This window comes from Mesorhizobium sp. B2-4-19, assembly GCF_006441315.1.
GTDB lineage: Bacteria > Pseudomonadota > Alphaproteobacteria > Rhizobiales > Rhizobiaceae > Mesorhizobium.
In genome coordinates this window covers 568,617-671,356 of the sequence record NZ_VFUV01000001.1, presented here as the reverse complement: position 1 = coordinate 671,356, position 102,740 = coordinate 568,617, and the positions used below count along the sequence as shown (strand labels likewise).

Annotated in this window: 103 protein-coding genes and 4 pseudogenes (1 of these 107 only partly in view); 67 read left to right on the top strand and 40 right to left on the bottom strand. The window is 63.0% G+C overall.

Features of this window, described 5'->3' with window-relative positions:
- The 12 genes and pseudogenes from FJ546_RS03235 to FJ546_RS03180 form a co-directional block, all read left to right on the top strand.
- Positions 1-207: pseudogene (locus FJ546_RS03235) on the top strand (IS701 family transposase); the annotation flags it as partial.
- Positions 208-598: 391 nt separating this feature from the next.
- Positions 599-943 carry a non-heme iron oxygenase ferredoxin subunit gene (locus FJ546_RS03230; RefSeq protein WP_210243093.1) on the top strand — a complete coding sequence of 115 codons (345 nt, stop codon included), beginning with the start codon at positions 599-601 and terminating at the stop codon, positions 941-943.
- A gap of 56 nt (positions 944-999) precedes the next feature.
- Positions 1,000-2,298: a sugar ABC transporter substrate-binding protein gene (locus FJ546_RS03225; RefSeq protein ID WP_140888002.1), complete on the top strand. Its 1,299-nt coding sequence runs from the start codon at positions 1,000-1,002 to the stop codon at positions 2,296-2,298.
- An 80-nt stretch (positions 2,299-2,378) separates the two neighbouring features.
- The gene (locus FJ546_RS03220; RefSeq protein WP_140888000.1) at positions 2,379-3,368 is read left to right on the top strand and encodes an ABC transporter permease; all 990 of its coding nucleotides are present in this window, start codon (positions 2,379-2,381) and stop codon (positions 3,366-3,368) included.
- A complete protein-coding gene (locus FJ546_RS03215; protein WP_140887999.1) occupies positions 3,365-4,384 on the top strand; it encodes an ABC transporter permease in 1,020 nt (339 codons plus the stop codon). The genes FJ546_RS03220 and FJ546_RS03215 overlap by 4 nt, the downstream gene beginning before the upstream one ends.
- Before the next feature lie 22 nt (positions 4,385-4,406).
- Entirely contained in the window at positions 4,407-5,957 is a 1,551-nt protein-coding gene (locus FJ546_RS03210) for an FGGY family carbohydrate kinase (protein WP_140887997.1), read from the top strand.
- Positions 5,958-5,962: 5 nt separating this feature from the next.
- Positions 5,963-7,447: a sugar ABC transporter ATP-binding protein gene (locus tag FJ546_RS03205; protein ID WP_140887995.1), complete on the top strand. Its 1,485-nt coding sequence runs from the start codon at positions 5,963-5,965 to the stop codon at positions 7,445-7,447.
- Between the two features lie 97 nt (positions 7,448-7,544).
- Complete coding sequence (locus FJ546_RS03200) at positions 7,545-8,546, top strand: fatty acid desaturase (RefSeq protein ID WP_140887993.1); 1,002 nt, start codon at positions 7,545-7,547, stop codon at positions 8,544-8,546.
- Between the two features lie 35 nt (positions 8,547-8,581).
- Complete coding sequence (locus FJ546_RS03195) at positions 8,582-9,799, top strand: FAD-dependent oxidoreductase (protein ID WP_181167793.1); 1,218 nt, start codon at positions 8,582-8,584, stop codon at positions 9,797-9,799.
- A complete protein-coding gene (locus tag FJ546_RS03190; RefSeq protein WP_181167809.1) occupies positions 9,799-10,905 on the top strand; it encodes a zinc-binding dehydrogenase in 1,107 nt (368 codons plus the stop codon). The genes FJ546_RS03195 and FJ546_RS03190 overlap by 1 nt, the downstream gene beginning before the upstream one ends.
- Positions 10,902-11,747 carry an alpha/beta hydrolase gene (locus FJ546_RS03185; protein ID WP_140887988.1) on the top strand — a complete coding sequence of 282 codons (846 nt, stop codon included), beginning with the start codon at positions 10,902-10,904 and terminating at the stop codon, positions 11,745-11,747. The genes FJ546_RS03190 and FJ546_RS03185 overlap by 4 nt, the downstream gene beginning before the upstream one ends.
- A complete protein-coding gene (locus tag FJ546_RS03180) occupies positions 11,734-12,660 on the top strand; it encodes a LysR substrate-binding domain-containing protein (RefSeq protein ID WP_181167792.1) in 927 nt (308 codons plus the stop codon). Before FJ546_RS03185 ends, FJ546_RS03180 begins: the two co-directional genes overlap by 14 nt.
- Before the next feature lie 514 nt (positions 12,661-13,174).
- On the opposite strand, the gene FJ546_RS03175 is transcribed toward FJ546_RS03180, so the two are convergent.
- The 3 genes and pseudogenes from FJ546_RS03175 to FJ546_RS31480 all read right to left on the bottom strand — a co-directional run.
- Complete coding sequence (locus FJ546_RS03175; RefSeq protein WP_348641951.1) at positions 13,175-13,591, bottom strand: HipA domain-containing protein; 417 nt, start codon at positions 13,589-13,591, stop codon at positions 13,175-13,177.
- A gap of 28 nt (positions 13,592-13,619) precedes the next feature.
- Positions 13,620-13,922 (bottom strand): annotated as a pseudogene (locus tag FJ546_RS03170) (transposase); the annotation flags it as partial.
- 486 nt (positions 13,923-14,408) lie between these two features.
- Positions 14,409-14,609: pseudogene (locus FJ546_RS31480) on the bottom strand (transposase); the annotation flags it as partial.
- A 479-nt stretch (positions 14,610-15,088) separates the two neighbouring features.
- Between FJ546_RS31480 and FJ546_RS03155 the strand changes: the two are divergent.
- The 7 genes from FJ546_RS03155 (at position 15,089) to FJ546_RS03125 (ending at position 19,415) form a co-directional block, all read left to right on the top strand.
- A complete protein-coding gene (locus tag FJ546_RS03155) occupies positions 15,089-15,946 on the top strand; it encodes an NADP-dependent oxidoreductase (protein ID WP_181167791.1) in 858 nt (285 codons plus the stop codon).
- An 18-nt stretch (positions 15,947-15,964) separates the two neighbouring features.
- Complete coding sequence (locus FJ546_RS03150) at positions 15,965-16,840, top strand: glucose 1-dehydrogenase (protein ID WP_140887979.1); 876 nt, start codon at positions 15,965-15,967, stop codon at positions 16,838-16,840.
- 25 nt (positions 16,841-16,865) lie between these two features.
- Positions 16,866-17,762: an alpha/beta hydrolase gene (locus FJ546_RS03145; RefSeq protein WP_246686727.1), complete on the top strand. Its 897-nt coding sequence runs from the start codon at positions 16,866-16,868 to the stop codon at positions 17,760-17,762.
- A gap of 83 nt (positions 17,763-17,845) precedes the next feature.
- Positions 17,846-18,136: a thiamine pyrophosphate-dependent enzyme gene (locus FJ546_RS03140; protein ID WP_181167790.1), complete on the top strand. Its 291-nt coding sequence runs from the start codon at positions 17,846-17,848 to the stop codon at positions 18,134-18,136.
- Positions 18,137-18,308: 172 nt separating this feature from the next.
- Entirely contained in the window at positions 18,309-18,674 is a 366-nt protein-coding gene (locus FJ546_RS03135) for a VOC family protein (RefSeq protein WP_140887974.1), read from the top strand.
- On the top strand, positions 18,562-18,876 hold the full coding sequence (locus FJ546_RS31890; protein WP_140887972.1) for a dihydrofolate reductase family protein: 315 nt from the start codon (positions 18,562-18,564) through the stop codon (positions 18,874-18,876). Before FJ546_RS03135 ends, FJ546_RS31890 begins: the two co-directional genes overlap by 113 nt.
- A gap of 374 nt (positions 18,877-19,250) precedes the next feature.
- Positions 19,251-19,415 (top strand): DUF3309 family protein, encoded by a 165-nt coding sequence (locus FJ546_RS03125; protein WP_140887971.1) that lies wholly within the window; start codon positions 19,251-19,253, stop codon positions 19,413-19,415.
- A 132-nt stretch (positions 19,416-19,547) separates the two neighbouring features.
- On the opposite strand, the gene FJ546_RS03120 is transcribed toward FJ546_RS03125, so the two are convergent.
- Positions 19,548-19,772 carry a hypothetical protein gene (locus tag FJ546_RS03120; protein WP_140887969.1) on the bottom strand — a complete coding sequence of 75 codons (225 nt, stop codon included), beginning with the start codon at positions 19,770-19,772 and terminating at the stop codon, positions 19,548-19,550.
- Positions 19,773-19,857: 85 nt separating this feature from the next.
- On the opposite strand from FJ546_RS03120, the gene FJ546_RS03115 reads away from it, so the two are divergent.
- The gene (locus FJ546_RS03115; protein ID WP_181167788.1) at positions 19,858-20,097 is read left to right on the top strand and encodes a hypothetical protein; all 240 of its coding nucleotides are present in this window, start codon (positions 19,858-19,860) and stop codon (positions 20,095-20,097) included.
- Between the two features lie 24 nt (positions 20,098-20,121).
- Here the strand turns inward: FJ546_RS03115 and FJ546_RS03110 are convergent, their stop codons facing one another.
- From FJ546_RS03110 to FJ546_RS03100, 3 genes are all read right to left on the bottom strand, one after another.
- On the bottom strand, positions 20,122-21,468 hold the full coding sequence (locus FJ546_RS03110) for a sorbosone dehydrogenase family protein (RefSeq protein WP_140887966.1): 1,347 nt from the start codon (positions 21,466-21,468) through the stop codon (positions 20,122-20,124).
- Positions 21,455-21,913 carry a DUF2231 domain-containing protein gene (locus FJ546_RS03105; protein ID WP_140887965.1) on the bottom strand — a complete coding sequence of 153 codons (459 nt, stop codon included), beginning with the start codon at positions 21,911-21,913 and terminating at the stop codon, positions 21,455-21,457. The genes FJ546_RS03110 and FJ546_RS03105 overlap by 14 nt, the downstream gene beginning before the upstream one ends.
- Before the next feature lie 396 nt (positions 21,914-22,309).
- Positions 22,310-24,691 (bottom strand): membrane-bound PQQ-dependent dehydrogenase, glucose/quinate/shikimate family, encoded by a 2,382-nt coding sequence (locus FJ546_RS03100; protein WP_246686730.1) that lies wholly within the window; start codon positions 24,689-24,691, stop codon positions 22,310-22,312.
- A gap of 243 nt (positions 24,692-24,934) precedes the next feature.
- Here FJ546_RS03100 and FJ546_RS03095 point away from each other — a divergent pair, with 243 nt between their 5' ends.
- The 13 genes from FJ546_RS03095 to FJ546_RS31475 all read left to right on the top strand — a co-directional run bounded on the left by FJ546_RS03095 (position 24,935) and on the right by FJ546_RS31475 (position 37,006).
- Positions 24,935-25,591 (top strand): cytochrome c3 family protein, encoded by a 657-nt coding sequence (locus FJ546_RS03095; RefSeq protein WP_140887962.1) that lies wholly within the window; start codon positions 24,935-24,937, stop codon positions 25,589-25,591.
- Positions 25,575-28,553, top strand: a complete 2,979-nt coding sequence (locus tag FJ546_RS03090) for a TAT-variant-translocated molybdopterin oxidoreductase (RefSeq protein ID WP_140887960.1) — start codon at positions 25,575-25,577, stop codon at positions 28,551-28,553. The genes FJ546_RS03095 and FJ546_RS03090 overlap by 17 nt, the downstream gene beginning before the upstream one ends.
- Positions 28,546-29,904 (top strand): NrfD/PsrC family molybdoenzyme membrane anchor subunit, encoded by a 1,359-nt coding sequence (nrfD, locus tag FJ546_RS03085; protein ID WP_140887959.1) that lies wholly within the window; start codon positions 28,546-28,548, stop codon positions 29,902-29,904. The genes FJ546_RS03090 and nrfD overlap by 8 nt, the downstream gene beginning before the upstream one ends.
- Entirely contained in the window at positions 29,901-30,428 is a 528-nt protein-coding gene (locus tag FJ546_RS03080) for a DUF3341 domain-containing protein (RefSeq protein WP_140887957.1), read from the top strand. The genes nrfD and FJ546_RS03080 overlap by 4 nt, the downstream gene beginning before the upstream one ends.
- Positions 30,425-30,964 (top strand): cytochrome c, encoded by a 540-nt coding sequence (locus FJ546_RS03075; RefSeq protein ID WP_246686726.1) that lies wholly within the window; start codon positions 30,425-30,427, stop codon positions 30,962-30,964. Before FJ546_RS03080 ends, FJ546_RS03075 begins: the two co-directional genes overlap by 4 nt.
- 98 nt (positions 30,965-31,062) lie before the next feature.
- Positions 31,063-32,091 carry a hypothetical protein gene (locus tag FJ546_RS03070; protein ID WP_140887956.1) on the top strand — a complete coding sequence of 343 codons (1,029 nt, stop codon included), beginning with the start codon at positions 31,063-31,065 and terminating at the stop codon, positions 32,089-32,091.
- Positions 32,084-32,542, top strand: a complete 459-nt coding sequence (locus FJ546_RS03065; RefSeq protein ID WP_140887954.1) for a hypothetical protein — start codon at positions 32,084-32,086, stop codon at positions 32,540-32,542. Before FJ546_RS03070 ends, FJ546_RS03065 begins: the two co-directional genes overlap by 8 nt.
- Complete coding sequence (locus tag FJ546_RS03060; RefSeq protein ID WP_140887952.1) at positions 32,539-33,288, top strand: SCO family protein; 750 nt, start codon at positions 32,539-32,541, stop codon at positions 33,286-33,288. The genes FJ546_RS03065 and FJ546_RS03060 overlap by 4 nt, the downstream gene beginning before the upstream one ends.
- A complete protein-coding gene (coxB, locus tag FJ546_RS03055; RefSeq protein WP_140887951.1) occupies positions 33,285-34,244 on the top strand; it encodes a cytochrome c oxidase subunit II in 960 nt (319 codons plus the stop codon). Before FJ546_RS03060 ends, coxB begins: the two co-directional genes overlap by 4 nt.
- Positions 34,241-35,881: a cytochrome c oxidase subunit I gene (gene ctaD / locus FJ546_RS03050; RefSeq protein WP_140887949.1), complete on the top strand. Its 1,641-nt coding sequence runs from the start codon at positions 34,241-34,243 to the stop codon at positions 35,879-35,881. Before coxB ends, ctaD begins: the two co-directional genes overlap by 4 nt.
- Complete coding sequence (locus FJ546_RS03045) at positions 35,878-36,519, top strand: cytochrome c oxidase subunit 3 (protein WP_140887947.1); 642 nt, start codon at positions 35,878-35,880, stop codon at positions 36,517-36,519. The genes ctaD and FJ546_RS03045 overlap by 4 nt, the downstream gene beginning before the upstream one ends.
- A 7-nt stretch (positions 36,520-36,526) precedes the next feature.
- Complete coding sequence (locus FJ546_RS03040; protein ID WP_140887946.1) at positions 36,527-36,781, top strand: cytochrome C oxidase subunit IV family protein; 255 nt, start codon at positions 36,527-36,529, stop codon at positions 36,779-36,781.
- A 75-nt stretch (positions 36,782-36,856) separates the two neighbouring features.
- Positions 36,857-37,006, top strand: a complete 150-nt coding sequence (locus FJ546_RS31475) for a hypothetical protein (protein ID WP_246686725.1) — start codon at positions 36,857-36,859, stop codon at positions 37,004-37,006.
- A gap of 195 nt (positions 37,007-37,201) precedes the next feature.
- On the opposite strand, the gene FJ546_RS03030 is transcribed toward FJ546_RS31475, so the two are convergent.
- The 6 genes from FJ546_RS03030 to FJ546_RS31470 all read right to left on the bottom strand — a co-directional run bounded on the left by FJ546_RS03030 (position 37,202) and on the right by FJ546_RS31470 (position 41,974).
- The gene (locus tag FJ546_RS03030; RefSeq protein ID WP_140887944.1) at positions 37,202-37,630 is read right to left on the bottom strand and encodes an HD domain-containing protein; all 429 of its coding nucleotides are present in this window, start codon (positions 37,628-37,630) and stop codon (positions 37,202-37,204) included.
- An 11-nt stretch (positions 37,631-37,641) separates the two neighbouring features.
- Positions 37,642-38,655 carry an ATP-dependent DNA ligase gene (locus FJ546_RS03025; RefSeq protein ID WP_140887942.1) on the bottom strand — a complete coding sequence of 338 codons (1,014 nt, stop codon included), beginning with the start codon at positions 38,653-38,655 and terminating at the stop codon, positions 37,642-37,644.
- A 63-nt stretch (positions 38,656-38,718) separates the two neighbouring features.
- Positions 38,719-40,317 (bottom strand): DHA2 family efflux MFS transporter permease subunit, encoded by a 1,599-nt coding sequence (locus FJ546_RS03020; RefSeq protein ID WP_140887941.1) that lies wholly within the window; start codon positions 40,315-40,317, stop codon positions 38,719-38,721.
- Positions 40,314-41,270, bottom strand: a complete 957-nt coding sequence (locus FJ546_RS03015) for an HlyD family secretion protein (protein ID WP_246686723.1) — start codon at positions 41,268-41,270, stop codon at positions 40,314-40,316. Before FJ546_RS03015 ends, FJ546_RS03020 begins: the two co-directional genes overlap by 4 nt.
- 264 nt (positions 41,271-41,534) lie before the next feature.
- Entirely contained in the window at positions 41,535-41,756 is a 222-nt protein-coding gene (locus tag FJ546_RS03010) for a peptide ABC transporter permease (protein WP_246686722.1), read from the bottom strand.
- The gene (locus tag FJ546_RS31470) at positions 41,753-41,974 is read right to left on the bottom strand and encodes a hypothetical protein (RefSeq protein WP_246686721.1); all 222 of its coding nucleotides are present in this window, start codon (positions 41,972-41,974) and stop codon (positions 41,753-41,755) included. The genes FJ546_RS03010 and FJ546_RS31470 overlap by 4 nt, the downstream gene beginning before the upstream one ends.
- On the opposite strand from FJ546_RS31470, the gene FJ546_RS03000 reads away from it, so the two are divergent.
- From FJ546_RS03000 to fghA, 5 genes are all read left to right on the top strand, one after another.
- Positions 41,952-42,908, top strand: a complete 957-nt coding sequence (locus FJ546_RS03000; protein ID WP_246686720.1) for a TOBE domain-containing protein — start codon at positions 41,952-41,954, stop codon at positions 42,906-42,908. The genes FJ546_RS31470 and FJ546_RS03000 overlap by 23 nt on opposite strands.
- A 120-nt stretch (positions 42,909-43,028) precedes the next feature.
- The gene (locus FJ546_RS02995; RefSeq protein ID WP_181167787.1) at positions 43,029-43,265 is read left to right on the top strand and encodes a hypothetical protein; all 237 of its coding nucleotides are present in this window, start codon (positions 43,029-43,031) and stop codon (positions 43,263-43,265) included.
- Positions 43,262-44,881, top strand: a complete 1,620-nt coding sequence (locus tag FJ546_RS02990; protein WP_140887937.1) for a GMC family oxidoreductase — start codon at positions 43,262-43,264, stop codon at positions 44,879-44,881. The genes FJ546_RS02995 and FJ546_RS02990 overlap by 4 nt, the downstream gene beginning before the upstream one ends.
- A gap of 12 nt (positions 44,882-44,893) precedes the next feature.
- Positions 44,894-45,025 (top strand): hypothetical protein, encoded by a 132-nt coding sequence (locus FJ546_RS31885; protein ID WP_281405640.1) that lies wholly within the window; start codon positions 44,894-44,896, stop codon positions 45,023-45,025.
- 107 nt (positions 45,026-45,132) lie between these two features.
- The gene (gene fghA, locus FJ546_RS02985; protein ID WP_140887936.1) at positions 45,133-46,005 is read left to right on the top strand and encodes an S-formylglutathione hydrolase; all 873 of its coding nucleotides are present in this window, start codon (positions 45,133-45,135) and stop codon (positions 46,003-46,005) included.
- A gap of 24 nt (positions 46,006-46,029) precedes the next feature.
- Here fghA and FJ546_RS02980 read toward each other — a convergent pair whose 3' ends face one another.
- The 6 genes from FJ546_RS02980 to FJ546_RS02955 all read right to left on the bottom strand — a co-directional run bounded on the left by FJ546_RS02980 (position 46,030) and on the right by FJ546_RS02955 (position 52,670).
- Positions 46,030-46,962: a nucleoside hydrolase gene (locus tag FJ546_RS02980; protein ID WP_140887934.1), complete on the bottom strand. Its 933-nt coding sequence runs from the start codon at positions 46,960-46,962 to the stop codon at positions 46,030-46,032.
- Between the two features lie 11 nt (positions 46,963-46,973).
- On the bottom strand, positions 46,974-47,987 hold the full coding sequence (locus FJ546_RS02975) for a nucleoside hydrolase (RefSeq protein ID WP_140887933.1): 1,014 nt from the start codon (positions 47,985-47,987) through the stop codon (positions 46,974-46,976).
- A 10-nt stretch (positions 47,988-47,997) separates the two neighbouring features.
- On the bottom strand, positions 47,998-48,984 hold the full coding sequence (locus tag FJ546_RS02970) for an ABC transporter permease (RefSeq protein WP_140887931.1): 987 nt from the start codon (positions 48,982-48,984) through the stop codon (positions 47,998-48,000).
- On the bottom strand, positions 48,972-50,012 hold the full coding sequence (locus FJ546_RS02965; RefSeq protein WP_140887929.1) for an ABC transporter permease: 1,041 nt from the start codon (positions 50,010-50,012) through the stop codon (positions 48,972-48,974). The genes FJ546_RS02970 and FJ546_RS02965 overlap by 13 nt, the downstream gene beginning before the upstream one ends.
- The gene (locus FJ546_RS02960) at positions 50,009-51,526 is read right to left on the bottom strand and encodes an ABC transporter ATP-binding protein (RefSeq protein WP_246686719.1); all 1,518 of its coding nucleotides are present in this window, start codon (positions 51,524-51,526) and stop codon (positions 50,009-50,011) included. The genes FJ546_RS02965 and FJ546_RS02960 overlap by 4 nt, the downstream gene beginning before the upstream one ends.
- A gap of 139 nt (positions 51,527-51,665) precedes the next feature.
- The gene (locus FJ546_RS02955) at positions 51,666-52,670 is read right to left on the bottom strand and encodes a BMP family ABC transporter substrate-binding protein (RefSeq protein WP_140887928.1); all 1,005 of its coding nucleotides are present in this window, start codon (positions 52,668-52,670) and stop codon (positions 51,666-51,668) included.
- A gap of 256 nt (positions 52,671-52,926) precedes the next feature.
- Here FJ546_RS02955 and FJ546_RS02950 point away from each other — a divergent pair, with 256 nt between their 5' ends.
- Together FJ546_RS02950 and FJ546_RS02945 are read left to right on the top strand one after the other, a co-directional pair.
- Complete coding sequence (locus FJ546_RS02950; RefSeq protein ID WP_140887926.1) at positions 52,927-53,511, top strand: amino acid synthesis family protein; 585 nt, start codon at positions 52,927-52,929, stop codon at positions 53,509-53,511.
- Positions 53,508-54,086, top strand: a complete 579-nt coding sequence (locus tag FJ546_RS02945) for an amino acid synthesis family protein (RefSeq protein WP_140887925.1) — start codon at positions 53,508-53,510, stop codon at positions 54,084-54,086. Before FJ546_RS02950 ends, FJ546_RS02945 begins: the two co-directional genes overlap by 4 nt.
- A gap of 20 nt (positions 54,087-54,106) precedes the next feature.
- On the opposite strand, the gene FJ546_RS02940 is transcribed toward FJ546_RS02945, so the two are convergent.
- The 3 genes from FJ546_RS02940 to FJ546_RS02930 are packed head-to-tail and all read right to left on the bottom strand — an operon-like array spanning position 54,107 to position 56,580.
- Complete coding sequence (locus FJ546_RS02940; RefSeq protein ID WP_140887923.1) at positions 54,107-55,300, bottom strand: amidohydrolase family protein; 1,194 nt, start codon at positions 55,298-55,300, stop codon at positions 54,107-54,109.
- Positions 55,301-55,343: 43 nt separating this feature from the next.
- Entirely contained in the window at positions 55,344-55,889 is a 546-nt protein-coding gene (locus FJ546_RS02935) for a MarR family winged helix-turn-helix transcriptional regulator (RefSeq protein ID WP_140887922.1), read from the bottom strand.
- A gap of 46 nt (positions 55,890-55,935) precedes the next feature.
- Positions 55,936-56,580, bottom strand: coding sequence for an isochorismatase family cysteine hydrolase (locus tag FJ546_RS02930; protein ID WP_140887920.1), 645 nt, complete (start codon positions 56,578-56,580; stop codon positions 55,936-55,938).
- Between FJ546_RS02930 and FJ546_RS02925 the strand changes: the two genes are divergently transcribed.
- The 3 genes from FJ546_RS02925 to FJ546_RS02915 are packed head-to-tail and all read left to right on the top strand — an operon-like array spanning position 56,579 to position 58,473.
- Positions 56,579-56,776, top strand: a complete 198-nt coding sequence (locus FJ546_RS02925) for a hypothetical protein (RefSeq protein WP_140887919.1) — start codon at positions 56,579-56,581, stop codon at positions 56,774-56,776. The genes FJ546_RS02930 and FJ546_RS02925 overlap by 2 nt on opposite strands.
- A 39-nt stretch (positions 56,777-56,815) precedes the next feature.
- Positions 56,816-57,670, top strand: a complete 855-nt coding sequence (locus tag FJ546_RS02920) for an NAD(P)-dependent oxidoreductase (protein WP_140887917.1) — start codon at positions 56,816-56,818, stop codon at positions 57,668-57,670.
- The gene (locus tag FJ546_RS02915) at positions 57,667-58,473 is read left to right on the top strand and encodes an SDR family oxidoreductase (RefSeq protein ID WP_140887916.1); all 807 of its coding nucleotides are present in this window, start codon (positions 57,667-57,669) and stop codon (positions 58,471-58,473) included. Before FJ546_RS02920 ends, FJ546_RS02915 begins: the two co-directional genes overlap by 4 nt.
- Positions 58,474-58,500: 27 nt before the next feature.
- On the opposite strand, the gene FJ546_RS02910 is transcribed toward FJ546_RS02915, so the two are convergent.
- Positions 58,501-59,199: a hypothetical protein gene (locus FJ546_RS02910; RefSeq protein ID WP_246686718.1), complete on the bottom strand. Its 699-nt coding sequence runs from the start codon at positions 59,197-59,199 to the stop codon at positions 58,501-58,503.
- A gap of 12 nt (positions 59,200-59,211) precedes the next feature.
- A pseudogene (locus tag FJ546_RS31880) lies at positions 59,212-59,292 on the bottom strand (hypothetical protein); the annotation flags it as partial.
- A 214-nt stretch (positions 59,293-59,506) separates the two neighbouring features.
- Between FJ546_RS31880 and FJ546_RS02905 the strand changes: the two are divergent.
- From FJ546_RS02905 to FJ546_RS02870, 8 genes are all read left to right on the top strand, one after another.
- Positions 59,507-60,280, top strand: a complete 774-nt coding sequence (locus FJ546_RS02905) for a glucose 1-dehydrogenase (protein WP_140887914.1) — start codon at positions 59,507-59,509, stop codon at positions 60,278-60,280.
- A gap of 82 nt (positions 60,281-60,362) precedes the next feature.
- Positions 60,363-61,685, top strand: a complete 1,323-nt coding sequence (gene hisD, locus FJ546_RS02900; RefSeq protein WP_140887913.1) for a histidinol dehydrogenase — start codon at positions 60,363-60,365, stop codon at positions 61,683-61,685.
- A 15-nt stretch (positions 61,686-61,700) separates the two neighbouring features.
- Positions 61,701-62,726 (top strand): alcohol dehydrogenase catalytic domain-containing protein, encoded by a 1,026-nt coding sequence (locus FJ546_RS02895; protein ID WP_140887911.1) that lies wholly within the window; start codon positions 61,701-61,703, stop codon positions 62,724-62,726.
- A gap of 31 nt (positions 62,727-62,757) precedes the next feature.
- Positions 62,758-63,489, top strand: coding sequence for a histidine utilization repressor (hutC, locus tag FJ546_RS02890; protein WP_140887909.1), 732 nt, complete (start codon positions 62,758-62,760; stop codon positions 63,487-63,489).
- A gap of 107 nt (positions 63,490-63,596) precedes the next feature.
- Positions 63,597-64,895, top strand: coding sequence for a hypothetical protein (locus FJ546_RS02885; RefSeq protein ID WP_140887908.1), 1,299 nt, complete (start codon positions 63,597-63,599; stop codon positions 64,893-64,895).
- Positions 64,896-65,110: 215 nt separating this feature from the next.
- Entirely contained in the window at positions 65,111-66,118 is a 1,008-nt protein-coding gene (locus FJ546_RS02880; RefSeq protein WP_140888061.1) for an ABC transporter substrate-binding protein, read from the top strand.
- 145 nt (positions 66,119-66,263) lie between these two features.
- Positions 66,264-67,004: an ABC transporter permease gene (locus FJ546_RS02875; protein WP_348641953.1), complete on the top strand. Its 741-nt coding sequence runs from the start codon at positions 66,264-66,266 to the stop codon at positions 67,002-67,004.
- Positions 67,005-67,014: 10 nt separating this feature from the next.
- Positions 67,015-67,797, top strand: a complete 783-nt coding sequence (locus FJ546_RS02870) for an ABC transporter ATP-binding protein (RefSeq protein ID WP_027045736.1) — start codon at positions 67,015-67,017, stop codon at positions 67,795-67,797.
- Between the two features lie 27 nt (positions 67,798-67,824).
- Here FJ546_RS02870 and FJ546_RS02865 read toward each other — a convergent pair whose 3' ends face one another.
- Together FJ546_RS02865 and FJ546_RS02860 are read right to left on the bottom strand one after the other, a co-directional pair.
- The gene (locus FJ546_RS02865; protein WP_140887905.1) at positions 67,825-69,717 is read right to left on the bottom strand and encodes an ABC transporter ATP-binding protein; all 1,893 of its coding nucleotides are present in this window, start codon (positions 69,715-69,717) and stop codon (positions 67,825-67,827) included.
- A complete protein-coding gene (locus FJ546_RS02860; RefSeq protein WP_140887903.1) occupies positions 69,717-71,573 on the bottom strand; it encodes an ABC transporter ATP-binding protein in 1,857 nt (618 codons plus the stop codon). Before FJ546_RS02860 ends, FJ546_RS02865 begins: the two co-directional genes overlap by 1 nt.
- Positions 71,574-71,925: 352 nt before the next feature.
- Here FJ546_RS02860 and FJ546_RS02855 point away from each other — a divergent pair, with 352 nt between their 5' ends.
- On the top strand, positions 71,926-73,272 hold the full coding sequence (locus FJ546_RS02855) for an FAD-binding oxidoreductase (RefSeq protein WP_140887901.1): 1,347 nt from the start codon (positions 71,926-71,928) through the stop codon (positions 73,270-73,272).
- A gap of 220 nt (positions 73,273-73,492) precedes the next feature.
- Complete coding sequence (locus FJ546_RS02850; RefSeq protein ID WP_140887899.1) at positions 73,493-74,932, top strand: 2-hydroxyacid dehydrogenase; 1,440 nt, start codon at positions 73,493-73,495, stop codon at positions 74,930-74,932.
- 54 nt (positions 74,933-74,986) lie between these two features.
- Here FJ546_RS02850 and hutH read toward each other — a convergent pair whose 3' ends face one another.
- The 5 genes from hutH to FJ546_RS02825 form a co-directional block, all read right to left on the bottom strand.
- Positions 74,987-76,483, bottom strand: a complete 1,497-nt coding sequence (gene hutH / locus FJ546_RS02845; RefSeq protein ID WP_140887897.1) for a histidine ammonia-lyase — start codon at positions 76,481-76,483, stop codon at positions 74,987-74,989.
- A gap of 139 nt (positions 76,484-76,622) precedes the next feature.
- Complete coding sequence (locus FJ546_RS02840; RefSeq protein ID WP_140887896.1) at positions 76,623-77,726, bottom strand: alcohol dehydrogenase family protein; 1,104 nt, start codon at positions 77,724-77,726, stop codon at positions 76,623-76,625.
- An 8-nt stretch (positions 77,727-77,734) separates the two neighbouring features.
- A complete protein-coding gene (locus FJ546_RS02835; RefSeq protein ID WP_140887894.1) occupies positions 77,735-79,114 on the bottom strand; it encodes an aspartate aminotransferase family protein in 1,380 nt (459 codons plus the stop codon).
- A gap of 38 nt (positions 79,115-79,152) precedes the next feature.
- Positions 79,153-80,646: an NAD-dependent succinate-semialdehyde dehydrogenase gene (locus FJ546_RS02830; RefSeq protein ID WP_140887892.1), complete on the bottom strand. Its 1,494-nt coding sequence runs from the start codon at positions 80,644-80,646 to the stop codon at positions 79,153-79,155.
- A gap of 130 nt (positions 80,647-80,776) precedes the next feature.
- Entirely contained in the window at positions 80,777-81,268 is a 492-nt protein-coding gene (locus FJ546_RS02825) for an Lrp/AsnC family transcriptional regulator (RefSeq protein ID WP_140887890.1), read from the bottom strand.
- Positions 81,269-81,351: 83 nt separating this feature from the next.
- Between FJ546_RS02825 and FJ546_RS02820 the strand changes: the two genes are divergently transcribed.
- From FJ546_RS02820 to FJ546_RS02765, 12 genes are all read left to right on the top strand, one after another.
- The gene (locus FJ546_RS02820) at positions 81,352-82,737 is read left to right on the top strand and encodes a PLP-dependent aminotransferase family protein (protein ID WP_140887888.1); all 1,386 of its coding nucleotides are present in this window, start codon (positions 81,352-81,354) and stop codon (positions 82,735-82,737) included.
- Between the two features lie 180 nt (positions 82,738-82,917).
- The gene (ehuA, locus tag FJ546_RS02815; protein WP_181167786.1) at positions 82,918-83,703 is read left to right on the top strand and encodes an ectoine/hydroxyectoine ABC transporter ATP-binding protein EhuA; all 786 of its coding nucleotides are present in this window, start codon (positions 82,918-82,920) and stop codon (positions 83,701-83,703) included.
- 81 nt (positions 83,704-83,784) lie between these two features.
- Positions 83,785-84,636, top strand: a complete 852-nt coding sequence (gene ehuB / locus FJ546_RS02810) for an ectoine/hydroxyectoine ABC transporter substrate-binding protein EhuB (protein ID WP_140887885.1) — start codon at positions 83,785-83,787, stop codon at positions 84,634-84,636.
- A 206-nt stretch (positions 84,637-84,842) separates the two neighbouring features.
- Positions 84,843-85,502 (top strand): ectoine/hydroxyectoine ABC transporter permease subunit EhuC, encoded by a 660-nt coding sequence (ehuC, locus tag FJ546_RS02805; protein ID WP_140887883.1) that lies wholly within the window; start codon positions 84,843-84,845, stop codon positions 85,500-85,502.
- Positions 85,502-86,161 (top strand): ectoine/hydroxyectoine ABC transporter permease subunit EhuD, encoded by a 660-nt coding sequence (ehuD, locus tag FJ546_RS02800; protein WP_140887881.1) that lies wholly within the window; start codon positions 85,502-85,504, stop codon positions 86,159-86,161. Before ehuC ends, ehuD begins: the two co-directional genes overlap by 1 nt.
- Before the next feature lie 3 nt (positions 86,162-86,164).
- Complete coding sequence (gene eutA, locus FJ546_RS02795; RefSeq protein ID WP_140887879.1) at positions 86,165-86,941, top strand: ectoine utilization protein EutA; 777 nt, start codon at positions 86,165-86,167, stop codon at positions 86,939-86,941.
- 60 nt (positions 86,942-87,001) lie between these two features.
- On the top strand, positions 87,002-87,991 hold the full coding sequence (eutB, locus tag FJ546_RS02790) for a hydroxyectoine utilization dehydratase EutB (RefSeq protein WP_181167785.1): 990 nt from the start codon (positions 87,002-87,004) through the stop codon (positions 87,989-87,991).
- Complete coding sequence (locus tag FJ546_RS02785; protein WP_140887876.1) at positions 87,988-88,980, top strand: cyclodeaminase; 993 nt, start codon at positions 87,988-87,990, stop codon at positions 88,978-88,980. Before eutB ends, FJ546_RS02785 begins: the two co-directional genes overlap by 4 nt.
- Positions 88,981-89,114: 134 nt before the next feature.
- Positions 89,115-90,293, top strand: a complete 1,179-nt coding sequence (gene doeA / locus FJ546_RS02780; protein WP_140887875.1) for an ectoine hydrolase DoeA — start codon at positions 89,115-89,117, stop codon at positions 90,291-90,293.
- A gap of 5 nt (positions 90,294-90,298) precedes the next feature.
- A complete protein-coding gene (gene doeB, locus FJ546_RS02775) occupies positions 90,299-91,300 on the top strand; it encodes a N(2)-acetyl-L-2,4-diaminobutanoate deacetylase DoeB (protein WP_140887873.1) in 1,002 nt (333 codons plus the stop codon).
- Positions 91,301-91,537: 237 nt separating this feature from the next.
- Positions 91,538-91,780: an acyltransferase family protein gene (locus FJ546_RS31460; protein WP_246686717.1), complete on the top strand. Its 243-nt coding sequence runs from the start codon at positions 91,538-91,540 to the stop codon at positions 91,778-91,780.
- 332 nt (positions 91,781-92,112) lie between these two features.
- Positions 92,113-92,793: a GntR family transcriptional regulator gene (locus FJ546_RS02765; protein ID WP_246686716.1), complete on the top strand. Its 681-nt coding sequence runs from the start codon at positions 92,113-92,115 to the stop codon at positions 92,791-92,793.
- 73 nt (positions 92,794-92,866) lie between these two features.
- Here the strand turns inward: FJ546_RS02765 and FJ546_RS02760 are convergent, their stop codons facing one another.
- From FJ546_RS02760 to FJ546_RS02725, 8 genes are all read right to left on the bottom strand, one after another.
- The gene (locus FJ546_RS02760) at positions 92,867-93,322 is read right to left on the bottom strand and encodes a MaoC/PaaZ C-terminal domain-containing protein (RefSeq protein ID WP_181167808.1); all 456 of its coding nucleotides are present in this window, start codon (positions 93,320-93,322) and stop codon (positions 92,867-92,869) included.
- Positions 93,319-94,395, bottom strand: a complete 1,077-nt coding sequence (locus FJ546_RS02755; protein WP_140887870.1) for a Gfo/Idh/MocA family oxidoreductase — start codon at positions 94,393-94,395, stop codon at positions 93,319-93,321. Before FJ546_RS02755 ends, FJ546_RS02760 begins: the two co-directional genes overlap by 4 nt.
- A complete protein-coding gene (locus FJ546_RS02750; RefSeq protein ID WP_140887869.1) occupies positions 94,388-94,717 on the bottom strand; it encodes an L-rhamnose mutarotase in 330 nt (109 codons plus the stop codon). Before FJ546_RS02750 ends, FJ546_RS02755 begins: the two co-directional genes overlap by 8 nt.
- 9 nt (positions 94,718-94,726) lie before the next feature.
- Complete coding sequence (locus FJ546_RS02745; RefSeq protein WP_140887867.1) at positions 94,727-95,839, bottom strand: mandelate racemase/muconate lactonizing enzyme family protein; 1,113 nt, start codon at positions 95,837-95,839, stop codon at positions 94,727-94,729.
- A gap of 3 nt (positions 95,840-95,842) precedes the next feature.
- Positions 95,843-96,940, bottom strand: coding sequence for a sn-glycerol-3-phosphate ABC transporter ATP-binding protein UgpC (ugpC, locus tag FJ546_RS02740; RefSeq protein ID WP_140887865.1), 1,098 nt, complete (start codon positions 96,938-96,940; stop codon positions 95,843-95,845).
- A 4-nt stretch (positions 96,941-96,944) separates the two neighbouring features.
- Positions 96,945-97,811, bottom strand: a complete 867-nt coding sequence (locus tag FJ546_RS02735; RefSeq protein ID WP_140887864.1) for a carbohydrate ABC transporter permease — start codon at positions 97,809-97,811, stop codon at positions 96,945-96,947.
- Entirely contained in the window at positions 97,811-98,707 is an 897-nt protein-coding gene (locus FJ546_RS02730; protein ID WP_140887862.1) for a sugar ABC transporter permease, read from the bottom strand. Before FJ546_RS02730 ends, FJ546_RS02735 begins: the two co-directional genes overlap by 1 nt.
- Before the next feature lie 124 nt (positions 98,708-98,831).
- The gene (locus FJ546_RS02725; protein ID WP_095786786.1) at positions 98,832-100,151 is read right to left on the bottom strand and encodes a sugar ABC transporter substrate-binding protein; all 1,320 of its coding nucleotides are present in this window, start codon (positions 100,149-100,151) and stop codon (positions 98,832-98,834) included.
- A gap of 168 nt (positions 100,152-100,319) precedes the next feature.
- On the opposite strand from FJ546_RS02725, the gene FJ546_RS02720 reads away from it, so the two are divergent.
- Both FJ546_RS02720 and FJ546_RS02715 read left to right on the top strand, forming a co-directional pair.
- Positions 100,320-101,105 carry an IclR family transcriptional regulator gene (locus FJ546_RS02720; RefSeq protein ID WP_095771266.1) on the top strand — a complete coding sequence of 262 codons (786 nt, stop codon included), beginning with the start codon at positions 100,320-100,322 and terminating at the stop codon, positions 101,103-101,105.
- A 65-nt stretch (positions 101,106-101,170) separates the two neighbouring features.
- Positions 101,171-102,010, top strand: a complete 840-nt coding sequence (locus tag FJ546_RS02715; RefSeq protein WP_140887861.1) for an amidohydrolase — start codon at positions 101,171-101,173, stop codon at positions 102,008-102,010.
- Between the two features lie 72 nt (positions 102,011-102,082).
- Here FJ546_RS02715 and FJ546_RS02710 read toward each other — a convergent pair whose 3' ends face one another.
- On the bottom strand, positions 102,083-102,740 hold the 3' portion of the coding sequence (locus FJ546_RS02710) for an extracellular solute-binding protein (RefSeq protein WP_140888058.1). Its footprint extends 479 nt past the window's final position; only the last 658 of its 1,137 coding nucleotides appear in the window; its start codon lies off the right edge, out of view — the gene reads right to left on this strand; its stop codon occupies positions 102,083-102,085.

The window sequence follows — 102,740 nt, the reverse complement described above, 5'->3', positions numbered from 1 at the left end:
CGCTGGACGATCGAGGAATGCTTCCAGCGCGCCAAGGACGATCTCGGCCTCGATCATTGCGAGGTCCGTTCATGGCATGGCTGGCACCGCCATATGACGCTGGTCATGGCGGCAGCGGCTTTCCTGGCCAGGCTTGGTGCCGACCTGCGCCGTTCGGCTCTCGGCAAACCGAACGAAACGAGTCCAAAACCCGCTATCGCAGCCTGATGCGCAAAATCGCCCTGATCCCCCACCGTCGCCGAAATTCGAGTGCTGATCATGCGCCTCCTCATGCGAAAGCTTCACAGCACGAGCTTCATATTCGCTTGGTCGCTATGGCGACGAAAACATCAGGCCCAAGCCATGATCGCCCACTACAAGAAAAGAGAGCATCTGCGACTGTAGTACTAGCTCGCGCCGGCTCCGTGTGCCGCGAACCGCTGAAACTGCAATCCAGTCGCCGATCACTTACGGGCGCCTTTCCGCCGTCGCTGTGCCGAGCGGGTCCTCTCGGCAACCTTTATCGGAGTCATCAATACCGGCATTCCCACAATGAATTGGCCGCGTACGGAAAGACAACGAAAATAAACGAAACAGAATGACGACTGCGAGGAAATGAATGGCGGCGGAAACGACAACAAAGGACATGCAATGGATACAGGCGATCCGTGTTGACCTTCTGCCGGTCGGCGACGCGACGCGCATGGAGCACAGCGGGGCATGCATCGCAATCTTCAATCTCGGCGGCAGATTTTATGCGACAGCCGGCGTCTGCACCCACGCACACGCATTTCTTTCCGAAGGCTACATCGATGGCCAGACGATTGAATGCCCGCTGCATCAGGGACTGTTCCATATCCCGACCGGCATGCCGCTTTCGCCACCGGTCACCGAGCGGCTGAAGACTTACGAAACCAAGGTGGCGGATGGCTACGTCCACATCCTGGTGGGAGGAGGAGAGTAGCACCGACGTCTTCGGGACATATCCCGGGCTGAACCAAAATATGGGAGGAAATCTTAATGCTGAAATTATCTCGCCGTCATCTCTTGAAGACGGCCGCGACACTGACTGTGCTTGCTGCTGCCCCGCTGGCGATTGCCCCGGCTGCGGCTGAGGAGTCGGTTCATTCCGTCATCAACGCGCTCATCAAGGAATACTCCGACCAGGCGAAGGCCGGAATGTCGAACGGGGACGTGAGTGCGCTGTTCGAAAAGGACGGCTTTCGCGATTACCTCGACGTCTATCCTGTCGGCGATCTCGCCGGCGGGTTTGTGTGGAAACCCGGCATGGGGGCGAGTTTCGTCGGTCCTTACAGCAAGCTCCAGATCAAGTCGCCGTTCACCGACTATCTGCCACTGACCGAAGGTCCGGTGCTCGATCACAACAAGAAGTACCGCATTGGGCTGGTCTTTCACGGCTTCAACCACCCTTGGCTGATCAGCCTCGCGGACACCGCCGCCTGGGAAGCCAAACGCCACCCCAACATCGAGCTCGAGGTGATCGACGCCGAGTTCGACGACAACAAGATGGGCCAGGTTATCGATACCTGGATCGCCAAGCAGTATGACGGCATCGTGCTTTGGCCTAGCCGCGAAGCACCGATGGGGCCACCGGTCGATCGCGCCATCGCGGCCGGCATCCCGGTGGTTAGCCTCGATCGCCGCACTTCGTCCGAGCAGATCAGCTCGGAGGTACTTGGCAACTTCTATGCCAACGGTCTGCAGCAAGGTCTCTATCTCAAGCATGCTGCGCCCGAGGGCAACATCATCTTCAATCGCAAGGATCTCGGCAGCACGGCGGACTCGATCCGCACCGGCGCCTTCCTGGAGGCGATCGGCAACACACCTGGCTATAAGGTGCTCGCCAACTATCACACCAACAGCCAGCGCACGCTGGCCTTCAAGTCGACGGCGGATGCGCTGCAAGCCTTCCAGGACATCTCGGTGTCGTTCAACACCGGCGGCGAGGAAGCCATGGGTGCGCTCGACGCGATCCGCGAGGCGAACCGGTTGAACAGCGCCCCAGGCGGGAAGAAGATCATGATCCTCGCCAATGACGATGCCCGTGAGGTGCTGAAGGAAATCAAGGCCGGCAACATCGAGATGGTGTCGCCCTACACGCCGCTGATCGGCGACATTGGCATCCGCGCCGTTGTTATGCATATCGGCGCCAAGGCAGGGCTCAACGAAGCGCCGCCGAAGCTCATCATGACGCCCAACCTGCCGATGATCACCAAGGAGAAGATGAACATCGAGGGCATCGAGACGCTGACGCCGGACGAGTGGCCCTACGCCTACGGTCCGGAAGTCGCGGGCTGATCGCCAGCTTCTTCCACGCGCCTGCCGGATTCTCTCGCGAGGACCGGCAGGCGCTGACCGAACAGACAGGCGAGCACGTCATGACCATGAGCACTCTCGAAACAAAGGTCGCCTCACAGGCGCGGCCTCCCGACGCTTGGCGGCACCTGAGCGTTGGCGAAACGAGCCGCGTCGCGGTGTTGATCGCCCTGCTTATTGCCGGGCAGGCGATCACACCGTCCTTTCTGTCGCTCGCCAACATCCATGTCATACTTCTCGCCGTGGCCGCGGTCGGCATCATGGCCTACGGCATGACGCTGGTGGTGATCACCGGTGAGATCGACTTGTCGATCGCCGGAGTCGCGATCCTATCCTGCATCGCCGGCGGGCTGTTGATCCCGACAGGCTCCGCGGCGCTTGTCATCGGCGCCACCTTGCTCACAGGCCTTGCCATCGGCCTGGTCAACGGCATTCTTGTCGCCGCGTTGGGCATTCCCTCGCTGATAACCACGCTCGGCATGCTCGGCATAAGCCGCGCGCTAGCCAACATCTTCTCGGGTGGCCAGGCGCTTTATCCCGAACCGATCGCCGCCTACCTCTGGCTCGGCCGCGGCGACCTCGCAGGCATTCCGCTGCCGGTCGTGCTGCTCGTCGTGCTGGGCGCAGCCGCAATCGCGCTTACGAAATACTCGATCTTCGGACGTGCGCTCTACGCGACCGGCGGCAACGTCAAGGCGGCCGCATTGTCCGGCATCAATGTCGTCGGCGTCCGCGCCGTCGTGTTCGCGATTTCCGGCGCCTGTGCGGCGCTTGCCGGCATGCTTGAAAGCGCCAGGCTGTCTTACATCAATCCAGCGGGCTTCGAAGGCATGGAGCTTTCTGTTCTGGCGGTCACCGTGCTGGGAGGCGCGTCGCTGTCCGGGGGCTCGGGCTCGATCATCGGTACGGTTGTGGCCGCCCTGATCATCGGCATCGTCAACAACCTTCTCAATCAGCTCGGTGTCAGCATTTATCTGCAGCAGGTCGTGACCGCGGCAGTCATCCTTGCCGTCGTGATGCCCGGCATGTGGCAGCGGGGGATTGCGAAATGAGCGTCCTGGAACTCTCCACCCCGCGCGTCGCGCCCTTCCTGCAGGGGTTGCTGCGTGATCCCATCATCTGGCTGATCCTGCTGATCTTCGCGGTCGGTGCGCTGACGTCGGAGTATTACCTCACCGCGCTCAACATCGAGAACCTCATGCGCAGCATCGCCGTCATCGGCCTGTTGTCGCTCGGCATGACGGTGGTGCTGCTCACCGGCCGCATCGACCTGTCGGTCGCGGCGCTGATGATCTTTTCGGTCATTGTCGGCGTGGTCGTCATGGCCGAGATCGGCCCAATGCTGGGAAGCCGTTGGCTGGTGCGCGGCAACACCTATGCCGGCCCGATCGTCCCGGTCATTTTGATCGCCCTGGCGACCGGTATCGCGGTCGGCGCGCTCAACGGCATTGGCGTGGCGTATTTCAAGGTCGCGTCCTTCATCATGACGCTGGTGTCGCTGACGGCCTTGCGCGGCTTCAACTATGTGCTCACCAATGGCCATCCCTACTATCTCAAGGCGCCGTTCTACAGCTGGATCGGCGACAGCAAGATGGTCGGCATCCCGATCAGTTTAGTTATCTTCCTTCTCGTTCTTCTTGCCCTCATCGGTTTCATAAACGGCAGCATGCGGGGCGGCCGCTTCTACGCCATTGGCGGCAACGAAAAAGCCGCGCTCTATGCCGGCATCAAGACGCAGCGCTACGTGGTGCTGGCCTATGCCATCAGCGGATTGTGCGCCGCCATTGCCGGCATCATCTTTACCGCGCGACTGAAGTCGGTCGATGCGCCGCTCGCCGCTGGTTATGAATTGACCGCCATCGCCATCGCCGTCATCGGCGGCACGGCGCTGGCTGGCGGCATCGGATCGCCCTGGCGTACGCTGCTGGGCAGCGTTGCGTTTGCCGCCGGTCTCAATCTGCTTGCCATCTGGGGCGTCGGAACCTGGTATCAGAACCTCGCCATCGGCGTTGTTCTCATCATATCGGTCGGCTTGTCGCAGATGAGCCGCAAGAAAACACAAGCATAACGACTTAGGGAGGAGCGATTTCATGGGTGGACACCTCACGCTCGGCATCGATATCGGCACGACCAATGTGAAGGCCGCGGTTCTGGACACCAATACCGGCAAGGTAGTGGCGTCCGGCTCGCAGGAGCATCCGCTGTTTCACCCGTTTCCCGGCTGGGCCGAACAGGATGCGTCGAATTACTGGGGCGCCGTGGTCTCATCCGTGAGGCAATGCCTGGAGCAGGGCCGCTTCGCCGACGACATCGCGGCCGTGGCGCTTTCGGGCCTTGTCGGCGTAACGCTACCCGTCAGCGATCAGGGCAGGCCGTTGCGTCAGGCCATGATCTGGATGGACTCCCGCTCTGAGGAAGAGTGCGAAGACATCCGCCGCAGCGTCGGCGAGGCGACCATCAACAAGAACAACGGCAACCGTATCGCGCCCTGGTTCATCGACCCCAAGGCGCTGTGGATCAAGAAGCACGAGCCGCACATCTTCAACGCCACGCACAAGTTCCTGTCGCCTTCCGGCTATTGCACCTACCGGATGTGCGGCAACTTCACGATGAACACTGGCGACGCCGGGCTCGCTTACGCCTACGAATATCGTGAGCAGCGCTGGAACGAGTCTGTCGCCAGGGCGATCGGCATTCCGCTCGAGAAACTGCCGCGGCTCTACCAATCCCATGAAGTGGTGGGCGAGGTTACCAGGCAGGCGGCCGAGGAGACAGGGCTGCGTCCCGGCACCATAGTCGCCGCAGGCGGTACCGACATCAGTTCGGCAGCACTTGGGGTCGGTGTCACCAAAGCCGGTGAGGCCTACTACTCCATGGGCACGGGTTCCAACCTCGGCATCATGATCCCGACCGAGCAGAACGTCGAGGAATACCGCATCCTAAAATGGCCGCACGTGCTGCCCGGCCTGACCATGTTCGATGGCCCGATGGCCTTCACCGGTGCGTCGTTGAAATGGTTCCGCGACCAGTTCGGCGATGCCGAATTCCGCCTGGCCGAGCGCATGGGCCACAATGTCTTCGACCTTTTCACCGAGCAGGCGAGGCGCGTGCCGGCTTGTTCCGACGGCCTGCTTTACCTGCCATATCTCGGCAACACGCTGGCACCCAACTGGAACAGCAATGCCTGCGGCAACTTCTTTGGCGTACGCCCAACGACGACACGGGCGCATTTCATCCGCGCGCTCATCGAGGGCGTCGCCTTCGACCTTTACTCCAACGTCCGCGTCGCCAACACGGCCGGCGTCAAGGTCGACGGTTTGATCCTGAACGGTGGCCCGACCAAAAGCCGGTTCTGGAACCAAATCACCGCCAGCGTGGTGAACCTGCCGTTGAAGACGCCCGACATCGGCGAGGCCGCCCCGATCGGCGACGCCATCCTGGCCGGCGTCGCCGCCGGAATCTACAAATCGCCGACTGAGCCTCTTGCAAGCATCGTTCGCATCAAGGAGACGATCGACCCCGATCCGAAACTGCATGAGCGTTATCGGGACTTCTTCGAAGTCTGGTCGTCCGTCTATCAGAATCTGCGCGGCGACATGGATCGGCATCGCGCGCTTCTCAACAAATATCATTCGGCGTGATCGCAATGAGCGCCCCGCTGCTCGAGGTCCAATCGATCCGCAAGACATATCCTGGTGTCATTGCACTTTCCGACGTGACCTTCGATCTGAAGGCCGGTGAGGTACATGCCCTGGTCGGCGAGAACGGTGCCGGCAAGTCGACGCTGCTGTCGGTCATGAACGGCCTCGTCGCGCCTGACAGCGGCGAAATCAGGATCGACGGACAGGCTGTGGTTCTGAACGATCCCACGGTGGCTCTCGCCAACCGGCTGGCGCTGGTCCACCAGGAGCTGGTGCTGTGCCCGAACCTGAGCGTCGCCGAGAACATCTTTCTCGGTCGTGAACCGGCCGGACGTCTCGGCAAGACGCGCGCGATGCTCAACCGCATGGCGAAGGACTTGCTCGATCAGATCCATGTCAACCTTGATCCTTCGCGGGCGGTCGGCGAACTCAGCCTCAACGAGCAGCAGATCGTCGAGATATGCCGCGCCTTGGCGAGCCGTCCGCGTGTCCTCGTCTTCGACGAGCCGACAGCCTCGCTGAACGATGACCAAGTCGTGCATCTGCTTGCCGTCATTCGCAAGCTGAAGGCCAACGGTCTCGGCATCGTCTACGTTTCGCACCGGTTGAGCGAGGTGATGCAGATTTCGGATCGCGTCACCGTGCTCCGCGATGGCCATGTCGTCGCCACCCAGGACACAGCCGGCTTGAACGAGGCTGCTCTTGTCACGTTGATGGTCGGGCGTGAACACAAGCCGGGTCAGTCCGCCTACAAGGAGAGGCGTTTTGGCGACGTCGTGCTGGAGGCGAAGGGGATCTGCAAGGCGGGGGTCTTCGACGATATTTGCCTGCAGGTGCGGGCAGGTGAGATCGTCGGCATCGCCGGATTGCTTGGCTGCCAGCGCGAGGCAGTCGTGCGCGCGATCTTCGGCGATCGGTCCATCGATCGCGGCGAGATCCGTGTTCAGGGACGCAAGGTGCAACTGCGCTCTCCGCGTGACGCCATCGCCTTCGGCATCGGCTTCATGCCCGCCGATCGCAAACGTGAGGGCCTCGTCCTGCCGATGAGCGTCGGCGACAATATCGCAATGACGATCCTGCGCCGCCTCGGCCGCCTCGGCTTCACGAAGCGCCGGCAAAGAAACGCGACGGCCAACGGCCTGGTGCGCGCATTGGCAATCAAGACCAGCGGCCTGTCGCAGCTGGCGTCACAACTCTCTGGCGGGAACCAGCAGAAGATCGTCATCGGCAAATGGATCGCGCGCGGCGGCGACATCGTGATCGCCGAGGACCCGACCCGTGGCGTCGATGTGGGCGCCAAGTTCGAGATATGGCGCACCATCCAGGACCTGGCGGAACAAGGCAAGGCAATCCTGCTGCTGACCACGGAACTGCAGGAGATGATGGATGCCTGCGACCGCGTCCTCGTCATGAGCCGCGGTCGGGTAACCGGACATTTTCACCGCAAGGACTTCTCTGCGGAAGCAATCGCGCATTGCTTCGTGGCCTGACGCCGAAGCGATAACGCCATGGGAACAATGAATTTTTCTTCGATGTGGCGACCCGTTAGACCTGTCGCGACAATTCGCAATCTGAAGGAGGATCGGCATGCAAGGCGATAATTCCGCGAGCTATGCTGGGATCGGTGGCATCGGCAGCAAGATATGGCCGCTGACGGGACCGGAGATCATTTCACGCGACAAGCTGAAGACGCTCCGCACGCGGTCCAACGGACCGGGGCTGACCAGATTGGCGGTCCATCTTGCGGCCCTGGCTCTCGGCGTGCTCGCCGTCTGCCTCTCCGGTGGAACACCGTGGCTCCTGATACCTTCAATGCTCGCTTACGGCATCGTCATCGTGCTGCTGTTCGCGCCCTTACATGAATGCTCGCACGGCACCGCTTTCCACTCGCGATGGATCAACCACGCCGTTGGTTTTGTGGTCGCTGCCTTCACCTTTCGTCCGTTTCTCTACTTCAAATACCGGCATGCCGCGCACCATACCTTCACCCAGCACGAGGACCATGATCCGGATATCGTGCCGTTCCCGACATCGCTTCGCGACTATTTCGGCCAGATAATCGGCCTCTCCTTCTGGCCGAAGCTGGTCGGTACGCTCTGGCGCGGCACGACCGGGCGCTTCACCGAGGAAGAGCGTGAGTTCCTGCCGGAATCGGTCTGGAAACAGGTGATGCTGGAAATCCGGCTGCTCGTCCTCTTCTATGTCGCCGTCGCCGCCGTCTCGATCTATTTCGGCAGCACGATCGCGCTGGTCTATTGGCTGCTGCCCCGGGTGATGGGCGAGCCGGTGCTGCGCGCCATCCGCATGGCCGAGCACACCGGCGCCGAGGAAAGTCCGAACCTGCTTGCCAATACCCGGACCACGCTCGCGAATCCGTTGCTCAGGATGCTCTACTGGAACATGCCGTTCCATGCGGAGCACCACCTTGCTTCCTCGGTGCCGTTTCATGCGCTGGGCCGGCTTCATGACGAGGTCTCGCCGCATCTTCAATGCGTCAGCAAGAGTTACTTCCATGTGCATCGCGAGATAATCCGCGAGGTGCTGCGCAATGGCCGCGCCGGCGCCACGTCTGCCGGGCAAGGGGCCTGAACGCAGTGGCGGGTCCAGGGAGGACGGCCGGGGTTGTGATCGTCGGCGCAGGACACGCCGGCGGTCGCGTCGCGGAAAGGTTGCGGCACGGCGGCTTTACCGGGCCGATCGACGTGGCCGGGGCCGAAACGGAGCTGCCTTACGAGCGGCCGCCTTTGTCCAAAGGCGTGCTGACATTGGCGGGCGTCCCGGCAAATGCCTATCTTCTATCGCCGGCACGATGGAACGAGATCGGCGTCCGGTTCCATCTGGGTGTCGAGGCGGTCGGCATCGACCGGCGAGAGAAGATCGTGGCTCTCTCTAACGACGCCAGCCTCTCCTACCGAAAACTGGTTTTGGCGACGGGATTGTCGCCCCGCCGGGTCCGATCGCTTGGGCCTGTCGCGGCACGGACCTTCCATCTTCGCTCGTTCTCGGATGCGCTCGCGCTGCGCGGCCGCATCGTGGCTGGCGCGCGGTTGGTGCTTGTCGGTGCGGGGCTGATCGGCCTGGAGGTCGCCGCAAGCGCGGTCAAACTCGGTGCGGTGGTTACGGTTCTGGAAGCCGCCGACCGCCCATTGAGCCGACTGCTTCCGCCTTATCTTTCACAATGGCTCGCCGATCTCCATGAACGGGCAGGCGTACGCATTCTCTGTGGACGGCAAGTCGTCTTGTCCGAGGCTCTGAGCACCGCCGGACGCCTCCATCTCGATGACGGATCGATGCTGGAGGCCGACCTTGTCGTGGTGGGCATCGGCGGCACACCGAACGACCGGATTGCCGGCGAAGCCGGCCTGCATGTCGACAACGGCATCGTCGTCAATGAGTTCGGGCAGACCAGTGATCCCGATGTCTTCGCCGCGGGCGATGTCGCGGCGCATGAGAATCGTGTCTTCGGCCAGCGCTGGCGGTTGGAGTCGTGGAAGAATGCTGAAGACCAGGCGGCCATCGTTGCGTCCTATCTGTGCGGCAATCCATCCCCTTACAGCGAGGTGCCCTGGTTTTGGACGGATCAATACGACCTCAACATACAAGTGGCAGGGGTGCCAGGCATCGGAGAGCCGGCGTATGAGCGCGGCAAACCGGGCGACCGTGCCTATCTCGCCTATTTCACGGCGGGTGACCGGCTGATCGGCGCAATCGGCGTCGGCTGCGGCCGCGATATCCGCATCGCGCGCGAGACGATCAAGGCAAGTGGAAAGCTGGACGCCACCGATCTCGTTCGCAAGGGGTTTGCACGCTTTGCCGGTACGCTCGAGAGGCAGGTGTCATGATCCGGTCATCTGCGGCGATCTGCTTCGAACCCGACAAGCCGCTCGCAATAGAGGAGGTGCAGGTTGCGCCGCCCGGTCACGGCGAAGCGCTCGTCGAGATCGTTGCCTCGGGCCTTTGTCATACGGACCTCACCGCGCTCGACGGCGTCAATGCGACGAGCGTCTACCCCCTCATTCCCGGGCATGAGGGCGCAGGGCGGGTGGTCGAGGTGGGCAAGGGAGTCCACCATCTCGAGCCAGGCGATCACGTCATTCCGCTCTATGGTCCCGAATGCCGACATTGCCGCATGTGCAGGAGCGGACGGACCAATCTTTGCTGGACCATCAAGCCGACGCGCGACAAGGGCGTCATGCCGGATGGAACTTCGCGCTTCTCGATCGGATCGCAGCCGGTGCACCATTTCATGGGCACCTCGACGCTTTCCCGCTATACGGTCGTCCCTGAAATTGCGCTGGCGAAGATCCGCAAGGATGCCCCGCTGGACAAGGTCTGCCTGTTCGGCTGCGGCGTCACGACAGGCGTCGGCGCGGCGCTGGCCGAGGTCCGCGAGGGCGACGCCGTTGCCGTCTTCGGGCTGGGCGGCATTGGCATCAATGTCGTGCAAGGAGCGCGGCTTGCCGGCGCCGCAAGGATCATTGGCATCGACCTGACGGACAGCAAGTCCGAACTCGCCCGCTCCTACGGCATGACCGATTTTGTCCACGCGTCACGCGAGGGCGGCAAGCTCGTGCCGGCGATTCGCGCCCTTACCGACGGCGGCGTCGACGTAGCCTTCGAATGTACCGGCATCGTGCCGGTCATGCGGCAGGCCTTCGACTGCTGCCAGCCGGCCTGGGGCACCGCAGTGCTGCTCGGTGTCGAGCCACCCGGCGCCGAAATGGGGTTCCCGCCGGTAGGCGTCCGCTACGGCCGCTCGATCCGCGGCAGCTATTTCGGCGGCGTCAAAGGGCGCAGCGGGCTGGGCACGCTTATTGACCACTACATGGCCGGCCGGCTCGATCTCGATGGGCAGATCACACACAGGCTGGTCCTCGATGATGTCAATCGCGGCTTCGAGCTGATGCGAGCGGGAACGTCGGTGCGCAGTGTCGTTCTCTTCGAATGATTGGCGCGAATTCCAGCAAGGAATATGGCTACGTCTTCCGCGACCGTCATCCTGAAAGAACGGACGTCTATAGACGTTTCGATGAGACGAGCGCCGCTGCCCGCAGTTCACTGACATGCAGGCGCAACGTCGCCTACGGCGCGCATCCGCGTGAAGTGTTCGACCTGTTTGCGGCTGGCGCGGGTGCGCCGCTGGTGGTTTTCGTACATGGCGGTTACTGGCAGAGCCTCGACAAGGACCGTTATTCCTTCGTCGGCTCGGCGCTCGTTCGTCGCGGCTTCTCCGTGGCGCTGCCAAACTATCCGCTGGCGCCTGAGACCCGTATCGATGCGATCGTTGCGCGCATCGGGGCCTGCGTGCCGGCGATTTTGCGAAACCTTGCAACGCCCCCGGCTTTCTGGATCGCGAGCGGCCATTCCGCCGGCGGTCATCTTGCTGCCACACTTGCAATGAGAAGCCTCACGGCAGGCGCGCCGCTGGCGGGCTGCGTCACGATCAGCGGCATCTTCGATGTCGAGCCGCTGGCAGAGACATCACTCAACGCGGCGCTTGGGCTCGATCGAGAGCGGGCCGCAAGGATCAGCCCGATCCGCTGGCCAGTGCCGCATTGTCGGCTCGCAGCCGTCGTCGGCACAGACGAGACCCAGGAGTTCCGCGACCAGTCCCGGCGGTTCTCTTCCTATTGGAGCGGCTCGGGCCAGCACGCTGAACTGGTTCCGATGCACGGAAAAAACCACTATACGATATTGTGCGATCTGTTGGAGGAACGCTCGGAAATCGCTGAACAAATCGTGCGGATGGCTGAAGCCTTTCGCAAGGAGACAGGTCGTGGGCGGCATTAACAAGCTTCATTTCGTCAATTTCAGCCAGCTGCGTTCCTTCTACGCGGTGGGTCGCGAGCTTAGCTTCACAAAGGCAGCCGATCTGCTCTGCATCGGCCAACCGACCGTGACTACCCAGGTCAAAGCGCTTGAAGAGATGTATGATGTTCAGCTCTTCTTGCGATCGCCGCGTGGCCTGAAACTGACGGATGCGGGAGAAGCGCTTCTGACCGTGGCGCGCCAGATATTCTCGCTGGAGGAGCAGGCAGTCGGCATACTGCGCGCCGAGGGCAATCAGATCTCGGGCAAGTTGCGCGTCGGCACAGTAGGTCCGTTCTTCGTCATGGAACTTCTCTCCGCGTTCCATGCTCAATACCCCTTAGTGCAGGTCTCGCTCGAAAGCGGCAATTCCGATGTTATCTATAACAAGCTCATGAATTACGAGGTGGATGTCGCCATCATCGGCCGAGACTACGACGATCCGCGTCTTGATCTGGTTCAGCTCGGCCGCCATGAGATCATCATCTTCGTCCACCGCAACCATCCGTGGGCGGGCCGGCAGCAGATCGATCTCGAGGAACTCGACGGGCAGCGGATGATTTTTCGCGAACCCGGTTCGATGACGCGTCGGGCGTTGGAGGAGATGCTGGAATTGCATCGGATCCGACCAAACGTGGTCATGGAGATCCCGCGCGATGGTGTTCGGGAAGCGGTCGCGGCAGGCTTGGGTGCCGGCATTGTGTCAAAGACCGAGTTCCAGCTCGACGACAGGCTGACGCCACTGTCTATCGCGGACCATAAACCATACACCGAATCCTTCGCAACATGCCTGAAGGCGCGTCAGGGGCTTCGCCCGATTGGGGCCTTCATGAAACTGGTGACGGAAGTTTCGAATCTGAAATTCAACGAAATGGCCGGTGCGGCGCCTGAATGAATGAACCTTGACTATACGCGTCAAGATGAGAGGGTTTGGAAGCGATCTTGGCGAATTCGTATAGAGTAGCCTTCTTTGATTGCTCTTGAGAAACTCCGGGGCGCTATAGATCCTTGGCACTTCCACGTCCGCTGGAACGACAATCATGATGCTTTCTTCCTGCCGGCGAGATACCGCTTCACCCTGCAGTAACATCGGATGATCAGCGTGAAGGTCGATCGATGCAGATATAGTCGGCCATTCGGGATCTTGCGTTAACCACTGTGAGCTGAGCTTCCGCTTGCGGCCCCAAGCCGGCCACGCTTGTATCCTTACGATCCACATGCGCTCATCGACCCTTTTGTGGGAAAGAAAAACCGCTGCGTTCCGCCAGATGAGCGGGTGATCAGGGACAACCCGCAGTTCTAAAAATTCTTCGATCAGCCGCGCATTCTTGCGCTTGCTGGCCATCCAGCAATCCCAACGATCCAACCTCCTCGCTGGACCGGTGCTTTGACCCGTTCCGGTCGGTCGGTTAGGCGAAGCCATTGAGGCGTTCGGTGACGAGGGACCGCATGCGCTCGGCCGTCTGGACTGTTGTTGACCCTGCAGGCAGGATCCCGGGTAGCCTGAACCCCTCCAGCCCAGCTCGGAGCCGGGTGACGAGGTCGTCGATCACCGCCTTTGCATGGATTGCCCTGATGCCCGCGGTCGCGGCGAAACTGCGGAAATCCGACCGGCGCAACCGCTCGTCTTTGCCATTCAGTTTGAGCGCCATGCGGTCCCCCTCCAGGTTGGGAAACACCCGCGTCGTCGCTGCATCGTAAAGCGGCGCGATATTCACACTGTCAAATTGTGAGCTATTGGGTTCGGCGATCTTGAGAAGCGCCAAATTCTTAAGATGCATGTCGCCATCTGCGATCAGCCAAGCAAATAAAGCGCGTTTTAGCAACAGTAGCAGATCTGCGTCCGGCGCGGTCGACGGCGGTCAGCGCCTTCTCGGCCATGCGGCGCGGTTCGAGGAAACCTTGGAAGTAGCTTCCCTTCCTGAGCTTCGGGATGCGCAGCTCGACCGTGCCGGCCCGCGTCTCCCAGTCCCGGTCGCGGTAGCCATTGCGCTGGGCGAGCCGCAGCGGGTTCTTCTCGCCATAGGCGGCGCCGGTGGCCGCGCCCACCTCCATTTCCATCAGCCGCTCGGCGGCAAAGCCGATCATCTCCCGCAGCAGATCGGCATCCGGGGTCTTCTCCACGAGCGTGCGCAGATTCATCATGTCGTCGGTCATCGGTGGCCCTTCCGAAATGGGGCTGGCGTCAACAACCAAACCCTACCGGAAAGCGCCGATGACCGACACGCCGCTCACTCGCTACAGCGCTACTAACGGCGCGCTCGTGAGCGGCTTCGTAACCGCCGAGCTACACCACCTGATGGGACACGACCTTCCATCTTGTGCGATCACTTGTCCTGACGAGTACTCAGTTATCGAGTAGGTGCCTCCAGGTACAGGAGTCGTCAGCGCGGCAATATCGTTGCTAGGCAACTTGAAGAACCATCGCTCCATCATGGAGGGGACGATCCACGCATCAAAGACTGCCTCAGGCGTCGCGTCCAGATGTATGGAAACTCTAGCTCGTACATCAGCGGTGACCATCGCATACATCTCCTCTACAAACAGCTTCCTTTCGATTGAGCGGTTCACGGTGACCTAATTTTCGTAGGGCATCCACCCAATTCATCACCGGCAAAGCCGGCCGAATTCAGAACGGCCGTCTACGCCGGCCTTGAGCCAGCAGGTGAAGCGCGCATGGACCGTCTTCCACTTGCCGTGGCGCTCCGGCCGGTGTTGCCAGAACGCCCTGAGCGCAGCACCCACCAAACCCCGTTCACGAACAACCGGTTGTCAGCTCCGCTGCGCTCCGCCCGGATCGCCTAGCTTGCCCGGAAGCAGAGGTGCGATCCGGAACGGATTGATTCAGCACATCTCACGCAGGGACTCCTGAAGTGGATTGGACCTAGCCGCCACCACGCGCAACTATGACAACCCCCGAGGTTTTAGAGATCGCAAGCTGCTGGAACTTTGCCTTCGGTATTTCGTTTCGTTTTGAGGGACTGGAAGGCGCGCGCTTTGACCGGGCGTGCGAGAAGATACTCGTGGATTGCGCACTTCCAAGGTTCTCCCGCTGCCGCTGAGCACTTTCGGTCTTGGAAGGTGGCAAATGCGTTTACGTAATGGTCACCTCCTCCGTTGAGTGACCACATGAGAAGCCGGCAGAGGACTTGCAGCAGATGTCCGCCGTCAATTCTAAGTCTCATCGCCGAGTATCCAGTGTGCTTCCGTGCAATGGGCACACGATCGACCATATGAAGGCCGTGGCTGTTGATCGATTTGGTCCACCATCAGCTCTGACCCTGCATCGGCTTCCGGTGCCGAAGCCCGGCCCGCATGAAGTTTTGATCGAACTCGACACGGTTGGCGTCGGGAGTTGGGATGCCTCGATCCGCGATGGATCGTGGCGGAAGCCAGGGCGCGCCCATTTTCCGTTGGTGCCAGGTACGGACGGCTCCGGGACAGTTGTCGCCAAAGGCGCACGCGTCAGACGCTTCAAGCGGGGCGACCGGGTCTACGCTTATGAGTTCGGCAACAGGCAGGGCGGGTTCTACGCCGAGTTCGCCGTGGCGGACGCCGATCATGTCGGACATGTGCCCAAATCGCTGTCATTGGAGGAGGCCGGCGTCGTCGCCACCACCGGCTTGACCGCGCTGCAGGGGCTCGAAGCACTCCAGCTCAAGCGCGGCGAAACCGTGCTGATCTTCGGCGCCACCGGAGCGGTTGGGACGATGGCTGTGCAGTTCGCCGCACAAAGCGGTGCGCGCGTGATCGCCACGGCCAGCGGCAAGCCAGCTGAGCGCCTGGTGCGCTCTCTCGGCGCAAATGCGGTCATCGATGCACGCAGCGACAAATTTGCCGAGCAACTGCGCCGCACCGCACAGGCGGAGATCGATGCCGTGCTGGCGCTCGCGGGCGGCAAGGAGCTCGAACGCTGTCTCGATTTCGTGCGCACGAACGGACGTGTGGTTCATCCAAATGGCATCGATCCGGCGCCGCAGCCACGGCCTGCGCTTCGCATCCATAGTTATGATGCCGTCGCTTCGCCCCGTGCCTTCGACCATCTGCGTCGCGTTCTCACGGCCAAGCACATTCGCGTGCCGGTGGCCGCCACCTATCCGCTCGGCAAGGCCGCGCTTGCGCATCGGCGCCTTGGCGAAGGCCATGTCGTCGGCCGGCTTGCGCTGCGTGTCGGATTCTAAAGACAGGAGATTGAAGCGATGGATGGAAAGCTCGAAGGCAAAGTCGCCATCGTCACAGGTGGCGGCACGGGCATTGGCGAGGCGATCTGCCTCAAGTTCGCGCGCGAGGGCGCGAAGGTTGTGGTGAATGGCTTGCCGGACGATCCCATTGGCGATGTCGTCGAAACGATACGCGACGACGGCGGCGACACCATCGCCTTCGAAGCGGACATTTCCGACGAGAGGCAGGCGCGTGCGTGCGTGGAGACAGCGATCAAGGAGTTTGGCAGGCTCGACATCCTGGTCAACAATGCGGGCGTGCTTCTGGTCAACGCCGAGACCGACGATTTTCCGGTCGACAAGTTCGACGAGCATATCCGCTGCAATGTGCGCTCAGCGTTTCTGATGACCAAATACGCGCTGCCGCACCTGAAGGAGTCGCGCGGAGTCATTCTCAGCGCCGGTTCGGAAGGCGGGGTCAACGGTCAACCGCGCAACGCCGCCTATGGCGGCACCAAGAGTTTCTTGCATGCCTTCATGATGGGTGTGGCGGTGGAACAGGCGCAATACGGCGTTCGCGCCAATTGCGTGAGCCCAGGCCCCATCGACACGGCTTGGACGCACAAGGAAACCGGCGCTGTTGATGAGAAGATCGAGCAGGCGCTGGTGACGGCGGTCCCGTTCGGCCGCCGTGGCACACCCGAAGAAGTCGCCAATGTCTATGCCTTCCTCGCCTCCGACGAAGCCAGCTTCGTTACAGGCGCTGTCTGGCTTGTCGATGGCGGCATCACGCCCGCGAAGGGCGCGGTCGGCGCCATGGCCAAGCACGCAGTGGCGACGCCGCCACCATCAACACTTCATCTCCAGCACTCACGGGATGGCACCCGCAACAAGGACATCGTGAAGGTTCAATAGAGGGGTGCGCGCGGCGATGCGAGCGTTGAAAGAGATAAAGGTCGAAGGGCTAACGCTCGCGGTGCGTACATCCGGCGAGCGGAATCGGCCGAGCCTGGTTCTCTTGCACGGCTGGCCGCAGACAAGCTTTGCTTGGGAAGGCGTCTTGGGAGAGCTGGGGCGCGATCACTATGCGCTAGCCTTCGATCTCCCGGGCGTGGGCGGGTCGCGCGGAGCGCCGCGCTCGGCAGAGAAGACGGTGCTGGCCGACCTTATCCTCACCGCCGCCGAGCAAGCCGGCGCAGAAGAGACGATCATCGCGGGCTATGACGTTGGTGGCATGATCGCCTTCGCGGCGGCGCGCGATCATGGGGCGCGTGTCAAAGGCGCGGTGGTGATGAACACCGTGATCCCAGGTCTCGATCCCTGGGCCAAAGTGCTCGCCGATCCGCGCATCTTTCACTTCGCCCTGCACAACGTACCGAAGCTTCCCGAGACGCTCATTGCTGGGCGTGAGCGGCCATACTTCGACTTCTTCTATGACGTGATGGCTGTCGATCCCAAACATCTCGGCGAAGAAGCCCGTGCCGCTTATGTCTCCGGCTACACGCGGCCGGAGGCGCTGAAGGCAGGTTTGGACTGGTATCGCTCCATGGCGAAGGATGCGGAGCACAACGCCGGGCGCATTCCGATAGCGACGCCTCTCCTCTATCTCCGCGGCGACGCAGGGCCCGCTTCCACCACGCTTGACGATTATGCGCGCGGGTTGCGCCAAGCAGGCGCCGAGCGGCTCGAGACGGGTTCGCTGCCTCATTCCGGCGAATACGCGCCGGAGGAAGCCCCTGAAGACCTCGTCGCGGCCCTGCGGCGTTTTCGCCGCTTGATTGAAGGCGGCGAGCGCATGCTTCAATCGCATCAGAGGCCTGGCGAGCAACGTGCATGAATGCGTCACGCTTCGGGCCGGCAGCCGCGGCTGCGCAAATGGGCGCTATTGCCTCGCTGTGGCACCACAATCGGAGATCCCTCATGGCAATGCGACCGGAACGCTATCGAGACGCGGTCGTCCCGCATATCTACATCGATGGCGCCGATGCCGCGGTGAGATTCTACAAAGCCGCGTTCGGCGATCTCGATACGGCTGTCCGCTACGACCTGCCGCTCACGATCATCATTCTCAATGATGAAGGCTTCGGACAGGAGCGTCATGCGCTCGGCCACAAGGGCCTCCCGGAACGCCATGCGCGTTATGCCTCGCCTGATTTCGCCCGAGAGTCTTGGCGGGCGCGGCCTGCGGCTCGAGGGGCTGGCTGGCCTTGACGAACTCCGCTCCTGGGTCTGCGATGGCGAGTGTTCGGACGGCCTTGTCATGCTGGACATCCCGATCAATGGCGCGGTCGAGCTGCCGGTTTCACAGGAGCTCGTCAGACATATTCACTAATCGGCAGCGCGTTCGGACAACTTCAGCGTCCAGGCGAAAGGAGAACAGGCCATGGCATCCGTCCGATACATTGCGACCGACATTGAAAAGTCGGTTGCGTTTTATCGCGATAAACTCGAATTCAAGGTTGACATGCACAACCCGGGCAAGTTCGCGGCGCTTATTCGCGACGATCTCACGCTTTACCTTAGCGCTCCGGGGGCAGGCAGCGGGGGAACTGCCGGCGGTAAACCAGAGCCCGGCGGATGGAATCGATTCATGATCGTCACGAAAGACATAGACGCCCTGGTCGGCCGGTTGAACGATGCTGGCGCCAAGTTCAGGGGAGAAATCAGTGAGGCGGGAGCTGGTCGCGCCAGACTTCTGGAAGATCCGTCAGGCAATCTGGTTGAACTGTTTGAGTTCAAGAAGAAATGAGGGCTCCGGAAGCGGTGTGTTAGTGCGGTCGCCGATGAAAGGGCGTCTCGTCGACGAATTTGTGCTGCAAATTCACCCGATCGTGCTTGGCAAAGGCCATCGTCTTTTCGAGCCAGGCCTACCCAAGACCGACTTCACGCTTGCGGCCAGCACCAGCACGAAGTCGGGTATCATCGTTGCTGCCTATCAACTGCGCCACTGAGTGAGTTTCGTTCAGAACAACGCGACGCGGATGGAGCAGATCGGCGCCGCGCGGGTTTCTTGAGTGCCGGTAAGGGCCTGGCGCGGCGATACCCGACGCGGTCACGATACCATCAGGCCAGCCCCATCCTGTTGCCGCTGAGACGTTGGCACGGAACGCGGGAATGGCAGGCAATGGGGCCACAGGGATCGACCAGCGACAGTCCAAAGCCGCAAAAGCGCAACAAGCGGACAAACATCTGAGCGCCCTTGGGCAGGAACATTTCCGCAGGTCGGCCGGCATCGTGACGGACAATATAGCTTCTGGCAGGAACAGGACGCCTCGAAGCGCGTTTCTCCTGGGCGGCCGGTTGGGCTGTGCTGGAGGAAGACACAATGGGTTTGGGCACGATCCTCATCATTATCTTGATCCTCGCACTGCTGGGCGGTTTCAGCGGTCTGGGAGGCGGTCCGTTCTACGGGACTGGCTACTACGGCGGCGGTGGCCTCGGACTGCTGCTGATCATCATCATTATCCTGGTCGTCCTGGGCCGCATCTGACCAGAGACATGTCGCTTGTGACGAAACGGAACGAGCGTCGGTTGATACCGGCTTCGCGTGGACGGCTACACACGGTTTCGAAGTGGATCCTTCCACGGACCCGCGCGCGTCTTGAGTGCCGATAAGCCATCATCAAGATGGGCGCTTTGGAATATCCCGTTCAAGCAGGTCTGCCAGCACCGTCGCTGTTTCGCGCAGCAAGGAGCGAAGATCCTCGTCGCGCAATTTCTCGAGGTGATCGGCTGCGGCGAGAAGGTCGAGCACCAATTCCAATCCGCGCGCATGCAGCTGAGGCATTTCCTGGTCTCCATCTTGCAACGGGAACAGAAAGTCGCCGGCCCGCTTTGTCAACGTCATATGTTGCATCCCGTGCGAGGTTTTCGGAAGACACTTTGCTTCGGGCGTGCGGGAACTTTTTATGGTGCGGGACGTTCGCGCCACCATGACAATTTACTACTTCGATGTCGAAGAGAATGGCGAGTTGACGCCAGATCGCGCCGGCGTTGAATGTACCGACTTCAATCATGCCAAGAAGGAAGCCGTGCGAGCGATCGTCGACATGACACGCGACGCGTTGCCTGATGGCGACCATCACGAACTGCAACTGACGGTTCGTGACAAATCGGGAGCCGTGGTGCTTGAGGTGACGCTCAACTTCGACGCACGCAGCGGCAGTCGATAGAGCCCTGATGCATCGGCACGCGGCTCAGCTGCCTTGCGAATTGGCTGCCGTCGCTCGCCAAACGGTATTCCCGACATCGTCGGCGATGAGCAGCGCTCCGGACTTGTCGATCGCCACGCCGACCGGCCTGCCTCTGGCTTCGCCCTTGTCGTTGAGAAAGCCGGTGACGACGTCCTGCGCCATTCCGTTGGGATGGCCGCCGCTGAACGGCACGAAGACCACCTTGTAGCCGTTGAAGCGGTCGCGGTCCCAACTGCCATGCTCGCCGACGAAGGCGCCGCCGCGATAGGACTGCGGCAAGCTGCTCCCGGTATAGAAGACCAGCCCGAGCGGTGCGACATGCGAGCTCAGCGCATAATCGGGCGCAATGGCCTTCGCCACCAGATCCGGCCGCTGCGGCATGACGCGCGGATCGACATGCTGTCCGTAATAGCTGTAAGGCCAGCCATAGAACGCTCCATCCTTCACCGAGGTCATGTAATCCGGTACCAGGTTCGGCCCGAGTTCGTCGCGCTCGTTGATGACGGCCCAGAGCGCTCCGGTCTCAGGCTCGAACGAGAGGCCATTTGGATTGCGCAGGCCGCTGGCGAAGATACGCGAACGCCCGGTTGCCCGGTCGACCTCCCAGATCGCAGCGCGGTCCTTTTCAGCCTGGATGCCGTTCTCGGTGATGTTGCTGTTGGAGCCGACGCCGACATAGAGCAGCGACCCGTCGCGGCTGGCCACGAGGCTCTTTGTCCAGTGGTGATCGATCGGTCCGCCCGGCAGTTGCGTCAGCACCGTCCCCGGCGCGGTGATCTTGGTGTCACCCGGCTGATAGGGGTAGCGCACGATGGCGTCGGTGTCGGCCACGTAGAGGTCATTGCCCACCAATGCGACACCGAACGGCGAATTCAGATGGTCGAGAAACACGCCCCGATAGTCCGGTACGCCATCGCCATTGCTGTCGCGCAACAAGGTGATGCGATTGCTCGGGCCCGTGTCTCCGCCGGAGGTCGCGAGCGATTCGATCCAGCCCATCACCAGATCCTTCGGCCGTTTGATCGATGCCGCCGCGGGCGCCTTGGACTCCACCACCAGGATGTCGCCATTGGGCAGCACGTAAAGCGAGCGCGGATGCTGAAGGCCCTTGGCCAGCGCCTTGATCTCGAGACCTTGCGAGACAGTCGGCTTCTCGTCGTTCTTCCACCCGACCACGGATGCGAGATGCATCGGTGGGAACAGATACTGTTTTATGTCAGGCAGTTTGGGGTTCGCGCCGATCTGCGAATTCGGATCGGTGTTGTCGTCGCTGCAGGCGGCTACGCCCAAGGCAGTGGCGCACAGAAGTATTGCAGTCGCCAATTTGGGGGTTCGATCAAGCGGTCTCATCGGCGACTCCTACGTGATGACGATAGACCAGGGCCCAACCGAGCCAGCCCGTGACAATCAGGATAAGCACGACCAGCGTCGACAGAATCAGTCCCGTCGGCACGACAGAAGTCCAGGCATCGCGCGTGTGCACGAGCATGTTGAAGAAGGACAGGATGAGTGCGAGCAAATTGCCGGCCATGTGCAGCCATGCGACCGGCTGTGCCCGTATCGCGCGCTCACCGACGAAGTCGATGAGGCCGGCCAAAGCGGCCAGGATCCCGACGATGACGCCGACGGTGACGAGCCAGGCCGAAAAATCGGCCCACATCATTTCCGCGGTCCGCCAGTAGGTTATGTCGGTCAGCAATGTCCCCACGAAGCAGGTTATCGGGATCGTCACCAGCATCGGGTGTATCGGATGGCCGGCAATTCTGGCCGTTGACTGCGGATTTTCCCTGTCCATCTGGCATTCCTTCCCACAATCGGTCACCTGAAACAACAAGGCGATTGTGAGAAGGTTCCGTCGCGGCTTGCCGCCTTCACGGGAAGGTGAATATGCCGCCTGCTGTATTAAGCGCAGCCTCCGACAAGTTGGTGAAACTCCTTGGCGTACAATTTAGTCGGTTGACTTGGCCGATATGACGAAGCAAGCAGTCCTTCGTCCAATGAATCGTCAAATTAGCACGGAATTTTGCTTGGCCCCATCCGTGACTACATGTTGCTCGCGCGGCGGGATCGGTGGTCGCGGCTGATAGGATGGTATTTGTTATGATGTCCACGAGCGAATTTCGCATCGGCCCATCTTGGGCGGTCCGGTAGTGGACAGTTCGTATTTTGGAGAGACAGGATCGCGCCTGTCTCAGCCCGCCGGCAATGCGTAGGCAATGATCTGGTCGCCGACCTTGGTCTCCATGAAGTGATGGCCGCCTGGGGCAATGACGATGTATTGCCTGCCATCGGCTTCATACGTCATCGGCGTCGTCTGGCCGCCGGCCGGCAGATCGGCCTGCCAAACCGTCCTGCCGGTCTTGATGTCGATCGCCCGCAGCTTGTCGTCGGTCGTCGCCGCGATGAAGATCAGGCCGCCGGCGGTGACCAACGGGCCACCATTGTTCGGCGTTCCGATGCCCAGCGGCAGCATCGACGGAATGCCGAACGGACCGTTTTTGGTGGCGCTGCCAAATGGCTCGTCCCATAACGTCTTGCCGGATTTGAGGTCGATGGCGCGGATATGGCCGTAAGGTGGCCTTGAACAGAGCAGACCCGTGGAGAGGCGCCAGCCGGCATTGACGGCAATCGCATATGGCGACCCGGCCTGGGGATCGCCGATATCCTGCACCTTCTTGGGACTGCCGCCCTTGTCGATGGACTTGAAACCCATCTGGTCGGCCTTCTGGCGCGGGATAAGCTGATTGTAGTTCGGCATATCATTGTAGTTGGCGATCAGGACGCCGCTGTCGGTATCGACGGCGATGCTGCCCCAATCGGAGCCACCATTGTAACCGGGATATTCGATGAACGGGCGGTCGACCGTCGGCGGCGTATATTCGCCTTGATAGGAGGCGCGGCGGAACTGGATGCGGCAGTAAAGCTGATCCAGGGGGCTCATGCCCCACATATCCTTCTCGGTCAGGACCGGTTGGTCGAGATGTGCATAGCTCGAATAGGGTTGCGTCTTGGACAGCGTTTGCGGTTCGACGCCGCCCGTTGGCACATTGCGTTCCTCAACCGGGAACAGCGGCTTGCCTGTCTTGCGGTCGAGCACGTAGATCTGCCCTTGTTTGCTTGGCACGATGATTGCCGGGACCTTTCCGTTCTCCGCTGGAAAGTCGACGAGCGTTGGCTGCGAGCCGAGGTCGTAATCCCAAAGGTCATGATGCACGGTCTGGAAATGCCAGACCGGTTTGCCGGTGGTGACGTCGATGGCGACAATCGACGAGTTCAACGCATTTTCGAAATCCTTGCGGTCGACACCGTAATAGTCGACCGCGGCATTGCCGAGCGGCAGGTAGACATAGCCGAGCTGCGGGTCGGCGGCCGCGACCGTCCACATGTTGGGCGTGCCGCGCGTGTAGGGCTCTCCCTCCGGCGGTGCGCTGGTGCGGTCCGGGTGGCCCATGTCCCACGCCCAGTCGAGTTTGCCTGAGACCGCGTCATAGCCTCGCACAACGCCGGACGGTGCGTTCTCGGCCTGACCATCCTTTACCTGCGCGCCGACCACGGCGACGCCACGCACGATCGTCGGCGGTGCCGTGACGGAATACCAGCCGGGCACGGTCTCGCCGATACCTTGCGTGAGGTCGACCACGCCTTGCTGGCCAAAATCGGCGCAGGGTTTGCCTGTCCTGGCGTCTATGGCGATCAGCCGCGCGTCGAGCGTGCCTTCGAGGATCCTGGTGGCGCAGGCCTGGTCTGGGCTCACGCCCGGCATGGCAAAATAGGCCACGCCGCGGCAGGTTGCTCCATAGGGAATGGCGTCATCGGACACCTTCGGATCGTATCGCCATTCCTCCCTGCCGGTCTTGGCATCGACCGAGATGACGATGTTCTTGGCCGAGCATGCATAGAGATGTCCGGCGATTTCGAGGGGTGTGTTCTCCGGCGAATACTTATCCTCGGCGGCCTTGCTTGGCATGTCCCCGGTATGGAACGACCAGACCTTTGTCAGCTGCGCGACGTTGCCTGCGGTGATCTGGTTGAGCGACGAGTAACGTGTGCCCAATTCGGAGCCGCCGTAAACCGGCCAATCCTGGCCGGATTGGTGAATTTCAGTATCCGTCGCTGCTGATGCTTTTTGAACTGGTCCCGGCACTGGAGACGCTGGCGGCGTTTGCTGCGACCGTGCTTCGGACGTCAGGTGATGGAGGCCAAATGTGCAAGCCACGGCCAGAACCGCGATTGATGCCACCACTGTTGCAGACCCTTCGCCTCGCCTCGCCGGACCGCGAAACGCTGGGAGGGTCAGAAGAACGAAGATGAGTATGATGGTCGGCGCAAAAACGCGGGGCATCAAGGCCCACCCGTTCGAACCGACCTCCCAATAGGCCCACAGCAGCGTGGCGAGCCACGTGATCGTGTAGATCCACACTCCGGCGGCACTGCCTCTGAGCAACAGAGAACCTGCCAGCAGCAGGCCTATGCCGGCTGGGAGATAGTACAACGATCCTCCAAGCGCGATCAGCCAGATGCCGCCGGCGCCGATCAGAAGCCCTAACAGGATCAACAGCACGCCGACAAGCATGGTCCACCAGAAAGCGAGGCCGGTGCGGCGGAATGGTTCTTGGGGTGTCGCGGAAATGGCCATGACGATCTTCCGGCAGGACATGAAAAGTAATGTCTGGCGAACGCATGGAATTGGCGATGGTTGCGGTGCAAGGCGGAACTGACAGGGTCAAAAATTTGTGACCGTTGACCGGCTTCCGGAACCATCCCGACGAGACCCCGTTAGCTCGCAGGCACACAAGTCAGCAAATTCGGCCAGGGGATGCCGCAAATCTTTTCCAAGAGCGCCAATGGTGTCGCCCGATTTGTGATCCTGGGCGTTTGTGCGGCGTTGCTTTTGATCACCGTCATCGGCATCGCCCTGCCGCGCTCCGGCTTCGTTACAGGAGTGGGGCAAGCGGTCGCCCAGCCCGTCCCGTTCAGCCATAAGCATCATGTCGGCCAACTCGGGCTCGACTGCCGTTACTGCCATGATGGTGTCGAGACCTCGTCATCGGCGGGGCTACCGGCCACCGAGATATGCATGACCTGCCATTCGCAGCTGTTCACCAACGCCGAAATGCTGGCGCCGGTGCGAGCGAGCCTGGCATCGGGACGGCCGCTCGAATGGCAGCGCGTCAACAGCGTTCCCGACTTCGTCTACTTCAACCATTCCATCCACATCGCCAAGGGCGTCTCATGCGAGACATGCCATGGCGAGGTCGATGACATGCCGCTGACCATACGGGCGCATTCGCTGAGCATGGGCTGGTGCCTCGATTGCCATCGCAATCCCGGACCCAATCTGCGCCCGCCGCAGGACGTATTCCTGATGCATTGGAGACCGCCCGACGACATAGAGCGGATCAGGCGCTCGCTGATCAGCGTGCTCGGCACCCATCCCGAAACGATGACGGATTGCTATGTCTGTCATCGCTGATACCAAGCCAATTCCAGCCACCGGGATCGCCGCTTTGCGCGAGCGGCTTTCGAGTGGGAACGACATGTGGCGCAGCCTCGACGAGATCGCCCGCACGCCTGAATTCATGCGCTTCGTCGAAGCCGAATTCCCGTCACTGGCCGACCGCCTGCCAAGCCGGCTCGATCGGCGAACGCTGCTGAAACTGATGAGCGCTTCGCTGGCGCTTGCGGGGCTTGCAGGCTGCAGCCAGGCGCAGAGCATCGTTCCCTATGTGCGCCAGCCGGAAAATGTCATACCCGGCAAGCCGCGCTATTATGCGACGACGCTTGCAAGCGACGGCTTCGGCATCGGCGCCGTGGTGGAAAGCCACGAGGGACGTCCGACCAAGGTCGAGGGCAATCCCGACCATCCGGCCTCGCGCGGCGCCACAGACGCCATCATGCAGGCGGCTGTGCTCACCTTGTTCGATCCTGACCGCTCCCGCACCCTGCTGAAAGACGGCGAGCCGGCGGCCTATGGCGATTTCCTCCGGGATATGGCCGTGCTGGCCTCCAGGCTGGCTGGATCGGGAGGCCGAGGGACAGCGTTGCTGATGGAAGCCACGACATCGCCGACAGCCAAGGTCCAGATTGATGCCTTACGGAAACAATATCCGCAGTTGAAGATCTTCCGTCACGATCCCCTTGCGACCGCCGCTGGCGAGCAAGCCTCAATGGCACTGTTCGGCAAGGCGTTGACGCCCATCTATCGCTTCGACCGCGCCGAGACGATCTTCAGCATCGACGCGGATTTTCTGGGAGAGGGACCGGGCCGGCTTGCCTATGCCCGCGATTTCGCCGCTCAGCGGCGGGTTCGCAGTCCAAACGACGCTATGAGCCGGCTCTATGCGGTGGAGGCGACGCCGACCATAACAGGAGCAGCCGCCGACCATCGTCTTGCGATCAGGCCGAGCGAAATCGAAGCCGTTGCCGCGGCACTCGATGCTGCGCTGAGCGATCCGAGAAGTTCGACGCCTTCTCCCGTCGATCCCAAATGGATGGTGGCGCTAGTCCGGGATTTGCAGAGCGCCGGCGCCAATGCTCTGGTCGTACCGGGTTCGCATCAAAGTGCCTTCGTGCACGCCGCAGCGCTAGCCTCCAATGCAAAGCTTGGATCGCTTGGCAACACCGTCGAATTCATCGAGCCCCCGGATGACTTTCGTCCCGACGGTGATCTGGCGGCGCTCTGCGGCGCAATCGCCGGCCACTCGATCGATGCGGTGGTGACGCTCGGCGCAAATCCGCTGCGCACCGCGCCTTCTGACCTAGACGTCCACAAATTGTTCTCCGAATTGAAGCTGCTCATCCACTTCGGCCTTTACAGGGACGAAACGGCACTCCTTGCCCATTGGCATGTACCGGCCGCGCATGAGCTTGAAAGCTGGAGCGACTGTCGTGCCTATGACGGCACCGCGTCGATCGTGCAGCCGCTCATCGAGCCGTTGTTTGGCGGCAAGACCATTCACGAGCTTCTCAGCGCTGTTGGTGGCCGGTTCGACGCAGAGGCGCTGGCGTTGGTACGCCAGACCTGGGCAGCCCTCGACGACACTGCGTGGCGGAGGGCACTTCGCGATGGTGTTGTGCCCAACAGCGTCTCCAATCCGGTGCCGGTCACGATGGTGCCCGGTCCGAGCAATTTGCAACGTCGGCCGGCGACGGCGGACGGCTTCGACGTCCGTTTCGTTGCCGATCCGTGGCTGCGCGACGGGCGCTACGCCAACGCAGCCTGGCTTCAGGAATTGCCGCGACCGCTGACCAAACTCGTCTGGGGCAACGCAGCACTTATCTCACCGGCGAGTGCCGAGCGGTTGAAGCTTGAGAACGGCAGGATCATAAGCATCGCGCAAGGCACCTCCAACTTGGATGCGCCAATCTGGATCACGCCAGGACATCCGGATGACACGGTGACTCTGTCCCTTGGCTTTGGGCGCAAGATCGGCTCGGTCGCGACACTTGCTCATGGCTACGATGCATTTCGGTTGCGAACCGGCGATGCCGATTGGATCGCCACCGGCGCCACGGTAACTCCGCGCGAAGGCAAGGCCCAGGTCATCACCACGCAGCATCATCAGGTGATGGAAGGCCGCGCCATCGTCCGGCACACATCGCTCGATGATTTTCGCGACAATCCGCATTTTGTTCGCGACGGCGTTCCGCCGGCACCCACAGAGTCACTCTATCCCGATTGGAACTATGACGAAGAGGCCTGGGCCATGGCGATCGACCTGTCGGCCTGCATCGGCTGCATGGCTTGCGTGTCGGCCTGCCAGGCCGAGAACAACATCGCGACGGTCGGCCCGGACGAATGTTCGCGCGGCCACGAGATGCACTGGCTGCGGATCGATCGCTATTACTCCGGCCCGGTCGACACGCCTGACGTTTTCTTCCAGCCGGTGCCTTGCATGCATTGCGAGAAGGCACCGTGCGAGGTGGTCTGTCCGGTCAACGCGACCGTGCATACCCATGACGGCTTGAATGCCCAGGTCTACAACCGCTGCATCGGCACGCGCTATTGTTCGCAGAACTGCCCGTACAAGGTGCGGCGCTTCAACTTCCTCGACCATCAGACCTTCGACAAGGACAAGGCGGGCCCTGAGCAGGCCGTGCACAATCCCAATGTCAGCATGCGCTCGCGCGGCGTGATGGAAAAATGCACCTACTGCGTCCAGAGGATCAGCGCCAGGCGCATCCAGGCGCAGATCGAAAATCGCGATATCGCCGACGGCGAGGTCGTCACCGCCTGCCAGCAGGCTTGTCCGACACAGGCCATCACCTTCGGCGATAAAAACAAGAAGGCCGCCAAGATCGGGCAGGAGAAAAGCGCGCCGCACAACTATGCGCTGCTGGAGGAGCTCAACACCAGGCCGCGCACGACCTATCTCGGCAAGATCAGGAATACCAATCCCAAGCTTGCTCGACCAGGCGAGAAGGCCGATGGCTGAAGCCGCCGCGAAAAGCCCTGCAGTGCTGCGCGGCCGCCACGATCTTCCCGAAATCAGCGGGCGCATCGGCTCGATCGTGCTGAATGGCAAGCTGCCGCGTCATTTCTGGACCGCATTTTTCCTCTGCTTTTTGCTGATGCTCGTCTTCCTTTACTCCATCACCTACCTGATCTCGGTCGGCGTCGGCGCCTACGGCATCGATATCCCCGTCGCCTGGGGCACGATGATCTCGAACTTTGTCTGGTGGATCGGCATCGGACATGCCGGCACATTGATCTCGGCCGTGCTGCTGTTGTTGCGCCAGCCATGGCGTGCCTCGATCAACCGCTTCGCCGAGGCCATGACGCTGTTTGCCGTCGCCATGGCCGGTCTCTTCCCGATCCTGCATCTCGGCCGGCCGTGGTTCTTCTACTGGCTGTTGCCCTTGCCCAACACGCATATGCATTGGCCGCAATGGCGCAGTCCGCTGGTGTGGGATTTCGCGGCGATCTCGACCTACGCCACCGTCTCGCTGCTGTTCTGGTACATTGGCCTGATGCCCGACCTTGCCGTGCTGCGCGACAGGGCGAAGTCACGCGGTGGGCAGCTCTTCTACGGCATCCTGGCGCTTGGCTGGCGCGGCTCGGCCTTTCACTGGGCGCGCTACCAAAGGGTCTATTTCCTAATGGCGGCGCTGGCCACGCCGCTGGTCGTTTCGGTGCACTCGATCGTGGCGCTCGATTTCACCTTCGCCATCACGCCCGGCTATCATTCGACGATCTTTCCGCCCTATTTCGTCGCCGGCGCCCTGCTTTCCGGTTTCGCCATGGTGCTCACCATCGCCATCCCGCTGCGCTGGGCCTTTGTCGTCGAGGACCTGATCACGCTCAGGCATATGGACAATGCCGGCAAGCTGATGATCGCCGCAGGCATGATCGTCATCTATGGCTACGCGTCGGAAGCTTTCTTCTCCTGGTATTCGGGCGAGCCGTACGAACGCGCCATGATGTGGCAACGCGCCTTCGGCCCGTACGCCCCGCTGTTCTGGGTGATGCTGGCCTGCAATTGCGGCGCGCTGCAATTGCTGTGGTTCCGGCGCGTGCGCCTTAACATGCTGCTGCTGTTTGCCATCGCCCTGGTCATCAACATCGGCATGTGGCTCGAGCGGTATGTCATCGTCGTCACTGGGCCGAGCCGCGACTACCTGCCATCTTCATGGGGCGAGCAGTCGTTGACCTGGCTCGATTTCGGCATCCTGTTCGGCTCGGTCGGCACCTTCTTGGCGCTGGTCTTCCTGTTCATTCGCATCCTGCCCGCGATCACCATCTTCGAGGTCGAGGAACTGGCGGAGGAAGAGGGCAAAGCGACATGAGCCTGTACGGCATCATGGCGGTGTTCGCCGATCCCGAAGCGCTGGCCGATGCGGCACGGACGATGCGCGCGCGTGGCTATCGGCGCATGGATGCCTTCTCGCCCTTCCCGGTGCGTGGGCTGGCCGAAATTCTCGGCATGCCGAAGTCGCGTCTGCCCTGGGCTATACTTTGCGGCGGCATCCTGGGTGCCGTTCTGGTCTACGGGCTGATCCTCTACTCGGTCGAGATCGACTATCCCGTCAATATCGGCGGCCGGCCACTGCATTCCTGGTCCGCTTTCGTGGTTATCGCGTTCGAGGCAGCGATACTGGGCGCGGCCCTGGCGGGATTTGTCGGCATGCTCGCCGCCAACCGGTTGCCGCAATATTATCATCCGGTCTTTAACGCCGACAGCTTCAGCTATGCGCGCGGCGGCAAGTTCTATCTCCTTATCGAGGCCGCCGATCCGAAATTCCGCAAGGGCGTGACCAAGGGCCAGCTGACGCGGCTCGGCGCGCAAAGCGTCGAGGAGGTGGAGGCGTGACCGCGCGCTTCGCTCTGCTTTTGGCGGTCATGTTCCTCGCCGGCTGCCGGCAGGACATGGAAGACCAACCGCGCTACAATCCGCTGGCGAAGAGCAATCAATTCGCCGACGGCATGTCGGCACGGATGCCGGCCAAAGGCACCGTTGCGCGCGACGCCGATCTTTCGCCGGTGCCCGAGACATTCCCCTATCCGATCACCATGGCGCTGCTGCAACGCGGCCGGCAGCGTTTCGACATCTTCTGTTCGCCTTGCCATGGCCGCACCGGCGACGGCCACGGCATCATTGTCGAGCGCGGTTTTCCGGCGCCGCCTTCCTATCATCAGGATGCGCCGCGCAAGGCGAGCGACAGGCATATCTACGACATTATCACCAACGGCTACGGCGCGATGTATCCTTACGCTGCGCGCGTAGCGCCTGCCGATCGGTGGGCGATCGTCGCCTATGTCAGGGCCTTGCAATATTCGCGCGATGCGCCTGTTGCCGCGCTTCCGGAAAGCCTGCGTATCCGCCTCGATGCGGAGGCGGCGCGATGACGCGGCCTACCATCGATCGTCCCGCAGGGCTGGCGTCGGCCGCGGCCACGGCAGGACTGCTATTTTGCATTGTGGGAGCGACTACCGATGTCCGGGCGATGCTCGTCGCCTGGCTCACCACAGCGCTTTTTCTGATCGGCTTGCCGCTCGGCGCGCTGACCGTGTTGATGGTGCACGGGCTGACCGGTGGGCGATGGGGCGAGACAGTCCGCCAGCCACTGCGCGCGCTGGTGGCGACCCTCCCGCTCGGCCTGCTTTTCCTTCTCCCGGTTCTGGTCCGGCTTGACCTCGTCTTTCCCTGGGCGGGAGCCGACACGGCCGCATTGCCCGATACGGTACGCCAGAAACTCGCCTATCTGAACGTGCCGTTCTTCCTGCTGCGCTTTGCGATCTGTTCCGCGATCTGGCTGTTGCTGACATCGCTTGTGCTTGGCTGGACAGCCGACGACAGGTCCCGAGGCAATATGGGCAAAGGCTGCACCGCCGGGCTGATTGTCCACGGCGCGGCGGTGACGATCTTCGCCATCGACTGGATGTTGTCGCTGGAACCCGAATTCACCTCGACCATCTATGCCTTCCTGGAAGCAGCCTCGGAAGTTGTCGGCGCCTTCGCCCTTGCCATGATCATGCTCGCCGCAAAGCGCGCCATCGAGACCATACCCGGCGGCGAGGAGGATGTGGCGCTGAGCGAAGACGTCGCCAACATGGCGTTCGGCTTCATGCTGATGTGGGTCTACCTCGCCTTTATGCAATGGCTGGTGATCTGGGGTGGCGATCTGCCCGATGAGATCCACTGGTATGTCATCCGCGCCAGCCATGGCTGGCAGTATCTGCTCTGGCTGCTGATCGCGCTGCAGTTCGCCTTACCTCTGGCCGGGTTCCTCAGCCGCAATGTGAAGCGTAGCCATGCTGGTCTGCTCATTCTCGCCGGCCTGTTGCTGGTCGGCCACTTTATCGACGTCCTCTGGCGGATTCGGCCGCCGCTTTCCGTCAGCGGCATCCAGGAGCTTTGGTGCGATCTGGCAGCGATGGCAGGCGCGGGTGGACTCTGGCTGGCGCTCCTGTTCTTCTTGGCTGCCCGGCCCGAGCGGATTGCCTTCTGGCGGCGGATGCTTGTCCATGGCTAAGGCTATCCGTCACCCCGAAACCCGCGATGTCCGGCCGCGCACCGTGCTCGGTTTTGGAGCCGGCCTGCTCGTGTTCCTGGCCGCGGCGGCAATCGCCATCAGGCTCATCTTCGACACCACGCCAGTCTGGCCGTTACCTGGTGCATCGACGTCAGGCAGCCAGAACAGTCCAGCCTTGCAACGCACGCCGGAGAGCGATCTCGTCACTTTCCGGGCACAAGAGGACCAGGAGTTGCAGAAACTCGGCTGGGTCGATCGCAATGCCGGTATTGCCCGTATTCCGATCGATGAGGCGATGCGGGCGCTCGTCAGCCATGGCCTGCCCAATTGGGGCCAGCCGGCAGCGACAACCGGCGGCGGCAATTGCGCATTGCTTGAGGGCGTGCCGCGATCGCCGCAGGCGGATCGCTGCGGCGGATCGGCGCCGGATGATCGCGGAGCAAGCCGATGAAGAGATGGTTTGCCGCGCTGTGTCTGCTCATCGCTTTGCCGGCCATCGCAGCCGAGCGCCCGACCTTCGATCCGCAAATAGGCGCGCAACTCGATCTGAGCCGGAAGCTTCGCGATGCAACCGGCCAACAGCGAACGCTCGGTGAAACGCTCGAGGGGCGCCCGGCGCTGCTCATCTTCGGCTACGACAAGTGCCCCAGTCTTTGCGGCGTCACCCAGCAGGCGGTTGCCTCGGACCTGAAGAAGACGTCGCTCAGCCCGGCAAGCTATCGGGCGCTCTTTGTCTCCATCGATGATACCGAGACACCGGCGGATGCCGCCCATGTGCAGGCTGCCATCGCGCCGGCGGCCGGCAATGGACTGTCGTCTTGGCGGTTCCTGACCGGCGCTGAAGGCGTCGGCGCGGCCCTTGCCGCGCAAGCCGGCATCGCCTTTGACCGTCGTGCCGGCATCGACCAGTTCGTGCATCCTATCGCCATCATCGCGCTGACGCCGGCGGGCCGCATTGCGCAGGTGCTGCCGGCGCTGACCTTCACGCCGCGCGATCTCGAACTGGCGCTGGTCGAGGCCTCCGCCGGCAAGCTTGGGTCGATCGGCGACCATGTCTTTTTGCTTTGTGCCGGCTTCGACACGTCGAAGGGCCAATATACGCCGGCGATCTGGGCTGCGCTGAAGGTTGCCAGCATCGCCATGGTTCTTGGACTCGCAACGACGGTTATGCTGCTCATGCGTGGGAGGCGCCCATGAGCTTCGGCATTCCATTCTTCCCGCAGGAAGCGTCATCAGCCGCGCGCGGCGTGGATGTGCTCTTCTACACGTTGTTCGCCTTTGCCGTCGTGCTTGGTCTTTTCCTCACCTTCCTGGTGGTCGGCTATGCCGTCAAATACCGCGTCGGTTCGTCTGCCGACCGCACCGGCGAGCGGGCCCGCAGCCTGCCGCTGGAACTGATCTGGACCATGGCGAGCCTGATCATCGCCTTCATCTTTTTCGGCTGGGGCGCCGTGCTGTTTGTCCGCCGCGATCATCCGCCGGCGGACGCCATCGAGATCGCCGGTCTCGGCAAGCAATGGATGTGGGAGTTTCGCCATCCAGGCGGCCAGCGCGAGATCAACGAACTGCACGTGCCGGTCGGCAGGGCGGTGGTGGTGTCCTTGGCATCGCAGGATGTCATCCACTCGTTTTTCGTTCCGGCCTTCAGGGTCAAGCAGGATGCCGTGCCCGGTCGCACCACCCGTGTCTGGTTCATCGCCACGGAACCCGGCCGCTATCATCTGTTCTGCGCCCAGTATTGCGGCACGCAGCACTCCGCGATGGGCGGCTGGGTGACCGCGATGGCACCGGAGCAGTACGCCGCTTGGCTGGACAGCCAGGGCGAGGGCGAGACGCTGGCGGCGAGCGGCGAAAAACTGTTTCGGGCCCTTGGCTGTTCGGGATGTCACGGCAATTCGAGCAAGGTCAGGGCGCCCCCGCTTGAGGGCATCTTCGGCCGGCCAGTGGCACTGGCCAACCAGCAGACGGAAATCGCCGACGACCGCTATCTGCGCGATTCCATCCTTGTCCCCAACAAGGAGATCGTCGCTGGCTATGAACCGGTCATGCCGAGTTTCGACGGGTTGGTCGATGAGGGGGAGTTGCAGATGCTCCTCGCCTATCTCAGATCGCTTTCACCTCCGACGCCAGCAAGCAACGAGGCAGTCCGATGAGCACTTCCGTGACGCCCGCGAGCTATCTCTACGAAGGCAGCGGCCCGCGCGCATGGCTGCTGACGACGGACCACAAACGCGTCGCCTGGCTCTATCTTATTTCGCTGACCGCATTCTTCTTCCTCGGCGGCGCCTTCGCGGTCCTGATGCGCATCGAGCTTGCGACGCCGGCGGGCGACCTCGTCTCCGACGATGTCTACAACAGGTTGTTTTCGCTGCACGGCATCATCATGATCTGGTTCTTCCTGGTGCCGTCGATCCCGGCTACCCTCGGCAATTTCCTGTTGCCGCTGATGATCGGCGCGCGCGATCTTGCCCTCCCGCGGCTTAACCTCGCCAGCTGGTATGTCTTCATTTTCGGCAGCTTCTTCGCGCTGTTCTCGGTCGTTGCCGGCGGCGTCGACACCGGCTGGACCTTCTACACGCCGCTGTCGACGCTCTACGCCAATGGCTTCGTCTCGTCCGCCGCGCTTGGGGTCTTCATCGTCGGCTTTTCGACGATCATGACCGGCATCAATTTCATCGTCACCGTGCACACGCTGCGCGCGCCGGGCCTCACCTGGTTCCGGCTGCCGATCTTCGTCTGGACGATGTACGCGACAGCCTTGGTCATGGTGCTGGCGACGCCGGTGCTCGCCGCGTCGCTGATCCTGATCGTTCTGGAGCGGGTCTTCGGCATCGGCATCTTCAACCCCAAGCTTGGTGGCGATCCGCTGCTGTTCCAGCATTTGTTCTGGTTCTACTCGCATCCGGCTGTCTACATCATGATTCTGCCCGGCATGGGCGTCGTGTCGGAGGTGCTGCCCTGCTTCAGCCGCCGGCCGCTGTTCGGCTACAAGGCGGTTGCCCTGTCCTCGATGGCCATCGCCATCTTCGGATTCCTCGTCTGGGGCCATCATATGTTCGTCAGCGGGCAGTCCGCCTATGCCGGCGTGGTGTTTTCCTTCCTGTCGTTCTGCGTCGCCATCCCATCCGCGATCAAGGTTTTCAACTGGAGCCTGACGCTGCGCAAGGGGGAGATCAGTTTCGAGACCTCGATGCTCTACGCGCTGTTTTTCCTGGCGCTGTTCACGTTCGGGGGGCTGGCCGGCCTGTTCCTGGCGGCACTCGCCATCGACGTGCACGTCCACGACACCTACTTCGTCGTCGCCCATTTCCACTACATCATGGTCGGCGGCATGGTGACCGCCTACATGGCCGGACTGCATTTCTGGTGGCCGAAGCTCACCGGCCGCATGTATTCGGAGACTTGGGGCCGCATCGCCGCGACCGTCACTTTTCTTGGCTTCAACCTCACGTTCTTCCCGCAATATGTGCTTGGTTTCGTCGGCATGCCCAGGCGCTATCATACCTATCCGCCGGAGTTCCAGTTCTGGCATGTGCTGTCGTCGGCGGGCGCGGTTGTGCTGGCCATCGGCTATCTGATGCCGCTGTTCTATCTCACTTGGTCGCTGTTTCGCGGCGCACGCGCGCCGGACAATCCCTGGCAGGCAACAGGCCTCGAATGGCAGACCAGTTCGCCGCCGCCGCCGCACAATTTCGAGACGATGCCGGTGGTGACACAGCCTGCCTATGCCTACGACATGAAAGGCCTGGAACATGAACGCTTCAGCCCGCATCTGGAAGCGGGCCGATGAGCAGTGAGACCGAAAGCGTCGCCTTCGACAATGCGTCTCGCGAGAAGGCAGCCGACACCTTCGCCATGTGGGTGTTCATCGGCTCCGAGGCGATGCTGTTCGGCGCCATTTTCCTAATCTTTCTCATCGCGCATATGAGTTATGGCGCCGCCTTCGCGGCGGCGTCGAAACATCTGTCGTTGCCGCTTGGCACGCTGAACACCGCCATACTGATCACCAGCAGTCTCACCATGGCGCTGGCGCATATGTATTCGACCGACAGCCGCTGGCGCGCGGCGACCTGGTCGCTGGCAGCGACCTCGCTGCTCGGCCTTGGCTTCCTCGCCGTCAAGGCGACGGAATATGGCAGGGAATTCAGCGAGGGGCTGGCGCCGGTCCTCGGCGCACCGTTCAACTACAACGGGCCGGATCCGGTTCATTCCGAATTCTTCTTCGGCCTCTATTTCGCAATGACCGCGTTGCATGCCCTGCATCTGATCGGAGGTATTCTCGCTGTCGCCGGCGTGCTTGCCTTGTGGCCGCAAGCCACGCCGGCCAGCCGGGCACGCCGGATTCAGGCCGTCGGCCTCTACTGGCACTTCGTCGACATCGTCTGGGTCTTTCTGTTCCCGATCCTTTATCTGATCAACCGGGGATGACCATGCGATGACCGAGCTTCGAAGCCTCTTCTTCGCCTATGTCGGACTTCTGCTGCTGCTGGCGCTGACTGTCGGCTCGTCCTTCCTCGATCTCGGCGGCTTCAACTCCGCCATCAACCTCGCAATAGCCGCCGCCAAGACAGCAGTGATCGCGCTGGTGTTCATGCACCTGGCAGGCAAAGGCCTTCTTCCCAGGCTCGTCGTCGCGGCGGTTGGGCTATGGCTGGCAATTCTGTTTGGGCTGACGTTGATCGGGCAGTAACCCCCGAGTCTCACCCGACGCAAGCAGCAACTTCGCGTCGTTCCATGCGTTGCACAGGAACACAAGGAGTTGCCGATGCCTCTCAAAGCCTTCGCCCTCAACTGCATTTTGAAGAACTCCGATGACAGCGAAAAATCATCGACCGACCGGCTGCTCGCCGATCTGCTGGCCGCGATGGGTGCCGTACGGCGTGAACGGCGAAATCGTTCGCGCGCCCGATCATGACGTTAGACTGGGCGTCCTGTCGGATATGGGCAAAGGCGACGACTGGCCGAAATTACGCAAGAAGATCGTCGACGTCGATACCTTCATTCTTGGCCTGCCGATCTCGTTCGGCCAGCCATCGAGTGTCGCCAAGCGCGTTCTCGAGCGCATGGACGCATTTCTGTCCGAGAACGCCAGAGGCCAGGCCCGTTGCCTTCAAATGCCCGGTCGCATTGGGAATTCTTCGGCGAGAATTCGCAGGCCTTCCTCATATTTAGCAGTCGAAGCGCCCGTTTGCTGGACCTGCCATAGATTATCCCTGAGGTCCGCCCACTTGACCGGCAACGCCAATTTGTTCGACGCGGCCCTGCGCACGAAGGCGGCGTCATCCTCGCCATCCCATTTGGTCAGCGCTTCGACCGCCGAAACAATCGCAGGGCCAAACCCTGCCTCTTCAAGCCGGCCCCGCGTCCAACCTTGGCCTTTTTCCAGGACATCATGCAGATAGGCGATAACTTTCTGATCGATTGTTTCGACGGCATCGGCCACGCGCCTGCAATGTTCGATGTAGGGTCGTCCCGTCTTGTCTGTCTGTCCCCTATGCGCCTCCTCGGCAATTTTTGCAGCTCGAAAAAACAGGCTCATTTCGGCCTCCATCAATCGATTTGTTCGAACGTGCACTGTTGCGGAGCCTTGTCGGGTCGCCATCGCAACAGCTTGGTTCCGTGCCGGAACCGGTTGCCGGTGACATGGTCGAAGCGGACTTCGACCACCAGTTGCGGTCGCAGCGCTTCCCATTCGCCGCTACGCTCCGTGCTCCAGCGGCTCGGGCCGCCCGGCGCTTTTCCGGTAAAACCGGGACCGCCGCGCAGCTTTTCCAGCTTTCTGGTGAGCGCAGCCCTGCCGTCCTTGCCTACGGTCGATGTGAAGCCGACATGGTCGAGCTCGTGGCGATCATTATAGAGGCCCAGCAGCAGTGAGCCGACCTCCCTGCTGTTGGTCAAATAACGGAACCCGCCGACGACGCAGTCGGCCGTACGCAGCCGTTTCACCTTGACCATGGCGCGTTCGCCCGGCCGATAGGGCTCAGCGCGCGCTTTTGCCACGACGCCGTCAGTCGAGCCGTGGCCAGCCCCTTGCAGCCAACGCTTGGCGACGGCTGGATCGTTGGTGCAGGGCGATAGATGCAATGCGGACTTCGCCATCTTGGCGACGAGGTCTTCGAGGGCCGCTCGCCGCTCGGTCAGGGGCTTGTCGAGCAACACCTCGCCGCCCGGCGCAACCAATATGTCGAACAAAGTGAGCCGGGCAGGGGTCTCCACGCTCAGCCTACGGATTCTGCTCTCGGCCGGATGCAACCGCATCTGCAGTGCGTCGAAGGAAGAACGTCCATTGATTTCGATCGTGATTTCACCGTCGACAACGAAGTCCCGAGCTTCGATCTCACTGAACATAGCCACCAATTCCGGGAAATATCGCCCCAACGGTTTTCCCGATTTTGCGCGCAGCTCGACGCTCTCCGCGTTCTTGAAAACCAGGCAGCGAAAGCCGTCCCATTTCGGTTCATACTGCCAGGAGCCATCGTCGACCGGAAGGCTATCTGCAGCCTTGGCTTCCATGGGGGGAGTGTCCAGCGGCAGTGGATAGGGGTCTTTGGCCACGGCTACGATCGCTCTTCCGTTCTCTGGCCACTGCTTTCGGCAACGATCTGCGATTTCATCTTGCGCTCCGGGCTAGCGCTTTTGAGGTTTCGGTTTGGCGGATTGGAGCAGCAGCGCCAGGGGAACGAACAAAGCGGTCGCAACCGCGCAATAACGGAAGACGTCGACATAGGCGAGCAGCGATGCTTGGCGGGCGATGAGCTGGCCGATCCAGCCGACGGCCTGCTGCTTGGCTTCGACCAGGGGCGAACCCTGGGCGACGAAATGGTCTGTCACCTGGCGAAGCGTTTGTTGATAGGTGACGGACGACTGCACGGTTTGACTCACCAGATTGGACTGATGCAGTTGCGCGTTCTGGGCGATCACCGTGTTGGACAGCGACACGCCGATGCTGCCGCCGATGTTGCGGGCGACATTGATCAAGGCCGAGGCCTGGTTGGTCTGTTGCGGGCGCAGGCCGACATAGGATGCGGTCGAGATCGGGATGAAAAGAAATGGCAGTCCGATCATCATGAACACACGGGCAAAGGCGAAGAAGCGGAAGCTGGCGTCGGGCGCAAGCGAAGTCATGTGCCACAGCGCGACCGCCACCACCGCCATGCCAAGCATGATCAGGTATTTGGGCTGGACGATGCCGGCAGCGAATCCTGAAATCGGCATCATTACCAGCATGGCGATGCCGCCCGGCATCATCGACAGGCCCGAAAGGGTTGCCGTGTAGTCGAAGGCGGTCTGCTGCAGCTGCGGCATCAATTGTGTGGTGGAGAACAGGACGGCGCCAACCGCCATCATCACCAGGAAAGAGGTGCCGAATTGGCGCGTGAACAACAAACGTATGTCGACGACCGGGTCGTCGCGGCTCAGTTCCCATGGAATGAGCAGCGCGAATGAGATCGCCGAAATCACCGCGAAAATGGTGATGAAGTTCGACGAAAACCAATCGTTGCGCTGCCCCTCGTCAAGGAAGATCTCCAGGCTGCCGAGCGCCAGTGCGACCAGCAGGAAACCAACCCAGTCGATCTTGAGGCCGCGGCGCAGCCGATCCTGGCGTTCGCGCTCGAGGACTTTCGGTTCGACCAATAGCCATTGCACCAGCGCCAGCGACAGGATGCCGAACGGCACGTTGATGAAAAAGATCCAGTGCCAGGAGAAATTGTCGGTCAGCCAGCCGCCGAGGGTCGGCCCGACCGTTGGCGCGACAATGACGGCGATGCCATAGAGGGCGAATGCCTGTGAGCGCTTTTCAGGTGGGAACGTGTCGGCCAGAATGGACTGTTCGCTGGGTGCCATGCCGCCTCCGCCGAGGCCCTGTAGGATCCTGAACAGGATGAGCATCGGCAAATTGGTTGCCAACCCGCACAACAGCGAGGCGACGGTAAAGGTCGCGACACAAAGCATGTAATAACGCTTGCGGCCAACGATGCCGGCAAGCCATCCGCTGACTGGAATGATCACGGAATTGGCGACGAGATAGGTCGTGATGACCCAGGTGCTTTCGTCCATGCCAGCCGCCAGGCTGCCGGCTATGTTGCGCAGAGCCACGTTGGCAATGGAGGTATCGAGTACCAGCATGAACGTAGCGATCGAGACCACGACCGCGATCAGCCAGGGATTGCGTCCGCCGGCAGCGGAACGGCTTTCGTCCTGTTCGCTGATCGCCTCGGCGGTCATTGCACCTTGACCGTCGGCACCACCGACAGGCCAGGGCCGAGGAGCACATCAGGCGGATTGTCGAAGACGATCTTGACCGGCACGCGCTGCACGACCTTGACGAAATTGCCGGTGGCGTTTTCGGCGGGCAACAGGCTGAAGGCGGTGCCGCTGCCGGCCTGGACGCTGTCGACATGGCCGTGGAAGGTCTTGCCGGGATAAGCGTCGATACCGATGTCGACCGGCTGCCCGGCGCGCATCAGGTCGAGTTGGGTTTCCTTGAAATTGGCTTTCACCCAGACCTCGTCGGGAACGAACATCATCAGCACCTGACCCGGCTGGGTGTAGGTGCCGAGGGCCGCTGAAATGCTGGTTGCTCGTCCGGCCATGGGCGCGGTTATGGTGGTGCGGGTAAGCGCCGTTTTGGCCTGATCTTCAGTGGCCTGTGCCTGCCGGAGCTTGGCCTCGCTGCTTTTGGTCTGCGCCCGCATGACCGAGACTTGGCTCTTCGCTGCCGCCACCTCGGCTTCAGCGCTGTCCAATGTTGCCTGGTCTTGCCGCAGCGTCGACGCTGCCTGCTGCGCCTGCTGCTGCGTCACCGTGCCCTTCGTCAGCAATTCGCGATTGCGTTGGTCTTCGGCCTTGGCGAAATCGAACGCTGCCTGGGCGAGCGCCACTTGCTTCTGCGCCGCGTCGATCTTGGAACTCTGCGCCTGGATCTGGGCAGCGATGTTGGAAATCTCCGCTTGCGCGGCGGCGACGCCGGCGTCGGCCTGTTCGAGTGAAGCGCGATAATCGCTGTCGTCGATGCGCAACAGGACATCGCCCTTCTTCACCGGTTGGTTGTCTGTAACGGTGATGTCGGTGATGCGTCCGGCGATTTCTGCGCTGACCGTGACCGTGCGAGCATCGATGAAGGCATCGTCGGTGGATTCGTACTGACGCGCATTGAGCCACCAGAGGACGGTGCCCACGACAACAACTATCAACACGATGACAAGAGCAGCAGTAACGAAAGGGTGACGTCTGGGGAAACCGAGCAAGGAGGCACTTTTGACCTGGTCAGTGCCAGCCCCTGCCTCGCCATCGGACTTTCCATCGCGTCCATGGGGCTGGCCCGGCTCTTTCCGCGCCTCGTCGTCGCGGTCGCTTTCTCTTTCAGGTCTCTCGACTCTATTATCCACGGGAACGGCTTTCAGGCTATCGCGGCTTTGTCGACGCTGTCAGGCGGACGCAGATCAACGACGGGCTTTGGTAAAGGTTCCTGTCTCGAGGTACGGGACGGCAGCCGCGCAGGACGCTAGCCGATCGCAAAAACGCAGCACGATTGCCAGCACGATGATGCCGACCAGCCCGGCTATGAAAACGATCCGGCGCGTGCGCGTTCTCAGGATGATTTCGCCTTGCCTTGCGTCCTGTGCGGAAAAGACTGGCCCTGGCTTGTCGTCTTCGGTGTTCATCGTTGGGCATCCGGAGCTGTTGCTGGAGCTGTGTAACGCCGAGGTACCGCGTCGAGCACGACCTTGCGGCTCTCCTGCGACGACAATGTCTCGTCCTTCTCGACGACAGTCGTTTCGAGCGCCAGGTCTTTGTCCCTGATCTGGTGCCGGAACCAATCGGAATAGTCGCCGGCGCGCAAATGATAGTCCCGGGTCTTGTCGTCGATACCTTCGGCCATCTGGACAAAAATCATCAGATTGTGCGCGCGCCAGGCTCATCATCTTGTCGGGACCCTTGAAATAGAAACCGGCTTCATCAAGCAGTCCTTCGGCATATTTACGGCTGTGCCGTTTGAGCGACTGGCGCGGCGCGATTGCCTTCACGGTTATTGGTGTCTTGCCCGTTTGCGAGCGCCAGAACAGCACGCGGTCTCCTTTCGGCGAGGGCATCTGCTTTGGCAGTTCAGTTCCTATTTCCCGGCAGAATGTCTTGATTACGCTCTTGGCGTTCGGGCCAAGAGCGATCACGACGGTCGCCAGCCGCAAGACAAGCTGTTCCTCTTCGACGAGCCGCTTTCCAATCTCGATGCAAAGCTTCGTGTGGAAATGCGCACGGAGATCAAGCGCCTGCACGAGCGTCTGGGCACCAGCATCGTCTATGTGACGCATGATCAGATCGAGGCGATGACGCTGGCCACCAAGGTGGCGGTGATGAAGGGCGGCCACATCCAACAGTTCGCCGATCCTCGCACCATCTATGAACGGCCCGCCAACGTGTTCGTCGCAAGTTTCATCGGATCGCCGGCGATGAACTTCCTGCCCGGGCGCCTGGTCTCGGACGCGAACGGCGTGCGTTTCGCATCGGGCGGCGTGTCGGTCGCATTGCAGGCCGGCAAGCGGCCGGTTCAATCCGAGCGCCCGGTGATCCTGGGCATACGGCCTGAAGAACTAAAGGTAGTCGGGCGTGATGAAGCTTCGGTCACGGGGGTGATCGATGTCGTGGAGCCGACAGGGCCGGAAACCATGGTGACGGTGCAGGTTGGCGAACAGTCGATCATCGCCCGCCTGCAGCCGAGGTTTACAGGCCGGCGAAACGAGCCGATATTCCTTGCCGTCGATCCGGCCAGCGTCAACCTGTTCGACCCCGGCAACGAGCAGCGCATCGATATTTAGGGGCCAGACGCCAGGGCGCTTCCGATATCGTCGGCGAGAAAGCAACCTTTTACCCCGACGCCTTCCCAGAGGGGCATCGGGCGATCGATCATTCATCAACCACGCATCATACCACATTGCATGACAGCCACCGAAGTCTGGTCTATCAAGGCTGTTATCGACGTAGCGGGCACCGGCGTCGACATCTTCGCGCACTATAGCGCCGGCGCTGCCGCCATGACGGCCGCCGCCCGACACTTCGCGCTCAATGCGGCGGTTGCCGAGGCTTACGCGGGACGGTATCGCCTGTGTGGCGACATCAACCAGGCGATGATTCCGATGTGCGAGCGCATCGCGGGACAGCAGGTACGCATGTGAGCGCAACTTCATCATCCCCTTTCGGCGATTACGACTACGTCATCGTCGGTGCCGGCTCCGCCGGCTGCGTGCTCGCCAACCGGCTCTCGGCTGATCCGCGCAACCGGGTGCTGCTGCTCGAAGCCGGCGGCAGCGACCGCTATCACTGGGTCGATATTCCGATCGGCTACCTCTTCTGCATGGGCAATCCGCGCACCGATTGGATGATGAAGACCGAGCCGGAAGCCGGTCTCAACGGACGCAGCCTCAGCTATCCGCGCGGCAAGGTGCTTGGTGGCTGTTCGTCGATCAACGGCATGATCTACATGCGCGGCCAGGCCGCCGACTATGAGGGCTGGCGACAGGCCGGCAATGTCGGCTGGGGTTGGAACGATGTGCTGCCGTATTTCCGCAAGTCGGAAGACTATCACGGCGGCGAGAGCGCCATGCATGGCAGCGGCGGCGAGTGGCGGGTCGAACGGCAGCGTCTGTCCTGGCCGATCCTCGACGCGTTCCGGGACGCCGCCGAGGAACTCGGCATTCCCCGCACCGACGATTTCAACACCGGCACCAATGAAGGCTCGGGCTATTTCGAGGTCAACCAGCGGCAAGGGGTGCGCTGGAACACATCGAAGGCGTTTTTGCGCGGCATTGCGGCACGTCAGAATCTGCGCGTGGTGACGGGGGCGGAGACCGAACGGCTCGAATTCGACGGCCGGCGCGTCATCGGACTGGTCTTCCGCCAGGGCGACCGCCTGCACAGCGTCAGCGCCGGACAGACCATCCTTGCAGCCGGTGCCGTCAACTCGCCGAAGATCCTCGAACTGTCGGCGGTCGGGCGCCCTGACCTGCTTTCGAGCATTGGCGTGGATGTTCGACGCGCCTTGCCGGGCGTTGGCGAAAACCTGCAGGATCATCTGCAGATACGCACGGTTTTCAAGGTCGCCAATGCCGCGACGCTTAACCAGCGCTATCACAATCTGATCAGCCGCGCGGCGATGGGTGTGGAATATGCGCTCAAACGCAGCGGGCCGCTGTCGATGGCCCCGAGCCAGCTCGGCATCTTCGCCAGAAGCGATCCTCGGCTCGCAACACCTGATCTGGAATACCACGTGCAACCGCTGAGCACCGACCGTCTGGGCGAGCCGCTGCATCGCTTTCCCGCGGTCACCGTGTCGGTCTGCAATCTGCGCCCGGAAAGCCGGGGTACCGTGCATATGGCATCGTCCGATCCGCGCGAGGCGACGAAGATCCGGCCGAACTATCTCTCCACCGCGGGAGACCGCAGCGTCGCGGTCGCATCACTGCGCCATGTGCGCAGCCTGATGAAGGCACGGGCCGTGGCACGCTTTGCGCCCGAAGAGATGCTGCCCGGCACGCAATTTGACAGCGACGAAGACCTCATCCGCAAGGCCGGCGATATCGGTACGACGATCTTTCACCCCGTAGGCACCTGCAAGATGGGTTCGGACTCGATGGCGGTGGTCGACGACCGGCTACGCGTTCACGGGCTTGCCGGACTGCGCGTGGTCGATGCCTCGATCATGCCGACAATCGTCTCGGGCAACACCAACTCTCCGGTCGTCATGATCGCGGAGAAGGCAGCGGAGATGATCTTGCAGGATCCACGCCAATAATGTCGCGGCGATATGCGGCATTCTGCGGATGACGAAGCCGCCGCGACCCACGCTGGTCACCGCTTCGCGCGCGAAATGGACGAATACGATATCGGCGATGCGCTGCCGTTCCGGCGGGAAGTGACGGCCCTGTCGGCGGAATAGGCCGGAGCTGCCCTCGCGACCATCGATCCAATCCATCAGGGTTGCCGCGGTCCCGGCCCATGCCGTAGACAGGCGGCCGTGAAGGACGTTGGCGGAGAAGAAACAAGATGTCGGACCGGATGAAGACCCTCTCCTCGGCCAAGTCGCATGGCGGCGTGCAGGGCGTCTATTCCCATGCTTCGTATGCCTGCTCTTGCGACATGATTTTCGCCGTCTTCGTGCCGCCGCAGGCCCGTGAGAAACCTTGCCCTGTCGTATGGTACCTCTCCGGCCTCACCTGCACCCATGCCAATGTCATGGACAAGGGTGAGTACAGGCGCATGGCCGCGGAGCTTGGCCTGATCATCGTCTGTCCCGACACCAGCCCACGCGGCGCCGACATTCCCGACGAGAAGGACAATTGGCAGTTCGGCAGTGGCGCCGGCTTCTACGTCGATGCGACGCAAGCGCCTTACGCCACGAACTACCGCATGTATTCCTATGTCACCGAGGAATTGCCGGCGTTGATCGCCCGGGAATTTCCGGCCGATATGACGCGCCAGGCGATCTTCGGCCACTCGATGGGCGGGCATGGCGCGCTGACGATCGCGCTCAAGAATCCCGAACGCTTCAAAAGCTGTTCGGCCTTCGCGCCGATCGTGCAGCCAAGCACCGCCGGCTGGTCGTGGCCCGCCCTCGAAAAATATCTCGGCGTCGATGAGGCGTCATGGCGGGGCTACGATGCCACCTTGCTCATCGAGGATGGCCACCATTTCCCCGAGTTTTTCGTCGATCAGGGAACGTCTGACGGCTTTCTCAAGGACGGGCTGAGGCCCTGGTTGCTGGAAGCGGCCTGCGCCAAGGCGGGCATTGCGCTGACCTTGCGCATTCAGGATGGCTACGACCATTCGTATTTCTTCATTTCGACATTCATGGACGACCATCTGAGATGGCACGCCGAAAGATTGTCTGACCCGGTTCCTGGCACCGGGCCACGCTGAAGCAAGGGAATATCCCCGAGAGGGCTAATTCCGCAGCAGGTCGAACATCAGCTTAAAGAAGCGGTCGGCGTCGACTTCGTGGGCGATGCGCGCATTGTCCTTTTCGCCGCGCTCGCCCCAGAAATCGGCAACCGTGGCGCCGAACGCATAGGTGCCGGACAGATCGACCCCGATATGGGCCGGCCGCGTGCGCACCAGTGTCGGATCGATAGCCAGCGCCAGCGCGAGCGGATCGTGCATGGCGCCGCCGACGCCCATCGAGTTGCGGTGCAGCTTCTCGTAGAACAGCAGCCAGTCATTGACGAGCTTGCCGAGCGGCGTGTCGATGGTGGCGAGTTCGGCATATTGCGGCGCCTCGATCAACACCTGCATCGTGACGTCGAGCCCGACCATTAGGATCGGCACGCCACTGTCCAGCACGATCTTCAGCGCTTCGGGGTCGCAGAAGGCATTGAACTCGGTCGGCGTGATGATCTCGCTCTTGCGGTAGAAGACGCCGCCCATCCAGATCAGTTCCTTGATCTTGGGCAGCACGTCACGGTGCTTGAGGATCAGGAGGCCGATATTGGACAGCGGGCCGGTGGCGACGACCAGGATCGGTTCGGGCGCGGCACGCAGCTTGTCGGCCAGGAAATCGACGGCGTGCTTGTCGACCGGCTTGATCGTGGCCTGCGGCAGATAGGGTGAGCCCTCGAGGCCGCTCGGACCGTCGGCGGTGCCGAGCACCAGCGGCCGTGCCAGCGGGCGGTGACACCCCTGCGCGACTGGCACGTCGCCGGCGCCGATATATTCGAGGATGCGCAGCGTATTGGCCGTCGTCTTCTCGACCTCGGCATTGCCGCAGGTGGTGGTGACGCCAAGCAGTTTTATCGCTGGCGAACGATGCGCCATGACCAGCGCAATGGCGTCGTCATGGCCGGGGTCGCAGTCGAACAGGATGGGAGTGGCAATGGTCATTTTCTCGATCCTCACGCCGCTTGTTCGTAGCGCGCGATGGTTTGCTTGAAGATGTTCAGGAAGCGGCGGCCGTCGAGATCGGTGCAGATGCGCGTGGTCTTCGGTCCGCCGCCGGGCAGCAATTGCCGGCCGCGATGGGCAACCGTCTGCCCACGCGCAAGGCGCCCGTCCAGCACGACATCGACGAAGAGCGGTTCGGTCATCGTCGCAAGGCTGGGGTCGAAGGCCAGCGCCACGGTGATCACGTCGTCCATCGGGAAGCCGACCAGGTCGAAGAACTCGCGCCAGATATCGATGTAGATCGGGAAGCTGTCGGCAATCATGTCGAAGACGGCATTCTTCCGGGCAACGGCCTGCATGTCCGCGATGTCGTCGCGCGTCAGCATCGAGGCGGCGACGCGGTTGTCCTCGCAGATGTCGAGCGGCACCAGGATCTTCTCGACATCGGCATTGAGCACGATGCGCGAGGCTTCCGGATCGGCCCAGATGTTGTACTCCGACAGCGGCGTGATGTTGCCGGGCGTCTGGAAATTGCCGCCCAGCACCAGCAGCCGCCTGAGCGCGCCCGTCAGGCGCGGCTCCTGCAGCAGCGCCATCGCCGCATTGGTCAGCGGCCCCGTCGTCACCAGCGTGATCTCGCCCGGATTGGCCATGACCGTATCGATGATGAAATCGACCGCGTGCCCCGGCGTTGCCGGGCGGGAGGGTGGCGGCGCCGGCGGGTTGAATTTCTTCAGCCGGTCGCCGAAGCGGGCGACGAGCCGCTTCTCGAAATGCACCGGCGCCTCCATGTCGGCCTTGGCGTTGCCGACGATCGGCCGCCACGCGCCGGCGTGGACCGGTATGTCGTCGCGCCCGGCAAGCGTCAGCGTGTTGAGCACGACATTGGTGACCTGTTCGATCGGGCCGGCGGCACCGGTGACGGTGGTCACGCCTTCGAGCCGGAGATTCGGATTCGCCGCGGCGAACAGCACGGCCAGAATATCGTCGCCGGCAGAATCCACGTCGAGGATTATGCGTTCCATGAGAGTTCCTTCATTGTGGATTTTCGTCGACCGGGGCGCTGTTCCTGTCCACGGACAGCAGTTTCTGCATCGACGCCAGCGTCTCCCTGATGATTTTTGACCGCGCCCGGTAAGAGAGCGCGAACAACGCCGTCAGCGCGACGACATAGGGTACGGTGAGCACCAGATAGGACGGGAAGCCGAATGTCTGCAGGCGCAGCGAGAAGGCATCGGCAAAGCCGAACAGCAGGCAGCCGGCCAGCACTTTCAGCGGATCGCCATTGGAGAAGATCAGGATCGCCACCGCCATGAAACCGCGGCCCGAGGACATGTTCTCGGTGAACATGGTGATGTAGCCGAGCGACAGATGCGCGCCGGCCAGTCCCGCCAGCAATCCGCACAGCAGCGAGGCGATGTAACGGACGCGGGTAATCGAGATGCCGAGCGCCTCGGCGGCTTCGGGCTTTTCACCGACGACGCGGATATAGAGGCCGAGCCGGGTGCGTTTGTAGAACAGCACCAAGAGCGGCACGGCGATGAACGCGACATAGACGATCGGTGTGAAGCCGGAGATCAGCGGCGCCCATGAGCCGAGCAGCGCCTGGGCGCCTGGTACCTGCACCTTGGGCAGGCCGACAATGCCGTGACCGACGATCGATCCGCGCGTGCCGAAGATCGCTTTCATCAGCGAGATCGTCATGCCGCCGGCAAGGATGTTGAGCGCCAGGCCGACGACCACCTCATTGGCCCGGAAGGTTACCACCAGCACGGCAAAGGCAAGCGCGAAGGCAAGGGCCGCGGCGACGCCGCAGGCGACGCCCGCGAATGCCGAACCCGTCCAGATCGAGCCGATGACGGCGAAAAAGGCGCCAGCCAGCATCTGCCCCTCGAGGCCGATGTTGAAGATCCCGGCCTTGGTGGTGAACGACCCGCCAAGCGCGACCAGCAGGATCGGCGCGGTTGTGCGAAGCGTCGCCGCGATCAGCGCGACGTTGATCAGCCTGTCTAGAATTTCCATCGCCGCTCCCCGGCCTGGCTGTCGCCACGGCGTTTGATCAGGACCTGCGCCGATACGCTCAGGATGATCAGCGCCTGGATCACGGTGATGATTTCGCGCGACGCACTGGTGTCGACCTCGAGCAGCAGCGACCCGCTGCGCAGCGCGCCGAAGAACAGCGCCGTGACGATCGTGGCGACCGGCGAGCCGTTGGCGAGCAGGGCGGCGATCAGCCCGTCGAAGCCGAAGCCCGGTGCAAAGCCCTCCATGAAGCGGTGATGCACGCCGAGCGTTTCGACGCCGCCGGCGAGGCCCCCGACGGCGCCTGAAAGTAGCAGCACGACAAAGCCCTGCCGCTTGACGTTGACGCCGCCATATTCGGCGAATTTCGGCGCCGACCCGACCATCGTCACGCCGTAGCCCCAGCTGGTGTAGCGGAAGATCAGCGCCACGCCGACCGCCAGCAGCAAGCCGATCACCAGCCCCCAGTTCAGTCGCGAGAAGGAAAAGATCTCCGGCAGATAGGCCGTCGCCAGGATCGGCGGCGTCTCCGACCAGCCGCCGGGCCGTTTGAACAGGAAGATGGTGAAATAGGAAGTGAGCAGCACGGCGATGTAGTTCGACAGGATGGTCGAGACGACTTCGTTGGTGTTGTAGCGGGCGCGGAAAAAAGCGGGGATGGCGACCCAGGCCGCGCCCGCGACGACCGCGAGCGCCAGCGCCGCCAGCGTATGGATGCCCGCGGGCAGGGAGAAGGTGAAGCCGACCCAGGCGGCGGCAAATCCGCCGAGGAACAGCTGGCCCTCGATGCCGACATTGAACATGCCGCCGCGCAGGCCGATGCAGGCCGCGACGCCGCAGATCAGGATCGGCGTCGTCTGCAGCAGGGTGCCGGTAATCTTCTCCTGGTCGCCAAAGGCGCCGCGCAGCAGCGTCATCAGGACACGCACCGGGCTTTCGCCGACCAGAAGGATGATGATCGCCCCCAGCAGCAGAGCTACGCCGACTGCGATGACCTGGCCGGAAAAGGCGCGCAAACGGTCGTTCATGTGGGCTCCAACTGCTGCGATATGCCCGCCATCATCATGCCGATCCTGTCTTCGTCGGCATCGTCGCCGGCGACTTCACCCATGATCCGCCCGTTGAACATCACCAGGATGCGGTCGGCGAGCGCCGCCAGTTCGTCAAGCTGCACGGAAATCAAGAGGATGGCACGGCCGGCCGCGCGTTGGCGCATGATCTCGTCATGGATGGCCTCCTGGGCGCCGATGTCGACGCCGCGCGTCGGCTGGTCGATCAGCAGGAAGTCGGCGCCATTGGTGAATTCGCGCGCCAGCACCACTTTCTGGATGTTGCCGCCGGAGAGCCGCTTGACGGCGTCGCCGGCTCCTTGCGCGCGAATGTCGAAGCTCTTGATCAGCGCCCCGGCATTTTGCGCGATCGCTTTCCAGTCGAGCACGCCATTGTGGCTCCACGGCGCGCGGTAATGGCGGCCCATCAGCGTGTTTGCCGCGATCGATGCATTGCGATCGACTCCGCGCACCATGCGGTCGCCCGGGACATGGGCAAGACCCGCGTCGCGAATCGCGGCGGGGGAGAGCGTGGTGAGGTCCTGGCCTTTCAGCCAGGCTTCGCCATGGCTTGCCGGCCGCAGGCCTGAAAGCACTTCCGCCAGTTCCGTCTGTCCATTGCCGGCGACGCCCGCAATTCCCACCACCTCGCCGGAGCGAACGGCAAAGCTGGCGCCACGAACGGCCGGCAGCCGGCGATCGTCGCGCGCCCACAGATCCTTGACGTCCAGCACGATGTCGCCGTCGAGCGCCGCGCGCGGCCGCCGGTCGAAACTGACCTCGCGGCCGACCATCATGCGCACCAACTCGTCCTTGCTGAGTTCCGATGTCGGTTGGGTCGCCACCTTGCGACCGTTGCGCAGCACCGTCACTGTGTCAGACACCTCCATCACCTCTTCCAGATGGTGCGAGATGAAGATCACCGTCATGCCCTCGGCCACGAAGCTGCGCAGCGTCTGGAACAGTTCGCGGCTCTCCTGCGGCGTCAGCACGGCGGTCGGCTCGTCGAGGATGATGGTGCGGGCGCCGCGCACCAGGACTTTCAGGATTTCGATGCGCTGCTCGATGCCGACCGACAGCAGCCCGACCCGCTCGGTCGCATCGACGTGCAGTCCGAAACGCTTCGACAGTTCCTGCGTGCGTGCGATCTGCGCGGCATGGTCGATCAGCCCATGACGACGGATTTCCATGCCGAGAAACACATTGTCGGCGACCGAGAGCGAGGGAACCAGCTTGAAGTGCTGGTGCACCATGCCCAGCCCTGCCTTGATGGCGGCGGCCGGGTCGGCGACCACCGTCGCCTCGCCGTTCAGCCGGATCGAGCCTTCGTCCGGCTGCAGCAGCCCGAACAGGATGTTCATCAACGTCGTCTTGCCGGCGCCGTTCTCGCCGATAATCGCGTGAATCTCGCCCCGGCGCACGGCAAGGTCGATGCCGTCATTGGCAATGAAGGCGCCAAAACGCTTGGTGACGCCTGTCAACTCGACGGCCATCGCGGCTGTGCTGTGGAGGGTCGGGGACCCCGGCGCGTTCGACAAGATGCTCTCGCAGATTGGGGGGACGCTGATCCGCCACGGCATGCCGCGACGGATCAGTGTAGCGCTTTCTTGGGAGGGATGCGCTGTCGCTGGCTTATTTCGCCTTGGCGATCACGATCTTGCCGTCGAGGATGCCCTTCTTGATCTCGTCGAGCTTAGTGGTCACGTCGGCCGGGATCTTCGGCGCGATATCGTCACAGACCTTGAACTCGACGCCGCCCGATGCCAGGTCGAAGGTGCGGGTGCCGGCGGTGACCTTGTTGCCTCCGACCTCGTTCTTGATCAGCGTGTAGACGGCGATGTCGCCGCGCTTCAGCATGCTGCCGAGCACATTTCCGGGGGCAGAGCCGCACATGTCGATATCGACGCCGATCGAATATTTGTCGGCGGCGGCACTTGCCTGCATCACACCTTCGCCTGTCGGGCCGGCGACGTTGTAAACGATGTCGGAGCCCTGGCCGTACAACGCCTGGGCGAGCTCGCTGCCCTTGGCCGGATCATCGAACGTGCCGGCGAAGACGGAGTTCACCTTCACATCGGGCGCCGCATATTTGGCGCCCTGCTCATAGCCGCCGAGGAAGTTGCGGATGACCGGGATGTCGCGGCCGCCGACGAAGCCGATTGCCTTGCCGTCGCCGATCTTGGGAAATTCACTGCCCTTGGCCTCGATCATGCTGGCCAGCGCGCCGGCGACGAAGGAGCCCTGTTCCTCTGCGAAATTAGCGTAGATCATCTTGGGATTGTCGAGCACGCCGTCGATGAAGACGAAGCGTTGGTCGGGATATTCCTTGCTGACCTTCTGCAGCGAATCCACCAGCTCCCAGCCCATGACGAAGATGAGGTCGTACTGTTTGCCCTTGGCCAGGTTTTCGAACTGCTCCTGATAGTCCAGGGCGCGATTGCCGGTATCGACCAGCTTGAGGTCGATGCCGAAATCGGCCTTGGCCTTGTTGAGGCCGTTGACGATCGAAACGCCGAAGCCCTGTGCGAAATATCCCGAGATGGCGGCCACCGAAACCTTGGCCTGTGCGGCGGCCGATCCCAACGAAACGGCCAGCATCGTGCCGGCCAGAAACAAACTCTTGAGCGCCCTTTTCATGTTATTCCCCTTCAGCTTTTTTCAGCTTTTGAAGCCACGCCTTGACCATCCCCCACATATCGCCGGAAGGCCGAACGAGTTCGTTGATGGTCATATGAGTTTAGGAGTGGCCAAACTGGCTGTCAATCGCCATCCGATACAGTTTTCAAGGCCCGTCATTGGCGTCCTCCACCTCTGTGCTTGACAAATATCGGCGATGCATAATTGTTGATACTCTAACGAGTTTTCATGAGTGACGTGACGAAGGATACGTGCAATGCCAGCTGTGTTGGTCAGGAAATTTCTGGTCCAGGTCGAGGAGATCTTTCATGAGGGCGGTCCTCCCGCCGCACGTCCGCCCAAGCGCGGCGCGATCGTCGCCGTCATCGCCAACCCCTTTGCCGGACGCTACGTCGAAGCGATCACCGGCTTCATGGAGGATCTGAAGCCGCTCGGTCTCGAAATGGCGCGACGCCTGATCGATGCGATGGGCGACGGCGTCGCCGCTATCGAAGGCTATGGCAAGGGCGCCATCGTCGGCGCCGCCGGCGAGCTTGAACATGGCGCGCTGTGGCACAATCCGGGCGGCTACGCGATGCGCGAACTTCTCGGCAATGCCAAGGCCATCGTGCCGTCGACCAAGAAGGTCGGCGGCCCCGGAGCGCGCATCGACATCCCGATCACCCACATCAACGCCTCGTACGTGCGCAGCCATTTCGACGCGATCGAGATCGGCGTTGGCGATGCGCCGCGCAGCGACGAGATGGCGGTCATCCTGGCGATGACCACCGGTGCCCGCGTTCATGCACGGGTCGGCGGCCTGGCGGCGGCCGACATCAAGGGTGGCGACGGATTGCGATGAACCCGAATATCCGCCGCATCATCACCATCGTCGAGGAGACACGGATCGAAGGCGGCCGCGCGGTCGACCCGCCGACGCGGCGCGCCGCTGCGATCGCGGTGATCCGCAACCCTTATGCCGGCACGTTTGTCGAGAACCTGTCGGCGCTGAGCGATATCGGCGAAACCCTTGGCGACATCCTGCCCAGGCGGGCGGTCGCCGCACTCGGCATTGCCGCCGATCAGGTCGAAAGCTTCGGCAAGGCGGCCGCTATTGGTGCCGACGGCGAGCTTGAACATGCCGCCGCCATCCTTCATCCAAAGCTCGGCGCCCCGTTCCGCGATGTGCTGGGCAAGGGCGCCGCGCTCATTCCTTCGTCGAAGAAACGCGGCGGTCTCGGCGTGCCGCTCGACATTCCGCTCGGCCACAAGGACGCTGCGCGGGTGCGCAGCCATTTCGACGGCATGGAGGTTCGTGTTCCCGATGCACCGCGCGCCGACGAGATCGTCGTAGCCATCGCCGTTACCGATTCCGGCAGGCCGCACCCGCGCGTCGGCGGGCTGACCAAGGACAAGATCGTCGGGTCGACGGTGTGAGCTGATGCCGGCGAAGGCTATTACGCAGCCTTGATTTCCGGCACTCGCATAGCCGGTGGGGTGTTGCGGCTCCGGCCGGTCCGCGCCTCGCCGTCGATGACGACCATGCCGATGCCCGGCAAATTGCCGAGCGCCACGCTGTCGAGCAGCCCGTCGCCGGCGCCGCCGATCGCCTGATCGATGAAGATCAGGTCGGCGGCACGGCCGACCTCGATGATGCCGCGATCAGCCAGCCCGCGCACGCGCGCCGTGTTGCCGCTGGCAAGGCAGAACGCCACTTCCGGCGCAATGCCGCCCAGCGAAGCCAGCATGGTCAGGGTTCTGAGGATGCCGAGCGGCTGGACGCCGGATCCGGCCGGGCTGTCGGTGCCGAGGATGACGCGCGAAAGTTCGCCGCGCTGCCTCGCCAGGTCGAGCACGAACAGGCCCGTGCGCAGATTGCCATTGTGGACGATTTCCAGCGCGCGCGAACCGTTCTCGCAGATCTGCCGGATTTCGGCTTCGGGAAGCGCGGTCGGTCCACCATTGACGTGGGCAACGATGTCGGCGTCGACCTCAAGCACGACATCGGCGCCGATGCGGCCGGAGCCAGGCAGGGACGGACCACCCGTATGGGTCATCGAGGTCATGCCGTATTTGCGCGCCCAGGCGATCATCTGCCGGCCGGTCGGGCCATCCTTGACGCCGCCAAGTCCGACCTCGCCGACAAGTGTCACGCCGGCTTCGGCGAGATATCGGAAGTCGTCCTCAACCAGGCCGTGTTCCAGGATCGGAGCGCCTGCCAGGATCTTCATGCCGTTGGGGCGGAAGTTGGAGAAGGTCCGCTGCGCCGCGATCGCCAGCGCCTTCAGCCCGATCAGGTCGCGCGGCCGCCCTGGCGTGTGGACCTCTCCAGCCGAAATGATTGACGTGACGCCGCCATGCACGGTCGAATCCATCCAGCCGATCTGGTTCTGCCTCGGCGTCCAGTCGCCGGCTACCGGATGGACATGGTTGTCGATAAGCCCCGGCGCCACCGCGCAGCCCATCGCATCGATGATCGTCGCCGCATTGCCGCCATCGACGTCGCCTGCCTTGCCAATGCCTGATATACGCCCGTCGGTCACGACGATGGTGTCGGCATCGAGGATCGGTTGGCCAAGGTCACCGCTCAGCAAGAGGCCGATATTGCGGACGACGAGCGTTTTGGCAGACGACTTGGGGTCGGGCGGCATCGGTTCTCGCTTCTGCTGGTACGGAAAAGGGTCTGGAGGCGGCCTATTTGCCGCCGTCTCCATTCGTTGGATCGTCGTCATTGATGCGCTTGAGCAGGCGGAGCAACGTCACCTGTTCGGCGGGTGAAAGTGGCGACAGGAAGCGCCGCCCGACCTCGACGCTGCGAGCGAGCCGCTCGAGCGTGTATTCGGTCCCTTTTTCTGTCAGCGCGATCATCGACAGGCGCTGGTCGGTGTCGGAGGCGCTGCGCGTGATCAGCCCGTGTTTGAGCAGCTTGCGCATGACGATGCTGATGGTCGACGGGTCCATTGCCGTCAGCCGGCCGAGATGGTTCTGCGAGACCTCGCCATGTTTGAGGATCGTGGCAAGGGCCGCGAACTGGGTCGGCGACAGATCCTCGCCGGCCATGACCTGCTGGAAACGCAGAGTCGCGCGCTGATGCGCCTTGCGGATGACGTGCGCCGGGTGCTGGTCCAACGCGTATCCGGTCTCGGCGTATCGCTCCAGCACCTGCTCGCGGCTCAATGGTTCGGCATTGCCGCGCGGCTTCGCGGTCGCGCTTTTCTCGGATTTCTTTTCGGTCGTCAAACCGGACTCCTGTTGCCTTTGTCGGATGCCGCCGGCCCTGGATGGTTCACGCCGCGACTTCGATCGGTTGCAGCGACGTCCCATCGCGAAGCGCCGCGACGACATCAGTTGAATCGCTGACCACGCCGAAATGCGTCGCTATGTCGTAGAGCGAGCTTTCCTGCTCGCGCGGTCCGGTCGCCGCGCAGCAATCGCTCGGCACGACCACTTCATAGCCCTGGAAAAATGCGTCGTGGACGGTCGATCGCACGCAGATGTTGGTGACCACGCCGAAGATGACCAATTGGTCGATCTGCATGTCCTTGAGCGTCAGGTCGAGGTCGGTCTGGAAGAAGGCCGAGTAACGCCGCTTGATGACATGGATCTCGTCATCGCGGGCGCCGAGATCCTCGATGATCTCCGGTCCCCAGCTGCCTTCCAGGCAATGCGGCGTGCGCTTCACCCATTCGCGCTCGCGGCGCATGCCCGGCCGGTGCGCATCGTGAACCCAGATCACCGGCACGCCGCTCGCGCGGGCGGCCTCTATAATGGCCAGCTGCGGGCCGACCAGCGTCTCGTATCCAGGCAGGACCATGGCCCCGCCCGGTTTGCAGAACTCGTTGACCATGTCGATGACGATAATGGCTGCGCGCTGTGGATCAAGGCGCATAGCGTCATCATGCCGATGTGAGGAAAAAACGTCCACGGCCATGGCGGACTCCTTTGGTCGATCGTTGATGCTCATACAAAAAACCCTGGCGGATGCCAAGTCAATCCCGTTCGACGCAAAGCTGTGGCCACCGGCCTTGCGCACGCCGCTGCGACAAGCGTATGCGCTATTCGTCCAGCGCGATATGGCCTTGACAGGGGATGGCAATCATGTGCTCGATTTGTATGACCATCAATGATATTCAAGCCGCTGAGTTTGCCGCGCCGAGGGCCCTGACATGAGGACGATCGTCACCGGAGCCAGCGGCCTGCTTGGCCGCCACGTCGCCGAGGCCTTGCTTGCCGCCGGCCATGATGTGCTGGGCATCGACACTGTGGAACCGGTCGGGGGCGCATGGCGTCACGCCACCGCCGACCTGGCGGATCTGGGTTCGGCCCTGCAGCTGGTGCGCGAGTGCGATGCCGTCGTGCATGTCGCGGCCATTCCGCGTCCGACCGGGCGCGCCGGCGGCGAGGTGTTCAGGACCAATGTCGCGACCGCCTACAATGTCGTCGAGGCCGCCGCCATGGCCGGTATCGGGCGCTTCGTCTATGCCTCGTCCTTCAGCGTCTTCGGCTATCCCTTCTTCGAGAAGACGGTCATTCCGCCCTATCTGCCGGTCGACATGAACCATCCGGTCGGCGCCCAGGACCCCTATGGCCTGTCGAAATGGCTGGGCGAGGAAATCGTCGACGCCGCGGTGCGGCGCTGCGCCTTCTCGGCGGTCAGCATCCGCATGCCATGGATACAGACCCCGCAATCCTTTTTCGCCGGCGTCGGTCCGCGCCGCGCCACCGCCGACAGTGCTCGCGACCTGTGGGCCTATCTCGACGCGCGCGATGCCGGGCAGGGTTTTCTGCAGGCTCTGGAATGGCAGGGTGACGGCCATCTGCGCGTCCTGCTCAGCGCAGCCGACACCTTCATGGAGGAAGAGACCGAAGCGCTCGTGCGCCGCGTCTATCCAGGCGTCGCCCTGTCGCGGCCGATCGCCGGTTTCGGATCCGTGCTCGATACGATCCATGCGCGCGAGACGCTCGGCTTCGTCCCGGAGCATTCATGGCGTTCCTACCCGAAGCCGGAGACCAAGGGATGAAACGGTTCGAGCAGAAGAAGGTCCTTGTCACCGGTGGCGCCGGCGCCATTGGCAGTGCCGCGGTCCGGCGTTTCCTCGACGAGGGCGCGCGGATCGCCATTGTCGACCGCAAAGGCGCGGCTGCGCGCGAGCTGGCCCGCTCTCTCGGTGACAACACCATCGCCATCGAAGCCGACGTCACCGACGAGAAGAGTGTGAGGGGCGCCGTCGAAACCACCGTCGAGACATTGGGCGGGCTGGATGTCGTGTTCAACAATGCCGGGATTTCGGGCGTGGTCGCTCCCGTTCACGAGCTGCCGGTCGAGGATTGGGACACCATCATCCGCATCAATCTGCGCGGCATCTTCCTCGTCCTGCAGGCCTCGCTTCGGGCCATGATCGAGGGCGCAGCTGGCGGCTCGATCGTCAATATGGGGTCGTCCATGGCCGGCTGGGACGTGCTTTCGGGCGGCGCCGGCTATGCCGCATCCAAACATGGCGTCGTCGGGCTGACGCGGGTGGCCGCACTCGATGCCGCACCCTACGGGATACGCGTCAATGCCATCTGCCCGGGCGTGATCGAGACCACGCTCGGCGTGCCGGCTTCCGGCGATGGCGATTTCAAGAGCAGCGTCCAGCATTTCGCCGACCGCATCCCGTTGCGCCGCATCGGCCAGCCAGACGATGTCGCGGCCGCCGTGGCGTTCCTCGCCTCGGACGAGGCAAGGCACGTCACCGGTGTCGACTGGCTGATCGACGGCGGCCAGACATTGCAGAGCTGGGCCAACGCGCCGGCCGGCGACGCGTTTCCGAAGTATCGCTAATCTTGATCTCACGCCTCAGCTGGCGTCTCAAAGCCTCTTCGGCGGCATCGCCTGGATGATCCGGACCGCAAGATCAAGATCGGCAAGCCCGCCTGAAAGCGGCGTGCGCGGCTTTGCCCCCGCCAGGATGCAGGCGGCGAAATGCTGCCATTCACGGCGGAACGAGGTGTCCGGGATACCCGGTATGATACGCTCGGACGCGGTTTCGGCTGCCGCCTCGCGCAAGTGGACCGTCGCCGAGGCATTGCGGAAATAAGGGTTCTGGAATTCGATCCGCACCTCGTCGCGCTCGCCATGGACGTGGATCCACTCGTCCCACCATTCATACTGGGCAAGGGCCATGTCGAAGAGGCAAGGGATGCCGCCATAGTCGAGCACGGCCAGCAACTGGTTCGGACCGGTCTGCTGTGCGTGGACCACGCGGTCCGGCGTGCCGAAGGCGCCGCGCATGACGGCAAGGTCGTGGCTGCTGAGGCCTAGCAGCAAGAGATAGAGGTCGCGATAGCCGGCATGATCGGTCCCGAGTGCCGCCTCGACGCGCCTGGCGACGGCATCGCGTCCCGCCGAAAGCACGTCCGCCGGCACGTCGGCGATGCGGGTCTGCGCGTAGAGCTTGCCGTAGCGGTCGAAGCGGCCGGCGAAATCATGGACATGGATCGACTTCGGCCGCCCGACGGCGGCAATGCGCTCCAGCCCGGTCTCATAGCCGGGATCGTAGAATTTCATGTAACCGACAAGGGCGACGAGGCCGCTTCGTTCGGCCTGCTCGACCAGCGGGCGCGCCTCTTGCGGCGTGAAGGCGAGCGGCTTCTCGACGATGAGGTGCTTGCCGGACCCCCATCATCGACCGGGTTCTCAAAAACCGGGTTTCGCTGCATCGTTCCCAGGGGAGCCGGGTCACCGACGGGCGCGCGGGTGTAGCGAATTTGTTAGGAGTAGCGTAGCCGAAACTGTTTGTATATGCTTGTATATGTAACTTGATCTGGTAGTCTCGCTATGGGAACGGAAGCTCGACACCGGCAAGGAGGATCACATGCGCAATGCTTCTCTGTTCGATCTCGCCGGCAGGAAAGCGCTTGTCACCGGCGCCAGCCGCGGAATCGGCCGCAGCATCGCCGAGGCGTTGAGCGCTGCCGGCGCCGACGTCGCGGTCACCGCGCGGAGCCTGGCGTCCCTCGACGGGACCACGGCGGCGATCCGTGCGGCCGGCGGGGTTGCGCATGCCATCGCTCTCGACGTCATCGATGTCGGCCGCTGCCGGACCGCCACCGCCGAGGCTGCGGGCCTGCTTGGCGGTCTCGACATCCTCGTCAACAATGCCGGAATGGAGGAGGTCAGGCCCTCGCTCGACGTCGACGAAGCGCTGTGGGACCGGATCGTCGACACCAATCTCAAGGGGGCGTTCTTCTGCGCCCAGGCGGCTGCACTGCAGATGCGGGATGCCGGGCATGGCGGCGCCATCATCAATCTCTGCTCGCTGACGTCAGAAGTCGGCATTCCCACCGCAGTGCCCTATGGCTCGTCGAAGTCGGGCCTGCTCGGCATGACCAGGGCGCTGGCGGCGGAGTGGGCGGGTCTCGGCATCCGGGTCAACGCCATCGCCCCGGGTTACTTCCGGACGGCGATGACCGATGTGTTCTACAGCAACGAGGCATGGCAGCAGTCCATGCTCGCCAAGATCCCGCAGCAGCGTTTCGGCGATCTCGGCGACCTGCACGGCGTTGCCGTCTTCCTTGCCTCGGATGCGGCGGCCTACATAACCGGCCAGTCCATTCCGGTGGATGGCGGCTTCCTGGCATCGATTTGAGGCGGCGCGCTAAAGGTTCGAAATCAACGTCTTGCGCAACGCAAACGGCCGGCGCGCTGCGTTCCAACAAAGAGGAATATCCATGTCCGACATCAGCTTCCACGATCTGTCATCGCTCGACGCCGCCCAGCGGGCCAGCCTGCTGAAGCGCGCCGAGGCCGATCTGTCGGTCTTCGTCGAAAAAGTCCGCCCGATCATCCAGGCCGTCAAGGACGAGGGCGACGCCGCCCTCATCCGGTTCGCCAGGGAGCTCGACAAGGCCAATGTCGCCGAAGGCGGACTGCAGGTGTCGGAAGCCGAGTTCGACGCGGCCTTCGACAAGGTCGAAAAGGATGTCGTGGAGAGCATCGGCTTCGGCATCGACAACATCAGGCGTTTCCATGAGGAGCAGAAGCCGGAGACGATGTGGCTCAAGGAAGTCCGGCCGGGCGCCTATGCCGGCGACCGCTATACGCCGATCGCCTCCGTCGCGCTCTACGTGCCGCGCGGCAAGGGCGCCTTTCCGTCGGTGACGATGATGACATCGGTTCCGGCGGTCATTGCCGGCGTACCGCAGATCGCCATCGTGACGCCACCGACATCGGATGGTTCGGTGGACGCGGCGACCCTGGTCGCGGCTCGCCTCGCCGGCGTGCACACCGTCTACAAATGCGGCGGCGCCCATGCCGTCGCCGCCGTCGCCTACGGCACCGAGACGGTGAAGCCTGCGCTCAAGATCGTCGGTCCCGGCAGCCCATGGGTGGTGGCGGCGAAGAGCATCCTGTCCTCGGTCATTAACACCGGGCTTCCGGCCGGCCCGTCGGAAGCCATCATCTTTGCCGATGACAGCGTCGACGGCGGCCTTGCCGCGCTCGATCTGCTGATCGAGGCCGAGCACGGACCGGATTCTTCGGCCTATCTGGTGACGCACAGCCGCAAGGTCGCCGAGGCGGCGCTCGCCGCACTCCCGCAACACTGGTCGCGGATGACCGAACAGCGCGTGGAGTTCTCGCGCGCGGTGCTGACGGGCAAGCGCGGCGGCGTCGTGCTGACCGCGTCGCTGGAAGATAGCTACCGCTTCATCAACGACTATGCGCCCGAACATCTGGAAATCCTGTCGAACGAGCCGTTCGCGCATCTCGGGCATATCACCGAGGCGGCCGAGATCCTCATGGGCCCGCATACGCCGGTGACCCTTGCCAACTTCGTCCTTGGGCCTAATGCCGTGCTGCCGACCAGCCGCTGGGCGCGCACCTATGGGCCGCTCTCAGTAACCGATTTCGTCAAGCGCTCGTCTGTCGGCTACGTCACCTCCGCCGCCTATCCGGAATTGGCGAAGCATGCCCGCAGGCTCGCCCGCTACGAGGGCTTCAGCTCGCACGAAAACGCGGTCTCGGAGATCCGCGACCGCTACCTCGCCGGCTGAACGGAGACGATCGCGATGAAGGCGGCACGGCTTTATGGATCGGGCGATCTGCGGGTGGAGGACATCGCCGAACCCGGCTTCCCGGATGCCGGCTGGGTGAAGCTCAGGGTCGATGCCGCCGGCATCTGCGGTTCGGACCTGCACAATTTCCGTACCGGCCAATGGATAAGCCGCTCGCCTTCGACCGCCGGCCATGAACTGACCGGCACGGTGACCGCTTTGGGTGAGGGCGTCGACACCGTTGCCGTCGGCGACAGGGTGGTTGCCGATTCCCGCTTCTGGTGCGGGGAATGCGCGCAATGCCGTGCCGGCAGGCGCCATCTCTGCGCTTCGCTGGGCTTTGTCGGCGAAGTCTGCGACGGCGGCTTCGCCGAACAGGCTGTTCTACCCGCGCGACTGCTGCATGTAGTCGATGCAGCACTTGACGAACGGGTCGCCGCGATGGTCGAGCCGCTCGCGGTGGCGCTGCACGCGGTACGGCGCCTGCCCAAGACGGTGGGCTCGGTGCTAGTCGTCGGCTGCGGGCCGATCGGCGGTCTCGCCGCGCTGCTGCTGTCGCGGAGTTTTGCCGGCACCGTGCTTGTCGCCGACCGCAACCAGGCCCGCTGCGCCCGCGTGGCGCGGGTGACTGGCGCAACAATCGTCGACCTTGACCGCGATGCGATTGCCGCAGCGACTGGCAACGCCCCTTTGCTGGCGTCCGTCGAGGCGACCGGCAGCATCGCCGCATTCAACCAGTTGCTCGGCGTTCTCGATTCCGGCAGCGCTGTGGCGATGGTCGGCATCTTCCATGGTCGCCTCGACATCGACCCCAACCTTCTGGTCGAACGCGAGATCGCGCTGCTGGGGTGCCATGCCTTCGCCGACGAGTTGCCCGACGCCGTGCGGATGCTGGGTGAGTTGAGCGAACCGCTGCTCGCCCTGATCGATCGCGAGATCGGCCTCGACGATATTCCGGCTACTTATGAGCGGCTGTTGGCGGGACAAAGCGACGGCTTGAAAACAATCATCCGCATGCGGCAACCTGTTGAGCCGGCATGATTTCCGATAAATTGCCGGAAAGGATTTTGAAATGATCGATTTGCCCGATACGGCGAGCCCCCTTTACGAGAAGGTGAAGGACTACATCCTGACCAACATCGGTACGGGCCGGTGGGGCAAGGATCGCAAGCTGCCGTCCGAGAACGAGCTGGTGGTTTCGCTGGGTGTCTCGCGCATGACAGTCCACCGGGCCTTGCGGGAACTGACCGCGGCGGGCTTCCTGATCCGGCTGCAAGGTGTCGGCACCTTCATCGCGCCGCCCCGTCCGCAATCGACGCTGATCGAGATCAACAACATCGCTGCCGAGATTGTCGAGCGCGGCAACAGGCATCGCTCGGAAGTTCTCGTGCTGGAAACCATCATGCCTACGGAGGAACTCGCACTGTCCTTCGAGTTCCCAAAGCGCGTCGCGATCTATCACTCGGTCGTCGTCAATTTCGAGAACGATTTGCCGGTGCAGCTGGAGGAGCGCTTCGTCAATCCGAGCCTGATCCCCGACTACGACAAGCAGGATTTTTCGAAGACGGCGACCTACGACTACCTCATGCAGAAAACCCCGGTGACCGAGGTCGAGCACATCATCTCGGCGATCCCGGCCGACGCCGAGACGGCGCGGCATCTCAATATCGATGTCGGCAGCTGCTGCCTGTTTCTGCACCGCCGCACATGGACGGGCGCGATCGTCGCCACCATCAGCAAGCTGACTTATGCCGGCAGCCGCTATTCGCTCGGCAGCCGCTATTGCCCCTCCAAGACCAACTGACGCCGAAAGCCAATGCAGATCACGAACTCTGCGACGCAGATGTATGTACATGTACTGTTAAGAGCTGTTTCGCGCCCTGCGGACGGATCGGCTGGAAGGGACGACCGATGATGCACAGCCGCACGGCGCGGATCCGCGCGCTCGCGCAACTCGATGTCGGCGAGGCGCAACACGCGCTGGCGACCTTGCTGGGCGATCTGTTCGCAATGACCCCCAGCAATGTCCGCATCAATGTCGACAAATACAGCCTCAATTCGTTGAACGGCTTCTTCGACAGCGAGGGCCAGGCCTATTTCTTCAAGTTTCACCAGGAGGAACGCGAAGAAGGCATGACCGGCGAATACTACCAGGCGGAGATCCTGTCGCGTGCCGGCCTCCCGGTCGACCAGCCTGTCCATATGTCCACCCAGCCGGGTGAGCAGATCCTTGTCTATCGCCGCCGCACGGATCCGAGATTTTCGGATGTGCTGTTTGCGCTGGATGGAAAGGACGATGCCGGCAAGCGGCGCGAGGCGGTTCTGGCCGAGCGCGACCTGTCCGCCAGGCTGCTCGAGGTCTATCTCGATACGCTGCATCCGGTGACTGTCGCAGAGGTCTCGGCCGAGCCGATCCACCGGCTGTTCCATGAGCGGCTGATCGACGCCGATACGCGTTTATCGCCGGGCGGTCGCCTGGCGGATTTCTATATTGGCAAGCCGTTTGTCTTTCCCGGCATGGAACTTGGCTGGGATCGGTTCTCCCGGTTGAAATTCGTCATCAACGGCCAGCTGTATACCAGCAGCATCGGCGAGCTTTTCGACGCTGCTGCGGCGCGCTTGCGGCCGGAGCGGCTGGCCGATGCCGGCGGTGTGGTCGCGCATGGCGACGCCCACAATGCCAATGTCTGGTACACGGAAGAAGCGGGGAGGGCGGAGCTGTCCTTCTTCGATCCTGCCTTTGCCGGCTCGCACATCCCGACACTGCTGGCCGAGGTGAAGGCAACCTTCCACAACATCTTCGCCCATCCGTTCTGGCTCTACGATCCAGCCATCGCGACGGACGCTTTTCGCGCGCGGGCGCGGCTGGACGGAGACCTCTTCCATGTCGACACGGACTGGGATTTGAGCCCGGTTCGCCGCGACCTGCTGGAGGTCAAGGCCACTGCTTTGTGGCGACCCTTGCTGCTCGAGCTCAAGCGGCGCGGCATGCTGCCGGCGGATTGGCGGGCGGTCCTGCGCTCAGGGCTTTTCCTGTCGCCAACCCTGGTCATGAACCTGCGCGCCGGCGTACGCAGCCACACGCCGGCCTCTTCCCTCATCGCCTTTTCAGTCGCGGTCATGGTCGGCAGCGAGCCCGATGCCGGAGCCGATCGGGTGACCGACTTCCTCGACTTGATCGATCCTGAAAGCGCGAGCCGATGCGCCTGATCCATGGGGGAAATTGAGCCATGCCAACTTGTATATGCATGTATGTATTTTAGCCTTGACATCTGCTCCCGCGGACGCTGAAATATCCCTGCACTTCACCACGAAGTGGTGGGCAAGACGCCGAGGCACAATGCCGCAAGAGCAGAAACCCGCAGTCTCACCAGACCGGATGCCTGGGAAAAAAGCGGTCTGATCATCAAGGGGAACTTGAGATGATGCGTAACCTAGCAGGACAATTTCGCGCGCTCATGATGGCCGCCGCCATCGGGCTCGCCGGCGCGCCAGTGGCCCACGCGGCCGACGCGACCATTCCCGCGACGCCCGAGGCCGGACCGTTCAAGATCGGCATCGAGCCCTGGCTCGGCTACGGCCAATGGCACGTCGCCGACGCCAAGGGCCTGTTCAAGACGAACGGCCTGTCGGACGTCCAGATCGTCAATTTCGCCGAGGACAAGGACATCAACGCCGCTTTGGCCAGCGGCCAACTCGACGCCGCCAACATCGCGACCCACACGGCGATGGGCATGGTGGCCGCCGGCCTGCCGGTGAAGATCGTGCTGCTGCTCGACGTCTCGATGACTGCCGACGCCATCATCGCCGGCAAGGACGTCACCTCCATCGCCGACCTCAAGGGCAAGCAGGTTGCTTTCGAGGAAGGCACGACCAGCGACATCCTGCTCAAATACGCGCTCGCCAAGAATGGCATGTCGATCGCCGACGTTCAGCCGGTTCCGATGCCCGCCTCCGACGCCGGCGGCGCGTTGATCGCCGGCCGCGTGCCGGTGGCGGTCACCTACGAGCCCTACCTCACCGTCGCCATGGCGCAGAACAAGGACGTCAAGCTGCTGTTTTCCGCCGGCGAGGATCCCGGCCTGATCAGCGACGTGCTGGTGGTGCGCGACGAGGTCATCAAGTCGCGGCCCGGCCAGGTGTTGGCCATGATCAAGAGCTGGGACGCCGCACTCAAGGATTACAATGCAGACACACCCGGCGGCCGCGCCATCATAGCCAAGGCGGTCGGTTCCGACGTCAAGGACCTGAACACCGCTTTCGATGGCGTGCGCTACTATTCGCTCGCCGAAAACAAGGCGGCGCTGACCGGCGATTTCACCACCAAGACATTCGCCGACGTCGAAGCGGCCGCCAAGAACGCCAAGCTGCTGCAGGCCGACGTGACGCCGGAACAGATGATCGACCCGTCCTTCGTCAAGGCGGCGCAATGATAAAGGCCGGATCGCGGTGGTAGCGCAGATGTCAGCGGATCCCCCCGCGAAAACCGGCCCGGCCGCGCCAAAGGCGGCCACGAAACAGGCCAGGCGCCGCCGATCCTCCGGGATCGGCGCGCCCATCGCCAGGTCGCGTTTCCTGATGATCGCGGTGGCCGTCTTTGTCGGGCTTGGCCTTGCCTGGTGGGCGGCGACCGGGCTGGAATGGGTGAAGCCCATCTTCCTGCCGTCGCCCGGCAGCGTTGCGACCCAGATCGTCAAGCTCGCCGCTGACGGCACGCTGTGGCTGGACCTCACGGCCTCGGCGTATCGCATTTCCATCGGCTTCCTCATCGCTTCGGCATTGTCCATACCGATCGGTGTGCTGATCGGCAGCTTCCGCTCCTGGGAGGCTGGTATCGAGCCGCTGGTGGATTTCATCCGCTACATGCCGGTCGTCGCTTTCGTGCCGCTTTCCATCCTGTGGGCCGGTACCGGCGATACGCAGAAATTCCTGATCATCTTCATCGGCACCTTCTTCCAGCAGGTGCTGATGATCATGGACAATGTGAAACGGGTTCCTGCCGATTTCATCGGCCTTGGCCGCACGCTCGGCCTGCCGGACCGCAAGATCCTGACGCGCATCGTCGTGCCCAGCGCCCTGCCGGGCATCTGGGATACGCTTCGCATCAGCCTCGGCTGGGCATGGACCTGGCTGGTGCTGGCCGAACTTGTCGCGGCGACATCCGGCTTGGGCTATCGCATCACCGTGTCGCAGCGCTATTTCCAGACCAACACCATCATCGGCTACATCCTGCTCCTCGGCGTGCTCGGTCTCATCACCGACCAGGTCATGAAGGCGCTGGAGAAGGTTCTGTTCCGGCAGGATGGCCATTCGCAATGAGGAACCGCCGATGACTGTTCCCAAATTGCGCATCGCCGGTCTCGACAAGAGCTTCGGCACTGGCGAGCGGCGCACGGAAGTGCTGCGCGACATCAACCTCGATCTTGCCGACAATGAGTTCGTCTCGCTCGTCGGCACGTCGGGCTGCGGCAAGAGCACATTGCTGTCGATCGTTGCCGGACTGCAGGACTTCGACGCCGGCGATCTCAGCATCGATGGCGCGCCGATCCTGCAGCCGGGTCTCGACCGCGGCGTCGTCTTCCAGTCCTACACGCTGCTGCCCTGGCTGACGGCGCGGCAGAACATCGAGTTCGCCCTCAAGGCCGCCGGCTACGATCGCACGGCCTGCCGCGAGATCGCGCTCGAGCATCTCGACCTCGTCAAGCTTTCACAAAGCGCCGACCGCTATCCGTCCGAACTGTCGGGCGGCATGAAGCAGCGAGTCGCCATTGCGCGCGCACTGTCCTATCGGCCGAAGATGCTGTTGATGGATGAACCGTTCGGCGCGCTCGATGCCTTGACCCGGCACCAGATGCAGGAACTGCTGACCCAGATCTGGGAGGAACACAGGCTGACCGTTCTCTTCGTCACGCATGATGTCGAGGAGGCGGTCTATCTGTCGGACCGCATCGTCGTCATGGGGATCGGGCCGGGACGCATCATGCAGACCTTCAACGTCGACATCGAGCGGCCGCGCCGGGAAGAGGTGATGGAGACCCCGGCCTTCATGGATCTGCAGCGCGGCGTGCACAAGGCAATCCGCGAGGCATCAAGACGCCCCGAAATGGCGTAGACGATTGCGGCCACTTGCAGGCGCCGTTCACGTCGCCTTGCCGACCGCGGCGTCCAGTTCCAACTCGCCTTCCGCAATGTCGTCGAACGAAGCGTAGTTCATGTTGTAGAGGCGGGCGTAGAGGCCCTTCCTCTGCATCAGCTGTTCGTGGTTGCCACTTTCGACGATCTCGCCATTCTGCAGGACGATGATGCGGTCGGCGCCGCGTATGGTGGCGAGCCGATGGGCGATGACCAGCCCGGTGCGGCCCTCCAGCAGTTTGATCAGCGCCTTCTGGATCAGCATCTCGGTGTAGGAATCGATGCTGGCCGTGGCCTCGTCGAGCACCAGGATCTTGGCGTCAGCCACCAGCGCTCGCGCGAAACTGATGAGCTGGCGCTGGCCGAGCGAAAGGTTGCCGCCGCGCTGTTCGAGTTCGGTGTCGTAGCCGGCGGGCAACTGTTCGATGAAGTCGTGCGCGCCGACGGCCTGTGCGGCGCGCACCACTTCCTCGCGGGTTGCGCCGGTCTTGTGGTAGCGGATGTTCTCCAGCACCGTGCCGGAGAACAGGAACGGCTCCTGCAGCACCATGGCCACCTGGTCGCCGAGCGAATCCTGCGTCAGGTCACGCACATCGTGACCGCCGACCAGGACTTGCCCCGACCAGACATCGTAGAAGCGGTGCACCAGCGCCATCGAACTCGACTTGCCCGATCCCGTCGGGCCGACAAGGGCTACCGTCTCGCCCGGGTTGACGCGGAAGGAGATGTTCTTCAGCACCGGCTGGTTCGGCCGGTAGCCGAAGGTGACGTTCCTGAACTCGACCGAGCCGTCCGTATCGCGCGACAAGGCCACCGCATTGTCCTTGTCGCTGACATCCACCGGCACGTCGAGCACTTCGGAGATGCGCTGGCCGGAGGCCATGGCGCGCTGCATGACGCTGTACTGCATGGTAAGCGAACGGATCGGGTCGAAGAAGCGCTGGATGTAGAACAGGAACGCTACCATCACGCCGACATCGAGGCTGTGCGACAGCACCATCGAGCCGCCGACGACAATGACCGTCGCCATGGCGATGCCGGTCAGCGTGTCGACGATTGGCACCATCACCTGCGCATATTTCGCCGACCGCAGATGGGCGTTGAGGTTGGCCAGCACCTTCTCGTCATAGAGGTCGAAATTGACGTGCTGGCGTTCCAGGCTCTGCACGGTGCGCACGCCATGGATGCCTTCGGCGAGTGCCCCATTGGCGATGGAATTGGTTTCGTGCGCCGCCATGAAGGCGACCTTGGCGCGCGGCAGCCAGAACAGCCGCACGATGAACAGCATCGGCATGGTCGACAGCGTCAGCAGTCCGAGCCGGAAATCGAGCCACAAAAGGACGGTGACGATGCCGAACAGCAGCACGATGTCGCCCACCGACATGACGGACGTTTCGAGGAATTCCTGCATCGAATTGACGTCGCCCTGCAGGCGCGACATCAGCCGGCCGACCTCGGTCTTGTCCATGAAACTCAGCGACACGCGCTGCAGATGGCTGAACATGGCGCGGCGCAGGTCGGACAGCACATTCTCGGCCACCTTGCCGACGACGCTTTCCTGCACATGGCTGGCGGCATAGTTGATCAGGATGATCACGGTGAAGGTGAGGATCGCGGAGATCATCACCGAGCGGTCGAACCTGCCCGGGGCCATGCCGTGGTCGATGGCATAGCGGATGATCAGCGGGATCGCCAGCTGCGTCAGCGTGAACACCAGCACCGCCGCCACCGAGATGAAGATCCGGCCCTGATAGGGTCTGACGAAGCTCCAGATGCGCCTGACGATGCGCGGATCATAAGCCTTGCCGAAAACCTCTTCCTCGTCGCGATGCGAGCCGACGACGGCCTTGGTCGGCCGGCCGCTTTTGTCGTCCTTCTCGTCGTCGTCCTGCGTCGACATCATGCGGCTCCCTCGAGCCGATCGTCGTCCGGCCGCAGCTGCAGGTCGTAAAGCGCGCGGTAGCGCCCGCCCAGCGCCAGCAGTTCCTCATGCGTGCCGCGCTCGACGATGCGGCCGCCCTCGACGAACAGGATATGGTCGGCATGCATCAGTGAACTCAGCCGGTGCGAGATGATCAGCGTCACGCGATCCTTGGCGAAGCGCATCATCGCCGCGCGGATACGCTGCTCGGTGCCGGCATCGATTGCCGCGGTGGAATCGTCGAAGACCAGAACCGATGGCCGCAGCATCAGGCTGCGCGCAATGGTCAGGCGCTGGCGCTGGCCGCCGGAAAGCGACGCGCCACGTTCGCCGACGACCGTGGTATAGCCGGCCGGAAGCCCGATAATGTAGTTGTGCAACTGCGCATATTCGGCGGCCTGCCCGATGCGGGTCTCGCGCGCCCAGGGGTTGCCATAGGCGATGTTGTTCTCGATCGAGGTGGTGAACAGGAAGGCGTCCTGCTGCACCACGCCGACCGCCTTGCGCAGCGATTGCAGCGTGACCTTGCTTATGTCCTGGCCGTCGATGGTGATCGCGCCCGAGGTGACGTCGTAGAAGCGCGGGATCAGATGCGCGATGGTCGACTTGCCGCTGCCGGGCGGTCCGACAATCCCTATCGTCTCGCCCGACCTGGCCTCGAAAGAGATGCCGGACAGCGTCGGGCGATCGCCCGCGCCTTCATAGCGGAAGCCGACATTGTCGAAGCGCAGCACGCCCTCGGTGATGACGAGCTCCCTGGCGTCGGGCGCATCCTCGATGTCGAGTTCGGTGTCGAGCAGTTCGAACAGCCGTGTGCCGCAGGTCGAGGCGCGCGCGAACGAGTTGACCATCAGGCCGAGCTGGCGCACCGGCATCTGCAGGATGGTCATGAAGGTGAGGAACTGCGCCAGCGTACCGACGCTGATCTGGCCCGCGATCACCTTCTGGCCGCCGAACCACAGCACCAGCCCCATGGCGGCCAGGAAGGAAAAGTTCATGGCGCTGGTGTTGAAGACGCGGATGTCGACGCGCTGAGTGGCCAGCTCCAGCGCGTCCTGCTTGGCGCGGTCGAATTTGGCGAGCTCATGGCGCTGCGCCGCGAAGGCGCGCACGACACGGATGCCGCCAAGATTCTCATCCATCACCCGGCTCAGCACCGACAGCCGTTCCTGCAGCGTCAGCCAGGTGCTGCGCAATCTGAGCTGGGTCACCGAGGATCGCCAGGCGACGAAAGGCACGAAGCTGAGGCTGAGCAGCCCGAGCACGAGGTCGGTGCTGATCAGGAGATAGGCGCCGACGCCGATCAGCACGCCGAGCAGCACCACGCGCAGGATGCCGGTGGAAAAGAACATGCGCACGCCGTCGAGATCGAGCAGACCGAGCGTGATCAGGTCCCCGGTATGGACCTTGTCGTGGAAGGAGAAGCTCAGGCGCTGGATCTTTTCATAAAAGGCGAGCCGCAATTCATAGCCGGTCTGATGGCCGACGGCCTCGCCATAATAGTTCTGCGCCATGGTGAAGAGACCGCGCAGAATGCTGACGACGAGCAGCGTCAGCGCTGTGTGCCACAGCGCCTGTTCCGCGACAGTGCCGGCACCCGCGGCCATCACGCCTTGCGCCTGGTCGATGGCGCGTCCCAGCAGGCGCGGGATGAAAAGCTGCAGCGTCGCGGCGATGAAGGTCGAGACGAGGGTGATGGCGACCTGCCAGGGATGGCGCAGCGTCATGCGCACGATGCGCAGCAAGGTGCTGAGCCCCTTGCCCCAGGAGGCTTCCGCCACATGGGCAAACGATTTGCCGCGCTTCGCCGCGCCGCTGGTTGCATCCGTAGGCAAGGAAAATATCCAGTCCAATCCGGACATTAGCCCGGACGCATGAAGCAGACTCAGTTCTGATGACGCGATGTTACGCGTGTCCGACTTGACCCTTCAAGGGGCCAATGGCGGCATCGCGCTGTGCCTGACAGACGGTGCTGCCGTCGGTCGTCGCCGGGCGCTTGGGGCTTTGCCGCCAAAGTTCCTGTGAGGGGTGTCGAGGCGACGTTCGCTGGCATAAACAATTCATTGCATTGACGCGCAGATTCTCCAGCTCGACCCAGCCTTGACCGACTATCAGTTCTGTCACGCGGCGCCGGCACGGAAGCAGCTGGGGCCGACGCCGCCGTGAAAAGCAAGAGGGCAGTCTTCCTTGACAAGTTTTCCCTTCACCGAAGCGATGCCGATCCAGTTTCAACCACCGTTGCCGAAGGCTTCGGAGGTTGTGGTCATCGGCGGCGGCGTCATCGGCGTGACCACGGCTTTGTTCCTGGCGCGGCGCAACATTTCGGTGACATTGCTGGAAAAGGGCCGCATCGCCGGCGAGCAGTCGTCGCGGAACTGGGGCTGGATCCGGCAGCAGGGCCGCGACGCCGACGAACTGCCTGTTGTCATCGAAGCGCAACGCCTCTGGCGGCAACTGGCCGAGGAATGCGGCGAGGACATCGGATTGAAGCAGACGGGCGTTACCTACCTCGCGCGAACCGACAGGGAGATGGCCGGCTTCGCGAAGTTCCTGAAGATCGCTCAGATACACGGCGTCGACACGCGTCTCCTCGACCAGGGTGAGACGGCCAAGCTGATCCCGACCATGTCGCGCTCTTTCAAGGGTGCGATGACCACCCCATCGGACATGCGCGCCGAGCCCTGGGTCGCGGTTTCAGCGCTTGCCCGCTTGGCCGCCCGGGAGGGCGTCACCATCATCGAGAATTGTGCGGCGCGCATGCTCGACATATCGGCTGGACGCGTCAGCGGGGTCTGGACCGAGCAGGGCCGTATCGCTACCTCGAGCGCGGTCGTCGCGAGCGGTGCGTGGACGTCGCTCTTCCTGCGCGCGCACGGCGTCTCCATCCCGCAGCTCAGCGTCCGGGCGACCGTCGCCGCGACCGGACCCATGCCCGAAATCCATTCGGGCGCCGTCGCCGACGACCATATCGCATTCCGGCGCCGGCAGGATGGCGGCTATACGCTGGCATCGGGAGGCACCAGTCAGCTTTATGTCGGGCCTGACGCCTTTCGTCATGCGACCAAATACGTTCCCGCTCTGATGGCGAATCCTTTTGGCACCTCCTACCTGCCGGCGGCGCCGCGCGGCTATCCGGACGGCTGGTCGACCCCACGCAGGTGGAACGCGGACGAGGCAAGCCCGTTCGAACGGATGCGCATCCTCAATCCCGCCCCCAAAGCTTCGGCATTGCGCGATATCGAGCGCGAATTCTCGGCACTTTTCCCGCAGTTCAAGACGGTGCCGATCAAGGCGAGCTGGGCGGGCATGATCGATGCGATGCCGGATGTCGTGCCGGTCGTTGATCGTGCCGCCGAAATTCCGGGTCTCGTCATCGCCACCGGGATGAGCGGTCACGGCTTCGGCATCGGACCCGGAATCGGCCGCGTCGTGTCCGACCTCGTCCAGGGAAACGAGATCGGACATGATCTTCACAGGTTCCGTCAATCCCGCTTCAGCGACGGCAGCCCGATCAAGCTGGGACCCAGCTTGTAGATCGGGCCAGCGGGCGTCACGGGCCAAGAACGTCATCCATGCCTTCGGCCATGGTCATCAAGGCCTCGTCGGTGGCGCCGTTACCGGCAAGATCGTGTCGCAACTTGCCGCCGGTTTGCCGCCGACAATCGATCTGACGCCCTTCCGGGCGGATAGGTTCTGGTTACTTAGAGCGCGCTGCCATACCGGCTACCTTTCCGTTCTTGCATGGGGAAACGACGTGACCGCAAACACCAATACCCAGGCCTTGGAGCCGATCGATCCGCAAAGCGCCTACGCCGTGCTGATCTGCGATCTGGTCGGCCTGCGCTTCGGACCTGACGGCAAGCCTGATCCCGGCGAAGTGCGCGCCCATATCGAAGCCAAGGGCGGGCGCTTCCACCTGTCCGCGCTTGGCGACAAAGCGGGCCTCGAGCGGGGCCGGGTGCATTTCTTCTACCAGCCGGACCTCAGCACCCGCGAGGAGCTGATCGAAGCCGCCGGCGATGGCCGCTATGACGCCGTCATCGCCGCAGCGACCTTCCTCCCTGCCGAAACCGTCTTTGCGCTGGCCGGCGTGCGGATCGGCGCCGGCACCGGCAATATGGGTTCTCGCTCCTGGGGCGGCGGCAGCGGCGAGGGCGGCACCGCGGTGCTGATGAACACGCCCGGCATCAACAGCCGCGCCACCGCACAGATGGTGATGAAGGCGATCCTGAAAGTGCTGCCGGATCTCCCGGTAGACACGCTTCACGACCGGGTGGCACGCGGCGATTTCGACACCGGCAGGGAACTGAGTGCTTTCCCGACCGAAAAACTCGAAGGCAAGACGATCGCGATCATCGGCTACGGCAATATCGGCAGGGAAGTGGCCAAGCTCGCCCGTGCCTTCGGCATGCGCGTGGTGATCCATGCAAGGCCGCGGCACCGCGACTGGGTAGAAGCCGAGGGCTTTGCCTTCGCGGCGGACCTCGCCGACGTGGCTGAGGGTGCCGATGTGCTCAGCGTTCATGTCGGCCTGGGCAAGCAGGATACGCAGACCGGCCGCTACGCCAATGCCGGGCTCATCGGCGCCGATGTTCTGAGCCGCATGAACAAGGGCGCTGTGCTGGTCAACTACGATCGCGGCGAGCTTGTCGACGTTGTGGCGCTTGGCGAGGCGCTGGACGCGGGGCAGGTGCGCCACGCCGCCATCGATGCCGATCTGTTCAGGGATGCCTCAACCGGACGTCTTTCCGGCCCGATGCTGCCTTATCTCGACCTCGTCGAGAGGCACGGCGAAAAACTTGAACTTCTGCCGCACGCCGCAGCCGATACGGACCATCCGTCACGCGTTGCCGGCGCCAAACAGGCCGTCGACCAGCTGTTCGACGTCTTCTGCCGCAAGTCGGTGACCAATGCCAAAGGCACGGTGCCGCCGGGTTATCTCTCGCTTGGGGCGACAACGCCCCCAGGCATCGGACCGGTGACGGCGGATCATTTTTTGAAATTGACTGCCAGCGACTGCTCCGAACTGGCGGATATCTGTGATCGGCAAAGCCGGCTGTGGAAGGTTCTGTCGGACGCGCCGCCCGCAGAGCGCAACAAAATCGTCGTCGAGCAGGGCGAGGAGCTCGTCCGGCTGATCAACCGCTTCTGTCTCCTGGCTGAGAGCCTGAACCTCAGAGGCCCTTACCAATAGGCTCTACCTGCCGCAGCGGATCTAAAACGGGAGCTGTCGGATGAGAACGTCGGCTCAGTGGCGCGGACCCGCCACCATCCGCGCCACCCGCGTCATGTCGGTGCTCATCTCGCGGTCGTCGTCGAGCGGGCTGACGAGCGCACGCACGGCGGCGAAGGTGCGCTGCGGCCCTTCGCCCATGCTGTCGACGACACCGCGCAACTCCACGCCCGTCGCCGCGAAGATCAGCTCCATCGCCACGAGATAGCGCATGCGCTCGATGATCTCCGCCGTCTTGGCCACCACACGCGGCGCCATCGACGACTGGTCCTCGATGCCGTCCGAAACGGCGAGCGGGCTGAGGGACATCGGGTTGGCCAGGTGCCGGATTTCGGCTTCCAGCGCGGACAAGGGCTTCTGCAGTTCCGCATAGCCCTGACGGCTGCCGCCTCTCGCCGACAGGAAACGCGGCAGTTCGGCTGTTGTCGGCGACATCAGCTTCATGCTGCGGTTGGCGGTGCCAACCGCGCAATGCGCCAGTGCCTGGCCGAGCTGCTCCCAGGCGAGCGTCATTGCCGTCAGGTCGAAATTGCCGTTGGAAATCACCCGACCGCCGTCGGCCAGGATCACTGGGTTGTCGCCCGAATGGGTCAGTTCGATCTCGGTAGCCAGCCGCGCCTGTTCGAACGCATTGAGCAGGCCGCCCCAGACCTGTGGCACGCACCGATAGCTGAGCGGATCCTGCAGGCGCCGCGCCGCCCTGTCCTTCCACAAGCCGCTTCCCGCCAGCTCCGCGCGCAACCGCGCGCCGATCTCGCGCTGGCCGAAGGCCGGCCGTGCGGCCAGCGCTTGCTCATCGATCGCGGTGAGGGAGGAGCGAAACGCCTCGTAGTTGAGCGCCACGGCGGCCAGTGCCCAGTCGATGAGATGGGCGACGTCTTCGAGGCACAGGCACGCCGTTCCGGTCGACAGGCTGTTGGCGACGATGATGGCGTGGCCGTCCTTCTCGCGCAGGTCCAGCGGCCCGAGCCCGGCCAAGGCAAGCGCCTCGGCGGAGGGCATGATCCTGCCCTGGAATTCCGCCTCGCCATCGCCGCGCAGCGACCTCGCCATATGGCCGAGATGGGCAAGGTCGGCCGCGCCGATCGAGCCCCAGGTCGGGATCACCGGATGGACGCCGGCATTGAGCGCCGCGACAAGGCCCATGACCACGCGCTCGGACGTGCCGGTGCCACCGGCGGCCATGCCCGAGATGCGCGCGGTCATCAGTGCCCGCACCGCCTCGGTGGGCAGCGCCGGTCCGATGCCCATGCTGTGGCTGAGCGGCACGCTGTGCTGGAAGGCGATCAGGTCCGCCTGCGCGAGCGGCGTGTCGACACAGGCGCCCAGGCCCGTGGTGACGCCGTACATCGGCCTGCCAAGCCCGGTCAGATGCTCGATCAGCGCGCGGCTCGCCCGGATGCGGCGCATCGCCTCCTCGCCCAGCATCAGTCGGGCGTTGCGGCGTGCGATCTCGGCGACGTCGGCCACGCCGAGCGGCTTGGCATCCAGCAATATCATTCGGCCTGTCATGTCTCGCCCCGTATCCCGCGACCAGATGCCCGGACCAGCATGACTACGGGCGCCGCCGTTTGTGACGGCTCGCAGACACGACTGCAAGCCATTCCCATTGGGACAGCGACAGAAGGTGGCTAGAGCGAGGGGCCAGGAACTACGCCGGCCGCTCCGCGACGGCATCAGGTACCACCACCAGCTTGCCGACGAAATCCTTGGCGACGAAGTCGGCCTGTGCGCGGTGAAAATCGGAGAGCCGGTAGACGCCGCCGACCAGTGGCCGGATCTTTTTCGCCTCGATGTAGCCGACGATCCGGCGGAAATCCGCCCGCGTGCCCTGGCTCGAGCCATGCAGCTGCAATTGCTTGAGATACATGGTCCTGAGATCGAGCTGCACGACCGGCCCGGCGATCGCGCCGGCCGTGGTGTAGCGGCCTTCGGGCCGCAGAATACGCAGAAGGTCGTTGAAGATCGCGCCGCCGACAAGATCGGCCACCACATCGATCGGCTGGCCGCCGGTCACTTCAGCCACGGCCCGCGGCAGATCGGCGACGCCGCGGGTGATGACAGCCTCGGCGCCGATGTCGAGCACCGCCTGTTCCTTGCCATTGCCGACGACGGCGTAGGGAATGGCGCCGCGCGCCCGCGCCAATTGCACGATGCCGGAGCCGACGCCGCCCGAGGCACCGGTGATAAGCACGCGTTCGCCGACCTTCAAGCCAGCGCGCTCCAGCATCTGTTCGCCGGTCAGGTAGGCGCAACAGAAGGTGGCGAGTTCGACGTCGCTCATATCCGTGTCGACGACATGCGCATTCTGCGCCGGCACGGTCTGGTACTCGGCGTAACCGCCGTCGCGGCCATGGCCCATATAGTCGATGTCGGCCAGTGAATCGTCGTCGCGGTTGTAGATGGAGAAATCGACCATCACCCGCTCACCGATACGGTCCGGCGAAACGCCGTCGCCGACGGCAACGATGGTGCCAACCGTGTCGGTGCCCTGGATGCGCGGGAAAACAAGCGTGTTGCCCTGGCGCCGCCAGGTCGACACGGCGCCGGCATCCTCCTCCGTACCATAGGCACCCTGGCGCACCCAGACGTCGGTGTTGTTCATCCCGCAAGCGCTGACCTTGACCAACACTTCACCCGGTGCGGGCGAGGGTACTTTCACATCGGTGCGGTAGACGAGCTTTTCCGGTCCGCCGTGCCCGGTGAGCAGCACGGCGGCCATGGTGGCGGGAACGGTTCTGATCATGGCATTCATCGTCGATCTCAAAGGTTGGCGAACACGCTTTTCACCGCATCCGCCGTCTTCGAGACGACGACGTCGGCCTCCTCGCGCGTCAGGCAGAGCGGCGGCGCGAAGCCCAGAATGTCGCCCTGCGGCATGGCGCGGCCGATAACGCCGCTGGCGGCCAACGCCGTCGCCACTTGCGGCCCGATCTTCTGCGAAGCGTCGAAGAACACCCGGTCGTCCTTGTCGGCGACGAACTCGACCGCCGCCAGCATGCCGTCGCCGCGCACGTCGCCAACGTGTCTGTGGCCGCCGACGGCCTTGGCGAGCTCGGCACGGAAATAGGCACCGGTCTCGCCGGCATTCGTCACCAGATCCATCTCGTCGATCAGTTCGAGATTGGCGACACCGGCGGCAACGCAGATCGGGTGCGCCGAATAGGTCCAGCCATGGCCGAGCGAGCCGAGCTTGTCGGACCCGTCGACCAGCACCTTCCACACTCCGTCGGCGACGATGACGCCCGACAGCGGCGCATAGGCCGAGGTCAGGCCCTTGGCGATGGTGATCAGGTCCGGCTTGATGCCGTAATGATCGGAGCCGAACATGGTGCCCAGCCGGCCAAAGCCGGTCACCACTTCGTCGGCGACCAGCAGCACATCATACTTCTTCAGCACCGCCTGGATCTTCTCCCAGTAGCCGGCGGGCGGGGGCACGATGCCGCCGGTGCCGAGGATTGGCTCGCCGATAAAGGCGGCGACGGTTTCGGGACCTTCGGCAAGGATCATCTCCTCGAGCTTGTCGGCGCAGTGCTGCGAGAACTGCTCCTCGCTCATCGAGCGGTCGGCGCGGCGGAAATAATAGGGCGCTTCGGTGTGCAGCACCGGCGCGCGCGGCAGGTCGAAGGCGTTGTGGAAGAGCTCCAGCCCGGTCAGCGATCCCGTCATCACGCCCGAGCCGTGATAGCCGCGCCAACGCGAGATGATCTTCTTCTTCTCCGGCCGGCCGAGCACATTGTTGTAGTACCAGATGAGCTTGATGTTGGTTTCGTTGGCGTCCGAGCCGGAGAGGCCGAAATAGACCCTCGACATGCCCTTCGGCGCGCGGTCGATGATCATCTTGGCCAACGTGATCGAGGCTTCGGTGCCGTGGCCGACATAGGCATGATAGTAGGCGAGGTTCTTCGCCTGGGTGGCGATGGCGTCGGCGATCTTCTGGCGGCCATAGCCGACATTGACGCAATAGAGGCCGGCAAAGGCATCGATGCTCTTCCTGCCATTGTTGTCCCAGACGGTGACGCCTTCACCGCCGGCCATGATGCGGGTCGGCGATTCACCGCGCGCGTGCGTGCCCATATGCGTCGAGGGATGGAAGAAGTGGTCGCGATCCCAGGCGTTGAGTTCGTTGGATTGGTCGAGCATTTTTTCTACTCCTGACGAAAGGGCGATTCCGCTGCAGCTTAGGCTACATCGAGACAGAGATATTTGAGATCGGTGAAAGCTTCGATGCCATGGCGCGAGCCTTCGCGACCAATGCCGGACTGCTTGATGCCGCCGAACGGGATTGGCGCGCCGGTGATCTTCACCCGGTTGATGGCAACCATGCCATAGTCGAGCGCGCGGCCCATGCGCTGCTGGCGGGCACCGTTCTCGGTCACGACATAGGCAACGAGGCCATATTCGGTGGCGTTGGCGCGGGCGATCACCTCGTCCTCGCTGTCGAAAGGCGTCACCGCGGCGACCGGTCCAAACGTCTCTTCGCGCATGATCAGCGCCGCGTCGGAAACGTCGGCCAGCAGCGTCGGCTGGTAGAACAGCGGCCCGGCCTGATGTCGCTTGCCGCCGGCAAGGCAACGCGCGCCATGGGCGAGCGCATCGGCGACCTGCTCCTCGACTTTCTGGACAGCGCGCTCGTGCATCAGCGGCCCGATGTCAGTCTTGTCGTCAAGGCCATTGCCGGTCCGCAGCGCCTCGATCCGCTTGGCGAAGGCGGCGCAGAAGCGATCGTAGATCGGCCGCTGGACGTAGATGCGGTTGGCGGCGAGGCAATCCTGGCCCGATGTGGCGAATTTGGCGTCGACGGCGATGTTCACCGCTTTGTCGAGATCGGCATCGGCGAAGACGGTCAGCGGAGCGTGGCCGCCAAGCTCCATCACCAGCCGCTTCATTGTCGGCGCGCTCTGAGCGGCAATCCGCCTGCCGATCTCGGTCGAGCCGGTAAAACTCATGGCGCGGACGCGCGCGTCTTCGCACATCCGCCCGACGATCGTCGCGGCCTTGCCGGTGACGACGTTGAAGACGCCGGCCGGCAGTCCGGCGCGCTCGCCAAGCTCGGCCAGTGCCAGCGCCGACAGCGGCGTTTCCGAGGACGGATGCGCGACAATGGTGCAGCCGGCGGCCAGGGCTGCGGCCGCCTTGCGGGTCAGCATGGCCGAGGGGAAATTCCATGGCGTGACGATGCCGACGACGCCGAGCGGCTCGCGCCGCACCATCATTTCCGCATTCGCCAGATGGCTGGTGACGCTCTCGGCGTTGAGGCGCTTGGCTTCCTCCGCATACCACTCGACGAAAGAGGCGGCATAGTCGATTTCGCCGAGCGATTCCTGCAAGGGCTTGCCCTGTTCCAGGGTCATCAGCAGCGCGAGGTCGTCTTTCGCGGTGATGATCAGCTCGAACCATTTTCGCAGGATTCTTGACCGTTGCTGCGGCAGCAGCGACCGCCAGGCCGGAAAAGCGCGCGCGGCGGCGTCGATTGCTTTTGTCGTTTGCCGTGCATCCAGCGCCGCGACGAAGGCGACCGTGCTTCCTGTCGCCGGATCGGTGACCTCAAAGCTTTCGGCGGCCTCGCTCGCCGTCCAGTGGCCGTCGACATAGGCGAGTTCGCGCAGCAAACGGCGGTCGGCGAGGCGGTCGAGCGCCTCATGGCGATGCGAGCGGGCGAAATGCGCGGACATGGTCGAAGCCTCCCGGTTCGGTCTGATCCTGGGAGACTATCCATCGTGGGCAGACAGAGAGGCTGTTTGGGTGTCCTGAAGTAGAGAGATTCTCTCTATTGTGCCGCCTCTGCAGACGATTTCTCCGGCACTACGGCGACACCGGCAGCAACTCGGCGATGGGAAGTGCGATCTCTTCCTTCACCGTCTTGGTCACGATGTAAGTGAAGTAGCGGTCGATGCCGATCTCGCGGTCGAGCAAGCCGTCGACCAGCCGCTGGTAGGCGTCGATGTCGCGAGCCATCACCTTCAGCACATAGTCGACGCCGCCGCCCACCGACCAGCAGGCGACGATCTCGGGGATATCGCGGATGACACGCTCGAAGCGGTCGAAATCGACCTGGCGGTGGCTGGCCAACGTCACCTCCATCAGGACGATGGCCACCGGCGCCACGACGCGCATGGCGATCCTTGCGTGATAGCCCGAGACGATGCCGGCCTTCTCCAGCTTGCGCAGCCGCATCCAGCATGGGGTAGGCGACAGCCCCACCTGCTCGGCCAGCGCCAGCTTGGTGATGCGCCCGTCACGCTGGATGGCGTCGAGGATTTTGAGGTCGATCGCGTCGAGTTTCGCAGCAGTCATCAGCGCCCACTTTTTCGTCCACAGTACCATGATGGCGCATAATTTCGATTGTCAATTGCACTGATTTCGATCTCTAATAAGTCATGACATTGTGGCAACCCGATCCAGCGCTCATAAGGCGGCCAGCCTATCAATCGCTTGCCGACCAGTTCGCGCGCGCCATCCATGACGGGCGTCTCGCCAATGGCGCGCGGCTGCCGACACATCGACGGCTGGCCGACGATCTCAAGCTTTCGGTGCAGACGGTCAGCCGCGCCTACGAGGAATTGATCCGGCGCGGCCTGATCTCGGGCGAGATCGGCCGCGGCAGCTTCGTCCAGACGCAACGCCGCGAGCCGGAGCCGCCCTATCTGCCCGAACGTCTCGGCGAGGTCATTGATCTCTCCATCCTGAAGCCGGTCTGCGAGCCGATGCATCTGGAGCGGCTGAAGCAGGCGCTCGGCTGGCTCGCCGAAAACCTGCCGTCGAGTTCGGCGCTGTCTTTCCGGCCCAACATGGTGTTTCCGCGCCATCGTGCGGTGGCGGTCGAATGGCTGAAATTGTGCGGGCTCGACATTTCCGCCCAGAATATCAGCCTGACCAATGGCGCCACCGCCGGCATGACGGTGGCGCTGATGAGCGTGGCGCCGCCTGGCTCGACCGTTGCCACCGAGGCGATCGGCCACCACACGCTGGTGCCGCTGGCGCGCTATCTCGGTTTCAACCTCGAAGGCCTGCCGATCGATGATAACGGCCTGATCCCGGAAGCGTTGGACGAGGCCTGCCGTCTTTCCGACATCCGCGCGGTGTTCGTGCAGCCCTCGGTGATCAACCCGACGGCGACCCTCATGGACGCACGGCGGCGCGAAGAAATCGCCGCGGTTGCGCGCAAGCATGACATCGCCATCATCGAGAATGACGTGCTGGGGCCGCTGGTCGAGGACCGGTCGCCGCCGGTCGCCGCTTTTGCCCCGGAGCGCACGCTCTACGTCACCTCTTTCACCAAGATCACCGTGCCTGGCCTGCGCATCGGCTATCTCGCCGCGCCCGACCGCTATGTCGCTGCCGTCGCCAACCGGCATCTGGTGTCGAACTGGATGGCAACGCCGCTGGTAGCCGAGATCGCCACCAAATGGGTGACCGACGGCACGGCGATGGAACTGGTGCGCTGGCAGCGCGCCGCGTTACGGCGGCGGCAGGATATCGCCGCCGAAGTGTTGGCAGGGATCGACTATCGCGCCCGGCGCGACGGGCTGCATGTCTGGCTGCAACTGCCCGACGACCGCGCCGAGGAGGGCTTTGTCGCCCAGGCCCGGCTGCAGGGCGTGGCGATCGCGCCGGGCACATCCTTCCGCATTTCTGATGCGCCCTGGCATCCGGCGGTGCGCATCTCGCTGGGCTCGACCACCGAAGGGGAACTGCGTGCCGGTCTCGGCGTTGTCACCAAGCTGCTGCTTGGCGATCCGGAGCATTTGCTGCTGGCTATCTGAGCATGTCGCCCAAAGTGCGAAGCGCTTTCGGGACGATGGCATGCCCAAAAAGCCAGCCATGATTGACCGGAAAATGTGCGCAATCAGAATAATTGTCATGATATTATTTTCCCAATTGACATGATTTGGCGCGTTCCGCATCGTTAAGGGCACAGGCTTCTCCAGCACGGGGAAATTCATTTGTCCGCACCCATCATCAAGGTCGATGCCATTTCGAAGAGCTTCGGTGCCTTCAAGGTGCTGGACGGCCTGTCGATGCAGGTCATGCCGCGCGAGAAGCTGGCGCTGATCGGCCCCTCCGGCTCGGGCAAGACCACGATCCTGCGCATCCTGATGACGCTGGAGCGCATCGATGGAGGCCACATCCAGATCGAGGGCGAGCAGCTCTACCATATGGAGCACAACGGCCAGCTGCTGCCGGCCGACGAGAGGCATCTGGCACGGATGCGCCAGAAGATCGGCATGGTGTTCCAGCTGTTCAACCTGTTTCCGCACAAGAGCGTCATCGACAATGTGACGCTGGCGCCGATGCTGACCAAGGGCATGCCGCGCCCCGCCGCCGAGAAGCGGGCGATGGAACTGCTTGACATGGTCGGCATGGCCGACAAGGCAAAGGCGATGCCGGCGCAACTGTCGGGCGGCCAGAAGCAGCGCGTGGCGATTGCCAGGGCGCTCGCTCTGCAGCCGAAGATCATGCTGTTCGACGAGGTGACGTCGGCGCTCGATCCGGAACTGGTCGAAGAGGTGCTCAACGTCTTGTGGCGGCTTTGCGCCGAGACCGACATGACCATGCTGCTGGTCACCCACGAAATGGGTTTTGCCCACGACTTTGCCGATCGGGTGCTGTTTTTCGATCGCGGCAAGATCGTCGAGGAAGGCAAGCCCGACGAGATTTTTCGCCATCCCAAGCAGGAGCGCACGCAAGGCTTCCTGAAGAAGATCATCGCGGCCGGACATCGCGTCTGACCGCTTTGCGGGGTGGAGGATCGCCCCGGACAAACCACGACAAGAAGTCAAACCAAGACAAGAAACAAGGAGTTGGGAACAATGAAGAAACTTGGCATTCTGGCCGGCGTCGCCGGCCTGGCACTGACCGCGGTTCTGGCCGCCTCGATCCCGGGCTCGGCCGACGACAGCAAGCTCGAGCAGTTGAAGGGACAGGGTTTCGCCCGTGTCGCCATCGCCAACGAGCCGCCCTATACGGCGGTTGCCGCGGACGGCAAGGTCTCGGGCGCGGCACCGGACGTGGCGCGCGAGATCTTCAAGCGGCTTGGCGTCGCCGACATCGTCGCCTCGATCTCCGAATATGGCGCCATGATCCCTGGCCTGCAGGCCGGCCGCTTCGACGTCGTCACCGCCGGCCTGTTCATGAAGCCGGAGCGTTGCGCCGCGGTCGCCTATTCCGAGCCGGTGCTGTGCGACGCCGAGGCGATGCTGGTGAAGAAGGGCAATCCGAAAAGCTTCAAGAGCTACGAGGACGTCGCCAAGGACACCTCAGCCACGATCGGCGCGCCCGGCGGCGGCACCGAGGAGAAGCTGGCGCTCAACGCCGGCGTGCCGCGCGAACGCGTCATCGTCGTGCCGGACGGCCAGAGCGGGCTGAAGATGGTGCAGGACGGCCGCATCGATGCCTATTCGCTGCCGGTTCTGTCGATCAACGATCTGATGAAGAAGGCCAACGACCCGAACCTAGAAGTCATTGCCCCGGTGCAGGGCGCCCCCGTTTATTGCGACGGCGCCGCCTTCAAGAAGGGCGACGAGGCGCTGCGCGATCAGTTCGACGTCGAACTCGCCAAGATGAAGAAGTCGGGCGAATTCGCCAAGATCATCGAGCCCTACGGTTTCTCGGCCGCCGCCGCCATGTCGACGACACGCGACAAGCTCTGCGCGGCGAAGTAGCTCGCACTTTTTTACCTTCTCCCCGTTCAACGGGGAGAAGGTGCCCAAAAGGGGCGGATGAGGGGCAGCCCCAAGTTTGGAGAAGCTAGCGCCGCCCTTCATCTGCCTGCCCGTCCTACGCAGCAGCCGCGGAGGGTAAACCGGCATCTTCTCCCGTGAACGGGGAGAAGGATCCAAGAACCGCCAATGTTGGAACCTCGAATTTCATGACCCAGTGGTCCGGCTATCTCGGCCTGATATTGCAGGGAGCGCTTGTCACCATCGAGCTGACGCTGATGGGGTCGGTGCTTGCCCTGATCATGGCCTTTCTGGCCGGCATGGGACGGCTGTCGCGCTTCTTCGTTTTGCGGGCGCTCGCCACAGCCTATATCGAATTCTTCCGCGGCACCTCGATCTTCGTGCAGCTGTTCTTCGCCTATTTCGTGCTGCCTTTGATCGGCCTCGAACTGACCCCGCTGCAGGCCGGCGTGCTGGCGCTGGGCCTGAATGTCGGCGCCTATGCCGCCGAAGTGGTGCGCGGCGCCGTGCAGTCGATCGGCCGTGAACAGCATGAGGCCTGCATCGCGCTCAATCTCGGCCGCTGGCAAGGCCTGCGCCATGTCATCCTGCCGCAGGCCTTTCTGGTGATGCTGCCGACCTTCGGCAACAACGCCATCGAACTGCTCAAGGCCACCTCCGTGGTCTCGCTGATCTCGCTCGCGGACCTGACCTTCCAGGCGCAGGTGGTGCGCGCCCAGACCGGCAACACGATGGTGCCGTTCGCCACCATCCTGGTCATTTATTTCATCCTGGCGCTGCTCATTTCGTGGGGCGTGCGCTCGCTGGAGCGCCGCATGGCGCGGGGCCTCGACGGGGTGCGCGTCTGATGGAGTGGGACTGGAATTTCGTATGGCAGATCATGCCGACGCTGATCCAGGGGGTGAAGATCACCATCCTGGCCACGCTGCTCGGCTCGGTGCTGGCGGCGATCGTCGGGCTGGGCATCGCGTTGGCGCGCCGCTCGCCAAACAGGGCTTTGTCGCGCACGGTGGGTTTCGCTGCCGAATTCATCCGTGGCACCCCGCTGCTGGTGCAGCTCTATTTCATCTTCTACGTGCTGCCCGACATCGGCATCCTGCTGCCGCCGCTGGTCGCCGGTGTCATCGGGCTTGGGCTGCACTATGGAACCTACACGGCCGAAGTCTACCGCGCCGGCATCGACAATGTGCCGCGCGGCCAGTGGGAGGCCGCCAAGGCCTGCAATCTCAACGCCAGGCAGACCTGGAGCCACATCATCATTCCGCAGGCCATCCCGCCGATGATCCCGGCACTGGCCAACTATTTCATCGCCATGTTCAAGGAAACGCCGCTGTTGTCGGCGATCACAGTGCTGGAACTGATGAACCAGGCTAAAAGCGTCGCCAACACCTACTATCGCTACATCGAACCGATCACGCTTGTCGGTGCCTTTTTCCTCGCCATCAGTCTTTGTTCGGTCGTGCTGCTGCGCTGGCTGGAACGCCGTTACGGCAAGATCGAGAGATAGCAGATGAAACCTTTGCCCGAGATCAAGGTGTATCCGAGACGGCCATCACTCGACAAGCGTCCGCTCGACAAGCGCGTCGGCCTGATCATCCTGGCCACGGATCACACCAGCGAACCGGATTTTCGCCGCATAGTGGCAAGCGAGCGCATCGGCGTCTATGTCGCGCGCATTCCCTATGCCAATCCGACGACGCCGGAAAATCTGCGCAAGATGCAGCCGTCGCTGACGGCGGGCGCCGCCCTGATCCTGCCCGACGAGAAGCTCGACGCCATATGCTACTCCTGTACGTCAGCCTCGGTGGTGATCGGTGATGCCGAGATCGAGACGGCGGTCCAGGCGGCCAAGCCTGGCGTTCCCGTGGTCACCCCGCCAATGGCCAGCGTGCGCGGGCTGAATGCCTTCGGCGTGCGCCGGATCAGCATTCTAACCCCCTACACGGTCGAAACCTCCAGGCCGATGGCGGCCTACTTCGCCGCGCGTGGTTTCGAGATCGCCGGCTTCACCTGTCTCGGCTTAGAGGACGACCGCGAGATGGCGCGCATCCCGCCGACAGCCCTTGTCGATCTCGCACGCCAGGCGACGCACCCGCAGGCCGATGCCCTGTTTGTGTCCTGCACGGCGCTGCGCGGCGCGCTTGCGGTCACCGGCATGGAACAGGCAATCGGCCGTCCTGTGGTGACCAGCAATCAGGCGACCGCCTGGAACTGCTTGCGGCTGTGTGGCGACGAGACGCCGCATCCCGAATTCGGGCGGCTGCTGACGCTGCCGCTGGGACGGTAAGATTATGTTCCGTTTGCGCGAGCACCTCCCTCTAGCCTGCTGGGAACAGACGGATCCATCATGAATCGCAACGTCTCCCTCTCAGACATCCGCACTGCCCGTGCGCGTATCGCCGGCAAGATCGAGCGGACGCCGACCGTGCTGTCCGAGGTTCTGTCGGAACGTCTCGGCGTCCCCGTGCATCTCAAGCTCGAGCATCGCCAGACCACCGGCAGTTTCAAGCTGCGCGGTGCCTCGAATGCCGTCGCTTCCCTTAGCGCGGAAGAGAAGGCGCGCGGTGTCATCGCGGCCTCGACCGGCAATCACGGTCGCGCGCTGGCACATGCGGCGAAGCTTGAAGGCATGCGCGCGATGATCTGCATGTCGCGGCTGGTGCCCCAGAACAAGCTGGACGAAATCCGCCGGCTCGGCGCGGAGGTCCGCATCGTCGGCAACAGCCAGGACGACGCCCAGCGGGAGGTCGAACGGATGGTGGCGCAGGAGGGGCTGGTGATGCTGCCGCCCTTCGACCATCCCGCCATCATCGCCGGTCAAGGTACGCTCGGGCTCGAGATGATCGAGCAGGTTCCTGACGCCGGTCTCGCGCTGGTGCAGCTTTCCGGCGGCGGCTTGGCTTCTGGCGTTGCCGCAGCCGTCAAGGGTGTCAGCCCCGGCACAAAAATCATCGGCGTTTCAATGGCGCGGGGTGCTGCGATGAAGGCGAGCCTCGATGCCGGCCGGCCTGTCCTGGTGAAGGAATTGCCGACGCTGGCGGATTCGCTTGGGGGTGGCATCGGCCTCGACAATAGGCTGACCTTCGCCATGTGCCGCGACCTGCTCGACGACGTCGTCCTGCTCAGCGAGGACGAGATCGCCGCCGGCATCCGCCATGCCTATGCGCAGGAGCGCGAGATCGTCGAGGGCGCCGGCGCGGTCGGCATCGCCGCGCTGATTTCCGGCAAGGTGAAGCCGAGCGGGGCGGTGATTGCGCTTCTCTCCGGTCGCAACATCGACATGGACGCGCACCGCAAGATCGTCTGCGGCGACGCAATCGCGGAGCGTGCAGCATGAGCCGGATGACCATCCTCACCGAGAAAGAACTGCGCAAGATCGTGACGCTCGATCTCGATGCCGTCGCCTGTGTCGAGAACGCTTTTCGTGCGCTCGCCACTCTGCCCGTGGCGATGCCGCCGATCCTGCGGCTCGACATTCACGAGCATCGCGGCGAGGTCGACGTGAAGTCCGCTTATGTGCCCGGTATCGACGGCTTCGCAGTGAAGATCAGCTCCGGCTTCTTCGACAATCCAAAACTCGGCCTGCCGAGCGGTGGCGGCATGATGGTGCTGCTTTCGGCAAGGACCGGCGTGGTCGAGGCGCTGCTGCTCGACAATGGCTACCTGACCGATGTCCGCACGGCCGCTGCCGGCGCGGTCGCGGCGAAGCATCTGTCGCGCGAGGACTCCACCGTGGCAGCGATCTTCGGCGCCGGTTTGCAGGCGGGCCTGCAATTGGAGGCACTGCGTCTTGTCAGGCCGATCGCCGAGGCACGCATCTGGGCGCGCGACGCCGCCAAGGCCGAAGCCACTGCTGCCCACTTACGCGAAAGACTGGGCATTGTCGTGCGCGCCGAGCCTGATGCAGCAAATGCCGTTGCCGGCGCCGACATCATCGTCACCACCACACCATCGACCGAGCCGCTGATCAAGGCCGGCTTCATCACCGCCGGCCAGCACATCACCGCCATGGGCTCGGACGCCGAACACAAGAACGAGATCGCGCCGGCCATCTTGCGCATGGCCGATCTCTATGTCGCCGACAGCGCGCGCCAGACGCGGCGTCTGGGCGAACTGCATCATGCCATCGCGGCAGGGGTGATGGCCGCCGAGGAAGAAGTGACCGAACTCGGCCAGATCATCGCGGGCGAACGACACGGAAGACGCTCGGCCAGCGATATCACCATCGCCGACCTCACCGGCACCGGCGTGCAGGACACGGCGATCGCCACGCTCGCCCGCGACCGCGCGCGGGCGGCCAATGCCGGAACCATTTTTGAGAGCTGATGCTGGCTGCAAAGCATGATCCGGAAAAGTGCGAACCGGTTCTCCGATCAGATCATGCTCAAGCAAAAACTCCTGGAGCCGGGTTCAACGAAGTTGAACGGGCTCCAGGGCCTAACAAACGAGGAAGCAAAAGAATGCAACCGAACCTGAAATTCTCGCGCGGCGAATTTGCGGATCGCCTCGCCAAGACGCGGCGAGCCATGGAGGCCAAGGGCGTCGATCTCCTGGTCGTCAGCGACCCTTCCAACATGGCCTGGCTGACCGGTTATGACGGCTGGTCCTTCTACGTGCACCAGGCGGTCATCGTGCCGCCCTCGGGCGAGCCCGTCTGGTACGGCCGCGGCCAGGACGCCAACGGTGCCAGGCGCACCGCCTATCTCGCGCAGGACAACATCGTCGGCTACGCCGACCACTATGTGCAGTCGACGGAACGCCATCCGATGGACTTCTTGTCCAGCGTGCTCGTCGATCGTGGTTGGGGCAAGCTCACCATCGGTGTCGAGATGGACAATTACTGGTTCTCCGCCGCGGCCTTCGCCTCGCTGCAGAAGCATCTGCCCAATGTCCGTTTCGTCGACGCCACCGCCCTGGTCAACTGGCAGCGCGCGATGAAGAGCCCGACCGAGATAGACTACATGCGCAAGGCCGCCCGCATCGTCGAAGCCATGCACCAGCGCATCTTCGACAAGATAGAGATCGGCATGCGCAAATGCGATCTCGTCGCCGAGATCTATGATGCCGGCACGCGTGGCGTCGACGGCATTGGCGGCGACTATCCGGCGATCGTGCCGTTGCTGCCGTCCGGCGTGGACGCCTCGGCGCCGCATCTGACCTGGGACGACCAGCCGATGAAGCGGGGCGAGGGCACCTTCTTCGAGATTGCCGGCTGCTACAACCGTTACCATTGTCCGCTGTCGCGCACCGTCTTCCTCGGCAAGCCGACGCAGGAGTTCCTCGATGCCGAGAAGGCGACACTGGAAGGCATGGAGGCGGGGCTCGCCGCCGCCAAGCCCGGCAACGCCTGCGAAGACATCGCCAATGCCTTCTTCGCCGTGCTGAAAAGATATGGCATCGTCAAGGACAACCGCACCGGCTACTCGATCGGTCTGTCCTATCCGCCGGACTGGGGCGAACGCACGATGAGCCTGCGCCCCGGCGACCGCACCGAACTCAAGCCAGGCATGACCTTCCACTTCATGACCGGCCTCTGGCTGGAGACGATGGGGCTGGAGATCACCGAGTCCATCCTGATCACCGAAACCGGTGTAGAGTGCCTGGCCAATGTTCCGCGCAAACTGGTGGTGAAGAATTGAGCCCGATGTCCAGCCTCCGCCCTTCGCCGATCGCGCCGACCGTCGATTTCGATCGTGACGGCGTCCAGCACGGTTTCCTGCGCCTGCCCTACAGCCGCGACGATTCGGCCTGGGGCTCGGTGATGATCCCGATCTGCGTCGTCCGCAACGGCAACGGACCGACGGCGCTGCTTTCCGGCGGCAACCACGGCGACGAGTATGAAGGGCCGCTGGCGCTCTACGATCTCGCCCGCACGCTCGATCCCAGCCAAGTCCGCGGCACGGTGATTATCGTGCCGGCGATGAACTATCCGGCCTTCCGCGCCGGCACGCGGACCTCACCGATCGACAAGGGCAACATGAACCGCAGCTTTCCCGGCCGTCCGGACGGCACGGTGACCGAGAAGATCGCCGACTATTTCCAGCGTGAACTGCTGCCTCGAGCCGACATCGTCTTCGACTTTCATTCTGGGGGAAAGACGCTGGACTTCGTGCCGTTCTGCGCGGCCCACACCTTGCCCGACAAGGCGCTGGAGCAAAAAGCCTTCGATGCGGTGGCGGCATTCTCGGCTCCGTTCTCGATGCGCATGATCGAAATCGACTCGGTCGGCATGTACGACACGGCGGCCGAGGAGATGGGCAAGGTCTTCGTCAGCACCGAACTGGGCGGTGGCGGCACCTCGCGTGCGAAAACTGTGGGCATCGCGCGGCGCGGCATTCTCAATGTGCTGCGCCATGCCGGCATCGTGGATGGTGCGGTCGAGAAGAGCAGAACTCAATGGCTGGACATGCCGTCAGGCGATTGCTTCTCGTTCGCCGAGGAGGACGGCATGATCGAAACCATGGTCGATCTCGGCGAGCCTGTCAAAGAGGGCGCGGTGCTGGCACGGATCCATTCGGTTGGCCGCACCGGCATTGCCCCGCAGGAGATCCGGGCAAAAATGCCGGGCATGTTGGCGGCGCGGCATTTTCCCGGCCTGGTCAAGGCCGGGGACTGCGCGGCGGTCGTAGCCGTGGAGGTGGATTGATCGACACGGCTGCGTCCAGGCACATCCCGCGCGGTTTCCGGCGATTGCGGCTGGCCGCGCCGGACATCAATTTTCTCCATGGAAGTGTAAATTAACGAGAGGCAGACAAACTAGGCATTGGCGAGCGGACCCTCGCTCTGCTGCCATCGTTGCGGGCATTGGACCGCGCGACATGGCGATGATCGTTGAACGCCCGGATGCCTGGTCTGAATCATGAGATCTTCGACTGGAGAACACTTGCCGGCGCTGGACCATGTTCGTGGCCTAGCGGCTTTCCTGGTCTTCACCTGGCATTTCCTCCATCAGTCTCCCGAGGGGCCGGTGCCCTATGATTTCGTGCCTGCCGTGCCCATTTTCAGCCTGCTGGATGAGGGGTTCACCGGCGTTTCATTGTTCATGGCGCTCTCCGGCTACCTGTTCGCCAAGCTTCTTGATGGGAAACAGGTCAGCTATCTGCCTTCTTCGCCAACCGAGCGCTGAGGTTGCTTCCGCTCCTGCTGGCCGTGATAGCCGTCGAGGCTTGCCGCGTAACTATGGCAGGCCAACCCCTGGGCGGCTATTTCACGGCGGTTGGTCGATAACCGTGGAAGCTCACTTCTGCTGCCGTTCCTGCTGATGGCGTCCAGACGCTTCCTGTTCGCCCCTTTGCTGTTTATCGCTGAAAGATATTCGACAGAGACCATCGGCGCGGGGCATCTCGCTATCCACGCTGGCCAGTCTGCAGCGGGTCTGGTGCGTTCGTACACGAGGATACTCATATCCAGTCCGGCGGTTTTCCACTACGCTGGAGTCCGCGTCTCAGGGAGCATCGATTGCGTGGATTTGCGGAAAGCCTGATCGAGAGGCCGCAGACGGTGGCGGAGCAGGTCGCCAACGTGCTGCGCGAAGCCATTGCCAGCGGCGCGCTGAAGGCCGGCACCGCTTTGCGCCAGGACGAACTGGCCGAACAGTTCGGCTTCAGCCGCATGCCTATTCGTGACGCGCTTCGCCAATTGGAGGCGGAGGGCATTGTCTCGATCCATCCGACGAAGGGTGCGCATGTCGCACGGATGGATGAAGCCGAGATCAGCGAAATCTACGCGGTGCGCGAATTGCTCGAATGCGAAGCGCTCCGCCTCTCCATTCCGGCTTTGTTGGACGGCAATCTCGATGTGGCCGAACAGGTGCTCGACCAGATCGACGCGGAGCGCAATGTCGGCCGCTGGGGGGCGCTGAACCGAACCTTTCACCTGTCGCTCTACGCTGCCTGCGGCAATCAGCGTCTGCTCGGCCTGATCGAGGCGCATCACAACGCGGCCGATCGCTATGTCCGCATGCTCTTGTCCAACCTCGACCATCGCGCCCGGTCGCAGGCGGAACATCGCGACCTGCTGGCCGCCTGCCGCCGGCGCGACGGCAAGAAGGCCGTGAGCATTCTGCGGCAGCATCTGCGCGAAGGAAGCGACACGCTCGTCAATGCGATAGAGGGCGGCGGCCTGTCGCGAAAATCATAGTCGGGATGGTCCTGCTGCTCGCGGCTCAAGCGCATCACCGCGCGCGACCGGTTCGTAAGAACCACGCTGTTTTTCAGCTCTGCGCCGGCTTGCGTTCGACGATGTAGATATGATCGGCCGCGAGCACCACTTCGCCGCGCTGGTTGATCACCTCGCAGCGTTCGATCACGCGTCCCGAGCCCGGACGCTTGGGATCGTCCTCCTTGGCCGTAATGGTGGTGCGCGTGCGGATCGTGTCGCCGATGAACACCGGCTTGATGAAGCGCAGCCGGTCATAGCCATAGGAGAACGCGAGGGGGTTGATAATGCTTGCCGTCAGCCCGATGCCGACCGAGAACACCAGCGTGCCATGCGCGATGCGCTGGCCGAACGGCGTCGTCTTCATGTATTCGGCGTCCATGTGGTGCGGAAAGAAATCGCCGGTGTGGCCGGCATGGACGACGAAGTCGGTCTCGGTGATGGTGCGGCCGCTGGTCAGCCGCGAAGAGCCGATCTCATAGTCCTCGAAATAGGTGATCTGTTCCATCAGGGTCTTTCCGCGATCGGCGTCGCCGGCGCCGCGCTCGATCTATAGGCGGCTTCCACCAGCGCCATTGTGCTCCAGGCGTCCTCGACCGAGCTGACCAGTTCGCCGTCTTCTCCTGCCGCAAAGCGCTGCACATTGGCCATGCGCCCGACGAAGGCGTCGGGGAACCATTCGCCGGCAAGCGGTACCGCGATCCAGTCCGTTGCGCCCTTCGGATGGATTTCCAGAATGTCCGGTTCGCCCCGGGGATAGTCGAGGTTGAGGCCGAGCTTGAGATAGGCCGCTCCCTCCGTACCGCAGATGCGGAACTCGCATGCCTGATGCCGGCGGCCGAACTTGTGGTCATGGTTGATCGACAGCGCGCAGCGCACGGTGTCACCATAGTCGAGAATGGCGCTGGTGCGCGTCTGCGCCACCTTGTGGTTGGGATGGCCGAGCGTCTTGGCGTGGACGCCCTTGGGATCGCCGAGCAATTGCCTGATCAGGTCGAGATAATGGATCGAGTGCATGGCGATCTCGACGCGCGGCGCCTTGAGCAGGAACTCCCACAACTCCCACGGTGTTGCCAGCGCCAGCCAGGCATCGAAGTCGACGACTTCACCGAGCCAGCCCCTGGCGACGGCGTCCTTGAGTGCCAGCATCATCGGCGCGAAGCGCAGCTGGAAGTTCACGGCCGCCTTGAGTTTTTTGGCGCGGCAGATTTCGAGGATTTCGGTGGCCTCGCCGAGATAGTTGCCCATTGGCTTCTGGATCAACGCGACCGCCCTGTCGGGCAGAGCTTTCAGGATCTCGGCGTGCCGTCCAGGCGGGGTCGCCAGATCGAAGATCGCGTCCTGGACGGATGCGGCTTCGTCGACCGAACGGAACGCCGTCACGCCCCATTTGTCGGCCAGGGTTTTCGCCTTGGCCTGGTCCGGATCATAGAGGCCGGCAATTGGAAAGCCGGCTTTGCGATAGGCGGGAAAATGCGCGTCGCCGACGATCGATCCGGCACCGAAAGTGACGATCGGGCGAGGCTTCGAGGGCATTGGCCAGGACTGGACGAGTAAGGCAGGGTCGAAACCGCCCTCAGTCATGGTGGAAGACCTCGTCCATGCTGGCCCACCATTCACCCTCCTTGCGGGCCGCGAGCGGCTCCTGGCATGGTATGCAGACCGCCCACCATTCCTGCGTCTTCGGATCGGCGGCCATCTTGGCCATGTCGGCCGCATAATCGGTGCCGTGATATTCGAAATAGGAGAACAGCAGATTCTCCGGCCGCTTCAGATAGATCGAGTAATTCTTGATGTTGCAGGCGGAGATCATGGTCAACACGTCGGGCCAGACGGCGGCATGCAGGCGGACATACTCCTCGACCTTTTCCGGCTTCAACCCCAGCACCATGCCCATTCGCTGCATATCCGACTCCTATCTGGTGATCGCCGTGGTGAACTCGGCGATGCTCATGGCCTTGACCGCGTCCCAGTCCCAGTCGATGCCGATGCCGGGTTCGTCGGGCGCCAGCGCATGCCCATCCTCGATGCGCATATGCTTGCCGGTCAACTGGTCGAGTTGCGGAATGTACTCGACATACCTGCCGTTCTGAACCGCGCAGGTCAAGCTGACATGCAGCTCCATCAGGAAATGGGGGCAGACCGGAATGTCGAAGGCCTCTGCCGCATGGGCGATCTTGAGCCATGGCGTGATGCCGCCGATGCGGCCGACATCGACCTGCACGATCGAGCAGGCGCCTTTCTGCATGTATTCCCGGAAATGGCGGATCGAATAGAGCGACTCGCCAATGGCGATCGGCGTCGGCGTCGAGTTGGACAACCTGATATGGCCGTCGATGTCGTCGGCTGGCAGCGGCTCCTCGATCCAGGCGAGATCGAGTTCGCGCAGCCGCGCCGCACGCCGGATCGCCTCGTCGACCGAAAACCCCTGGTTGGCATCGGTCATGATCTCGTAGCCGTCGCCCGCCGCCTTGCGCACCGCCGACAGGCGGGCGAGATCCTCCGACCCGTGCGGCCTGCCGATCTTCACCTTCGAGCCGCGGAAGCCCTTGGCCTTGGCAGCCAGCGCGTCGTCGACAAGTGCTGCCGTCTCGATGTGCAGCCAGCCGCCCTCGGTGGTGTAGAGCGGGCAGCGGTCCTTGGCACCGCCGGCCAGTTTCCACAACGGCAGGTTCTGCTTCTTGGCCCTGAGATCCCAGAGCGCCGTATCGATCGCCGCGATGGCGATGGCGGTGATCGCACCGATGGTGGTCGCATGGGTGGCGAATTCGAGATCGTGCCAGATCGCCTCGATCATATCGGGGTCTCGGCCGATCAGGCATGGCGCCAGATGGTCGGACAACAGCCGCATCACCGAGGAGCCGCCGGTGCCGATCGTGTAGCTGTAGCCGGTGCCGACCGCGCCGTCGGAATCGGTAATGGTGACGATCGGCGTTTCCTGGCTGATGAAACTCTGGATGGCGTCCGTGCGCTTGACCTTGGGCACAAGGTCCACCATCCGCAGTTCGATTTTCTCGATTCTAGCCATCGGTCAGCTCCGCAATGTCTTTCCAGTCTCGGCGGCAAACAGATGCGCCTGCGACAGGTCGAGGCTCATCGCCACCCGCTCGCCGGAGCGCAACGGGCGCGGGTTCAGCATGCGCGAAACCCAGTCCGTGCCGTTGAACTCGACGAACACCAGCGTCTCGTTGCCGAGAGGTTCGGTGACGGTGATCGGCAGGTCGATCTGATGGACGTCGGCCGCGCCGCCGGAGCTGATGCCATGGCCGGTCGGATAGATGTCATCAGGCCGCAGACCGAACACGACCTTGTCGCCGGTCGCGACATTGGCCTTGAACTGGGCGGGCAGCGGCAGCCTTTCGCCGCTGACGAAAACCAATTGGCCGTTGTCGACAGTCGCCTCGTGCAAATTCATCGGCGGCGAACCGATGAAGCCGGCGACGAAGCGTGTCGCCGGGCGGCGGAAGACCTCGTCTGGCGTGCCGACCTGTTCGATATGGCCGTCGCGCATGATGACGATGCGGTCGGCCAGCGTCATCGCCTCGACCTGGTCATGGGTGACGTAGATCACCGTCGACTGCACCTTGGCATGGAGCTTCTTGATCTCGGTGCGCATCTGCGTCCTGAGCTTGGCGTCGAGATTGGAAAGCGGCTCGTCGAAGAGAAACACGTCAGGGTCGCGCACGATGGCGCGGCCCATGGCGACGCGCTGGCGCTGGCCGCCCGACAGTTGCGACGGGCGGCGGTCGAGCAGCGCATCGAGGCCGAGAATGGCCGAGGCCTCGGCGACGCGGCGCTCCATGTCGTCCTTGGCCACGCCGGCGATCTTCAGCGAAAAGCCGAGGTTTTCGCGCACCGTCATATGCGGATAGAGCGCATAGGACTGGAACACCATCGAGATGTTGCGCGAGCGCGGCGGCAGATCGTTGACGATACGTCCGCCGATCTCGATCGAACCGGCGCTGATTTCTTCCAGTCCAGCGATCATGCGCAAAGTCGTCGACTTGCCGCAGCCCGACGGGCCGACCAGCGCGATGAATTCGCGGTCGGCGATATCGAGATCGATGCCATGCACGATCCCGATATTGCCGTAGCGCTTGGTCAGCTTCTTGAGGAAAACGGTCGCCATGGGATCAGCCTTTCACCGCGCCGGAGGTCAGGCCGCCGACAAGGTGTTTCTGGACGATGTAGGTGAGGGTGAGTGCGGGAATGATCATCACCACGGCCAGCGCGCACATGCCGCGCCAGTCGATGGTGAATTCGGCCGTGTAGTCGAGCAGGCCGACCGGCAGCGTCTTGGCGCTCACCGAACGGGTCAGCTGCGAAGCCAGCGCGAACTCGTTCCAGCAGGTCAGGAAGGCAAAGATCGCGGCAGAAGCGATGCCTGGTCCGGCAAGCGGGAACTCGACCTGCCAGAAAGCCTGCCAGCGCGTGCAGCCATCGATTTGTGCTGCCTCCGCGAGGTCTCTCGGCACCTGGCGGAAGAAACCGTCGATCAGCCAGATGGTGAACGGCACGTTGAGCGCGACATAGGCCAGGATCAGCCCGAAATGCGTGTCGATGATGCCGAGCCGCACATAGAGGAAGAACAAAGGCAGCGACAGCGCGATGCCAGGCACCGTGCGCGTAAGCATCAGGCCGAGGAACACGCTCGATTTGCCGCGGAAGCGGTAGCGCGCGAAGGCATAGCCGCCGGCCATGCCGATCGCCACCGCAATGATCGTCGAGGTCACCGAGATGATCAGCGAGTTGCGGAAATATTCGATGACTGGGATGCCGCCTTTGCCGATGCCTGAGAACATTGCGATGTAAGCGTCGAACGAGATCTCCTGCGGGATCCACACCGGCGGCTTGGCCATGATCTCGACGGTCGGCCGCAGCGATGACAGCACGATCCAGAGGCCGGGCAGGCAGATCGTCAGCATCGCCAGGAACAGGCCGACACTATGGACGATGCCCAGCAGCCGGCGCTTCAGGCGGGCGGAAGAATTCTCGTCCATCACCACTCCGCGCCGATCTGCGTGCGCGCCGCGGCGAGCTTGTTGAAGAAATAGACGGTGAAGGCGATCGACAGCAGGATCGAGAAGTAGGCCATGGCGTTCGCCATGCCCATGCGGCCGTCGCTGTAGGCGGTGCGTGCCACCAGCGTCCACAACAGCTCGGTGCGGCCCGCCGGTCCGCCATCGGTCATGATCTTGACGATGTCATAGGCGCGCGCCACGTCGAGCGAACGGATTGTCATGGCGATATAGGCGAAAGGCATGACGAACGGCCACGTCACATAGCGGAAGGTCTGCCACGGCGTGCAGCCATCGACCCGCGCCGCCTCGATCGGCTCCTTCGGCATTGCGAGCAGTCCGGCGAGGATCAGGATGGCGAAGATCGCGGTCGACGACCATATCTCGGCAACCGAAATGGCGATGAAGGCAAGATGGCCTTCGATCAGCCACGGTATGGCATCCCCGGTGATGCCGAGCGACTGCAGGGCGTTGTTCACCAGGCCGATATTGTCGTTGAACATGAACTTGAACTGGAAGCCGACGAGGATCGGCGAGAACATCATCGGAAACATCATCAGCGTGCGCAGGATGCGCTGGCCGCGCGTCGCCTTCTCGACCAGCATGGCGAGGCCGAGGCCCAGCAGCATTTCGAGATTGAGCGCGATGGTCAGCAGCAGCACCGTGCGCCCGAACGCCCACCAGAAATCGGAATTGGCCAGGATCGAGAGATAGTTCCTGAAGCCGACGAAGATGAAGAACGTTTCGGGCCTGGTCAGGCGGAACGGTGTGAAGCTCGAATAGAGCGACAGAAGCAGCGGCACGACGACGACCGCGGCCAGCACGATGAAGGCTGGAAGCAGCAGCAGAAATGGCGCCGATGGCTTGAAGCCCTTCATCAGAATCCTGTGGGGTTTTGCATTGCGTGGGCGGGGCGCCGAAAGGCGATGTGCATCGCGAACCTTCCGACGGGACGCGATCGCCTCCCCCATTCATCATGGGGGAGGCAACCTTGGGGCTGTTCTAAAGCTTGCCGGCATCCTGCAGGATCTGCGTCGCCTTGGCGGCGGCTTCGTCCAATGCCTGCTTGGAGGTCTTGTCGCCCAGGATCGCCGCCTGCAGTTCGGGATAGACGGCGTTCGAAATCTCGATCCACTCAGGCGTCTGCGGCACGGCGAAGGCGTGCTTGGCTTCTTCCTGGAAGGCGGAGAGAACCTCCTTCTTGTAGGGATCGTTTTCGGCCTGCTTCAAGTCCCAATCCCACACCGCCGTGCGTGTCGGCAGCGGGCCTGCGGCGGCTTCCAGTTTCTGGCTGTCCTCATTGGTCAGCCACCAAACCAGCGAGGCTGCGGCCTCCTTGTTCGGGCAGTTCTCGGTCACCGAGAAACCGTGGAAACCGGACCAGCCGGTGCGCTTGCCGGAAGAACCCTTCGGCGCGACCTTCACGCCGACATTGCCCGCCACCTTCGACGACTTCGGGTCGTTGAAGAAGCCGGCCCAGCCCGGCCAGTCCAAATTGATGGCGACGGTGCCCGAGGCAAAGCCCTGGCCAAGATCGTCCCACAGATAGTTGGTCGTTCCGGCCGGCACGGCCTTGGCCTTGTAGAGATTGACGAACCAGTCGAGCGCCCGGATGCCGGCCTCCGAGTTGAAGACCGGCTTGCCGTCCTTGTCGAGATACTCGCCGCCCTCGGCGACCACCATCTCGTAGAAGCGGCCATTGATCGCCTCTTCCTTGCCGGCGAACTGCGTGCCGTAGAAATTGGGCGGGTTGGCGAAGAACTCGGCCTGGTCGGTGACTTCCTTCCAGCTGTCCGGCGGCACCAGGTCATAGCCGTATTTGGCCTTGAACTTGGCCTTGTTGTCGGCGTTCTCGTAGAGGCTCTTCTGGTAGTAGAGTGCCGAGACGTCGAACTGCGCGCGCGGCAGCATCTCAAGCTTGCCGTCGATGGTTGCCGCCTTGATCGTCGACGGCACGAAGGCGTCGATCTCTTCCTTGGGCAGCAATTTGCTGAGGTCCGTATAGAGGCCGGTATATTGCGGCGCGAAGGACGAATGGTTCCAGCCGACGCACCAGTTGGTGCTGCCAGAGGCGATGTCGGACTTCAACTCCTTGTCGATGTCGAAGCCATTCTTCTTGGTCAGGATGTTGACCTTGGCGCCGGTGGCCTTCTCCCATTCGGGAATGCGCTCATAGAGCTTTTCATATTGCTGGCCGCCGATCAGTTTCACGTCGACGGTGACGCCTTCGAACTTGCCGGGCAGGTCGCCGGCAAGGGCCGTGCCTGCACCGAATGCAAGCACCAATGCGCCGGCGGAGACGCCGGAAAGCAGTCTATTCATTGGTTTCCTCCCTTGGTGCGCCTTAGCGGCGACCGCAACCTGTCCACGTGACAGGAATGCTACATTCATATACAAACAAAACATTCATACGTACGTCAAGGCGAAATTTGTTTCCGCCGGCCGCTTTCCTGCGTATATGAAGAGTCGAATTCACTGGAGAAATGCCTCATGGACGACAGCGAAGACGAGCGCTACCGCGCGCCGGCGCTCGACAAGGGGCTCGACATCCTTGAGCTGCTGGCCGGCGTCGACGGCGGCCTGACCCAGGCCGAAATCGCCAAGAAACTCGACCGCAGCCCGAACGAATTCTACCGCATGCTCGACCGGCTGGTGCGGCGTGGCTATGTCACAAGGCTGGATGGCGACCGCTATTCGCTGACGCTGAAACTGTTCGGCCTGGCGCAACTGCACGCTCCGGTGCGGCGGCTGGTTTCCTACGCCACGCCGCTGATGCGCGAACTGGCCGAGACCTCGCAGCAGGCCAACCAACTCGTTGTTTTTGATCGCGGTTCCGCCGTCGTCATCGCCCAGCAGGAGGCGCCGAACTACTGGGGCATCTCGATCCGGGTGGGCTCCCACATCAGCCTGTTCGACACCGGTTCGGGCCATGTTCTGCTTGCCTTCCGCTCGCAGGAAGAGCGGCAGATGATGATCTCCGAACACGTCCGCAGCACCGACAAGACGGCGCAATCGACCGAGTTCTTCACCCGGCTCGACCAGATCCGTGACCGTGGCTACGAGATGATGGCCTCGATGCAGACCGCCGGCGTCTTCAACCTGTCGGCTCCGGTGCGCAGTTCCGACGGCAAGGCCATCGCCGCCCTGTCCATTCCCTACATTACCGTGGTCAATGCGCCGTCCGCGCCCGATATCACCAGAACGATCGAGCTGTTGCTGGCGACGTGCGAGAAGCTGTCGCATCTGGCCGGCTCGGCTGTAGGGTCGGCAGCATAAGTTCTTATTTGAATGAAGAATTCCTCCGTGAGATGATTTGACAAAGCCAATTTGGAGGAGCTCCAGTGATCATCGACACCCATCTGCATCTCATCGATCGCTCGGCCTTGCGCTATCCCTGGCTTGCCGGCGTGCCGCCGCTCAACCGCGATTTCTCCTACGAGGACTATGCCGCCGAGGCGCGGCGTGTCGGCGTCGAGCGCGTGCTGCACATGGAGGTCGATGTCGATCCGGCTGACATTGAAGCCGAGACCGCACGGGTGGAAGGTCTGTCGCGACAGGCCGGCAGCATGCTGGTCGGGGCGATCGCGTCCTGCCGGCCGGAAGACGCGGATTTCCCGGCCTATCTCGAAAGGCAGCGGGCAAATCCTTTCGTCAGGGGTTTCCGCCGCGTACTCCATGTCATGCCCGATGATCTGTCGGAAGGCGCGGTGTTTCGTGACAACATCAAGCGGCTTGGCGGCACCGGCCTGACCTTCGATCTCGTCGTGCTGCCGCGCCAGATTCCGAAAGCAATAGCGCTGGCCGACCTCGCACCCGACGTCCGGTTCGTTCTCGACCATTGCGGCGTCCCCGACATCAAGGGTGGAGCCGAGCATCCCTGGCGCGAGCACGTGGGCGAGATCGCGCGGCGTCCGAACGTCATGGCCAAGATTTCCGGTGTGGTCGCCTATGCCGATCCCGGCAGCTGGACGGTCGGGACGCTGCGGCCCTATGTCGAGCACACCATCGCTTCGTTCGGCTGGGACCGTGTCGTCTGGGGCAGCGATTGGCCGGTCTGCACGCTTGGTGGCGGCTTGTCGACCTGGGTGGCAGCAACCCACGCACTGCTTTCCGGTTGCAGCGTCGCGGAGCGCGACAGGTTGCTGTCGGGCAATGCCCGCAAGCTTTGGCGGTTGGAATAGTTGGATTTGCCTCGGCGTCTCGCCGGGGCGTAGTCCAGACGTTCGCCTCCGTCGGGTTTCGTTCAGACTCCTCTACCAGCAGCGCCGGACACTTGCGCCGGGGGCACTCTCCCGGAACAGGCTGACGAGATCGGCAACGACCCGGGCGGCTTTATGCCCGGAGGTCATGCCGGACAGGATGCGGTCGGGCGCCGCCTGCTGGAACGCCATGTAGCCGTCATGACGCGGCCGCACCCATGCGCCCTCCAGCGTCGCGCGCGTGTCGCGATAGAAATTGCCGGTCACGGCGTTGACGGTCTGGTCCTCCCAGGCGGCAGCATGGCCTGGTTGGCCATCGGCAGCGGCATAGGCGCCGCGCTGCACGTCGCCGCTGGCGACCCAATAGGCAAAGTCCGCCGCTGCATCCTTCGCCTTGGAAAAGGCTGACACCGCTATACCGGTGCCGCCGAGCGCTGAACCGATAGGGCCGCTGGAGCCGACAGCCGGGATGTCGGTGAAGGCCAGCCGGTGCGCGCGAAACCCTGACATCGCATAGGAAACGTAGCCGTAGATGAGTGGAGCGCAGACAATGCGGGAATCGGCCTCCGCCATGCGTTCGGAAACCGCGATCGGATCCATTTCCAAACAGGCCGGGTCGACCAGCGCGGCGATCTCTCGCATCATCTCGAAGACTTCGCAGCCGGTCTCGCTATCGATGAGATCGCGGGACGGATCGGTCGCGCAAGCGTGC

Coding starts and splice junctions, on each gene's coding strand:
- hutH (WP_140887897.1), bottom strand. CDS start 76,483: ATGACAGGCCGAATGATATTGCTGGATGCCAAGCCGCTCGGCGTGGCC.
- doeB (WP_140887873.1), top strand. CDS start 90,299: ATGTCCAGCCTCCGCCCTTCGCCGATCGCGCCGACCGTCGATTTCGAT.
- FJ546_RS02945 (WP_140887925.1), top strand. CDS start 53,508: ATGAACCCGAATATCCGCCGCATCATCACCATCGTCGAGGAGACACGG.
- FJ546_RS03095 (WP_140887962.1), top strand. CDS start 24,935: ATGCCGCAAATCTTTTCCAAGAGCGCCAATGGTGTCGCCCGATTTGTG.
- FJ546_RS03120 (WP_140887969.1), bottom strand. CDS start 19,772: ATGACGTTGACAAAGCGGGCCGGCGACTTTCTGTTCCCGTTGCAAGAT.
- FJ546_RS02830 (WP_140887892.1), bottom strand. CDS start 80,646: ATGTCCGCGCATTTCGCCCGCTCGCATCGCCATGAGGCGCTCGACCGC.
- FJ546_RS02895 (WP_140887911.1), top strand. CDS start 61,701: ATGAAGGCGGCACGGCTTTATGGATCGGGCGATCTGCGGGTGGAGGAC.
- eutA (WP_140887879.1), top strand. CDS start 86,165: ATGAAACCTTTGCCCGAGATCAAGGTGTATCCGAGACGGCCATCACTC.
- FJ546_RS03225 (WP_140888002.1), top strand. CDS start 1,000: ATGCTGAAATTATCTCGCCGTCATCTCTTGAAGACGGCCGCGACACTG.
- FJ546_RS31470 (WP_246686721.1), bottom strand. CDS start 41,974: ATGGCCGAAGGTATCGACGACAAGACCCGGGACTATCATTTGCGCGCC.
- FJ546_RS02785 (WP_140887876.1), top strand. CDS start 87,988: ATGAGCCGGATGACCATCCTCACCGAGAAAGAACTGCGCAAGATCGTG.
- nrfD (WP_140887959.1), top strand. CDS start 28,546: ATGGCTGAAGCCGCCGCGAAAAGCCCTGCAGTGCTGCGCGGCCGCCAC.
- FJ546_RS02930 (WP_140887920.1), bottom strand. CDS start 56,580: ATGGCCGTGGACGTTTTTTCCTCACATCGGCATGATGACGCTATGCGC.
- FJ546_RS03080 (WP_140887957.1), top strand. CDS start 29,901: ATGAGCCTGTACGGCATCATGGCGGTGTTCGCCGATCCCGAAGCGCTG.
- FJ546_RS03220 (WP_140888000.1), top strand. CDS start 2,379: ATGACCATGAGCACTCTCGAAACAAAGGTCGCCTCACAGGCGCGGCCT.
- FJ546_RS31890 (WP_140887972.1), top strand. CDS start 18,562: ATGCTGGCGCCAAGTTCAGGGGAGAAATCAGTGAGGCGGGAGCTGGTC.
- FJ546_RS02950 (WP_140887926.1), top strand. CDS start 52,927: ATGCCAGCTGTGTTGGTCAGGAAATTTCTGGTCCAGGTCGAGGAGATC.
- eutB (WP_181167785.1), top strand. CDS start 87,002: ATGAATCGCAACGTCTCCCTCTCAGACATCCGCACTGCCCGTGCGCGT.
- FJ546_RS02840 (WP_140887896.1), bottom strand. CDS start 77,726: ATGAATGCCATGATCAGAACCGTTCCCGCCACCATGGCCGCCGTGCTG.
- FJ546_RS02910 (WP_246686718.1), bottom strand. CDS start 59,199: ATGAAATTCTACGATCCCGGCTATGAGACCGGGCTGGAGCGCATTGCC.
- FJ546_RS03060 (WP_140887952.1), top strand. CDS start 32,539: ATGAAGAGATGGTTTGCCGCGCTGTGTCTGCTCATCGCTTTGCCGGCC.
- FJ546_RS02980 (WP_140887934.1), bottom strand. CDS start 46,962: ATGACCATTGCCACTCCCATCCTGTTCGACTGCGACCCCGGCCATGAC.
- FJ546_RS02915 (WP_140887916.1), top strand. CDS start 57,667: ATGAAACGGTTCGAGCAGAAGAAGGTCCTTGTCACCGGTGGCGCCGGC.
- FJ546_RS03205 (WP_140887995.1), top strand. CDS start 5,963: ATGAGCGCCCCGCTGCTCGAGGTCCAATCGATCCGCAAGACATATCCT.
- FJ546_RS03040 (WP_140887946.1), top strand. CDS start 36,527: ATGACCGAGCTTCGAAGCCTCTTCTTCGCCTATGTCGGACTTCTGCTG.
- FJ546_RS03115 (WP_181167788.1), top strand. CDS start 19,858: ATGACAATTTACTACTTCGATGTCGAAGAGAATGGCGAGTTGACGCCA.
- FJ546_RS02880 (WP_140888061.1), top strand. CDS start 65,111: ATGCGTAACCTAGCAGGACAATTTCGCGCGCTCATGATGGCCGCCGCC.
- FJ546_RS03215 (WP_140887999.1), top strand. CDS start 3,365: ATGAGCGTCCTGGAACTCTCCACCCCGCGCGTCGCGCCCTTCCTGCAG.
- FJ546_RS02960 (WP_246686719.1), bottom strand. CDS start 51,526: ATGGCCGTCGAGTTGACAGGCGTCACCAAGCGTTTTGGCGCCTTCATT.
- FJ546_RS02750 (WP_140887869.1), bottom strand. CDS start 94,717: ATGCAGCGAATGGGCATGGTGCTGGGGTTGAAGCCGGAAAAGGTCGAG.
- hutC (WP_140887909.1), top strand. CDS start 62,758: ATGATCGATTTGCCCGATACGGCGAGCCCCCTTTACGAGAAGGTGAAG.
- FJ546_RS03210 (WP_140887997.1), top strand. CDS start 4,407: ATGGGTGGACACCTCACGCTCGGCATCGATATCGGCACGACCAATGTG.
- FJ546_RS02720 (WP_095771266.1), top strand. CDS start 100,320: ATGGACGACAGCGAAGACGAGCGCTACCGCGCGCCGGCGCTCGACAAG.
- FJ546_RS02735 (WP_140887864.1), bottom strand. CDS start 97,811: ATGGACGAGAATTCTTCCGCCCGCCTGAAGCGCCGGCTGCTGGGCATC.
- FJ546_RS03090 (WP_140887960.1), top strand. CDS start 25,575: ATGTCTGTCATCGCTGATACCAAGCCAATTCCAGCCACCGGGATCGCC.
- FJ546_RS02755 (WP_140887870.1), bottom strand. CDS start 94,395: ATGACTGAGGGCGGTTTCGACCCTGCCTTACTCGTCCAGTCCTGGCCA.
- FJ546_RS02995 (WP_181167787.1), top strand. CDS start 43,029: ATGACAGCCACCGAAGTCTGGTCTATCAAGGCTGTTATCGACGTAGCG.
- FJ546_RS03100 (WP_246686730.1), bottom strand. CDS start 24,691: ATGCTTGTCGGCGTGCTGTTGATCCTGTTAGGGCTTCTGATCGGCGCC.
- FJ546_RS02975 (WP_140887933.1), bottom strand. CDS start 47,987: ATGGAACGCATAATCCTCGACGTGGATTCTGCCGGCGACGATATTCTG.
- FJ546_RS03020 (WP_140887941.1), bottom strand. CDS start 40,317: ATGACCGCCGAGGCGATCAGCGAACAGGACGAAAGCCGTTCCGCTGCC.
- FJ546_RS03185 (WP_140887988.1), top strand. CDS start 10,902: ATGATTGGCGCGAATTCCAGCAAGGAATATGGCTACGTCTTCCGCGAC.
- FJ546_RS02825 (WP_140887890.1), bottom strand. CDS start 81,268: ATGACTGCTGCGAAACTCGACGCGATCGACCTCAAAATCCTCGACGCC.
- ehuB (WP_140887885.1), top strand. CDS start 83,785: ATGAAGAAACTTGGCATTCTGGCCGGCGTCGCCGGCCTGGCACTGACC.
- FJ546_RS02920 (WP_140887917.1), top strand. CDS start 56,816: ATGAGGACGATCGTCACCGGAGCCAGCGGCCTGCTTGGCCGCCACGTC.
- FJ546_RS03135 (WP_140887974.1), top strand. CDS start 18,309: ATGGCATCCGTCCGATACATTGCGACCGACATTGAAAAGTCGGTTGCG.
- FJ546_RS03140 (WP_181167790.1), top strand. CDS start 17,846: ATGGCAATGCGACCGGAACGCTATCGAGACGCGGTCGTCCCGCATATC.
- FJ546_RS02925 (WP_140887919.1), top strand. CDS start 56,579: ATGGCGGACTCCTTTGGTCGATCGTTGATGCTCATACAAAAAACCCTG.
- FJ546_RS02745 (WP_140887867.1), bottom strand. CDS start 95,839: ATGGCTAGAATCGAGAAAATCGAACTGCGGATGGTGGACCTTGTGCCC.
- FJ546_RS31885 (WP_281405640.1), top strand. CDS start 44,894: ATGCGGCATTCTGCGGATGACGAAGCCGCCGCGACCCACGCTGGTCAC.
- FJ546_RS03010 (WP_246686722.1), bottom strand. CDS start 41,756: ATGAACACCGAAGACGACAAGCCAGGGCCAGTCTTTTCCGCACAGGAC.
- FJ546_RS02965 (WP_140887929.1), bottom strand. CDS start 50,012: ATGAACGACCGTTTGCGCGCCTTTTCCGGCCAGGTCATCGCAGTCGGC.
- FJ546_RS02940 (WP_140887923.1), bottom strand. CDS start 55,300: ATGCCGCCCGACCCCAAGTCGTCTGCCAAAACGCTCGTCGTCCGCAAT.
- ugpC (WP_140887865.1), bottom strand. CDS start 96,940: ATGGCGACCGTTTTCCTCAAGAAGCTGACCAAGCGCTACGGCAATATC.
- ehuD (WP_140887881.1), top strand. CDS start 85,502: ATGGAGTGGGACTGGAATTTCGTATGGCAGATCATGCCGACGCTGATC.
- FJ546_RS02875 (WP_348641953.1), top strand. CDS start 66,264: ATGATCGCGGTGGCCGTCTTTGTCGGGCTTGGCCTTGCCTGGTGGGCG.
- doeA (WP_140887875.1), top strand. CDS start 89,115: ATGCAACCGAACCTGAAATTCTCGCGCGGCGAATTTGCGGATCGCCTC.
- FJ546_RS02970 (WP_140887931.1), bottom strand. CDS start 48,984: ATGGAAATTCTAGACAGGCTGATCAACGTCGCGCTGATCGCGGCGACG.
- FJ546_RS02870 (WP_027045736.1), top strand. CDS start 67,015: ATGACTGTTCCCAAATTGCGCATCGCCGGTCTCGACAAGAGCTTCGGC.
- ctaD (WP_140887949.1), top strand. CDS start 34,241: ATGAGCACTTCCGTGACGCCCGCGAGCTATCTCTACGAAGGCAGCGGC.
- FJ546_RS03030 (WP_140887944.1), bottom strand. CDS start 37,630: ATGAGCCTGTTTTTTCGAGCTGCAAAAATTGCCGAGGAGGCGCATAGG.
- FJ546_RS03070 (WP_140887956.1), top strand. CDS start 31,063: ATGCTCGTCGCCTGGCTCACCACAGCGCTTTTTCTGATCGGCTTGCCG.
- FJ546_RS03105 (WP_140887965.1), bottom strand. CDS start 21,913: ATGGACAGGGAAAATCCGCAGTCAACGGCCAGAATTGCCGGCCATCCG.
- FJ546_RS31475 (WP_246686725.1), top strand. CDS start 36,857: ATGCCTCTCAAAGCCTTCGCCCTCAACTGCATTTTGAAGAACTCCGAT.
- FJ546_RS03200 (WP_140887993.1), top strand. CDS start 7,545: ATGCAAGGCGATAATTCCGCGAGCTATGCTGGGATCGGTGGCATCGGC.
- FJ546_RS02725 (WP_095786786.1), bottom strand. CDS start 100,151: ATGAATAGACTGCTTTCCGGCGTCTCCGCCGGCGCATTGGTGCTTGCA.
- FJ546_RS02885 (WP_140887908.1), top strand. CDS start 63,597: ATGATGCACAGCCGCACGGCGCGGATCCGCGCGCTCGCGCAACTCGAT.
- FJ546_RS02730 (WP_140887862.1), bottom strand. CDS start 98,707: ATGAAGGGCTTCAAGCCATCGGCGCCATTTCTGCTGCTGCTTCCAGCC.
- FJ546_RS02905 (WP_140887914.1), top strand. CDS start 59,507: ATGCGCAATGCTTCTCTGTTCGATCTCGCCGGCAGGAAAGCGCTTGTC.
- FJ546_RS02835 (WP_140887894.1), bottom strand. CDS start 79,114: ATGCTCGACCAATCCAACGAACTCAACGCCTGGGATCGCGACCACTTC.
- FJ546_RS03150 (WP_140887979.1), top strand. CDS start 15,965: ATGGATGGAAAGCTCGAAGGCAAAGTCGCCATCGTCACAGGTGGCGGC.
- FJ546_RS03110 (WP_140887966.1), bottom strand. CDS start 21,468: ATGAGACCGCTTGATCGAACCCCCAAATTGGCGACTGCAATACTTCTG.
- FJ546_RS03125 (WP_140887971.1), top strand. CDS start 19,251: ATGGGTTTGGGCACGATCCTCATCATTATCTTGATCCTCGCACTGCTG.
- hisD (WP_140887913.1), top strand. CDS start 60,363: ATGTCCGACATCAGCTTCCACGATCTGTCATCGCTCGACGCCGCCCAG.
- FJ546_RS02955 (WP_140887928.1), bottom strand. CDS start 52,670: ATGAAAAGGGCGCTCAAGAGTTTGTTTCTGGCCGGCACGATGCTGGCC.
- FJ546_RS02820 (WP_140887888.1), top strand. CDS start 81,352: ATGACATTGTGGCAACCCGATCCAGCGCTCATAAGGCGGCCAGCCTAT.
- FJ546_RS03230 (WP_210243093.1), top strand. CDS start 599: ATGGCGGCGGAAACGACAACAAAGGACATGCAATGGATACAGGCGATC.
- FJ546_RS03065 (WP_140887954.1), top strand. CDS start 32,084: ATGGCTAAGGCTATCCGTCACCCCGAAACCCGCGATGTCCGGCCGCGC.
- coxB (WP_140887951.1), top strand. CDS start 33,285: ATGAGCTTCGGCATTCCATTCTTCCCGCAGGAAGCGTCATCAGCCGCG.
- FJ546_RS02865 (WP_140887905.1), bottom strand. CDS start 69,717: ATGTCGACGCAGGACGACGACGAGAAGGACGACAAAAGCGGCCGGCCG.
- fghA (WP_140887936.1), top strand. CDS start 45,133: ATGTCGGACCGGATGAAGACCCTCTCCTCGGCCAAGTCGCATGGCGGC.
- FJ546_RS03045 (WP_140887947.1), top strand. CDS start 35,878: ATGAGCAGTGAGACCGAAAGCGTCGCCTTCGACAATGCGTCTCGCGAG.
- ehuC (WP_140887883.1), top strand. CDS start 84,843: ATGACCCAGTGGTCCGGCTATCTCGGCCTGATATTGCAGGGAGCGCTT.